General features: G+C 37.2%; 109 protein-coding genes, 1 other RNA gene, 1 pseudogene and 3 riboswitches (1 of these 114 cut by a window edge). Of the genes and pseudogenes, 92 read left to right on the top strand and 19 right to left on the bottom strand.

What is annotated here, in order from left to right:
* The 16 genes from bshB1 to AC6F34_RS03570 form a co-directional block, all read left to right on the top strand.
* A protein-coding gene (gene bshB1, locus AC6F34_RS03645; RefSeq protein ID WP_500770123.1) for a bacillithiol biosynthesis deacetylase BshB1 crosses the window boundary here: on the top strand, positions 1-51 show its end. Its footprint begins 654 nt before the window's first position; only the last 51 of its 705 coding nucleotides appear in the window; the start codon falls outside the window, past its left edge; the stop codon is at positions 49-51.
* Positions 52-54: 3 nt separating this feature from the next.
* Positions 55-1,188, top strand: a complete 1,134-nt coding sequence (bshA, locus tag AC6F34_RS03640; protein WP_500769050.1) for an N-acetyl-alpha-D-glucosaminyl L-malate synthase BshA — start codon at positions 55-57, stop codon at positions 1,186-1,188.
* Positions 1,189-1,190: 2 nt separating this feature from the next.
* Positions 1,191-2,384: a CCA tRNA nucleotidyltransferase gene (locus AC6F34_RS03635; protein ID WP_500769048.1), complete on the top strand. Its 1,194-nt coding sequence runs from the start codon at positions 1,191-1,193 to the stop codon at positions 2,382-2,384.
* Positions 2,369-3,349 (top strand): biotin--[acetyl-CoA-carboxylase] ligase, encoded by a 981-nt coding sequence (locus AC6F34_RS03630; protein ID WP_500769046.1) that lies wholly within the window; start codon positions 2,369-2,371, stop codon positions 3,347-3,349. Before AC6F34_RS03635 ends, AC6F34_RS03630 begins: the two co-directional genes overlap by 16 nt.
* A 241-nt stretch (positions 3,350-3,590) precedes the next feature.
* A complete protein-coding gene (gene panB / locus AC6F34_RS03625) occupies positions 3,591-4,427 on the top strand; it encodes a 3-methyl-2-oxobutanoate hydroxymethyltransferase (RefSeq protein ID WP_500769044.1) in 837 nt (278 codons plus the stop codon).
* A complete protein-coding gene (panC, locus tag AC6F34_RS03620; RefSeq protein ID WP_500769042.1) occupies positions 4,424-5,269 on the top strand; it encodes a pantoate--beta-alanine ligase in 846 nt (281 codons plus the stop codon). The genes panB and panC overlap by 4 nt, the downstream gene beginning before the upstream one ends.
* 16 nt (positions 5,270-5,285) lie before the next feature.
* On the top strand, positions 5,286-5,669 hold the full coding sequence (gene panD, locus AC6F34_RS03615; protein WP_500769040.1) for an aspartate 1-decarboxylase: 384 nt from the start codon (positions 5,286-5,288) through the stop codon (positions 5,667-5,669).
* A 152-nt stretch (positions 5,670-5,821) separates the two neighbouring features.
* Positions 5,822-8,608, top strand: a complete 2,787-nt coding sequence (gene dinG / locus AC6F34_RS03610) for an ATP-dependent DNA helicase DinG (RefSeq protein ID WP_500769038.1) — start codon at positions 5,822-5,824, stop codon at positions 8,606-8,608.
* An 83-nt stretch (positions 8,609-8,691) separates the two neighbouring features.
* Entirely contained in the window at positions 8,692-8,862 is a 171-nt protein-coding gene (locus AC6F34_RS03605) for a YpmA family protein (protein ID WP_500769036.1), read from the top strand.
* Between the two features lie 11 nt (positions 8,863-8,873).
* The gene (locus tag AC6F34_RS03600) at positions 8,874-9,347 is read left to right on the top strand and encodes a cell wall elongation regulator TseB-like domain-containing protein (RefSeq protein WP_500769034.1); all 474 of its coding nucleotides are present in this window, start codon (positions 8,874-8,876) and stop codon (positions 9,345-9,347) included.
* A gap of 20 nt (positions 9,348-9,367) precedes the next feature.
* Positions 9,368-10,558, top strand: a complete 1,191-nt coding sequence (locus AC6F34_RS03595) for a pyridoxal phosphate-dependent aminotransferase (protein WP_500769032.1) — start codon at positions 9,368-9,370, stop codon at positions 10,556-10,558.
* Positions 10,559-10,649: 91 nt separating this feature from the next.
* On the top strand, positions 10,650-11,942 hold the full coding sequence (gene asnS, locus AC6F34_RS03590) for an asparagine--tRNA ligase (protein ID WP_500770121.1): 1,293 nt from the start codon (positions 10,650-10,652) through the stop codon (positions 11,940-11,942).
* A 33-nt stretch (positions 11,943-11,975) separates the two neighbouring features.
* The gene (locus AC6F34_RS03585; protein ID WP_500770119.1) at positions 11,976-12,407 is read left to right on the top strand and encodes a hypothetical protein; all 432 of its coding nucleotides are present in this window, start codon (positions 11,976-11,978) and stop codon (positions 12,405-12,407) included.
* Between the two features lie 38 nt (positions 12,408-12,445).
* A complete protein-coding gene (locus AC6F34_RS03580) occupies positions 12,446-13,153 on the top strand; it encodes a DnaD domain-containing protein (protein ID WP_500769030.1) in 708 nt (235 codons plus the stop codon).
* 19 nt (positions 13,154-13,172) lie between these two features.
* Positions 13,173-13,832, top strand: a complete 660-nt coding sequence (nth, locus tag AC6F34_RS03575; RefSeq protein WP_500769028.1) for an endonuclease III — start codon at positions 13,173-13,175, stop codon at positions 13,830-13,832.
* Positions 13,833-14,327, top strand: coding sequence for a YpoC family protein (locus AC6F34_RS03570; RefSeq protein WP_500769026.1), 495 nt, complete (start codon positions 13,833-13,835; stop codon positions 14,325-14,327).
* A gap of 22 nt (positions 14,328-14,349) precedes the next feature.
* On the opposite strand, the gene AC6F34_RS03565 is transcribed toward AC6F34_RS03570, so the two are convergent.
* On the bottom strand, positions 14,350-16,896 hold the full coding sequence (locus AC6F34_RS03565; protein ID WP_500769024.1) for a PBP1A family penicillin-binding protein: 2,547 nt from the start codon (positions 16,894-16,896) through the stop codon (positions 14,350-14,352).
* A 44-nt stretch (positions 16,897-16,940) separates the two neighbouring features.
* Positions 16,941-17,543, bottom strand: coding sequence for a Holliday junction resolvase RecU (gene recU, locus AC6F34_RS03560; RefSeq protein ID WP_500769022.1), 603 nt, complete (start codon positions 17,541-17,543; stop codon positions 16,941-16,943).
* A gap of 126 nt (positions 17,544-17,669) precedes the next feature.
* On the opposite strand from recU, the gene AC6F34_RS03555 reads away from it, so the two are divergent.
* The 3 genes from AC6F34_RS03555 to AC6F34_RS03545 all read left to right on the top strand — a co-directional run bounded on the left by AC6F34_RS03555 (position 17,670) and on the right by AC6F34_RS03545 (position 19,566).
* A complete protein-coding gene (locus AC6F34_RS03555) occupies positions 17,670-18,623 on the top strand; it encodes a DUF2515 family protein (RefSeq protein WP_500769020.1) in 954 nt (317 codons plus the stop codon).
* Between the two features lie 291 nt (positions 18,624-18,914).
* Complete coding sequence (locus AC6F34_RS03550) at positions 18,915-19,169, top strand: hypothetical protein (RefSeq protein ID WP_500769019.1); 255 nt, start codon at positions 18,915-18,917, stop codon at positions 19,167-19,169.
* A gap of 43 nt (positions 19,170-19,212) precedes the next feature.
* On the top strand, positions 19,213-19,566 hold the full coding sequence (locus tag AC6F34_RS03545) for a YppE family protein (RefSeq protein WP_500769017.1): 354 nt from the start codon (positions 19,213-19,215) through the stop codon (positions 19,564-19,566).
* Positions 19,567-19,617: 51 nt separating this feature from the next.
* Here AC6F34_RS03545 and yppF read toward each other — a convergent pair whose 3' ends face one another.
* Entirely contained in the window at positions 19,618-19,812 is a 195-nt protein-coding gene (gene yppF, locus AC6F34_RS03540; protein ID WP_500769015.1) for a YppF family protein, read from the bottom strand.
* Between the two features lie 225 nt (positions 19,813-20,037).
* On the opposite strand from yppF, the gene AC6F34_RS03535 reads away from it, so the two are divergent.
* Positions 20,038-20,580: a YppG family protein gene (locus AC6F34_RS03535; protein ID WP_500769013.1), complete on the top strand. Its 543-nt coding sequence runs from the start codon at positions 20,038-20,040 to the stop codon at positions 20,578-20,580.
* A gap of 151 nt (positions 20,581-20,731) precedes the next feature.
* On the opposite strand, the gene AC6F34_RS03530 is transcribed toward AC6F34_RS03535, so the two are convergent.
* A complete protein-coding gene (locus AC6F34_RS03530; RefSeq protein ID WP_500769011.1) occupies positions 20,732-21,196 on the bottom strand; it encodes an Hsp20/alpha crystallin family protein in 465 nt (154 codons plus the stop codon).
* Between the two features lie 176 nt (positions 21,197-21,372).
* Between AC6F34_RS03530 and hcp the strand changes: the two genes are divergently transcribed.
* Positions 21,373-22,662: a hydroxylamine reductase gene (gene hcp / locus AC6F34_RS03525; protein ID WP_500769009.1), complete on the top strand. Its 1,290-nt coding sequence runs from the start codon at positions 21,373-21,375 to the stop codon at positions 22,660-22,662.
* 32 nt (positions 22,663-22,694) lie between these two features.
* Here hcp and AC6F34_RS03520 read toward each other — a convergent pair whose 3' ends face one another.
* A complete protein-coding gene (locus AC6F34_RS03520; protein ID WP_500769007.1) occupies positions 22,695-23,405 on the bottom strand; it encodes a Crp/Fnr family transcriptional regulator in 711 nt (236 codons plus the stop codon).
* Positions 23,406-23,595: 190 nt separating this feature from the next.
* Here AC6F34_RS03520 and AC6F34_RS03515 point away from each other — a divergent pair, with 190 nt between their 5' ends.
* The 7 genes from AC6F34_RS03515 to AC6F34_RS03485 all read left to right on the top strand — a co-directional run bounded on the left by AC6F34_RS03515 (position 23,596) and on the right by AC6F34_RS03485 (position 31,088).
* Positions 23,596-25,860: a DEAD/DEAH box helicase gene (locus AC6F34_RS03515; protein WP_500769005.1), complete on the top strand. Its 2,265-nt coding sequence runs from the start codon at positions 23,596-23,598 to the stop codon at positions 25,858-25,860.
* 8 nt (positions 25,861-25,868) lie between these two features.
* The gene (locus tag AC6F34_RS03510) at positions 25,869-27,107 is read left to right on the top strand and encodes a ribonuclease H-like domain-containing protein (RefSeq protein WP_500769003.1); all 1,239 of its coding nucleotides are present in this window, start codon (positions 25,869-25,871) and stop codon (positions 27,105-27,107) included.
* A gap of 257 nt (positions 27,108-27,364) precedes the next feature.
* Positions 27,365-27,772: a CotD family spore coat protein gene (locus AC6F34_RS03505; protein WP_500769001.1), complete on the top strand. Its 408-nt coding sequence runs from the start codon at positions 27,365-27,367 to the stop codon at positions 27,770-27,772.
* Between the two features lie 602 nt (positions 27,773-28,374).
* Positions 28,375-28,944, top strand: a complete 570-nt coding sequence (locus tag AC6F34_RS03500; RefSeq protein WP_500768999.1) for an SLOG family protein — start codon at positions 28,375-28,377, stop codon at positions 28,942-28,944.
* 60 nt (positions 28,945-29,004) lie between these two features.
* Positions 29,005-29,310 (top strand): cell division regulator GpsB, encoded by a 306-nt coding sequence (gene gpsB, locus AC6F34_RS03495; protein ID WP_500768997.1) that lies wholly within the window; start codon positions 29,005-29,007, stop codon positions 29,308-29,310.
* A 73-nt stretch (positions 29,311-29,383) separates the two neighbouring features.
* Positions 29,384-29,771, top strand: an RNA gene (gene rnpB / locus AC6F34_RS03490) — RNase P RNA component class B.
* A gap of 177 nt (positions 29,772-29,948) precedes the next feature.
* On the top strand, positions 29,949-31,088 hold the full coding sequence (locus tag AC6F34_RS03485; protein WP_500768995.1) for a THUMP domain-containing class I SAM-dependent RNA methyltransferase: 1,140 nt from the start codon (positions 29,949-29,951) through the stop codon (positions 31,086-31,088).
* Positions 31,089-31,200: 112 nt separating this feature from the next.
* Here the strand turns inward: AC6F34_RS03485 and AC6F34_RS03480 are convergent, their stop codons facing one another.
* Positions 31,201-31,374 carry a hypothetical protein gene (locus AC6F34_RS03480; protein ID WP_500768993.1) on the bottom strand — a complete coding sequence of 58 codons (174 nt, stop codon included), beginning with the start codon at positions 31,372-31,374 and terminating at the stop codon, positions 31,201-31,203.
* Between the two features lie 245 nt (positions 31,375-31,619).
* Between AC6F34_RS03480 and AC6F34_RS03475 the strand changes: the two genes are divergently transcribed.
* The 5 genes and pseudogenes from AC6F34_RS03475 (at position 31,620) to AC6F34_RS03455 (ending at position 35,788) form a co-directional block, all read left to right on the top strand.
* Positions 31,620-31,808, top strand: a complete 189-nt coding sequence (locus tag AC6F34_RS03475) for a hypothetical protein (protein WP_500768991.1) — start codon at positions 31,620-31,622, stop codon at positions 31,806-31,808.
* Positions 31,809-31,929: 121 nt separating this feature from the next.
* Complete coding sequence (locus AC6F34_RS03470) at positions 31,930-33,849, top strand: ATP-dependent DNA helicase (protein ID WP_500768989.1); 1,920 nt, start codon at positions 31,930-31,932, stop codon at positions 33,847-33,849.
* A gap of 30 nt (positions 33,850-33,879) precedes the next feature.
* Positions 33,880-34,268 (top strand): annotated as a pseudogene (locus AC6F34_RS03465) (transcriptional regulator YeiL); the annotation flags it as partial.
* Positions 34,269-34,387: 119 nt separating this feature from the next.
* Positions 34,388-34,744, top strand: a complete 357-nt coding sequence (locus AC6F34_RS03460; protein WP_500768987.1) for a nucleotide excision repair endonuclease — start codon at positions 34,388-34,390, stop codon at positions 34,742-34,744.
* 87 nt (positions 34,745-34,831) lie between these two features.
* Entirely contained in the window at positions 34,832-35,788 is a 957-nt protein-coding gene (locus AC6F34_RS03455) for a TRM11 family SAM-dependent methyltransferase (protein WP_500768985.1), read from the top strand.
* A gap of 353 nt (positions 35,789-36,141) precedes the next feature.
* Here AC6F34_RS03455 and AC6F34_RS03450 read toward each other — a convergent pair whose 3' ends face one another.
* The gene (locus AC6F34_RS03450; protein WP_500770116.1) at positions 36,142-37,341 is read right to left on the bottom strand and encodes an MFS transporter; all 1,200 of its coding nucleotides are present in this window, start codon (positions 37,339-37,341) and stop codon (positions 36,142-36,144) included.
* Between the two features lie 103 nt (positions 37,342-37,444).
* Here AC6F34_RS03450 and AC6F34_RS03445 point away from each other — a divergent pair, with 103 nt between their 5' ends.
* Together AC6F34_RS03445 and AC6F34_RS03440 are read left to right on the top strand one after the other, a co-directional pair.
* Positions 37,445-38,959 (top strand): carboxypeptidase M32, encoded by a 1,515-nt coding sequence (locus AC6F34_RS03445; protein WP_500770114.1) that lies wholly within the window; start codon positions 37,445-37,447, stop codon positions 38,957-38,959.
* A gap of 18 nt (positions 38,960-38,977) precedes the next feature.
* The gene (locus AC6F34_RS03440) at positions 38,978-39,874 is read left to right on the top strand and encodes a DMT family transporter (protein ID WP_500768983.1); all 897 of its coding nucleotides are present in this window, start codon (positions 38,978-38,980) and stop codon (positions 39,872-39,874) included.
* Positions 39,875-39,922: 48 nt separating this feature from the next.
* Here the strand turns inward: AC6F34_RS03440 and AC6F34_RS03435 are convergent, their stop codons facing one another.
* Genes AC6F34_RS03435 through AC6F34_RS03425 form a run of 3 tightly spaced genes read right to left on the bottom strand, consistent with a single transcriptional unit; the run spans position 39,923 to position 42,228 of the window.
* Positions 39,923-41,575, bottom strand: coding sequence for a b(o/a)3-type cytochrome-c oxidase subunit 1 (locus tag AC6F34_RS03435; RefSeq protein ID WP_500768981.1), 1,653 nt, complete (start codon positions 41,573-41,575; stop codon positions 39,923-39,925).
* The gene (locus AC6F34_RS03430) at positions 41,572-42,051 is read right to left on the bottom strand and encodes a cytochrome c oxidase subunit II (RefSeq protein ID WP_500768979.1); all 480 of its coding nucleotides are present in this window, start codon (positions 42,049-42,051) and stop codon (positions 41,572-41,574) included. The genes AC6F34_RS03435 and AC6F34_RS03430 overlap by 4 nt, the downstream gene beginning before the upstream one ends.
* A gap of 27 nt (positions 42,052-42,078) precedes the next feature.
* Positions 42,079-42,228 carry a cytochrome c oxidase subunit 2A gene (locus AC6F34_RS03425; protein ID WP_500768977.1) on the bottom strand — a complete coding sequence of 50 codons (150 nt, stop codon included), beginning with the start codon at positions 42,226-42,228 and terminating at the stop codon, positions 42,079-42,081.
* 361 nt (positions 42,229-42,589) lie between these two features.
* A riboswitch (purine riboswitch) is annotated at positions 42,590-42,691 on the top strand.
* Between the two features lie 125 nt (positions 42,692-42,816).
* On the opposite strand from AC6F34_RS03425, the gene AC6F34_RS03420 reads away from it, so the two are divergent.
* Positions 42,817-43,413, top strand: coding sequence for a xanthine phosphoribosyltransferase (locus AC6F34_RS03420; protein ID WP_500768975.1), 597 nt, complete (start codon positions 42,817-42,819; stop codon positions 43,411-43,413).
* Positions 43,410-44,714 carry a nucleobase:cation symporter-2 family protein gene (locus tag AC6F34_RS03415; protein ID WP_500768973.1) on the top strand — a complete coding sequence of 435 codons (1,305 nt, stop codon included), beginning with the start codon at positions 43,410-43,412 and terminating at the stop codon, positions 44,712-44,714. Before AC6F34_RS03420 ends, AC6F34_RS03415 begins: the two co-directional genes overlap by 4 nt.
* Before the next feature lie 110 nt (positions 44,715-44,824).
* Here the strand turns inward: AC6F34_RS03415 and AC6F34_RS03410 are convergent, their stop codons facing one another.
* Positions 44,825-45,526, bottom strand: coding sequence for an ArsR/SmtB family transcription factor (locus tag AC6F34_RS03410; protein WP_500768971.1), 702 nt, complete (start codon positions 45,524-45,526; stop codon positions 44,825-44,827).
* 106 nt (positions 45,527-45,632) lie between these two features.
* On the opposite strand from AC6F34_RS03410, the gene AC6F34_RS03405 reads away from it, so the two are divergent.
* From AC6F34_RS03405 to AC6F34_RS03365, 9 genes are all read left to right on the top strand, one after another.
* Positions 45,633-46,109, top strand: a complete 477-nt coding sequence (locus AC6F34_RS03405; protein WP_500768969.1) for a DinB family protein — start codon at positions 45,633-45,635, stop codon at positions 46,107-46,109.
* A gap of 244 nt (positions 46,110-46,353) precedes the next feature.
* Positions 46,354-46,887, top strand: a complete 534-nt coding sequence (locus AC6F34_RS03400; protein WP_500768967.1) for a GNAT family N-acetyltransferase — start codon at positions 46,354-46,356, stop codon at positions 46,885-46,887.
* A gap of 328 nt (positions 46,888-47,215) precedes the next feature.
* Positions 47,216-48,301, top strand: coding sequence for a type III polyketide synthase (locus tag AC6F34_RS03395; protein ID WP_500768965.1), 1,086 nt, complete (start codon positions 47,216-47,218; stop codon positions 48,299-48,301).
* Positions 48,301-48,861 carry an isoprenylcysteine carboxyl methyltransferase family protein gene (locus AC6F34_RS03390; protein WP_500768963.1) on the top strand — a complete coding sequence of 187 codons (561 nt, stop codon included), beginning with the start codon at positions 48,301-48,303 and terminating at the stop codon, positions 48,859-48,861. Before AC6F34_RS03395 ends, AC6F34_RS03390 begins: the two co-directional genes overlap by 1 nt.
* A gap of 513 nt (positions 48,862-49,374) precedes the next feature.
* A complete protein-coding gene (locus AC6F34_RS03385; RefSeq protein ID WP_500768961.1) occupies positions 49,375-53,013 on the top strand; it encodes a dynamin family protein in 3,639 nt (1,212 codons plus the stop codon).
* A 20-nt stretch (positions 53,014-53,033) separates the two neighbouring features.
* The gene (locus tag AC6F34_RS03380) at positions 53,034-53,219 is read left to right on the top strand and encodes a hypothetical protein (RefSeq protein ID WP_500768959.1); all 186 of its coding nucleotides are present in this window, start codon (positions 53,034-53,036) and stop codon (positions 53,217-53,219) included.
* 5 nt (positions 53,220-53,224) lie between these two features.
* On the top strand, positions 53,225-54,067 hold the full coding sequence (locus AC6F34_RS03375; protein ID WP_500768957.1) for a sulfurtransferase: 843 nt from the start codon (positions 53,225-53,227) through the stop codon (positions 54,065-54,067).
* 76 nt (positions 54,068-54,143) lie between these two features.
* Complete coding sequence (locus tag AC6F34_RS03370; RefSeq protein WP_500768955.1) at positions 54,144-55,037, top strand: 5'-3' exonuclease; 894 nt, start codon at positions 54,144-54,146, stop codon at positions 55,035-55,037.
* Positions 55,038-55,165: 128 nt separating this feature from the next.
* Positions 55,166-55,435: a DUF6123 family protein gene (locus AC6F34_RS03365; protein WP_500768953.1), complete on the top strand. Its 270-nt coding sequence runs from the start codon at positions 55,166-55,168 to the stop codon at positions 55,433-55,435.
* 227 nt (positions 55,436-55,662) lie between these two features.
* Here the strand turns inward: AC6F34_RS03365 and AC6F34_RS03360 are convergent, their stop codons facing one another.
* Genes AC6F34_RS03360 through AC6F34_RS03345 form a run of 4 tightly spaced genes read right to left on the bottom strand, consistent with a single transcriptional unit; the run spans position 55,663 to position 58,700 of the window.
* Positions 55,663-56,196 carry a 1,2-dihydroxy-3-keto-5-methylthiopentene dioxygenase gene (locus AC6F34_RS03360; protein ID WP_500768951.1) on the bottom strand — a complete coding sequence of 178 codons (534 nt, stop codon included), beginning with the start codon at positions 56,194-56,196 and terminating at the stop codon, positions 55,663-55,665.
* Positions 56,196-56,819: a methylthioribulose 1-phosphate dehydratase gene (locus AC6F34_RS03355; RefSeq protein WP_500768949.1), complete on the bottom strand. Its 624-nt coding sequence runs from the start codon at positions 56,817-56,819 to the stop codon at positions 56,196-56,198. The genes AC6F34_RS03360 and AC6F34_RS03355 overlap by 1 nt, the downstream gene beginning before the upstream one ends.
* Complete coding sequence (locus AC6F34_RS03350; RefSeq protein ID WP_500770112.1) at positions 56,816-57,469, bottom strand: 2-hydroxy-3-keto-5-methylthiopentenyl-1-phosphate phosphatase; 654 nt, start codon at positions 57,467-57,469, stop codon at positions 56,816-56,818. The genes AC6F34_RS03355 and AC6F34_RS03350 overlap by 4 nt, the downstream gene beginning before the upstream one ends.
* A gap of 10 nt (positions 57,470-57,479) precedes the next feature.
* Positions 57,480-58,700 carry a 2,3-diketo-5-methylthiopentyl-1-phosphate enolase gene (locus AC6F34_RS03345; protein ID WP_500768947.1) on the bottom strand — a complete coding sequence of 407 codons (1,221 nt, stop codon included), beginning with the start codon at positions 58,698-58,700 and terminating at the stop codon, positions 57,480-57,482.
* A 72-nt stretch (positions 58,701-58,772) separates the two neighbouring features.
* Positions 58,773-58,876: riboswitch (SAM riboswitch) on the bottom strand.
* 281 nt (positions 58,877-59,157) lie between these two features.
* A riboswitch (SAM riboswitch) is annotated at positions 59,158-59,317 on the top strand.
* A 69-nt stretch (positions 59,318-59,386) separates the two neighbouring features.
* On the opposite strand from AC6F34_RS03345, the gene mtnK reads away from it, so the two are divergent.
* The 5 genes from mtnK to AC6F34_RS03320 all read left to right on the top strand — a co-directional run bounded on the left by mtnK (position 59,387) and on the right by AC6F34_RS03320 (position 65,329).
* A complete protein-coding gene (gene mtnK, locus AC6F34_RS03340; RefSeq protein ID WP_500768945.1) occupies positions 59,387-60,571 on the top strand; it encodes an S-methyl-5-thioribose kinase in 1,185 nt (394 codons plus the stop codon).
* A 3-nt stretch (positions 60,572-60,574) separates the two neighbouring features.
* The gene (gene mtnA / locus AC6F34_RS03335) at positions 60,575-61,648 is read left to right on the top strand and encodes an S-methyl-5-thioribose-1-phosphate isomerase (protein ID WP_500768943.1); all 1,074 of its coding nucleotides are present in this window, start codon (positions 60,575-60,577) and stop codon (positions 61,646-61,648) included.
* Positions 61,635-62,717 carry a sugar ABC transporter substrate-binding protein gene (locus AC6F34_RS03330; protein ID WP_500768941.1) on the top strand — a complete coding sequence of 361 codons (1,083 nt, stop codon included), beginning with the start codon at positions 61,635-61,637 and terminating at the stop codon, positions 62,715-62,717. The genes mtnA and AC6F34_RS03330 overlap by 14 nt, the downstream gene beginning before the upstream one ends.
* Before the next feature lie 103 nt (positions 62,718-62,820).
* Entirely contained in the window at positions 62,821-64,356 is a 1,536-nt protein-coding gene (locus tag AC6F34_RS03325) for a sugar ABC transporter ATP-binding protein (protein ID WP_500768939.1), read from the top strand.
* Positions 64,325-65,329, top strand: a complete 1,005-nt coding sequence (locus tag AC6F34_RS03320) for an ABC transporter permease (protein ID WP_500768937.1) — start codon at positions 64,325-64,327, stop codon at positions 65,327-65,329. The genes AC6F34_RS03325 and AC6F34_RS03320 overlap by 32 nt, the downstream gene beginning before the upstream one ends.
* Positions 65,330-65,355: 26 nt before the next feature.
* Here the strand turns inward: AC6F34_RS03320 and AC6F34_RS03315 are convergent, their stop codons facing one another.
* Both AC6F34_RS03315 and AC6F34_RS03310 read right to left on the bottom strand, forming a co-directional pair.
* The gene (locus tag AC6F34_RS03315; protein ID WP_500768935.1) at positions 65,356-66,267 is read right to left on the bottom strand and encodes a DMT family transporter; all 912 of its coding nucleotides are present in this window, start codon (positions 66,265-66,267) and stop codon (positions 65,356-65,358) included.
* An 8-nt stretch (positions 66,268-66,275) separates the two neighbouring features.
* Positions 66,276-66,665 (bottom strand): reverse transcriptase-like protein, encoded by a 390-nt coding sequence (locus AC6F34_RS03310; protein ID WP_500768933.1) that lies wholly within the window; start codon positions 66,663-66,665, stop codon positions 66,276-66,278.
* 125 nt (positions 66,666-66,790) lie between these two features.
* Between AC6F34_RS03310 and AC6F34_RS03305 the strand changes: the two genes are divergently transcribed.
* The gene (locus AC6F34_RS03305; RefSeq protein ID WP_500768931.1) at positions 66,791-67,447 is read left to right on the top strand and encodes a reverse transcriptase-like protein; all 657 of its coding nucleotides are present in this window, start codon (positions 66,791-66,793) and stop codon (positions 67,445-67,447) included.
* A 24-nt stretch (positions 67,448-67,471) separates the two neighbouring features.
* Positions 67,472-67,666 carry a zinc-finger domain-containing protein gene (locus AC6F34_RS03300; protein WP_500768929.1) on the top strand — a complete coding sequence of 65 codons (195 nt, stop codon included), beginning with the start codon at positions 67,472-67,474 and terminating at the stop codon, positions 67,664-67,666.
* Between the two features lie 37 nt (positions 67,667-67,703).
* Here AC6F34_RS03300 and cspD read toward each other — a convergent pair whose 3' ends face one another.
* Positions 67,704-67,904, bottom strand: a complete 201-nt coding sequence (gene cspD / locus AC6F34_RS03295) for a cold-shock protein CspD (protein ID WP_019155915.1) — start codon at positions 67,902-67,904, stop codon at positions 67,704-67,706.
* Between the two features lie 256 nt (positions 67,905-68,160).
* Between cspD and AC6F34_RS03290 the strand changes: the two genes are divergently transcribed.
* From AC6F34_RS03290 to AC6F34_RS03235, 12 genes are all read left to right on the top strand, one after another.
* Positions 68,161-68,448, top strand: a complete 288-nt coding sequence (locus AC6F34_RS03290; RefSeq protein ID WP_500768927.1) for a hypothetical protein — start codon at positions 68,161-68,163, stop codon at positions 68,446-68,448.
* A gap of 442 nt (positions 68,449-68,890) precedes the next feature.
* A complete protein-coding gene (locus AC6F34_RS03285; protein ID WP_500768925.1) occupies positions 68,891-69,817 on the top strand; it encodes a metal ABC transporter solute-binding protein, Zn/Mn family in 927 nt (308 codons plus the stop codon).
* Positions 69,818-69,828: 11 nt separating this feature from the next.
* Entirely contained in the window at positions 69,829-70,578 is a 750-nt protein-coding gene (locus AC6F34_RS03280) for a metal ABC transporter ATP-binding protein (RefSeq protein WP_500768923.1), read from the top strand.
* Between the two features lie 13 nt (positions 70,579-70,591).
* Entirely contained in the window at positions 70,592-71,530 is a 939-nt protein-coding gene (locus AC6F34_RS03275) for a metal ABC transporter permease (protein ID WP_500768921.1), read from the top strand.
* On the top strand, positions 71,520-72,404 hold the full coding sequence (locus tag AC6F34_RS03270; protein ID WP_500768919.1) for a metal ABC transporter permease: 885 nt from the start codon (positions 71,520-71,522) through the stop codon (positions 72,402-72,404). Before AC6F34_RS03275 ends, AC6F34_RS03270 begins: the two co-directional genes overlap by 11 nt.
* A gap of 431 nt (positions 72,405-72,835) precedes the next feature.
* The gene (locus tag AC6F34_RS03265; RefSeq protein ID WP_500768917.1) at positions 72,836-73,603 is read left to right on the top strand and encodes an SDR family NAD(P)-dependent oxidoreductase; all 768 of its coding nucleotides are present in this window, start codon (positions 72,836-72,838) and stop codon (positions 73,601-73,603) included.
* A 514-nt stretch (positions 73,604-74,117) separates the two neighbouring features.
* Positions 74,118-74,438 carry a hypothetical protein gene (locus tag AC6F34_RS03260; RefSeq protein WP_500768915.1) on the top strand — a complete coding sequence of 107 codons (321 nt, stop codon included), beginning with the start codon at positions 74,118-74,120 and terminating at the stop codon, positions 74,436-74,438.
* A 407-nt stretch (positions 74,439-74,845) separates the two neighbouring features.
* On the top strand, positions 74,846-76,588 hold the full coding sequence (locus tag AC6F34_RS03255; RefSeq protein WP_500768913.1) for a methyl-accepting chemotaxis protein: 1,743 nt from the start codon (positions 74,846-74,848) through the stop codon (positions 76,586-76,588).
* A 1,086-nt stretch (positions 76,589-77,674) separates the two neighbouring features.
* Positions 77,675-79,825, top strand: a complete 2,151-nt coding sequence (locus AC6F34_RS03250; protein ID WP_500770110.1) for a DNA topoisomerase III — start codon at positions 77,675-77,677, stop codon at positions 79,823-79,825.
* 150 nt (positions 79,826-79,975) lie between these two features.
* Positions 79,976-80,404 (top strand): transcriptional regulator MntR, encoded by a 429-nt coding sequence (gene mntR / locus AC6F34_RS03245; RefSeq protein WP_500768911.1) that lies wholly within the window; start codon positions 79,976-79,978, stop codon positions 80,402-80,404.
* A gap of 108 nt (positions 80,405-80,512) precedes the next feature.
* The gene (locus AC6F34_RS03240) at positions 80,513-81,208 is read left to right on the top strand and encodes a class I SAM-dependent methyltransferase (RefSeq protein WP_500768909.1); all 696 of its coding nucleotides are present in this window, start codon (positions 80,513-80,515) and stop codon (positions 81,206-81,208) included.
* On the top strand, positions 81,205-81,891 hold the full coding sequence (locus AC6F34_RS03235; RefSeq protein WP_500768907.1) for an AIM24 family protein: 687 nt from the start codon (positions 81,205-81,207) through the stop codon (positions 81,889-81,891). Before AC6F34_RS03240 ends, AC6F34_RS03235 begins: the two co-directional genes overlap by 4 nt.
* A 209-nt stretch (positions 81,892-82,100) precedes the next feature.
* On the opposite strand, the gene metA is transcribed toward AC6F34_RS03235, so the two are convergent.
* The gene (metA, locus tag AC6F34_RS03230) at positions 82,101-83,009 is read right to left on the bottom strand and encodes a homoserine O-acetyltransferase MetA (RefSeq protein WP_500768906.1); all 909 of its coding nucleotides are present in this window, start codon (positions 83,007-83,009) and stop codon (positions 82,101-82,103) included.
* 152 nt (positions 83,010-83,161) lie between these two features.
* Here metA and AC6F34_RS03225 point away from each other — a divergent pair, with 152 nt between their 5' ends.
* The 27 genes from AC6F34_RS03225 to AC6F34_RS03095 all read left to right on the top strand — a co-directional run bounded on the left by AC6F34_RS03225 (position 83,162) and on the right by AC6F34_RS03095 (position 115,321).
* Positions 83,162-84,853, top strand: coding sequence for a formate--tetrahydrofolate ligase (locus AC6F34_RS03225; RefSeq protein ID WP_500768904.1), 1,692 nt, complete (start codon positions 83,162-83,164; stop codon positions 84,851-84,853).
* Positions 84,854-85,345 carry a hypothetical protein gene (locus AC6F34_RS03220; protein WP_500768902.1) on the top strand — a complete coding sequence of 164 codons (492 nt, stop codon included), beginning with the start codon at positions 84,854-84,856 and terminating at the stop codon, positions 85,343-85,345.
* 151 nt (positions 85,346-85,496) lie between these two features.
* Positions 85,497-86,129 carry a hypothetical protein gene (locus AC6F34_RS03215; protein WP_500768900.1) on the top strand — a complete coding sequence of 211 codons (633 nt, stop codon included), beginning with the start codon at positions 85,497-85,499 and terminating at the stop codon, positions 86,127-86,129.
* Positions 86,130-86,195: 66 nt separating this feature from the next.
* The gene (locus AC6F34_RS03210) at positions 86,196-86,753 is read left to right on the top strand and encodes a hypothetical protein (protein ID WP_500768898.1); all 558 of its coding nucleotides are present in this window, start codon (positions 86,196-86,198) and stop codon (positions 86,751-86,753) included.
* Between the two features lie 271 nt (positions 86,754-87,024).
* Positions 87,025-90,066, top strand: a complete 3,042-nt coding sequence (locus tag AC6F34_RS03205) for a GNAT family N-acetyltransferase (protein WP_500768896.1) — start codon at positions 87,025-87,027, stop codon at positions 90,064-90,066.
* Between the two features lie 14 nt (positions 90,067-90,080).
* Positions 90,081-90,941: an amidohydrolase family protein gene (locus AC6F34_RS03200; protein ID WP_500768894.1), complete on the top strand. Its 861-nt coding sequence runs from the start codon at positions 90,081-90,083 to the stop codon at positions 90,939-90,941.
* 85 nt (positions 90,942-91,026) lie between these two features.
* Positions 91,027-91,872, top strand: coding sequence for a DegV family protein (locus AC6F34_RS03195; RefSeq protein WP_500768892.1), 846 nt, complete (start codon positions 91,027-91,029; stop codon positions 91,870-91,872).
* Positions 91,873-92,826: 954 nt separating this feature from the next.
* Positions 92,827-93,462 carry an HD domain-containing protein gene (locus AC6F34_RS03190; RefSeq protein WP_500770108.1) on the top strand — a complete coding sequence of 212 codons (636 nt, stop codon included), beginning with the start codon at positions 92,827-92,829 and terminating at the stop codon, positions 93,460-93,462.
* On the top strand, positions 93,459-95,348 hold the full coding sequence (locus AC6F34_RS03185) for an ABC-F family ATP-binding cassette domain-containing protein (protein WP_500768890.1): 1,890 nt from the start codon (positions 93,459-93,461) through the stop codon (positions 95,346-95,348). The genes AC6F34_RS03190 and AC6F34_RS03185 overlap by 4 nt, the downstream gene beginning before the upstream one ends.
* A gap of 72 nt (positions 95,349-95,420) precedes the next feature.
* Positions 95,421-96,542 carry a conserved virulence factor C family protein gene (locus tag AC6F34_RS03180; protein WP_500768888.1) on the top strand — a complete coding sequence of 374 codons (1,122 nt, stop codon included), beginning with the start codon at positions 95,421-95,423 and terminating at the stop codon, positions 96,540-96,542.
* Positions 96,543-97,176: 634 nt separating this feature from the next.
* Complete coding sequence (ilvD, locus tag AC6F34_RS03175) at positions 97,177-98,889, top strand: dihydroxy-acid dehydratase (RefSeq protein WP_500768886.1); 1,713 nt, start codon at positions 97,177-97,179, stop codon at positions 98,887-98,889.
* An 86-nt stretch (positions 98,890-98,975) separates the two neighbouring features.
* Positions 98,976-99,410 (top strand): BrxA/BrxB family bacilliredoxin, encoded by a 435-nt coding sequence (locus tag AC6F34_RS03170; RefSeq protein WP_500768884.1) that lies wholly within the window; start codon positions 98,976-98,978, stop codon positions 99,408-99,410.
* A 64-nt stretch (positions 99,411-99,474) separates the two neighbouring features.
* Complete coding sequence (locus AC6F34_RS03165; protein ID WP_500768882.1) at positions 99,475-100,248, top strand: class I SAM-dependent methyltransferase; 774 nt, start codon at positions 99,475-99,477, stop codon at positions 100,246-100,248.
* Between the two features lie 406 nt (positions 100,249-100,654).
* Complete coding sequence (locus AC6F34_RS03160; RefSeq protein WP_500768880.1) at positions 100,655-101,821, top strand: LL-diaminopimelate aminotransferase; 1,167 nt, start codon at positions 100,655-100,657, stop codon at positions 101,819-101,821.
* A 22-nt stretch (positions 101,822-101,843) separates the two neighbouring features.
* A complete protein-coding gene (locus AC6F34_RS03155; RefSeq protein WP_500768879.1) occupies positions 101,844-102,437 on the top strand; it encodes a YpjP family protein in 594 nt (197 codons plus the stop codon).
* A gap of 80 nt (positions 102,438-102,517) precedes the next feature.
* Positions 102,518-103,291 (top strand): TerC family protein, encoded by a 774-nt coding sequence (locus AC6F34_RS03150; RefSeq protein ID WP_500768877.1) that lies wholly within the window; start codon positions 102,518-102,520, stop codon positions 103,289-103,291.
* Between the two features lie 431 nt (positions 103,292-103,722).
* Complete coding sequence (locus AC6F34_RS03145) at positions 103,723-105,336, top strand: YceG family protein (RefSeq protein WP_500768875.1); 1,614 nt, start codon at positions 103,723-103,725, stop codon at positions 105,334-105,336.
* A 14-nt stretch (positions 105,337-105,350) separates the two neighbouring features.
* A complete protein-coding gene (locus tag AC6F34_RS03140; RefSeq protein ID WP_500768873.1) occupies positions 105,351-106,214 on the top strand; it encodes a toxic anion resistance protein in 864 nt (287 codons plus the stop codon).
* Positions 106,215-106,299: 85 nt separating this feature from the next.
* Positions 106,300-107,001, top strand: a complete 702-nt coding sequence (locus AC6F34_RS03135) for an anthrax toxin lethal factor-related metalloendopeptidase (protein WP_500768871.1) — start codon at positions 106,300-106,302, stop codon at positions 106,999-107,001.
* 52 nt (positions 107,002-107,053) lie between these two features.
* Positions 107,054-107,848: a thymidylate synthase gene (locus AC6F34_RS03130; RefSeq protein WP_500768869.1), complete on the top strand. Its 795-nt coding sequence runs from the start codon at positions 107,054-107,056 to the stop codon at positions 107,846-107,848.
* The gene (locus AC6F34_RS03125; RefSeq protein WP_500768867.1) at positions 107,845-108,324 is read left to right on the top strand and encodes a dihydrofolate reductase; all 480 of its coding nucleotides are present in this window, start codon (positions 107,845-107,847) and stop codon (positions 108,322-108,324) included. Before AC6F34_RS03130 ends, AC6F34_RS03125 begins: the two co-directional genes overlap by 4 nt.
* A 578-nt stretch (positions 108,325-108,902) precedes the next feature.
* Positions 108,903-109,805: an ABC transporter ATP-binding protein gene (locus tag AC6F34_RS03120; protein ID WP_500768865.1), complete on the top strand. Its 903-nt coding sequence runs from the start codon at positions 108,903-108,905 to the stop codon at positions 109,803-109,805.
* The gene (locus AC6F34_RS03115; RefSeq protein WP_500768863.1) at positions 109,786-112,332 is read left to right on the top strand and encodes an ABC transporter permease subunit; all 2,547 of its coding nucleotides are present in this window, start codon (positions 109,786-109,788) and stop codon (positions 112,330-112,332) included. Before AC6F34_RS03120 ends, AC6F34_RS03115 begins: the two co-directional genes overlap by 20 nt.
* 163 nt (positions 112,333-112,495) lie before the next feature.
* Positions 112,496-113,764 carry a threonine ammonia-lyase IlvA gene (gene ilvA / locus AC6F34_RS03110; protein WP_500768861.1) on the top strand — a complete coding sequence of 423 codons (1,269 nt, stop codon included), beginning with the start codon at positions 112,496-112,498 and terminating at the stop codon, positions 113,762-113,764.
* 146 nt (positions 113,765-113,910) lie between these two features.
* Positions 113,911-114,114, top strand: a complete 204-nt coding sequence (gene tatA / locus AC6F34_RS03105; protein ID WP_500768859.1) for a twin-arginine translocase TatA/TatE family subunit — start codon at positions 113,911-113,913, stop codon at positions 114,112-114,114.
* A 125-nt stretch (positions 114,115-114,239) separates the two neighbouring features.
* Positions 114,240-114,992, top strand: coding sequence for a twin-arginine translocase subunit TatC (tatC, locus tag AC6F34_RS03100; protein WP_500768857.1), 753 nt, complete (start codon positions 114,240-114,242; stop codon positions 114,990-114,992).
* Between the two features lie 74 nt (positions 114,993-115,066).
* Entirely contained in the window at positions 115,067-115,321 is a 255-nt protein-coding gene (locus AC6F34_RS03095; RefSeq protein ID WP_500768855.1) for a DUF2535 family protein, read from the top strand.
* Positions 115,322-115,343 lie beyond the last annotated feature (22 nt).

Below are 115,343 nucleotides of genomic sequence, written 5' to 3'. Positions count from 1 at the left end.
TTTAAAACAAAAGAAGCAATTCTTTTACAACATGACTTATTTGGAGAGTAGTCAATGAAAAAATTGAAGGTTGGAATTACGTGCTATCCGTCAGTTGGTGGTTCAGGGGTAGTGGCAACAGAATTAGGAAAAATGCTTGCGGAAAAAGGGCATGAGATTCACTTTATTTCTTCTAGCCTACCTTTCCGTTTAAATAAAATGTATTCGAATATTTTTTATCATCAGGTTGAGGTCAATCAATATTCTGTTTTCCAATACGCGCCTTATGATATTGCTTTAGCAAGTAAAATGGCAGAGATTATTCGACAAGAAGAACTGGATGTATTGCATGTACACTATGCGATCCCACATGCAGTTTGTGCTATTTTAGCAAAGCAGATGAGCAATCGTGATGTGAAAATTGTGACGACATTGCATGGTACGGATATTACTGTGTTAGGATACGATTCATCTCTAAGTGCAGCGATTAAATTTGGTATCGAAAAATCAGACCTCGTTACAGCAGTGTCGAACGCGCTTGTTGCACAAACCTATGATTTAATTATGCCAGATAAGCGAATTGAAACGGTATACAACTTTATCGACGAACGTGAATATAAAAGGGTGAATGCTTCGCATTTACGCACGCAATTTTCGATAGCAGAAGACGAAAAAATTGTCATTCATGTTTCTAACTTTCGCGGAGTAAAAAGAGTAGATGATGTTGTCCGCTCATTTGCTGAAATGATAAAGTCATGCAAAGCGAAGTTATTACTCGTTGGAGATGGACCAGAGATGGGCCGAGTTCGCGCATTGGTACGCAATCTACGTCTAGAAGAGAACGTCCTTTTCTTAGGGAAACAAGACAATGTTGCAGAGCTCTATTCAATCAGTGATTTGATGCTTCTATTATCAGAAAAAGAAAGCTTTGGATTAGTTGCACTTGAGGCACTTGCATGCGGAGTTCCGTGTATCGGAACAAATGTTGGAGGCATTCCTGAAGTGATCATCCATGGTGAAAACGGCTATATATGCGAGTTAGGGAATATCGATCAGATTGCAATGCGTGGAGTCGAGCTTTTACGAAATACTGCCCTACATAAGAAATTATCAAATAAAGCAGTCCAATCCGTTCGCCATCGCTTTTCAGCTGATCAAATTGTTTTGCAGTATGAAAAGCTATACGAAGACGTAATTAGTGGTGAGTAAATATGAATGAGGTTTTTCAAAAAGCATTGCCAATTTTAGCAGAAATCGAAAGCCATGGTTTTGAAGCTTTCTTTGTCGGCGGTGCAGTACGTGATCATTTATTAAACAGGGAAATCAATGATGTCGATATTGCGACATCTGCTACTCCTACAGAAGTAAAGGAGATTTTTCAAAAGACATTCGATGTCGGCATTGAGCATGGAACAATTGGCGTACTGTTAAGTGGAGAGCTTTACGAAGTGACAACTTTCCGAACTGAAAGCGAATATGAAGATTATCGTAGACCTTCCTCTGTAGAGTTTGTAAGGAATTTACATGAAGACCTACAAAGAAGAGATTTTACCATCAATGCAATTGCGATGAATCGTAACGGTGAGTTAATTGATCCATTCGACGGACAATACGACCTACAAAAGCGAATTATTCGTACTGTTGGAAATGCAAATGAACGCTTCCAAGAAGATGCCTTGAGGATGATGCGAGCAATTCGTTTTTATAGTCAGCTTGCATTTGAAATAGAGACAGAAACAAAGAAAGCAATCATAAATAATTCTTATTTACTGGAGAATATTGCGGTTGAAAGAAAGTTATCCGAATTTGATAAATTGATAATGGGAGTAAATGCCTCTCGAGCCATTCAGATGTTATCCTCCTTATCTTTAAATAAGGCATTGCCACAATTTATCGACTACTCTAGAGAACTAGATTCCATTCAATACCCAATGCTGCATGAGCTAGACTTGGATGAGCGCTGGCTCTTGCTTTTAAAGCACATCCATGTTAATGACATAACGGCGCTATTAACAGAATGGAGAATGGCGAATAAACGCATAAAGAAAGTAAATAAGGCATTCGAATGGCTTGCCTTTCGAGGTCAAAGTGACTGGAACGAGATTACGATGTATCGTGCGGGCGAGGATATGATTCGAATGGTTGAAAAGGTTTATCAAGTGATGCACCGTTCACCAGATTTGAAACATTTAAACTCAGTCATGAAACAATACAATAAACTTGTTATAAAACATAAAGGTGAGTTAGCTATCAACGGCTCAGATCTGTTAGATTGGATTAATACACCTAGAGGTCCATGGGTGAAAGAAGTTCTCGAAAAAGTTGAAAACGGCGTATTAATGAAGCAGGTAGATAATGACCCTGTTTCCATAAAGGAGTGGCTCACAAAATGCAATCTCAATTAAGAAAAAAACTATTAGATGCATTTACGAACCAAGAGGAAGAATATTTATCAGGTCAGCGTCTAGCTGACTTATTAAACTGTTCACGTACGGCTGTATGGAAGCATATTGAAGAGCTTCGTAAGGAGGGGTACGAATTAGAAGCCGTTCGTAAAAAAGGGTATAGAATCGTTAAAAAACCTGAAACGGTTTCAGCGGACGATCTTACCCTTGGATTAAAAACGAAAACATTAGGACAAGTCATTCATTATTATGACAGCGTTCCTTCTACCCAAAAAATTGCCCATCAGCTTGCACTAGATGGTGCTCCTGAAGGAACACTAGTAATTGCAGAGGAGCAAACTGCTGGCAGAGGAAGATTGGATCGTAATTGGCATTCACCTAAGTTTACTGGTGTTTGGATGAGTCTAATACTACGTCCGCAAATTCCTCCACCTATGGCCCCTCAATTAACGCTACTCGCAGCTGTGGCAGTCGTACAAGCAATTGAAGAAGTGACCGGATTAAAAGCCGAAATTAAATGGCCAAATGATCTTTTAATAAATGGGAAGAAGCTAACAGGAATCCTAACAGAATTACAAGCAGATGCCGATCGTATTCATTCGGTTATTATTGGAATTGGAATGAATATTAATCAAGAGGACAGTGACTTTCCTGATGAAATTAAGAAAATTGCGACGTCATTACGAATTGAAAAAGGTGACAAAACAAGCCGTGCAGACATCGTACAGCAATTACTGCTTCAGATTGAAAAGTTATATGATCTTTACTTGAAATCAGGTTTTTACCCGATCAAACTTCTATGGGAAAGCTATGCGATTAGCATTGGTCGAACGATTGTTGCTACAACGTTAACGAATTCAATAAAAGGCGTTGCAAAAGGCATTACTGATGACGGAGTTTTGATGATTGAAGATGAGCTTGGCGCGGTTCACAAAGTGTATTCTGCTGATATTCAGATCCTCTAAATTTAAGTAGCCAAAAGCGCTATTCGTTGCTATACTTTAATTGGGCAGTATCTTATGAGAGAACTGCACCTATTTAATTGTACTGTAAATGAATAGTAGGATTCTGCCTAGATCCATGAGACGGACCGGGACAGAGGGATGAGACTGAATAATGAGTGTGTACAAAATCCTTCTGTATTAATGGAAGGATTTTTTTTCATTATGATGTGAACTCCTCTTCCAACGAAAAGGAGGATGAAGGATGAAACAGACAACTAGCTTTTTAAAGATGAAACAAGAAAAACAAAAAATTGCAATGGTGACAGCGTATGATTACCCATCAGCAAAACAAGCTGAAGCAGCAGGTGTGGATATGATTCTCGTAGGCGATTCACTCGGTATGGTCGTTCTTGGGTATGATTCGACGATACCAGTTACGATGGAGGATATGATTCATCATGGAAAAGCTGTCAAACGAGGCGCTCCGAATACATTTGTAGCTATTGATATGCCATTCATGAGCTACCACCTGTCTAAGAAAGATACTTTATTAAATGCAACCAGACTAATGCAAGAAGCAGGAGCTCAAGCTGTAAAGGTAGAAGGCGGAGATGAAGTGATCGAAATGATTGCTGCATTAACTGCAAGTGGTATTCCAGTTATTGCTCATCTAGGGTTAACACCTCAATCGGTCGGTGTTTTAGGCGGCTATAAAGTACAAGGAAAAAATGCACTGGCAGCACGTAAGCTAATAGAAGATGCTAAGAAATGTGAAGCAGCAGGGGCGTTTGCACTTGTTTTAGAATGTGTACCGAAGCAATTATCAGAAGAAGTGTCGTCCATTCTAGCAATTCCAACGATAGGGATTGGTGCAGGGGTTCATACAGATGGACAAGTACTTGTCTATCACGATATCTTAAATTACGGAGTGGATCGCGTTCCTAAATTCGTTAAAACGTATACGAATAGTAACGAAGAAATGATTCCTGCGTTAAACTCATATATTAACGATGTTAAAGAGGGGAACTTCCCAGAAGATCAACACTCTTTTACAATGAAAGAGGATGAACTACTAGGCTTATATGGAGGAAAAATATGAAGCTAGTTTCAACTATTAATGAAATGATCGAAGAAATCGGTGTCTGTAAAAAAGCTAGCAAATCGATAGGATTTGTACCGACAATGGGTTTTTTACACGAAGGACATCTTAGCCTGATACAACATGCAAGAGAGAATCACGATATTGTTGTTGTAAGCGTATTCGTAAATCCACTTCAATTTGGGCCTACAGAGGATTTTTCTTCTTATCCTCGAGATATAGAGCGTGATAAGAAATTAGCTGAAAATGTAGGCGTGGATTATTTATTTGTTCCTACAGCTTCTGAAATGTATCCAAAGCCATTATCAAATAAAATTGTTGTAACTGATAAAACAGACGTATTATGCGGCAAATCCCGTCCTGGCCATTTTGACGGGGTTGCTACAGTTCTTATTAAACTATTTTCTATTATTCAAGCAGATCAAGCATACTTTGGAATGAAGGATGCTCAGCAAATTGCTATTGTGAAATCCTTAGTCGAAGATTTTAATATTCCGACTGAAATCATTGCATCTGAAACCGTTCGTGAGGAAGATGGCTTAGCGAAAAGCTCAAGAAATGTTAATTTGCTTTCTGAGGAAAGAGCTACAGCTCCGATTATTAATAAGAGTTTACGTGAGGTTAAGGAACTCATTTTAACTAATCAGATAAATGGTGAAGAAGCTATTCAGTATGTAAAATCTAACATAGAAAAACATTCAAGTGGTAAAATTGATTATATTGAAGTATATTCATATCCGGAGCTAAAAAAGCTAGATCAGCTTGAAGGCACGATTATTGTAGCCGTAGCTGTTCGATATGAAAAGGTTCGATTAATCGATAATATCATTTTTACGAAATAGTAGGAGGCTTTTCATTATGTTTCGCACTATGATGAATGGGAAAATCCATCGTGCAACTGTAACTGAAGCAAACTTAAACTATGTAGGCAGCATTACGATTGATACAGATATTTTAGATGCAGCCGGCATGATGCCCAACGAAAAAGTACAGATTGTAAACAACAATAACGGTGCTAGATTTGAAACTTACATTATTCCTGGAGAAAGAGGAAGTGGTGTCATCTGTGTAAATGGTGCAGCTGCACGACTCGTTCAAGAAGGGGACATTGTTATCATTATCTCATACGCACTTGTTGCTGAAGAAAAATTAAAAGATCATTCTCCTAAAGTTGTCATTATGGGAGAAGGAAATGTAATGAAAGAATTATTGCATCAAGAGCCCGCACATACAATTATGTAACCGAGAAAAATGCCTGAGCAGAGCCGTTCTGTTTAGGCATTTTCCATTAAGATTGAATAAATAAATCTTAATCGTGGAAAACAGGGGGAGAGGCTTTTTATTTTTCTGTTTTTATGATACCGTTCTTATGATAGAAGTTTGAGGTGGAACAAATGTCAAACAAGTTTGTTGTTGTTGATTTGGAGACAACGGGTCATTCCCCCAAAAAAGGGGATCGGATTATTCAGATTGCTGCAGTTGTAATCGAAAACGGAAAAATAACGAACCGATTGTCTTCTTTTATTAATCCAAATCGTGAAATATCATTATTTATAGAAGAATTAACAGGCATTTCAAATGAGATGGTGAAGGATGCTCCTTCTTTTGAAGCAATTGCTGAGGATGTATACAAATTATTAGAAGGGGCGTATTTTGTTGCCCATAATGTTCTTTTTGATTTGTCCTTTTTACAAGAAGAGCTTTTAGACGCGGGCTATCAACCATTTTACGGACCTGTATTAGATACGGTCGAGTTGTCTCGAATCTTATTGCCGACAGCTGACGGCTATAAATTGACTGATTTAACCCAACTGTTAGATTTAGATCATGATCGCCCGCATCAGGCTGATAGTGATGCAGAAGCGACCGCATCTTTATTGAACCATTTATTACATAAAATTGATGTACTTCCAATGATGACAGTGAATAAGCTATATGAATTATCGAGTGGGTTAAAGAGCGATCTAGATCAATATTTAGAAGAGCTCATTCGACGGAAGAATAACCAGTATGAACCCTTTCAACAAAAGTATGAAGAAGTGAATGGGTTAGTTTTAAGACGACTAGATTCCGATACGATTAGTGCCGAAGATGCTGTTTTTCATTATCCAGAAGCTGAGAAAGAGAAAAAGGAAATGTTTGAAAAAGTATATCCTCTCTATGAAACCCGCACGGGTCAATTCGAAATGATGGATACGATTTTTGAGTCTTTTTCAAAACATAAACATGCAATTATTGAAGCTGGAACAGGGATCGGAAAGACGATGGCTTACTTAATCCCGGCTGTCTATCGTGCAATAGCAACAAAACAACCTGTCGTCATTAGTACATATACAACGCAATTACAGCATCAGTTAATTGAAAAGGATATCCCAATGTTAAATGAGATTTTCCATACAAAAATTCGAACTGCGATGCTAAAAGGCAAGGGGCACTACATTAACCTAGATAAATTTTATCATTCTTTGCAAGTTGAAGATGATAATTACGATGTGCTATTAACAAAGATGCAAATTTTGATTTGGATTTTAGAATCAACTACTGGAGATCGTGATGAATTAAATTTATCAAGCGGTGGTCAGTTGTATTGGGATCGTGTTAAGAACGATGAACAGTTTCTACGAAAAGGAAACTCCTTGTTCGCTGATAGAGAATATTATAACCTAGCTAAAAATAAAGCAGCAACAGCCCATTTGATCATTACAAATCACTCGATGTTTTTAATTGATCGCATGAAAGAACAACCACTATTTGCTAATTCTAAATATGTTGTATTAGATGAGGGGCATCAATTTTTACAAGTGGCTAATGAACAATTAGGAGTGCGATTTGATTATTTGCATACGAAGACGATATTTAATCAATTGGGGACACTAGAAGCCGATAAGGTTTTAGTAAAAATGAATGAGCTAATAAAGCGTCATCAATTGCAGGGATTAAAAAATGATCTTCGTAGGATGGACAATGAAATGCAGCAAATGATGGCAGAAGTGGATCGATTGTTTTCATTATCTGCTAATTATTGCAAGCAAAATCGCTATTCAAATCATTCAGCCAAACTTACAGTACGTTTCCAGAAAGAAGGCACAGATTATAAACAATGTCAGTTGACAGGGGAGAGAATCTATTTTCAAATTGGTGAATGTGTCGACATTCTAGAGCGGTTTACACATTTAGATGTGGCCGACTATTTATCCTTAGAAGAGAGATCTCTGCTGAATGAAGTCATTGCCATTCGTGAACAGTTTTTAGATATCAAGCAAGTGCTTAGGTTTATCTTTATGCAAAGTCAAGAGGATAGAAGTGTAAGAATCGATTGGGATGGAAAAGCGTCGTACCACCACTTAAGGTTTATCGTTGAGCCGTTATCTATCGCAAATGAATTGCAAGCGAATGTGTTTAGAAAAATTGATAGTGTTGTGTTGACTTCAGCAACGTTAAGTATTAATAATGATTTTACGTTCTTACTTAACCATCTTGGATTAATGAAACAGGATTGTATTGTAAGAAAAATGGATTCTCCATTCGATTACAAGAATCAGCTAAAAGTCGTAGTTCCAAATGACTTACCAGAAGTAAATGCCGTGTCAATCGATGATTATATAGCGGCGATATCTGAACAGATCATCTCAATTGCAGAATCTTCAAAAGGCAGGTTAATGATTTTATTTACTAGCTACGATATGTTAAGAAAAACGTATGGGTTAGTTAAAGAATCTGGTTTATTGAATGACTATGTCTTAATTGCTCAAGGGATTAGTGGTGGCTCTCCATCAAGGCTAAAAAAGAACTTCCAGAAGTTCGATAAAGCGATTCTATTTGGCACTAATAGCTTTTGGGAAGGGATCGATGTACCAGGGGAGGATTTGTCCTGTTTAATTATTGTGCGTTTGCCATTTCGTTCTCCAAATGATCCATTTTTACAAGCAAAAACGGAAATTATAAAAAAGGAAAACGGAAATCCATTTCTGGAATATGCACTACCTGAAGCTGTCCTTCGTTTTAAACAAGGGTTTGGTCGTCTCATTAGAACCCACTCTGATAAAGGCATCTTATTCATATTTGACCGCAGGATTTTAACGGCTAATTATGGACATATTTTCCTTAGTTCGATTCCTAGTGTTGATGTAAATGAATTATCGATTGAAGAGTCAATTGAGCTGATTGAAGATTGGCTCTAGAGATGTAGTTTCGCTTTATGACAACGCTAGAAACTGGTATACTTAAGGATAGGTGTCACTTTAGATTTGAGGAGGAATATGACATGGACAATAAAATAGAAGTCCTATCAACAATAAAAATTCAAAATTCACCTGATTTATATAAAGTTGTGGATGTTTTGAACCGAACATTAAAAAGGGAAGACCTAATGTTCGGATTAGCCCTCGATAAAGAGGATGATTCTAAAGCAGTCTTTACAATTTATCGTACATAGAAGGGATTATGATGAAAAAAGCCATTCTAATCATATCGCTTATTGGCATTGTTGTTCTTGGCCTAACAATTAATATTTATCTAACAGCTACGTCACCTTTAAGAGAGGTGGAATCAGAAGTTGTTGAAAATGTAATGAAGGAAACTGATCTTGTTAAAGCTGTGGATTTTCAAGTTTATCATGGGAATGAAACGGTTTATGTAGTTGAAGGTTACAATGACGAAAATGAAGAAATTATCGTCTGGGTTCCAGAGGTTGGTGAAATCAAAACATTAAACAAATCAGAAGGTATTTCAAAAGAAGAAGCACTTCAGAAACTTTATAACGAAAAGTCACCGAATGAAGTCATTTCTGTTAAAATAGGGATGGAAAAAAACATTCCATTATGGGAAATTTTTTATAAAACAGACGGTGGATTAATCAATTATTTCGTGATTGATTTTGAAACCGGAACACAACAATTAAAAATCATTGAAAATCTCTAACTTGCTTGGGAGGAACGACTATGAAGGTTCAGTTAGCCAAAAGAGTAGCGGCCTTAACACCGTCTACAACATTAGCAATTACAGCGAAAGCAAAGGAAATGAAAGCAGCTGGATTAAATGTCATTGGATTAGGTGCAGGTGAGCCAGACTTTAATACACCTCAACATATTATTGATGCAGCAGTTCAATCAATGAATGAAGGACATACAAAATATACTGCATCTGCGGGATTGCCTTTATTAAAAGAGGAAATATGCAAAAAGCTAAAAGCTGATCAAGGTTTAAATTACGATTCTTCAGCTGTCATTGTTACGAATGGTGCGAAACATGCATTATACACACTATTCCAAGTAATTTTAGATGAGGGCGACGAAGTAATCATCCCAACGCCATACTGGGTAAGTTATCCTGAGCAAGTGAAGCTTGCTGGAGGAGTACCTGTTTATGTTGAAGGAAAAGAAGCGAATCATTATAAAATCACTCCAGCTCAATTAGAAGATATGATTACGGATCAAACGAAAGCCGTCATTATAAACTCTCCAAGCAATCCAACAGGAATGCTTTATTCTGAAGAAGAATTAAAGGCAATTGGCGAAGTTTGTTTGCGCAAAAATGTAATGATTGTCTCTGATGAAATTTATGAAAAGCTTGTGTACCATGGTGAAAAGCATGTATCAATTGCACAGATTTCTCCTGAGCTACAAGAACAAACAATTATTATAAATGGTGTGTCAAAATCTCATTCAATGACAGGCTGGAGAATTGGATATGCGGTCGGACAAAAAGACATTATTAAAGCAATGACGAACTTAGCAAGTCATAGTACGTCAAATCCAACTACGACTGCTCAGTATGGGACGATTGCTGCTTATTCTGGCTCAAATGAACCATTAGAGCAGATGAGACAAGCTTTTGAATCACGCTTAGACGACGTATACGAACAATTAGTTTCAATAAAAGGTTTTACATGTGCAAAACCACAAGGTGCCTTTTATCTGTTTCCAAATGTAAAAGAAGCGGCTAAGAATACAGGATATGAATCAGTCGATGCATTCGCACAAGCTTTGCTTGAAGAAGCGATGGTTGCGGTGATCCCAGGATCTGGATTTGGTTCACCTAATAATATTCGCCTTTCCTATGCGACTTCACTTGATTTATTAGTAGAAGCGATTGGACGTATTGCAAAATTTGTAGAAGAAAAATCGAAATAAGAATTGAAATTACTTGTCTATAAAAGGGAACGTATAATAGTTCAAATACTTATATTGGACAAGCCTATAGGCTTTGGAGGGAATAATGATGATAAAAACAACGATTGCCCAAGTGCATCAGTACGTAGATCAAGAAGTGAAAATCGGTGCTTGGATCGCAAACAAGCGTTCAAGTGGTAAAATTGCCTTCTTACAATTAAGGGATGGATCTGGATTTATTCAAGGTGTTGTTGTGAAAGCAGATGTACCAGAAGAAGTTTTCCAAATGGCAAAATCTGTGACACAAGAGTCATCAGTTTATGTGACTGGTAAAGTACAAAAAGATGAGCGCTCACCGTTAGGGTATGAATTATTAGTTCAGTCTGTTGAAGTGCTACATGAGTCAACTGATTACCCAATCACACCGAAAGAGCATGGGACAGAGTTCTTAATGGACAACCGTCATTTATGGCTTCGCTCACGCCGTCAGCATGCGGTAATGAAAGTTCGTAATGAAATCATTCGTTCTACTTATGAATTCTTCAATCAAGAAGGCTTCGTAAAGGTTGATCCACCGATTTTAACTGGCAGTGCACCTGAGGGCACTTCAGAATTATTTGCAACAAAATACTTTGAAGAAGATGCTTATCTTTCACAAAGTGGTCAGCTTTACATGGAAGCTGCTGCAATGGCGATTGGTAAAGTATTTTCATTCGGACCAACATTCCGTGCAGAGAAATCAAAAACCCGCCGCCATTTAATAGAATTCTGGATGATCGAACCTGAGATGGCGTTTTATGAGCATGAAGAGAGTTTAAAAGTTCAAGAGCAATATGTATCACATATCGTTCAGTCCGTCCTTGCAAACTGTCAAATTGAGCTGAAAACACTTGGCCGTGATACATCTAAGCTAGAAAATATAAAAGCTCCATTCCCACGCATCTCATATGATGAAGCAATTGAGTTTTTACATGAAAAAGGTTTTGATGACATTAAGTGGGGCGATGACTTTGGTGCGCCACATGAAACTGCAATTGCAGAAAGCTATGACAAACCTGTGTTTATTACAAACTATCCAACTGGAATTAAACCATTTTACATGCAGCCGCACCCTGAAAGAGACGATGTTGTCCTTTGCGCAGACCTAATTGCTCCAGAAGGCTATGGTGAAATCATTGGCGGTTCAGAAAGAATCAACGATTATGACTTACTAGAACAACGATTAAAAGAGCATAACCTTGATAAAGATGCATACGGATGGTACTTAGAATTACGTAAGTACGGATCCGTTCCACATTCAGGATTTGGATTAGGATTAGAGCGTACAGTTGCATGGATTAGTGGAGTAGAACATGTTCGCGAATCGATTCCATTCCCACGCTTATTAAATCGTTTATACCCTTAATAACAAGAAGCGACGGATACCCGTCGCTTCTTTATTTTAAGAATCCGTTTTTGTGGGAATCGAGTATCTAGCAGGAATCATGTTTTATCTAGCAGGAATCGGGTTTTATCTAGCAAGAATCATGATTTATCTAGCAAGGAACATGTTTTATCTAGCAGGAATCGTGTTTTATCTAGCAGGAATCATGTTTTATCTAGCAAGAATCATGTTTTATCTAGCAAGAATCGTGTTTTATCTAGCAAGAATCATGTTTTATCTAGCAGGAATCGTGTTTTATCTAGCAGGAATCATGTTTTATCTAGCAAGGAACATGTTTTATCTAGCAGGAATCGTGTTTTATCTAGCAGGAATCATGTTTTATCTGGCAAGAATCATGTTTTATCTAGCAAGTTCACTCATACACCCAATGAGGTTAAAGTATGCGTTTTTTCTAAAAGAGTTTCTTTTCAATCTACTCCTGTGTAAACGAGCTTCGTGTTATACTTTAGAGTGAGGTGTCAGTTATGTTAAAATCGACCGTATATAAATGGCTAGAAGACGGAACGGTTTCGGTACCGAATGTCTTATTAGCAAACTATAAGAAATTAGGGCTATTTGAAAGTGAACTTGTTTTATTGCTTCATGTTCATGAGTACATTCGTGCAGGGAATCATTTCCCGACGCCAATTGATTTATCGGAAAAGATGACGTTATCTGCCGAGCAATGCAGTGAGATTATGCGCAAGTTAGTCCAAAAAGGATATTTCGTTATTAAGGATCATTACAATGAAGAGGGGATTCGTCATGAGATATTCTCTTTAGAACCATTGTGGGATAAATGCGTTGATCTCTTTATGATGGAGGAAAAGCAAGAAAGCCAGTTGCAATCACGGCAAAACGAGACGGATTTATATTCAACATTTGAACAAGAATTCGGACGACCATTATCTCCTTTTGAGTGTGAATCGTTGGCGATGTGGTTAGATGATGACCACCATGATGTACAGATTATTAAAGCTGCGTTGAGAGAAGCTGTTATGAGTGGAAAATTAAACTTCCGCTATATTGACCGAATTCTCTTTGAATGGAAGAAAAATGGAATCAAAACAATCGAACAAGCTAGAAGCTATGGGAAAAAGTTTAGACAAAACGGTGCACAACAAAGGATAACTCAAGAGCAAGAGCCGGTTACATCTAAATCAGTTCCATTGTATAATTGGCTTGAACAATAGAAGTAAGTGGTGAAGATCGATGTTGAATAAAAGTGAAATACGTTTTTGTCTAGATTCAATGGGGGAGATGTTCCCAGATGCACATTGTGAGCTTGTCCATGATAATCCTTTTGAGCTTGTCATTGCAGTTGCGCTATCAGCACAATGTACAGATGTTCTAGTGAATAAAGTAACGAGGGAGTTATTCAAAAAATATAAAACACCTGAAGACTATTTAAGCGTCCCAATTGAGGAGCTTCAAAATGATATTCGTTCCATTGGCTTGTATCGTAATAAAGCAAAGAATATTCAAAAGTTAAGTCGCCTTCTTATAGATGAATACAATGGACAAGTTCCTAATGATCGTGATGAATTAACGAAGCTACCGGGTGTTGGACGAAAGACTGCGAATGTAGTTGTTTCTGTGGCGTTTGATATACCTGCAATTGCAGTAGATACGCATGTAGAAAGAGTAAGTAAACGCCTTGCTTTTTGTCGCTGGAAAGACTCTGTTCTAGAAGTAGAAAAGACCTTAATGAAGAAAATTCCAAAAGAAGAATGGTCGGTTACTCATCACCGGATGATTTTCTTCGGAAGATATCACTGTAAAGCACAAAATCCACAATGTGAAACTTGTCCATTATTAGATGTTTGCCGAGAAGGAAAGAAGCGAATGAAAGTAAAGGAAAGTAAGAAATAAATGACAATGTATACTGTTCCATTACAACTTGTACATTCGCTGTTTTATGAAGAAGCTGGACTTCAGATTGAAGGAGAAATTCTATACTTTTATGAAGAAATCGTTTACTATCATCAATTAAACAAGCCCTTTCTGATAGAACCAACCGATCATGACGGTATCATACAAAGCTGGCGTATGATTGAGGATGATCTAAAGAAACAGTATACTAACAGGAACAGCAAAGAAGCTCTTCCGCTGATGAAAAAAGGAATCACCTTGTTTTTACAATCACTGTTTTGGTTAAATGGTCAGCCTGTTGATCTGCAAAAGCTTGATTTAACGCATTTGAAAATAAAGCCAGTAAATGCAAGCGAACGGTTAAACTTTATCCTTTCAAGGCCAAGTTTGTATCATTCATTTATTCAGTTATCATCCTTAATGACTGAAATCGAAAAGTTACAAGTCATTACAAAACTGAAAATGAAAAAGGACTGCCACAATCAATCGCTTTGATTGTGAACAGTCCTTTTTTTATTTAGCTATTATCATCATTGTCTTCATTATTGCCGTTGTTTCCATTATTTCCATTATTGCCGTTGTTTCCATTTTCGTTGCCGTTACCTGGTGGTGTTTCATTCTCTTCACCGCCACCTTCTTCATCGTTGCCTTCACCAGGTTCATCTGGTGGTTCATTCTCATCATTATCTGGTCTTTCGGGTTCATCCTCGATGATATCGGGGATCTCAATTGACACACTAGCTGGATCACTTTGTTGATCAGCACGTATGGCTATTACTTGGAATTGGTAGACCGCGCCTCTTTCAACGTTGGAAATCGTAATAGCAGTGTCTCCGGTTGTGGAAATTGGTACAGCTCCACCACCGTTTATCGCACCAGTTACTTCGAATTGAATTCCTTCTCGATCTTCACCGTAATCCCAAGTTACAGAAATTTCGTTTGCCTCTTCATTATAGCTCGCTTGAATGTTCATTGGGCTTTCTAGCTGATCGAAGCGGTCAGATACTTCTGATGGTGCATGGCCTTTAACAGCATATTCATAAATCGTTTGATCTTCAGGAGTAAACTCACTTGCTAACTTCGCTGGGTTGCTACCTTTTTCTATTGCAACACGCTCAACACTATTAGGCATTGTAAAGTCAGCTGTTTCTTTGCCTTGAGACACATGACTCATAATATTTTTAAATAGATTCATTGCAATTTGCTGATCATATCCTGATTTCACAGCCGTTTTCCGGTCTAAATACCCGGTCCATATTGCGGCTGTATAATTGGTTGTATACCCGGCGAACCATGCATCAGGCACACCTCCGTTCGGGACATTGTAATCAGATTTTTCTTGAGACGTATAGTTTGTCGTCCCTGTTTTACCAGCTACAGGAAGTCCAGGAATATTGGCAACTCTACCAGTACCATATCCTGATGAAACAACGTCCTTTAACATGTCTGATACCATAAACGCTGTATAGTCACTCATGACTGCTTCTGTATCAGGTCGTAAATCTATTTTCGTGCCGTCACGCATTTCGACTGAAACAACAGAGAACGGCTCTGTATAGAAACCTTCATTTGCAAACGCTGCATAAGCACCGGCCATTTGTGTAGGAGATACTTCAAATGCTCCAATAGAATAGGCTTCTAGCATTCCATCAATCGGTATTCCTAATTTATTTACAAACTCTTCGGAACGATCCAACCCAACTGCTTGCAGTGCTTTTAATGCAGGAATATTTCGTGAGCGAGCTAAAGCTTCTCGCATCGACATCGGACCCATATGCCTTGAATCCCAGTTATTGATTGGATCTCCAGTTGAATATTTATACGGCTCGTCAACGATCGTTTCATACGTACCCCACTGTAAGTAATCAATCGCTGGACCATAATCGACAATTGGTTTAAATGTTGAACCAGCATGTCTTCTTAAATCAGTTGCATTGTTAAATCCACGTCTTACTTCAGGATTTCTAGATCCGCCAATGGCTCTTATTTCCCCTGAATTAGAGTCAAGCAATGTAATTCCAGCTTGGAAATCCTCATCTGGGTAGTTAATGATATCATTTGTATTTAAAATGTTTTCTACATACGTTTGTGCATCTTGGTCTAATGTTGTATGGATTTTTAAACCATCTGAGAAGACGTCAACATCAGGATATTTTTCTTCAATTTCATCGATGACAACATCGACAAAGGCATCATAAGGTGTTTCTCTAGTTGGTCGATTATCTTGAGCAACTAAGCTTTCCGTTACAGGAATGGCTTGTGCAGCTTCTTTCTCAGCTTCCGAAATAAATCCGTGTTGATTCATTAATGACAATACTATGTTTCTACGATTTTCTGCACGATCAGGATGCTCAAATGGGTTATAACGGTTTGGACTTTGGGGTAGTCCAGCTAATAGAGCAGCTTCATGTAGTTCAAGTTCTTCTAATTCTTTTCCAAAATAAATTCTTGACGCAGTTAATACACCGTGTGCATCTTCAGACATAAAGATTTTATTCACATACATCTCAAAGATTTCTTGTTTTGTATACTTGCGCTCAAGTTGGAACGCGAGCCATGCTTCTTGAGCCTTACGATTTAAAGTTTTCTCATGGTTTAAAAAAGAATTCTTTACAACCTGCTGTGTGATTGTACTTGCACCTTGAGAACCGAAGCCGCGCGTCACGTTGGCAATGACTGCACCACCAAGACGGATAAAGTCCATTCCATTATGTTTATAAAAACGGACATCCTCGGTTGCTAAAAATGCATTTTCAACTAACTCTGGAATATCTTCATAATCTACATAATCTAGCCTACCAGCGCCAATCTTAGCAAAGCTTTCTCCATTGACGTCATACAATTCTGAAGGAATTGGATCTTTTAATAAAGATTCATCAAGTGGTGGAGTGTCTTTCACCATAAACGCAAAAGTTACTGCACCACCGATCAACCCAACAATTCCGATAACTACCATTATCATAAAAATACGCTTAAATAATGTTTTAGCATTTGTTTTTCCTTTTTTTGTTTGCTTCGACTTTTGTTTTCGTCGAGCTTCTCTAGATTGATTATTCTCAGTCATTTTTTTCATCCTTTCTTGCTTTCAAAAAAACAACCTTCATTTCCTTAAAGATAATGTTCATCAATAATCGATAGATAATGAATCGTCGGTTGAAACCCTAATGGGATAGGGTGACTAACATTTTCGATTTCAATTCTTGTTATTGATTTTCTTCCACCATTAAGCATTCTTTCCCAAAATATAAGCAAAGAGTTTGCATCCATGAAGAAAATTTCTTCAGTTGATGAAAAGCGGAGGAGTACGAAACAAATGCCCCCTTGGCTTAGAACACCTCTCATATGTTGGATTTGGTGTTCATGGAAATTTTGCAGTGGAAAAGAAGTTGTATTCTTTGTTTCCTTTGCTTCAAAATCGATATATTTACCTTTATATACCCCGTTATAATCCGTTGTAGACGCCTGTTTGAAATAAGCTTCTTTGATGACTGCAGCACTTCTTTTTGGATAGTCTACTTGAACAATTTGAACCGGTGTTGGTTTTTTATGAATCGAAGCAATATTGTTTGCTAAATAATATTCGTTTGACGCATTGATATCTTCTTCTAACGTCATGCCTCGATTACTATATGTCCATTTCTTATCAATTTTCTTTTTTATGCGCTGTTCTGTCTGTACAAATTTTTTCCCATTTGGATAATTAAACTTCATTCATCCTCACCCCATCAAGCTATAACATATCATACCAGAACCTGTTTGTCTTTTGTTGAATAAATAGTCACATTGTGCAGACGATAGGAGATAGTGATTGATATTAATAATAGGGATGTTGGTCATATGTTTAGTAAAAATTTGTCTGAAAAAGAAATAATAAGGTCAATTGTACAAAGAACAAATCAAGGAAATCTTGATAATATTTCTAGAACAAATGCATATTTAATGTTCTTTTTGCTGCACCCAGAGGTGAAGTGGGCATTTCTTGCTCATATGGTATCAAGAAATGCTGGCTGGAATATGACAGACCTGCAAACGACTCCCTTTAAAACATTGTTGCATGAGCAAGTTAGAATGCATCTGTTTTTCACTTATGAAAGGGCCAACTGGCTCATTTTTGAAGATGCGTACCCCCAATTGCTGCTCTATCATTATTCGACGAAAAAAAACCAATCTTTGTTTCATTTATTGCCGTATTTCCATGTTTCTTCATTTATGGAGGGAAACTGGAGAGGGTTTTGGGAAACAAAAAATGAAGAAAAATTAATGATGCATCTAATCATCAATGAGCAAAATGTCATTCAAAAGCCTGTAATTAATCACCACATATACCGTCATCAGATCTTTAATCGGATGTTCTTCTTCATGCAGGATCTTTTTCAAATGAGTGAAGTGATCTTTCCTACATTAAATGGCCAATTATTCGGCTCAAAAATTGTCCATTTTAAGAATGTATCACACCGCATCGATCTTGGGAAAAGACTTTCTTCTATATTATTCAATCCTCATACGTCATCAGATTTTCTTGAATTTGCCTGTAAAGTTCAGCATACAGGCTCGAGATCTGATTATGAAAGCTATATGGAGATTAAATCAGCATACAAGTCTCCTATATTACGAATGGTCTATCCTGTCGTTCTTCATCACCGATCTGATTTGGCTGATTGGAATTCTTACACGAATCTTAAAAGTAAGTGGTTTAAGCAAAGGAATAAAGGAAGAATGAAGATGATGAAGTCTTATTTGAATCGATCACGGGTGATCCGTTTTTTGGCGAAAATGAAAAAATGGGCATGAGGAATCCTCACGCCGATTGATTAAGTGGAAGGACGATTAGGGCCATCCAGTTTTTTATCCCCGTAGCCAGGATTCTTGCTTGATATGTTCTTTTTTTCATCTTTATTCGGTTTATTTTGCTTCATTGTATAATAACACCTCCATTTCTTTATAATTTGTCGAATTGAAAAAAGAATATGCGTAAATCTTCTTTCTTTGCCGAAACTGTACTAGTTTTGTCATTCGCAAAGGAATTAAATAAAGCATAGAGAAAATATATTTCATAAAACTGTGAGCTTAGGGGGGAGTACCATGAATAGGCAAAATGTTTCAAAGGAAGACTTTATAGCAAAACTAGTTGAGTTAAACGAAGAATTAACGAGATTAGAGGAGTCAATTCAAAGAAATACGAAGAAACAGATTGATGAATTTGTGGATCAAGAGATATTAGCAGCTAATGATTTGTACAAGCGCATCGTACAGTTTGATGAATTGCCGTTACGTCTAACTCCAAGAGCCAAAAAAATCGAATGCGTCCCATTTGAATTAAACTTCCAAGTGAAATAAAATAAGCTTATATGGCTTTAATAAAGATTTGGAGATGGAAGAAATGGCAGATCTCATAGAATTAACATCAAAATTGGAACGTTATTTAATCGATTCAGATCAGAGGTACGATCGAATTAAACAATCAGGTGAAAAAGGAGACTTCTTCACGGAGGTCAAACCATTTGCGGATGAAGTATTATTGGATACAAAGAAATGGCGTGAAGCTGCTCTTGCTTATATAGCAGAAAACAAAGTGAGGAATATCCACCCTCAGCAAATAGAGAATGCATGTGAGCATTTTGAATTAATTTCGGTACAATCATTCTTCCCAGAAACGAGCAAGGCAAGGTTTAAAAACTATGTTCACTCAACTCAATATATTTTAGCAACATTATTATCACAAATTAAGAAGTAAGTGTAGACAATAATGAATCGCAGAGAAAACTCTGCGATTCATTGTTTTGAATTAAGAAGTTAATATAAGTTCATTTGGCGATTGTGCGCCTAAAGCTTCTAACTCACGAACTAAATTACGATAGCAAGAAATTTGGATTTCATTGTGAATATAGGCTCGTTTAGAAAAATCTAATAGCTCATTTACATGTTCTGGATCACAGTTCTTTAGTCGTTGAAACATTTGCTTAAGTTCAAATACACTCATAATACTGATAACCTCCAATTAATGTAATTTTTATTTCACAAGGAAATCGTGTGGAAAAGCTTTTAACTATCTTATCACGAATTGCATATTTTCATCGTTTTTAAAAAATTTGAACTTCCGACAATTTTCGTCAAAAAATGAGTCGTTTTTCTCTGCATCTTATTCACCATCTAGGCACTTCATACATAAGCTAAAGAGATAATAATGCGAAGGAGGATCAATCCAATGTTTGGCCGGAACACGCAAAGGGCGATAACTTATCGGAACCAGCAAAATCAACCACCGCTACAATCAATGAATTTTTATTACAACGGACAAGGTAGGCAATATCCTTTGCAATACGCTGGTAATCAGGCGATGGGGAATCCTAGTTTTCAGCAACCATATAACGGACAATCGCATCAACAATATTGGCAACAACCATACTACGAACAAGGTTACTCCAATATGCAGCAAGCCAACCCCTATCCACAAAGTCAGTCCATTAATCAATCTATATTTATGAATCCGCTGCAACCAAGTGAAGAAGTGGCTTATCACAATATGCAGCCACAGCAAAACCCTCAATATGCACAAATGAATCCATATCCAAAGCAGTCATTTCTAACAAATCAGCCATCTGGAGTAAAATCAATTATGAACTCCTTTAAAAGCCAAGATGGATCCATTGATTTTAACAAAATGATGGATACAGCAGGGCAGATGATGAATGCTGTTAACCAAGTATCTTCTATGGTTAAAGGCGTCGGAGGGATATTTAAGGTATAGTCAATGTGCTATACCTTATTTATTTTGCCTATCATGTCGAGTGTCGAGCAGACGGTAGTTTGTTGTTCGAAGTCGGATGTCGAAACAATAGATCAAAAGGCTTATTCCTGGGATGAAAAAAAATACGCAGACATTTTCTCTGCGCATGGATTTAGCAATCATCAATGGTAATACGTTTTCTTTTAAACTTAGGAATTGTTATTTTTAATAATCCATTTTCATATGAAGCTTTTACTTTCTTCTCATGAATGACTTGAGGAAGTGAAATGGTACGAGTCATTTTTTGAAAAGAGCGTTGCTTCGTAAGGTAATCTGATTGATCGTTTTCCTTAAGGATGGTTTCTTCTACTTTTATTGAGATAGTCAAGTAATTATCCAAAACATCAAGTTCGATTTGGTCCCTTTTTACACCAGGTAATTCTGCTGTCACAATATGCTCATCATCGGTTTCAACTAATTCAACATGAAATGTATGAAGGTTTGGAAATGGGTTCTGAAAAAAATTGTCCATTGTTTGCAGAAATCCACGAATCGGCTTTTCATGGAATAAATGATTCATCGATTTCATGATGTCGCCAAACGGCTCACTTTTCCCATTCTTCTTTTGTTCACTCATGAAGCATCCCCCTCAACCATGGATATCTACCATAATATATGAATAGGCGATGGAAGATGTTCGCCTATTTAAAAGTGAACAAATTTTGACAGATGAAATCCTGTGATTCATATCACAATTAATTACTCTTATTGAAGGTATGATCTTGGTGAAAGCAAAAAGGGGGAATGGATTAAATGTTCTGTCATCAATGTCAGCAAACACCAGCTGGCGGCTGTAAAATCATTGGTGTATGTGGGAAAGATGAAACAATTGCAAGTTTACAAGATACGATTGTATTTGGGTTAAAAGGTATTGCTGCATATCGTAATCATGCAAAGCAATTAGGGTATACAGACCCTTTTGTAGATTCAGTTACACATGAGGCGTTGTATATGACGTTAACGAATTCAAATTTTAATGTCCAAGAACATATTGATATGGCAATGAAGGTTGGGCAAGCTACTCTGAAGGTCATGGAAATATTAGATGAAGCACATACTAAGAGATTCGGTATTCCAGAACCAATACAAGTACAGCAAAATAAAGTGGAAGGTAGAGCCATCATTGTTACTGGCCATAACTTGTTTGCTCTTGAAAGATTACTGAAGGAAACAGAGGGTTTAGGAATTAATATTTACACTCATTCTGAGATGCTACCTGCTCATGGGTATCCTGCTTTGAAAAAATATTCTCACTTAAAAGGAAATATAGGAAAAGCGTGGTACGATCAACGAAGAGTATTTGAACGGTTTACTGGAGCAATTCTTGCTACGACGAATTGTGTGATGCCGATTAAAGGCTCCTATGCAGATCGAATGTTTTCTTATGAGGTCGCTGGTTTAGAAAATGTAATAAAGATTGAGAATGATGATTTTACCCCTCTCATTGAAAGAGCGTTACAACTGCCACCTATGGAGCAAGATTCAGACGAAACACTTTTAACTGGTTTTCATCACGAGACAGTATTAGGAATAGCACCAGAAATTATTGCTGCTGTCAAAGAAGGGAAAATTAAGAGGTTCTTCATAATTGCAGGTTGTGATTCTCCAGGGAAGGGTGGAGAATATTATCGCGATCTTGCTCTCTCTCTGCCGAAAGAAACAGTCATATTGACAACCTCTTGTGGGAAATTTCGTTTCAATGATCATGATTATGGATTAGTTCCTGGTACAGAAATTCCGCGTTACATTGATCTAGGTCAATGCAACAACTCAATTTCGACAGTACATATTGCTAAGGCACTAGCACAAGCATTTGAATGTGAAGTAAATGAGTTACCAGTTAGCATAGTCCTTTCATGGTTTGAACAAAAAGCAGTTGCTATTCTACTAGGGTTATTTAGCTTAGGTATTCAAGACATTCGTATTGGACCAAAACCTCCAGAATTTATATCTGATGGAGTGATGAATGTATTGCAAGAGACATTTAACTTAAAACTTATCCATACAGCGGAAGAGGATATGAAAGCAATGTTAAATCAATAGAAGGCGAATAGGAGTTGGGAAATTTCCAACTCTTATTCGTTTGTGAATTGACCTTCATCTAAATATTCTTCAATCTTGGCAACATGAATGCTTAATACTCCATATTTTTGTAATATAAACTTTTGTTTTTTTAGCTTCGCTAAGTTCCTACTTACTGTTTCACGAGTAATGCCAATCATTTTTGCTAATTCCTCGTGCTTATAGGGTTCTTTTAAAGAATAATACCCCGAATCACTTTGTCCATTATTTGAATTTACCAGCCTCAATAAAAGTTTTAGTAATTGCTCATTTGTATTATTAATAATTTTCGCTTCAAGGCTTTTTTGAAGATCAACAATTTTATCCCCAAGTATTTGGAGGATATGTATAGCAATCTGAGGATGATTCTCAAGGATCTTCTCAAAATCTTTTTTTTGAATAACGACAAGCTTTGAATCTTCCATTACCTCTGCAAAAGCAGGGTATCCATCGGTACGAAAAAAACCAACATGTGGAAACATTTCTCCTGCTTTTAATAGTGCAACAATTTGAGTTTTTCCTTGAGCATTGGATTTATAAATCTTTAGTTTTCCACTATGAATGAAAAAGACTTTTTCGATAGGCTCTCCTTGCATAAACAAGATACTTCCTTTTTTCCATTCTCTAATATGTGAAATCATCACAATTTCATTTAATACGTCATTGTCTAAATTACGAAATAGAATAAACTGTTTTAAAAGCTTAGCGATGTCGTTTGCGATCATAGGGCGTCACCTCTAATAATAAACTTATTCCATTTAATGATAACATTGAAAGTGGTTGATTTTTCTAGTGAAAAAGAATGTTTTATGAATGTTTTCTAGCATGAGAATCTATTATGATGGTAAAAAGAAAACAAAGAGGCTTTTCTATCGAACGTTTATTCGCTATGATGGAAATACGAGGTGAACGACCGTGATTAAGAAGAATATTCTAGAACTTATAAAAGAGTTGAAGGAAACTCCTAGATTTAATGAGAACATAAATTATTGGCATACAATTGAAGAGAAGGAAGCGAAGACGACCGATCTCCCGTCAGATCTACATCCTTCACTATTAAAGGGATTGCAGAAAAAAGGCATTCATCGCTTGTACACACACCAATTAACAGCTTATCATCATGCAAGAAATGGTGATAGTTTCGTAGCAGTGACACCAACTGCTTCAGGAAAAACATTATGCTACAATCTACCAGTCTTGCAATCGGTGGCTGCAAATCCGGATTCACGTGCATTGTACATTTTTCCAACGAAAGCGTTAGCGCAGGACCAAAAGGCAGAATTAAACGAAGTGATCGAGGATGCTGAATTAATGATCAATTCGTATACATATGATGGTGACACCCCAGCAAATATTCGTCAAAAGGTTCGGAAGGCCGGTCATGTTGTTATTACAAATCCTGATATGCTTCATTCTGCGATTTTACCGCATCATACGAAGTGGGTGTCTCTTTTTGAAAATTTGAAGTTTGTTGTCATTGACGAACTTCATACATATCGTGGAGTGTTTGGCAGTCATGTTGCCAATGTTATTCGACGTTTAAGGCGGATTTGTCAATATTATGGAAGTGATCCGCAATTTATATGTACATCTGCTACGATTGCTAATCCTAAAGAATTAGCAGAGACTTTAATTGAAAAACCAGTTCAATTGGTAGATAACAACGGTGCTCCGAGTGGAAAGAAACATTTTGTCTTTTACAATCCTCCAATTGTTAATAAGCCATTAAATATTCGTCGTAGTGCAACGCTTGAAGTCCGCAAACTTGCAAGTGAGTTTTTGAAGAATAAAGTGCAAACAATCGTTTTTGCTAGAAGTCGGGTACGGGTTGAGATTTTGGTCACTTATTTACAAGAGCTAGTGAAACACAAACTTGGTCCAAAGGCAATTAGGGGCTATAGAGGTGGATACTTGCCTACTGAACGACGTGAAATTGAAAAGGGTCTGAGAAACGGAAACATATATGGTGTTGTGAGTACAAATGCTCTGGAATTAGGAGTAGATATTGGCCAACTGCAAGTGTGTATCATGACAGGCTATCCAGGTTCAATTGCTTCATCGTGGCAACAAGCTGGGCGAGCTGGCAGAAGACATTCAGAGTCACTAGTTATTATGGTAGCTAGCTCAACGCCGATTGATCAATATATTCTTGCAAATCCACAGTATTTTTTTGAGAAGAGTCCTGAAACTGCAAGAATCAATCCTGATAATTTAGTCATCTTAGTGGATCATCTAAAATGTGCTGCATTTGAACTTCCATTCACAAAGGATGATCATTTCGGCAACTTGCCCGCTGAGGAACTGTTGGAATATTTAGCGGAAGAAAGAGTGCTGTATGAAAACGGAGATAAGTATTATTGGATGAACGATGCGTTTCCAGCCCATAACATCAGCTTGCGCAGTGCTTCGCAAGAAAATGTAGTCATTATTGATCAGGGTGATGTTGCAAAAGCAAAAGTGATAGGAGAGATGGATCGATTTTCTGCAATGACCTTATTACATGATGAAGCAATCTACCTGCACCAAGGAAAGCAGTTTCAAGTTGAGTATTTAGATTGGGATGAAAAAAAAGCATTTGTACGAGAAGTGGATGTTGATTATTTTACAGATGCGAATCTTGCTGTTGAATTAAAGGTATTAGAAGAGGATAAACAGGCTGATTTTGCTTTTGGTGAAATAGGCTATGGCGATGTTAGCGTACGAGCAATGGCAACGATTTTTAAAAAAATCAAGTTTGAAACCCATGAAAACATCGGTTCAGGTCCAATATCTCTACCTGAAGAGGAATTACATACGAGTGCCGCATGGATCTCGTTCAATGAAGAAGAACTAGGGCAGAATATAGAGCAGAAGTTGATTGGAGTATCTCATGCAATTAAGCATATTATTCCATTGTTTGTGATGTGTGATCCACAAGATGTACATGTTGTGCCACAAGTTAAGGCAACACATAATGAGCAGCCAACTGTGTATTTTTACGATCGTTATCCGGGCGGTGTTGGGTTAAGTGAAAAGGTGTACAATGGAATGAATACATTGTTGATAGAGGCAGCATCATTAATAGAATCATGCTCATGTGAACATGGCTGTCCGTCTTGCGTTGGGATAGATCAGCAAGAAAAACGGTTAAAAAAATCAATCATCAAACTTCTTAAAGCACTCATAAAAACAGAAAGGTAGGGACAGTATTGTCATTAAAATCGAAACTAAATCGACTCAAACCTCATCTTTCTATAGATGAAAATAAGCCGAAGCAAATCGTAAAATCACAGCCTTCAGTTAATGTTCCATACTTAAAACAATGGGAGCAAGAAGGCTTTTCCCCTTATTTCATAGATGGTCAATATTGTCTAATTAGAGAAAAGAGATACCCGCTAGAAACAAAAGTAGGACGATATACATTAGCGCACTTCCTAGAAGTGATTGATTCATGGAATATGACATCTTCCTCGCACCCATTATCTGCGAAAGGGTATAAAAAAGAAGACTTATTCTTTTTTGATACAGAAACTACAGGACTTGGAGGAGCGGGGAGTTCAATTTTTTTACTAGGATATGCTATGCTTCGTGACAATCATTTCGTCATTAAGCAGCATATCCTTTCTCAGCCTGGAGCTGAAATTCCTTTTTATCAAAGCTTTCTTGAAGAGCTAGATTACACGACGATGGTGACATACAACGGTAAAGCGTTTGATTGGCCTCAAGTACAATCGAATCATACTTTAATTCGAGAGCATGTGCCAATGCTCCCTTCCTTTGGACATTTTGATTTATATCATGCGTCTCGACGCATGTGGAAGCATAAGCTGGATTCAATTAAATTAACAAATGTAGAAGAAAAGATTCTTAACATTAACCGAGTGGACGATTTACCTGGTTATTTAGCACCGATGATTTACTTTGATTATGTTGAATCTAAGAATCCAAAAGGTCTATTTGATATCATTCTTCATAATGAAAAGGACATATTGTCGCTTATCCCGTTATACATTCACTTATCGATGCAGTTGCTCGGTACAGATCACTTACAAACAACTGAGGAGCGGTACGAGACCGGGAAATGGTATTCCTCTGTTGGAGATCGGCACACAGCAATTGAGAAACTGGAGAAAATTAAAAACGATTCTATTCAGGGGAAATGGCTACTTTCATTAGAATATAAAAAGCAAAAACGAATAAATGAAGCCGTAGGACTTTGGAAAGAACTTGTCCATGAAGCTTCAAAAGATGTGCAAATGATAGCGAGCATCGAGCTCGCAAAAGTTTTTGAACATAAATTCAAAAATATTAATGAAGCAACAAAGTTTACAGATTATGCAATTTCCATATGTGAAAGTGAATCAGATCAAAACCGTCGATTATATACAGAGTTAATGAAGAGGAGAGCGCGTTTGTTCAAAAAGTCACAAAGAATAAGCACATCGTAATTCCCTGGTTGGTACATTCATTTTCACAAGCGAATATCTACAATAGCGTCATTTTTTAGGTTCTATTTGCATGTATAAGGGAATTCTTTATGTACTTTACTTTGGTGACCGTCTTTATAAACGATAAAGTAATCATTTATCATTTGATATAGAGAAAGAAAATGGGTTTAAATTAGGTGTTTGCATTAGTACAAGATATCACTATTCATCATAGGCTATAAGTGAAAAGACAAAATGATGAAAGGGGATCTACAAATATGTATTGCGGTCCAAAGAATACAAACATTTTACCTGCGGTGGTTCATCCAACTAAATGTTGTGTGAATCATACGTTCCAAAACAATGTGGTACCACATATTCACCCATCTCATACTACAACGGTAAACCATGTGAATTTTCAGCATCAACATCACTTCCCTCATTCCAACTCTCAAGTGACTGAGGTTACAAATCAACAGTTCGTTGCAGGTGCTCAATCACCTGGTTTTGGCGGTCCAGGATTCGGTGGTCCAGGATTTGGTGGTCCAGGATTTGGTGGTCCAGGATTCGGCGGTCCAGGATTCGGCGGTCCAGGCCAAGTAATGGGTGCACAAACTGGGAATGGTTGGGGAAATACTCCTGCCCAAGTTATGGGTGCGCAATCACCAGGTTATAAAGGAAGATAATGTTCAAAGGAAAGAGCACCTAGCTCTTGCTTGAGATTGTAGACAAAGTCGATTTCTGACTTTGTCTACATTTTTTTAGAGGACTTTTTAATAATAGGAGCCTCCAGACTGTCTTTAAAACGCTTGTCAGACTAGGCGTGCCGCCTTAGTGAAGACCCGAATAGAACACACGGTTCATGAGGGGGCGAACGAGACTAACAACGACGAATGCGAGCGTTTGTCAACAGTCTGAGGCAAGAGCACCTAGCTCTTGCAATTTTTAAGAGCTAAGACAAATATAGAATGATAAAGAAACAATAAAGTGCAATTTTTCACGGAGATTAGTCAGTGGCTAACGCCAGGTACAATCGGTTCTTTGTATCTGGGAAAGGCAGAATTTCTTGCGGTCTTCGTTTTATAAATGGGTCCACAGGATGTAGATTCATTGTTTTATCGCAGATAGGAGGGTGTCCAGCGCTTTTGTTAAAATTGATCGTGTTTATCATATTGTATGTTAAACGGGGAATTATTGTGCCTATGACTGAATCCTTTTAGCGTGTGGAGCGTATTTATGATAAAATAAAAAATGAAAGTATGATTGATACAAAGGGTGCTACTTACTAATGAGAGTTGCGGTAGTTACAGGGTACAAACCTCATGAAATCGGAGTATTTAAACAATCTGATCAAGCAATTACGTACATAAAGAAAGCGATCAAGCAGCAATTGCTTCAACTAATTGACGAAGGCCTTGAATGGGTCATTATTAGCGGGCAGCTTGGTGTAGAATTATGGACAGGTGAAATTGTATATGAGCTGCAGGATGAAGGACATCACCAACTTCAATTAGCTGTCTTAACTCCTTTTTATGGACAAGAAGAGCGTTGGAATGATGCCAATAAACAACAGTATGAGTTTATTGTCTCGCAAGCGGATCTCGTTGACTCAATCACGAAGAAGCCATACGAAAGTCCACAGCAATTTCGATTGAAAAATCAATTCCTTATTCAAAAAAGCGATGTCCTTGTTGCTTTTTATGATCCTGAGAAGGAAGGAAGCCCTAAGTATATGTATGAAGCTGCAATGCACAGAAAAGAACAGGCGGACTATGAAATTAGGCAGATTACCTTCTATGACCTTCAATTACTTGTAGAAGAAGAGCAATTTGCAGAAGATAGTTCACAAATAAATTGACATTGAAACATAAGTTTGGAAAAATATAAAGACGATGTGTGATTAATAGAGGTGAATGTAATGCTATCGGATAAAATTAATTTAACGGCGAAAGATATTTTGGAAAAAGAATTTAAAACTGCGATGCGTGGTTATAAGCCAGAAGATGTAGATAAATTTTTAGACACGATCATCAAGGACTATGAAGCTTTTTATGCAGAAGTTGATGAGTTGCAACAAGAAAATGCTCGATTAAAAAAACAGCTTGAGGAAGCTTCACGTAGACCTGCAGCAAGCACACAAGCAGCAGGCACAACAAATTTTGATATCTTAAAAAGACTGTCAAATTTAGAGAAGCATGTGTTTGGAAGTAAGCTGTATGATTGATTTTTGACAATGGAAATGAAAACCATTGCTATTCTGTTGCGAATTCAATATAATATTCGTTGTATCATTAATAACGTTTGGGTAATCGCTGCAATGTCTAACATTGTTGAGGAAAGTCCATGCTCGCACAAGCTGAGATGCATGTAGTGATCGTGCCTAGCGAAAAAATAAGCTAGGGCAATCCAGTATTGGATTGACGGCGAGGAAATCACCTAAGTCTCTTGATATGGTGAGACTACTCTGAAAGTGCCACAGTGACGAAGTCTTCAAAGAAATGCGAAGAGTGGAACGAGGTAAACCCCGCGAGTGAGAAACCCAAATTATGGTAGGGGCGCTTTCTCTGAGGAAATGAACGAGGAGAAGGACAAATGCATTTATGCATTTGTAGATAGATGATTGCCACCAAAGTACGAGACCTTCAGTCGTTTGTAGTACAATGGAACAAAACATGGCTTACAGAACGTTATTGGTGAGAAATAAGAAAGCATATAGCAGACAAAGTTGTCGATCAACTTTGTCTATCTGTATTTGTGGAGATCGAAATAGACAATTCATGAAAACGAATGAAATCTTCTTCTTTTGTGAACAATCGAAAAGAAGAATACGATACATAGGATGATTATAAAGGGTGAAAAGATATGGCCAAATACGATATTATTGCGACTGCCGCAATGGGATTAGAATCAATCGTCGCAAAAGAAGTACGTGATTTAGGATATGAATGCACTGTAGAAAATGGACGTGTAACATTTAAAGGCGATGAAACAGCGATTGCACGTTGTAATATGTGGCTGAGAACAGCAGACCGAATCAAGATTAAGGTTGCTGAATTTAAAGCTTACACATTTGATGAACTTTTTGAAAGAACGAAAAAGATTTCTTGGGAAAACTATCTGCCAAAGGACGCCAATTTTCCTGTTACCGGGAAGTCAGTAAAATCTAAGCTTTTTAGTGTATCTGATTGTCAGGCAATTGTTAAGAAGGCAATCGTTGATCGAATAAAGACTCATTACAAAATCGATGGATGGTTAGATGAAACAGGTTCACTGTATAAAGTAGAAGTTGCCCTGTTAAAAGATGTAGCTACAATTACGCTTGATACTAGTGGTGCAGGCTTACATAAGCGTGGCTATAGAGCTGATCAAGGGGAAGCACCAATTAAAGAAACATTAGCAGCGGCACTTGTGTTATTGACAAACTGGCATCCAGACCGTCCATTTGTTGATCCTTTCTGCGGTTCGGGTACGATTCCAATTGAAGCAGCATTAATCGGGCAAAACATCGCACCGGGATTTAACCGCGAATTTTTAGCAGAAGAGTGGAGCTGGATTCCGGACAAGGTATGGGATGATGTAAGAATGGAAGCGGAAGACTTAGCAAAATATGATCAGCCATTAGATATTACCGGTACTGATATCGATCATCGTATGGTGAAAATCGCAAATGAAAATGCCTTTGAAGCAGGACTAGTTGACCTTGTTCAATTTAAGCAAATGCAAGTGCGCGATTTTACAACGACAAAGGAATATGGTGTAATCGTTGGAAACCCACCATACGGAGAGCGACTTGGTGACAAGCCAATGGTACAAAAAATGTATGCGGAAATGGGAGAAGCACTTCGACCACATGATACATGGTCAGTTTACATGCTCACATCTGATGAACAATTCGAAGAAGTTTACGGTCAAAAAGCAACGAAAAAACGAAAACTCTTTAATGGATTTATTAGAACTGACTACTATCAATATTGGGGAAAAAGACCACGACGTGAGCAATAATATAGTAACTGAACACACCCTTTCGTGGAACGAAAGGGTGCGATTAGTTGCATAAGTGATTCAGATTTGTATGAAGGTAAAAACCTTATATTCGAATTTTTCCATTTTCCCATTAAGTCATGTGATGCTTTTGACCGATTACGGTCTCGATTTCTGCATTATTATCTTCTGAGAACTCCATTTCACTAGCATTTTCTCTTCGGCTACTGTTTATTTCGTCTAAAATCTTCTTTAGTAGCTCTTTATCTGTAAGCTCAAGGAATTCATTTGAATCAAAACAGTGCACCTTAACTTCTTTAAATTTCGGAGAGAATAATGGGTTATTTTCATTGTAAACTCACTCCTTTCTCATTAATTTATAATTCTGGCTTTTTTTAACCAATCCCTTTTAATTAAATTAAAGGAGAATATCTAAATGACTGATAAAGTTATATGAACCTATGTCTATTGTCTTTTTAAAAATAAGAGGTATGAAGATGAATGATATTGAATAATATAGTCATTATGTATGTCGTAAGGAGGGAATTGACAATGAAGGATTGTTATATTGATTATGAAAGAATTTCGTTAGCGATTCAAAAGTCTGTTGAATTTGCTTCATTACAAGGTGAACAAGATCGAGAACAAGCACTAGAACGGTTGAAATTGGCTCAAGAAGAAATTCAGCGAGCACTTACTTTTTCATTGTCAAAGGATTATACTTGGTCAGACGGCTTATAAAACTAGTTGCAGCCCATGCGGGGCTGTTTTTCATTTTACGTATATTCCTTGACAGTTTTTAAATATAAGATAAAATGGTTCATGTTCTTTTAATATTGGAATTTATGTGGGGGTTACTTTCATGCAAAACCGGTTGCCATTTGCAATTAGTAAAACAGAAACATTTTATGATAAATTAGGTGAGTGGATCGGTGATGTTTTTTACGATATATTGCCTGATGCTGGCTTTGAAATTAGAGATGAACAAATTTTCATGGCGTATCAGCTAGAAAACGCTTATAAGGATAAAAAAGTAATTTTTGCAGAGGCTGGTGTCGGTACTGGTAAAACAATCGTGTATTTGCTGTATGCAATTGCATATGCAAGATATACAAATAAACCAGCGATCATCGCGTGTGCGGATGAGACGCTTATTGAGCAGCTTGTAAAAAAAGAAGGAGATATTGCCAAGCTAGAAAAGGTTCTAGAGCTAAACATCGACGTTCGCTTGGCAAAGTCTCGCAATCAGTATTTATGCTTGAAAAAGTTAGACACAAAGGTTTCTGAGTCGGAAGTCTTCCAAGAAATCTATCTTGATCTTCCAGATTTCGTTCACGCAGATGCATCGATGCAAACATATGAAAAATATGGTGATCGCAAAGACTATCCGCATTTAACGAATGAAGAGTGGGAAAAGGTTGGATGGGATTCATTACAAGACTGTTTTTCCTGCGACCAACGTCATCGTTGTGGACAAACACTACACAGAGATTACTACCGAAAATCTACTGATCTTATTATTTGTTCACATGATTTTTATATGGAACATATTTGGACAAAAGAGGCGAGAAAGCGTGAAGGCCAATTGCCGTTACTACCTGAATATTCATCAGTTGTATTTGATGAAGGTCATTTACTAGAATTTGCTGCACAAAAAGCGTTAACGTACCGGTTTACTGAACAAATTTTAGAGTCTTTGCTTACGAAGTTAATGGCAAACGATGTTCGAGAGAAAACATTGCATACAATCGAAACGATTATAGAACTGAATGAAGATTTCTTTACGGTTCTTATGGATGCTGCAGATCAAGAAAACTCATCTGATAAGAAAACAGTGCAAAAAACGCCGCTTGTCGAGAAAAAAGCGAAACAATTACTACAGTGGATTCACCAGCTTGAAGAAGAATTGGTTTTTGAAAGTGAAATGTATACGATTGAAGAATATGATTTGAAGATCGTTGAAGAGTACCTTGAACAAATCGGTTATTCTCTTACGTTATTTATTAAAGATTTAAAGGGAATCTATTGGTTTGAAGAGGTGGACTTAGAAAGAACACTCGTCATTATGCCAAGATTAGTAGAAGAAATCTTGAAGGATGAAGTTTTTTCACAAAAGATGCCGTTTGTTTTTTCTTCAGCAACCTTGTCTACAGAAAAATCATTCGATTATCTTGCGAATAGTTTAGGTGTTGGAACGTACTTATCATTTAACGTTAATTCACCATTCCATTATGAAGAAAACATGAAAGTATTCTTACCTCAGTTGGTACAAGAGGATTTGGATGCAAAGGATGAATATGTTAGACATGCACTAGAGGCAAGCGAAGGGCGTGGATTGCTGCTATTTGCTCATAAGCATGAAATGTTAGCCTTCAAACAAAGGATGGCTAATGAGTTACCGTGGACTACTTATTTTGAAGGTGACGGAGAGATTAGTACATTGGTGTCTCAATTTCAAAATGAGGAACAATCTGTTCTTTGCTCATATTCTCTTTGGGAAGGTCTCGATGTTCCTGGGCGTTCACTTGAGAATGTCTTGATTTATTCATTGCCTTATCCACCGAATGATCCTGTTTTCACGGCAAAAAGAGAAGCTGCAACAGACCCATTTAATGAGGTTGATTTGCCATATATGATGCTAAGGCTACGCCAAGGAATTGGGCGTCTTATTCGTTCACATAAAGACAATGGGACTGTTCATATTCTCATCCCTAAAAATGAAGAACAAGAAGTCAAAGGGAAAATTGAAGAAATCATGCCAGTTGAACCAATTCTTCAATAACACAAACCCCAAGCTTCTTATTATATAATAAAAGTTTCCTTGATAAATTTTATTAATGCACATGATATTATTGAGAGAAGTGGAACTAGTAAATGAGGTGTACAAAAGGGATACGCCTCTACGAAAACTATCTGTTTCGACTTTTCAGATGCTCGAAGATACGACATTTCTCCGTGAACTAACGAAATTATTAAGTATGAAAGCAACAAAAATGGCTGAAAAATATACAAATCCTCGGCTTTCCACTTGAAAGCCGGCTAGCGGATTTAATCTTGCAAACCGCTGATGAGGAGGTATATAAGGAGAAGTACGAAATTTTCTAGGTGTATCCTATCGCCACTTATATTATGTATTAGGTCCATTTTGTGGTAATGAAAGAGGAAGGGCGTCATTATCGTATTTGCAGCATGATAAATTAATTGAGCTTTGGTGATACTAAAAAATGGATAACAAAACCATTACTGACACAAGTAAATAAGGTTATTTAATTCCTTTTATGATAGTATTTAAAGAGAAATTGAAGGAGGATTTGCACGAAGTGATCAATATAACGATTCCAAAACCAAGTGTTACCATTACCAAACAGAAAAATCCTGAGCTAAGTAATATTTATGGGTTTACTGATTTTCATCTTATCCCTAGAGATAAGGGTGGTATCTTTATGTTTTATAACAATAATAAAGAGTTATTATTCGTTGGTAAGGCAAGGAAGTTGAGACCGAGAATAAAAAAACATTTTGAGGATACTGTATCTCCAATCAAAATGCATAGAGATGAAGTTACTAAAATTGAAGTTTGTGTGATTGAAGAACCTGTACATAGAGAAATTTATGAGACGTTCATTATTAATGAACTCAAGTCGAAGTATAATATAGACAAGGTGTTTTTTAAGTAAAACTTCATCAAGAGAGGCAATAGGTACAGTCAGATAAGACCATACCTATTGCCTTTTATCATTTGATAGAAAAAAGGATGAGAACTGTTGGATTGTTTAAGTACAAAATTAACGACCTATTTTTATACTTACAACTGTTATGAAGAGGAACGTTCATTATGTGCTTTAGAAATGCGCACATTATTTGGGGTTGGGCCTCAAACTGGTATTGTGGAAAGCCATATAAAGATTGATCCAAGTAGAAGTCCGTTCATGAAGGAAAGGGTTGCTGTCCTTTATGAGGGGAAAAGCCTTCAAGATCTTCTTAAACAAGTAGCAACCTTACAAGTAATGGGTGAAACATTTAAGGTGATTTATGTGAAAACACGAGGTTCTTCAAAAGCGGAACAAGAAGGATTTGAGAATCGACGTGCAATTGAGAAGGAAATTGGATTACATATCAATGGTGTCGCTGATATTCACCGCCCACAGCGATTGTTTGGTGTTATGGTTGTCAACGGAAGATGGGTATTCGGAGATTTTGTTGAAAGTGAGTCTATATGGTTTCGCCATCAGCAGAAACCGCATAGTTACTCTACTGCTCTAAACACACGTGTAGCAAGAGCGATTGTGAATATCGCCATTCCTAATCCCATTGGAATAAAGGCAATTGATCCTTGCTGTGGAATTGGTACCGTACTAGTAGAAGCCTTATCAATGGGGATTAATATTGCGGGGAGTGACAAGAATCCTCTTGTTCTTGGTGGAGCGAGAGAAAATATTGCCCATTTCGGGTTTACAGGAGAAGTAACATTGAAAGATATCCGTGACGTTACAATTCAATATGATGTAGCGATTATCGATTTGCCCTATAATCTGTGTTCGGTCATCACTCCTAAAGAGCAACTCGAAATCCTCAGAAGTGCCCGTAGATTTGCTGAAAAAGTAGTAGTGGTAACCGTTGAACCAATCGATGAAATCCTTACTCATGCGGGATTTGTCATAACTGACCGAGCTACCATTAAGAAAATGTCATTTACTCGCGAAGTAATTGTATGTAAGTAATTTCTTTAAACACAAAAAGACATGGATTTTCCATGCCTATGGTTGTATTTTATACATTCGTTAGCTCTAATATTGTCGATATTGATGAATGTAGGCAGTCTGTGGGGATTGTTGATTCTGTTGATTATTATTTTGATGAGATAAATTATCCTTTACTCTTCTGTTACATTCCTTGTATGGACCTATATTGGTGTTAGGATTAACGGAGGCGGTTATTTGTTTCCACTGATTTTGGTCAAGAAATTGATATGCGCCATATTGTTTGCAGGTGTAACTTTAAACAAGGAGGAGGGAAGATAAGTTGATTTATTTTCCCTCTACTCGATTGCAAAAACAAAGGTCTAGTCCTTCTTTTAAACTGGAGCTGGTACTCCGCGTTTTCGTAAAAAGATGTAGATTGAAATCCCTGTTAGGATGAGTATGCCAGCAGCTATTAAAAACCCTCCCTGAAATGAAACTTCAAGTACGCCGGTAACTGTTGATCCAGCCACGACTCCAAGTGAGAAAAACGCGTAAAATAGACCAAATGCTTGTCCTCTCGTTTCCTCCGTCGTATAGCGGACGAGCATCGCTGAAATAGAAGGAAACAACAATGAAAAACCGATTCCGTATACAACCATACAGGCGAATAAAAGGACAATCGCATCAGATACACTTAGAAAAATTAAAGCGATTCCAATGGTTACTAGTCCGAGCACCATTAAGTGGTGCTGCTTAAAGGAATCATAGATTTTATTAATAGGCAATAAAAACATCAGAATTGCCGTAACTCCAAACGTACTTAGCAAAGCACCGCTCATTTGAGTATCATAATTCATGCTGACAACTTTTAGCGGTAGCATATAAGCGAGCACTCCTTGGGCGAATAGCAGTGTAAATGCGCCGATATAGCTAATGGCGACCATGCGATTTTTTAATAAGTCTATAAGTATTCCAAGCGGTCGTTCGATCCGACGAGTTATAACAGTATTTGTCTTGGGTAAAAGAATGAGCGCAGCTATGCCAAAAACGATCATCACAACTGAAAGAATGGTAAATACAAGCTGTTCGTCATGTCTTGCTGCCATGATGCCACCGAATGCCGGCCCTAATATGGCTGATAGTCCAACTGCGGCACCAGAGATAGCCATTGATTTTCCTTGTTGATTTTTCTCGCTTTTATTAGCAACCATTGTGAATGCTGCTGGGACGATAAATCCACTCATAAACCCATGGATGAATCGAACGATAAGAAGATGTGTTGGTGTATCAATGAACGAATAGGTAGAGAGACCAACCCCTGTTAATAGAAGCCCAAATATGAGGACAGCCTTGGCTCCTCTTCGATCAATAAAATAACCTGCAAATATATTTCCAAACATATTCGTAAAAGAATACATTCCTACTGCCAACCCAATAATTGCTGGTGACGCCCCGAGACTTTGTGCGTAAGGACTCATAATAGGCAGCTGGGCAAACATATCAAAAAATGAGACGAGAACTATAAGTAATAAGAAATAGCGCATGATTTTTTTCTTTCCTTTATTATGTAATGTACTACTTTCATCATAAATTACTTTGCGTGTGGACTCAACCTAAACCTTTTTTGTAAGACAGATTCGAAAATTATGATAAAATGAAATCGAATAAATTAGGCTTGGAGGAATGAAAATGACAATGACAGAAAATACCCGTACGACAGAAGAACAATTTGTCGATTATGTAAAACATACAACTGCATTTAATGAAGCACTTAGTTTAATTTTTTGGGATTTAAGAACTGGAGCACCAAAAAAAGCGATTCAGCAGCGATCTGAAACAATTGGTGTTCTTTCTTCTGAAATTATGAAGCGATCCGTTTCAGAGGAAATGAAACAGTATATCGAGGAATTAAGTTCTTATAAAGAATCATTGTCAATACGCACACAAAAACTGCTTGAAGAATGTGAGAAGGAATACGATAGAAATAAGAAGATTCCTGAGAATGAATATAAGGAATATGTAATGCTTACTTCTCAAGCTGAAACAGTATGGGAAGAGGCAAAGGAGAAGTCGGACTTTTCTCTGTTTAAACCATATTTAGAAAAAATAGTAGCTACGAACAAAAAGTTTATTGAGTATTGGGGTTATGAAGGCAATAAGTATAATACTTTATTGGATATGTATGAGCCTGGGGTTACGGTTGAAACGTTGGATCATGTATTCGGGCAATTAAGAGAACAACTCGTTCCGCTTATCCAAAAAGTTGCTGAATCAACTCATAAACCGAAAACAGATTTCCTTTATGAGCATTTCCCAAAAGAAAAACAGCGAGACCTTAGCAAGGATATTCTTGAACAAATCGGGTATGACTTTGCCGCTGGTAGATTAGATGAAACAGTTCATCCTTTCGCGATTGGCTTAAACCCTGGAGATGTCCGAGTTACGACTAAGTATGACGAAAAGGACTTCCGTACAGCAGTATTTGGTACAATCCATGAAGGTGGCCATGGAATGTATGAGCAGAACATCTCAGAAGAGCTATCAGGAACACCGTTATGTCAAGGAACGTCAATGGGAATTCATGAATCGCAATCATTGTTTTATGAAAACTTCGTTGGTAGAAATGAATCATTCTGGAAGCATAATTATGAGTTGCTTAAGCAGCATACAGATGGGCAGTTTGAAGATGTTTCAGTTGAAGATTATTTCCGTGCTATCAATGAATCAAAGCCTTCTTTTATTCGTATTGAGGCAGACGAACTAACATATGCACTTCATATTATGATTCGGTATGAAATTGAAAAAGGCTTGTTCAATGACGAGTATACAGTTGATGAGTTGCCTACTGTATGGAATAAGAAGTATGAAGAATACTTGGGGATTACACCTCCAAATGATGCACAGGGAATATTACAAGATGTTCACTGGGCAGGAGGAAGCTTTGGATACTTTCCATCATATGCTTTAGGCTATATGTATGCTGCTCAGTTTAAGCATGCTATGCTAAAGGATCTACCGGATTATGATCAATTGTTAGAAACAGGAAACTTAGAGCCGATTAAAAAGTGGTTTGGTGAAAAAGTACATGTTTTTGGAAAAACAAAAAAACCTTTAGATATCTTAAATGATGTAACAGGTGAAGGGCTGAATGCTCAATATTTAGTTGATTATTTACATGATAAATATACGAAGGTATATAAGTTAACTTAAGTTTTTAGGGGACGTTTCATGAAACAATATCAGGCATATTTATTAATTGCAGCAGGGGCAAGTTTGTGGGGAATGATTGCACTGTTTGTAAAAGGCTTAGACCATCATCATTTTTCACCAATGGAAATTGTCGCAATTCGTATGGTTTGGGCTGCAATCTTTCTTCTTATCATTGGAGTAATATGGTACAGGAAACAGCTTAAGCTTAAGAACGTTTCAGACTTAAAGTATTTTATTGGAACAGGAATACTGAGCATTGCGTTCTTTAATTACTGCTATTTTACAACAATTAATGAAATGGGAGTGTCCGTTGCTGTTATCTTGCTTTATACATCACCTGCATTTGTTACAATTCTCTCATTTTTGTTTTTGAAAGAAACGATGAATAGATTTAAGGTGATGGCGGTTATTGGAACGATTGTAGGGTGTGCATTGATTGCAGGTTTCTCAGCGAGCAATTCGGAGATTACATGGATTGGGATATTAACTGGACTAGGTTCAGGGCTAGGCTATGCGTTGTATACGATCTTCGGCAAGTTTGCGTTAAAGAAATACCAACCATTTGCTGTTACTTTTTATACATTTATCGTTGGAGCGATTTTTTTAGTTCCAGTGACGCAATTATGGACGAAGTTCGATGTTCTATTTACAAAGGAAGTTTTATTGCTAAGCATCGGGTTAGGGTTTGTTCCAACGGTATTTGCGTATTTCCTGTATACTTGGGGACTTGAACATACTGAGGGCAGCAAAGCGTCTGTAATCGCTACAATAGAACCGGTTGTGGCAACATTAGTAGGAGTCTTTGTGTTTAGTGAACAATTAGGATTAAATCAATTTGTTGGAGCAGCACTTATTCTATGTGCAGTTTTACTAGTAAACAAAAATCCGGCAGCAAAGAAAATACGCGTCACATAAAAAAGCTTGCAGGTATCCTCCTGCAAGCTTTTTATACTATATAATAATTTACCAAGGCTGGAATGGCTTTGAACCTGGTGGGGCATTTTGAATCAGGTCAATAAATGGTACCGTATAAGCGAATAAGATTAGCAGAACGAGGATACCCATCCAAAGCTTCCAGTTTTCAAATACAAGAGGAGGACGATCAGCAGAATTAGCTGGTTCTCCTACTGGATATTCTTCTTCTCCTTTAGGTGCAAAGAATGCTAGTTGTACAAAGACGTAAATCATTACAATGATTGACAAGAATAGAATTGATCCACCGACAGCTTGGGCAACTTGATAAGGAATCCATTCAGTCGCTTGTGCTGATCCGCCATAATCAGAGAAAGTAGAGCGTCGTGGTGCGCCAAGTAAACCAGCAGCATGCATAGCACCTGACATAAATGTCATACCGACAGCCCATAACACACCTTGGATAATGGCTAGTTTATTTAATGTTTTAGAAAGCTTGCGCCCAGTAATATGTGGAACCAACCAATAAGAGATTCCAAAGAATGTAAGAATTACTGCAGTGGCAACCGTTAGATGGAAGTGTCCGGTTACCCAAATCGTGTTATGAACAACTTGGTTCATTTGATGAGAAGCATTGACTATTCCACCTGCACCTGCCGGAATAAACGCGAGCATGCCGATAAAAGGTACAACAAATCTTGCATCTTTCCAAGGGAGTTTCTTTACCCAACCAAACAAGCCTTTGGCCCCTTTTGAGCGACCAAATGTTTCAAATGTAGCGAATAAAGAGAATGCAGTCATTAATGATGGAATAACTACTAGGAATGTAAGAACAACCTGTAGGAATTTCCATGCAGCATCAATTCCCGGCTCCAAAAGTTGGTGATGAAATCCAACAGGGATTGAGAACAGCAAGAACAGAATAAATGATAGACGTGCAAGTGAATCAGAGAAAATCTTTCCACCTATTATTTTAGGAATGATTACATACCATGCCATATAAGCCGGAAGTAACCAGAAATAAACGAGTGGATGACCAAAATACCAGAACAATGTTCTACTAAGGGCTACGTTAACAGTATCTACTAAGCCTAAAGACCAAGGCAATAATTGAATAAGTACCGTTGCAGCAACACCAATCGTTGCAACAATCCACATTAAGATATTTACTAAAGCCATAAAAGTTAACAGTGGACTAGGTTGGCCAGGATTGGCTCTTTTCCATTCTGCATATTTCATTATAATGGTTGCGCTACCAAACCAACTTCCAACAATAACAAGAGTTAAACCTATATAGAAGATGGCATGTGCTTGTAATGGAGCATAAAACGTATACAGAACTGTTGCTTCATTTAATAAAATCATGACAGTAGCCATCAGGGTTCCTGTTAGCATAAGCCAGAAACCAGCCCAAGCAAGCTTCCGTTGTTTACCTGTGAACGTGCCAGATGTTATGCTGACAGCAGAAAACATGAAGCCCATAATGAAAAAGGTAGTTAACACTAACGCTAGAATGACTCCATGAACAGTTAAAACCTGATAGTATCCAATTCCTAAAGGTAACTCAAATTTACCTGATCGAACTAAAACTTGCAATAACCCCGCAAGGCCACCGATAAGTAATGATATAAATGCAACATACATATGGGCCATTACAAGCTTGCCATCTCGGCGATCGAGTTTATTCGTTACAGATTTTATCATGATTCAACCACCTCGATCTTAGAAGTCATAAGCGTGTGTCCAACACCACAATACTCATTACATAGAATTAAGTATTCACCAGTTTTATCAAAGGTTGTAACGATCTCACTAATGTAACCAGGTTCAAGCATCATATTGATGTTTGTTCCAGCAACTTGAAATCCATGAATGACGTCTCTTGTTGTTGCAATGATTTTAACTTTTGCACCAAGTGGAACCTCAACATTTCCTGGTGTGTAATTAAACGTTTCTGATATAAATACAAGTTCATAATCCCATGCTTTTCCTTCAACTTTCTTTAAACCTGGCTCATTAAATGGTGCCCGTGTATCCAATTTTTCTGGATCAACAGTCGCGATACAGCTTGGTGGCTGGTTTCCTAAATAAAAGGCACTTACACCTAGAACGGATAAAAAGAATAAGAGCGTTCCAACACCAAATGCAAGCCAGATTTTTTCATATTTATGAATATGCATAACGTATACCCCCTTTTTTACACTTCACTAAAATCTGTCAACAAATAACATAAATACACCGACCCATGTTACGATGAGAAAAAGGCCTACAAAGAAAACGGAAGCTAATGTTCCTTTTAAAGACGTGCCCTCTTCAACCTCACGTTTTGTATCAAGTTTCCTTTCTGCCTTAGTCATTGTTCGTTCACTCCTTTGTTTAAAAATGGTCAATAGCAATTTCTACACCTTCATCATACAAAAGAATGATCAATAATCTACTACCTTTATCTCAGTTCACAAATTGTTCATTCGTTACTTTTTCACTATGGAAATAGTAGAAAGTTGATATATAGGTGATATAAATCACTTGAAGTTCACAAAAAATGTGAATAAATTGTGAAGTGAGGAAAACACAAATATAGGTAGAGAGATGGATGTGAAATTGGAAAGAGAGGAATAAAATTGTATATACGAATATTCGGGTAATTTATCCATTAAAAAGTTCGTAAATTCGTCAATTTTCACTTGCAACTGTCCACTATAGTGATATAATAATTTATAAATTTAATAGACATTCATTCATATAATCGCAAGGATATGGCTTGCAAGTTTCTACCGGATTACCGTAAATGATCTGACTATGAGTGAGCAGACAATGATTCACATACATATGTGCTTTTTTGTGGCCTTCTAAAACCTAAGGCATTGCTTCACTCAGTTGTTGGGTGCAATGTCATTAGGTTTTTTGTTTTTTTACACAAGATATGTTTAGAAGGGGAGAAATACATGGAACGCTTACATGAAAAAATTCGCAATGAGGGCATTGTGTTATCAGAGTCTGTCTTAAAAGTAGACTCCTTCTTAAATCATCAGATTGATCCAATTCTAATGAAGGAGATTGGCGGGGAGTTTGCTAAACGATTTGCTGAAGAAGGCATTACAAAAATCTTAACGATCGAGTCTTCTGGAATTGCGCCTGCTGTTATGGCGGCATTGCAACTGAATGTAGAGGTTGTATTTGCGAGAAAACGGAAGTCATTAACATTAGTAAATGATTTATATACTTCTACGGTTTATTCTTTCACAAAACAAGAGTCAAACGATATTTCGGTATCTACGAAATTCATTGATGAAAATGATTGTCTCTTAATCATCGACGATTTTTTAGCGAATGGACAAGCTGCAATAGGCTTATTGGACATTGCGAAAAAGGCTGGTGCAAAAGTAGCTGGAATTGGGATTGTTATTGAAAAAGGGTTCCAGGATGGCGGACAATCATTGCGTGATTCAGGTGTTCGAGTTGAATCATTAGCCATCATTGAATCTTTAAAAGATGGAGAGATTACGTTTAAGAATACAGAGAAAAAGGAGCAACTAACATGAACAATCCATTAAAATTGGGCTCATTAGGGATTCAGCATGTACTTGCGATGTATGCAGGTGCAGTAGTTGTTCCACTAATTGTTGGTGGTGCATTAGGATTAACACCTGAACAATTAACATACTTAGTTTCAATTGACATTTTGATGTGTGGTGTCGCTACCATTCTTCAAGTCTGGAAGAATCGTTTTTTTGGAATTGGATTACCCGTTGTATTAGGTTGTACATTTACCGCAGTAGGTCCCATGATTGCAATTGGCGGAGAGTACGGGATTACTGCAATTTATGGCGCAATCATTGTCTCAGGTTTAATCGTTCTTCTTATTGCAGGATTTTTTGGTAAGCTCGTTCGATTCTTTCCACCTGTTGTTACAGGATCTGTTGTCACAATCATCGGGCTAACCCTAATTCCAGTTGCGATGAACAATATGGCTGGCGGTCAAGGAAGCAGTGACTTCGGTAGCTTAATGCACATTGGTCTTGCATTTGGTACGCTCTTATTCATTATTATTCTATATAAGTTTTTTACAGGCTTTATACGTTCAATCTCAATCCTTTTAGGAATCGCTTTAGGCACAGTGATCGCGTTTGCGATGGGCATGGTTGATTTTTCTCCAGTGAAAGAGGCATCGTTCTTCCATATGCCACAGCCATTTTACTTCGGAACTCCTACATTTGAAGTAACTGCAATTTTAACAATGACACTCGTAGCAATCGTTAGTTTAGTAGAATCAACAGGTGTTTACTTTGCGCTAGGTGATATTGTTAACAAGAAGGTAGAAGAAAAGGACTTAGCAAAAGGTTATCGTGCAGAAGGGTTAGCCATTTTCATTGGGGGAATTTTTAACGCGTTCCCGTATACAACATATTCACAAAATGTCGGCTTACTGCAATTATCAGGTGTTAAAACGAAAAACGTCATTTATGTAACAGGTTTCTTCTTAATTTTACTAGGATTAGTACCTAAAATTGGTGCATTAACAACTGTCATCCCTAAATCCGTACTAGGTGGTGCAATGGTTGCGATGTTTGGAATGGTCGTCGCTTATGGGATAAAGATGCTCAGCAAGGTGGACTTTGCTTTACAGGAGAATTTGCTCATAGTTGCGATCTCTGTTGGGTTAGGACTTGGTGTGACGGTCGTTCCAGAAATGTTTGCTGAACTGCCAAGTGGCATTCGCATCTTAACAGAAAACGGCATCGTTGCTGGAAGCTTCTCTGCAATCTTCCTAAATATCTTATTTAATATGGTAGGAAATCGGAAAAATAGGAATAAAGATCAAGACGAAATAAAAGCTTCTTAAAAATTAGAACGCAGCCTTAATTTTCACATGATTTAGGATTGTAAGCGCCAAATGATCCCACTTTCTCTAAGTTTGGATCATTTGACGCTAACAATAAAAGTGAATACTTTTTACTCTAATAAAACAGATGTTATTCCTAGTTGTTCATCAAACTTTTTGTTTCCATATTTAGTAATCAGAATTTGTCGTTCAGGTAATTTTTCTATCCATTTTTCTTTAAGTAAATAATTCATAATCGCACTGCCTAATGAGCCGGCTAAGTGATATTTTCGTTCACTCCAATCTAAACATTTTTTTGCAAAATATCTGTTTAACTTTTGCAATTCCTCGGTATCAATATCCCATCCTTTAAAAAATTCAATCCCTAATTCTGTGATAACAAATTCATTCTTACTTGATTCATCTAATAGATACCCCTTGGTTAATAATCCTTCCGTTATTTGTACGCCTAAAAGTCCTGCAAGGTGGTCATAACAACTTCTAGCCGTTTTTAATTTTTGATTGGAACGGTGGCTCCTTAATGAATTTACCTTTGGCTCAGGTGCTAATACACTTAAAGATTCAATAGCTTCTGCTACTTCTTTACTAGCAATCTTATAATACTTATGTCGACCATGTCTTTCCATTGTCAATAAACCACCTTCTACTAGTTTACTCAAATGGCTACTAGCAGTTTGCAAAGTGATCCCTGCTTTATCGGCTAGCTCTGAAGCTGGTAAACCATCCACTTCCATAAGACATTGCAAAATACTTGCTCGTGATGAGTCTGCAATTAGCTTCGCACTATGTGAAATGTCAGGTACGTATTTCATGTAAGTACACTCCTCAATAAATCGGTCATACTTCGATTATAGTCGAAGTATTTAGATGTTAAAATAAATCTATTAAATTTTCATTATTATGAGGGAGGTTAATTGTATGGATAGACAAGCATTATTGTTACTAAATTTTAAAGAGATTAGAAGAAGAAGCATAATAGTATGGAGTTCAATTCCAAATGATATGTTGGGGTGGAAACCAGACAAAGAGGCAATGTCTTGTGCCGAAATGATTAGACATGTATTAGAAGGAGAGTATTACTATCATAATATGTTAATTGCAGGTGGTTCTCATACTCTTGATGAATTAAATAATCCTTTTGTTGATAAAGAATTTATCTCAGTAGAAGATGAATTGAATTTTGTTAAGCAATATAGAAAGGATTTTGAGCACTATATTAAAGCAATCCCTAGCTTAGATCTAGAAACAAAAATGATTCATCGTGAAGATGTGGGGTACATGCGTTCTTTGGGTGATATGCTATTACGAATTGCTTACCACGAATCAGTACATACGGGTCAACTGTTAGATTATATGAGACAAATGGGAATAGCTAGACCTAATATTTGGGATTAAACATCATAAGTTTCAATTCCAAATTGAACGAACTTCCTAAGCAATTAGAAAGAGCTTTTTTTATTCCGCAAATGAGGGCATTTCTTGTTCAGTGGAAATGTCCTTTTCTTATTTCACAAAAGGGGCAATTATGTTGAAGACTGATGACGGTCTTCTACCAAAAAATAAATAAAGTGAAAAATTAGGTGTGTAGTGGTATCATCCAGATAAAATGAAAAGTGTTAAGAGGGGTGAAATTTATCAAATGCTTAGGTTAGAGTACTTTGGTAGAGACGATTTTGATTTATTAATAAGCTGGATAGACTCTCCCGAATTTCTTATGCAATGGGCAGGGCCTAATTTTAATCATCCATTAGATGAAGAACAATTAACTCAGTACATAAAAGGGACAAATAATAAAAATTCAGCCACATATATCTTTAAAGTAGTCTTAAATGAAACCAACGAAACTATTGGACATATATCTATAAATAATATTGATTTAAAAAACCGCTCTGCAAGAATCGGTAAAGTATTAATAGGGAACACAAGCATTCGTGGAAAGGGTATTGGTCAAAAGATGGTAAGTGCAGCACTCGATATTGCTTTCAACGAGTACTCTTTACATAGAGTTAGCTTGGGAGTATTCGATTTCAATGAATCAGCTATTAGGAGTTATGAAAAAGTGGGCTTTGTAAAAGATGGTCTACTTAGAGATTATCGGAAGATAGGAGATGAATATTGGAGCTTATGGGAAATGAGTATATTAGAAAATGAATGGGGAAGGTGTAAATCTTAAACCTCCTTTCGTAATAAGCTGCAAGTATGGAATAACTGCCTGCGAAATTCGAAGGTAGGTTAATTAAATAAAACTTAGAGGAATTGAATATTGAAGAGAAAATAAGGACAACTTGCCCTTTCTCAATATGGTCTAATAAATCATTAGCAATTGGAAAACATTATCCAATGAATCTACCATGCTATAACTGTTAAAATAAAGCTGCACAGCAACACCTTCAAAACGAATATTCAAGTTCCTCCGATTAGGAGGATTTTTTTGTGTAATAAATGAATAGTTTCCTCTATTTTTGGGAAAATAACCTATATTTAAGAGAGGACGAATTGTTATGCCGTATATTGTATCTGTAGCTGAAGCTCATCCGCCACATCGCATTGATCAAAATGAGGTGACCGATTTTGCTAAAAAGCTGTTTTCTAATTCGTTCAAAGATTTAAATCGCTTATTAAAGGTGTTCCAAAACGGCCAAATTGAAAGTAGGTATTTTGCTAAAGGTCTTGATTGGTTTGGGGTTGACCATTCGTTTCAAGAAAAGAATGATGCCTACGTAGAGATGAGCGTTGAATTAGGAGCGGAAGCGATTCAATCTTGCTTACAAAGTGAAGCTTATTTAAAGAAGCAAATTTCATACGAAGAAATTGATGCAATTTTTACCGTATCAAGCTCTGGTCTTGCTACACCAACTTTAGATGCGAGGATTATGAACATTTTACCTTTTAATGAGCAAACAAAGCGTATCCCTTTATGGGGTCTTGGGTGTGCAGGTGGAGCAGTGGGTTTGTCAAGAGCGTATGAATATTGCTTAGCCTATCCAAATGCAAAGGTCATCCTCCTATCAGTTGAACTTTGTAGCTTAACATTCCAAAAAAATGATCGCAGTAAAAGCAATTTGATTGGAACTTCTCTATTCGCTGACGGGGTAGCTGCCGTCTTGATGGTAGGCGACGAGGTGGAAAGACAGCAGTGGCAAGCTATTCCTCACGTCCCTAAAATTCATGGAACACAATCTACAACGATGAAGAACTCTTTAGATGTCATGGGTTGGGATGTGAAGGATGACGGATTATACGTTATTTTTTCAAAAGATATACCAGATGTCATTGATAAGTGGTTAAAACCGAATGTGGAGAAATTCCTTCATGAGAAAAGCGTTAAATTGCAAGAAGTTGACCATTTTATTGCTCATCCCGGTGGGAAGAAAGTAATTGATGCTTATCAGAGTTCATTAAAATTTGATGAGGATAAAACAAGAATTTCACTAGAAGTACTTAAACAATTTGGCAATATGTCTTCACCAACAATTCTATACGTATTAAATCGATTTATGAAGCAGGCAAAAGGTGGAGAACTTGGCTTGGCATGTGCACTAGGGCCCGGGTTTAGCTCAGAACTTTTACTATTGGAGTGGGTATGATGGAGTTTGTATTTTCAATCTTTTTCTTTTTTATCATCGCTCAGAGAGTAGTCGAGTTGTTTTTAGCAAAGCGAAATGAACAATGGATAAAGAGTCAGGGCGGGATCGAGTTCGGACAAGCTCATTATCCTTTTATGGTCGTAATGCATGTAGCATTCTTTGTATCATTATGGGTTGAAGTTAACTATTTTGTTGAAGGAGAACCACCACTCTTTTTTTATTTAGTACCATTATTTATTGTTCTCCAGTTAGGTCGGCTATGGGCAATTGCTTCTCTAGGCCGATATTGGAATACGAAGATCATCGTCCTACCGAATGCAAAGATCGTCCAAAAAGGTCCGTATAAATGGCTCAAGCACCCGAATTATATAATCGTTGCTCTAGAGATTATTGTGATACCGTTGCTATTTCATGCTTTGTTCACAGCAGCACTATTTACAGCTCTCAATGCATGGATTTTAACAATACGTATACGCGAAGAGGAAAAAGCACTCAAATCCTTAACGAATTATAAAGACATGTTTACCAAAAAAACAGAAATTGAATTACCGAATGACTAAGGTTCAGAATTAAATTCTGGATCTTTTTTATACGATTAGAATGTAAATACTTGTTTTACAAATGACGTAACACTAATACATACTTTACAAGCATTCTGGTATTAACTAAGTACGATCACTGTGATAATTTTTAATGAAATATGAATTACTATTATAGCTCTAATTATTCAACTATTGTGTAAGGCGACGACTCCTCGGAAGAAAATCACGCAGGAATGGTTTTTCTTCGGAGGAGTTGAAGCGTTGCCAGCGTAAAGCGTTCGCCTAAAGATATAATCGAAAATTATCTATAGTTCTTACATAAAAGAATCATTCACTAGTTGTTAATATGTTTTTCATTTATTAATAACTCAATGGATAAATTTATCATTAATTCAATTAAATTGAACAAGGGCGAGTCCAGCTGAAATGTAAATAGTGGTTATTTTTAAAAACATTCTGTCCAGTTGTATAGGAAAAGTGAGAAAAATCATATAAAATAATAGGTATAAAAATGAACAAGGGGTACGTGTGATGGTTCAGTCAACAAAACAAGCAATTGACAGTCAAGAGTTACTAACGAGAATTGCTGCTTTACATGAGCAATTTGAAAAAACAAACGATGACCAATCGGCGAATCGCGCAAAAGATTTAGCGCGAAAACTTAATAATAAAGAATTTGCAATTGCCTTCTGTGGCCACTTTTCGGCTGGAAAATCAAGTATGATCAATCAACTTGTCGGAGAGCCACTACTCCCATCAAGTCCAATTCCGACGAGTGCAAACTTAGTAAAGGTGAGATCTGGAGAAGAATATGCTAAGGTTTTCTTTAAAAACGGCAAGATTCTCCTATATCCTGCTCCATATGACTATGAAGAGCTAAAGAAGCATAGCAAGGACGGAGATCATATTGAAACGGTTGAAATCAGCCATCTAACAAACGCTTTACCAGCTAATGCGGTCATTATGGACACACCAGGAATTGATTCTACAGATGATGCTCATAGGGTGGCAACTGAGTCTGCCCTTCATTTAGCGGATATCGTTTTTTATGTGATGGATTATAACCATGTTCAGTCTGAACTGAATTTCTTATTTACAAAAGAATTAACAAACGCTGGAAAAGAAGTGTATTTGATCATTAATCAAATTGACAAGCATCGTGAAGAGGAGCTGTCATTCCTTTCATTCCAGCAAGGCGTGAAGGATTCCTTTGCATCATGGGGGGTAGAGCCGGCAAGAATTTTTTATACATCGTTACGTGATTTTGAGCATCCGAAAAATGAATTTACTGATTTAAAATCCTATGTGCATGAAAGATTAGCAGGGGGAGAGGAGCAATTGCCAAAAACAATTTGGCACTCCTTACAAAAGCTTGCAGAAGAGCATCTTCACTATCTTGAAGAGCAAGCTGCAATTCAAGCGGACGAAAGCGAAAAAGCGCTCCAACAAATTCCAAACGATGAACGAGCGCTCATTCTGGAGAAGCTGCAGCAAGTTGAGGAAAAGCGCGTAAACCTGCAATCTGAACTAAATCACTATCCTGTCACCGTCAATCGTGCATTGGATGAGTTGTTGGATAATGCGTATATCATGCCTTTTGAAACAAGAGAATTGGCAGAAAAATATATTGAAGCGAATCAAAAAGACTTTAAGGTTGGAATGTTTTTTACGAAGCAAAAAACAGAACAAGAACGATCAGGTCGTTTGCGTGCATTTTATGAAGATGTGAAGGAGAAAGTAACTGCGCAAATCGATTGGCATGTGAAGCAATTATTCTTAAATGAACTAAAAAAGCATGAAATCTATGATCAAGAACTTCAAGATGACATTCAATCATATGAAACGGCATTTGTACCCGAATTACTAACAGATACATTAAAAAGTGGGGCGAGGTTAACAGGTGATTATGTTTTGCAGTATACGAATGATGTCGTTGCTTCTATTAAGAAGATGGTGAAGCAACAATCTGAAGGAATTAGAAACCGTTTATCTGATATTCACCATGCTAAACGTAACAAAGAATTGACTGAAGTTGAAGAGGAGTGGAAGGTTCAAGCAGAGTTAGCTAAACACTACAAGCAACTCACGCAACTAACCGAAAATCTAGAACTTGAAAAGTATCACTGCAAAGCATTGCTTGTCGATCTTCTTCGCAGTGAATATAAAGACAGAGTCCTGCTAATTACAGAAATTCATGAAGAGTACGAAATACGTACTGAAGTAGAAAAAGAGAATGCGGCGATAGAGTCAGTTGATGTAGAGAATAATGAAATAACAAACGAAGGTAAACAAGAAACGGAAATTCCAGTTGAAGCGACAATTAATAAGCTACAAAGTACTGCTGGTGCCCTAGCAGATCTACCAGGTTTTAAACGTATGACCGAGCAATTGCTCAAAAAGAGCGAACGTCTCGCGAATCAACAATTTACAGTAGCGCTTTTCGGTGCATTTAGTGCAGGGAAATCCTCGTTTGCAAATGCATTAATTGGAGAGAAGGTATTGCCAGTTTCGCCGAACCCGACGACAGCTGCAATCAATAAAATTATGCCAACAACTGAAGAGCATACACATGGAACAGTGCTCGTTTATGTAAAGCAAAAAGAAATTATACTTGCTGATGTCCAAAGCTCATTGCATGTGTTTGGAAAAGAAGCGGAAAATTTCTCAGAAGCGATCCTACAAATAGAAAAAGTGTTAACAGAAAAGCATCACTTTGAGGCGCAAGAGAAAACTCATTTTGCTTTCCTACAAGCATTTTTACATGGATTCTCTTATTTTGAGGATAGATTTGGGGAAATAATCTCAACCGATTTATCACAATTAGAGGGTTTCGTTGCTAAAGAAGAGAAGTCTTGCTTTGTTGAAGTGATTGAGGTTTATTATGATAGTCCATTAACACAGCTAGGCGTAACGCTCGTAGATACACCTGGAGCAGATTCAATCAATGCAAGGCACACGGGAGTTGCATTTAATTATATTAAAAATTCCGATGCAATCCTGTTTGTTACTTATTATAATCATGCGTTTTCGAAAGCAGATAGAGAGTTTCTCATTCAACTCGGTCGTGTGAAAGATAGTTTTGAAATGGATAAGATGTTCTTTGCAGTCAATGCGATCGATCTAGCAAATGATGAAGAAGAATTAAAGGATGTCATGGATTATGTTGGTGGTCAACTTAAACTGTATGGCATTCGTAAGCCTTCATTATTCGGTATTTCCAGTTTACTTGCATTACAAGAGAAAAAAGAGAACAAACAATTAGAGATTTCGAATTTCAGCTCATTTGAAGACTCATTTTATCGATTTATTCAACAAGATTTAATGAGAATTTCCATCCAATCAGCAGAATTAGAATGGAAGAGAGCATCCGACCAATTGGAGGAGTTTATTGCTTCTTCGACAGAGGATAAATCGAAGCGGGAGGCAAAGAAAGAGCAACTGTTAAACGAACAAAAAGAAGTAATAAAGATCGTGCGAACACAGGGACTTGCATCATTGGAAAAACGTCTCCATCAAGAAGTTGATGAGTTGGTTTTCTATATAAAGCAAAGAGTATTTTTACGCTTTAATGACTTCCTGAAAGAATCGTTTAACCCCTCGTTATTAAAGGATGATGGGCGAAGCTTAAAGGCAGCATTGCAAACGGCGCTACGAGATTTTCTAACAAGCTTTGGCTTTGACTTTGCACAGGAGCTGCGGGCAACAACAATTCGTACGGAGCGATATATCCAAAAATTGATTGCTGAACAAGCGGAAAAACTGTTGCATGAGATGAAGGAAATGAAGAGCTCGTTTGTTTTTAGTCCATATGAAAGCAATTCTTTTGAAAGCATTGATTTTGAAACAGCCTTTCAGCAAGAAGATCCATCAAGTTTTAAAAAAGCGCTGAGCTACTTTAAAAATCCAAAGTCATTCTTTGAAAAGAATGATCGCAAATTTCTTGGTGAAGAATTGATGCAAGCATTAGAAACACCTAGCACATCCTATTTAACAGTAGAGGGCGAAAGAATTAAGCAACACTATGTCGACCTCTTAGAAAAAGAGATGAATGCCTTTTTACAAACAATTGAACTAGAAGCAAATGAGTACTACAGTGGCATGATTACGGCACTAACGATTGACTACTCGATTGAGGAACTAGAAGCCATCAAACAAAAAGTAATAGGATAGGTGGAGGTCAGGAGGAGTTCATGGAAAAGGATTTTCATGCATGTGCAACCTGTATTCACTTTTTACCGATAAAGCATGCTGAAGGGATGAACTATTATTGTCGGCGCTTAGGGTATGAAACGAAGCCATCTTACAAGTTTACTTGTTGGACACCAAAAGAACATATTAAGAGATTAATCGATCAACAGCTAAAAAAAGAGGAGTGAAGTATATGAAGCATTTAGTTGGAGTAAAAGACTTAAAGCAAAAGATCGATGCAAATGAAGTAAGAGTTGTAGATTGCCGCTTTAATCTAGCAAACCCATCAGCGGGGAAAGAAGAGTACGAAAAAGCTCATCTGCCAGGTGCTGTTTATTTTCATCTGAATGAAGACCTGTCCTCTGCTGTTGAGAAACATGGTGGCCGGCATCCACTACCAGCTATTGATGATTTTGTAAGTAAGCTTGAGGAGGCAGGGATTTCAAATGATACAATCCTCGTTGCCTACGATAATGGTGGTGCTTTCGCTTCCCGTTTTTGGTGGATGCTAAAACATTTAGGTCATGAGCATGTTTATGTATTAAATGGTGGATACAATGAATGGGTAAAAGCCGACTTACCAACTACTGCAGAAGTTCCTTCCTTTGAAAAAGGCAGCTATCAACCGGAAGTTCAACTACAGTTGCTAGCTTCTTATGAAGATGTAAAGCATGTCGTTGAGAGCAAAAGTAATGAGGCTGTTTTGATCGACTCTCGCGAGGAAAAACGGTACTTAGGCATTGAAGAGCAGATTGATCATACAGCAGGCCATATTCCAAATGCGATCAACAAAGTTTGGCTTGAAGGGATGGATAATGGGGCATTCAAATCCGAACAAGATCAAATCAATCGATTTGCTGATTTAGATAGAAATGCAGAAATCATCGTTTATTGTGGTTCAGGGGTAACAGCCTCCCCAAACTTCTTAGCATTAAAGGAAGCAGGGTTTGAAAACGTAAAGCTCTATGCTGGAAGCTATAGTGATTGGATTTCTTATGTGGATGCACCAATTGCAACAGGAAAAGAAGAAGAGTAAACAAGAAAAGCACGAGGAAATTTCTCGTGCTTTTCATGTTATAATAGAAAAGTTATACGAAATAGGAGGTATTTTTATGGGTGAAAACAATCGTCAATCCTTGTTATTAGTGGACGGGATGGCTTTATTATTTCGAGCTTATTTTGCTACAGCAATGACTGGGCAGTTTATGATTAATTCAAAAGGAGTTCCAACGAACGGGATCCATGGGTTTGTAAAGCATTTCCTTACAGCGGTTAACAAGTTTAACCCAACACATGTGGCAGTTTGTTGGGATATGGGCAGCCACACGTTCCGCACCGATTTATATAATGGCTATAAAGCGAATCGTCCGGCACCACCAGAAGAGTTAATTCCTCAATTTGATCTTGTGAAAAAGGTCGTTTCTGCTTTTGATGTACCGAATATTGGATTGGTTGGTTACGAAGCGGATGATTGCATCGGTACAATTGCAAAACTTGCAAAAGCAGAGTATGATGTGACAATATTAACAGGCGATCAAGACATCTTACAATTGCTTGATGATGGTATCCAAGTGGCGCTACTACAAAAGGGCTACGGTAACTATCTGGTTCATACAGTCGATACATTTTTCACCGATAAGGGAATAACACCATATCAAATGATCGACTTAAAAGCATTTATGGGTGATACAAGCGATAATTACCCCGGGGTAAAGGGGATTGGTGAAAAAACTGCGTTGAAGCTCTTGCAACAGTTTGAGCATATCGAAGGTGTATTAGAAAACCTTGCATCGTTGACTAAAGGACAACGTACTAAGATTGAACAAGATTTGGACATGCTGCACCTAAGCCGAGAGCTTGCTACAATTAAATGTGATGTACCAGTTGAAATAAATTACGAAGAAGCACTATTTTTCATTAATGAAGAAAAAGTACTCGTATCCTTCGAAGAACTAGAATTCAAAAACCTACACAGCTTCTTGCCTAAAAAGAAAGCGAATGTATAAAAGATCAAGATGATCGGGCACACAGTGAACGATCATCTTTTTTATGTGCGAAAACAGTAGAAAGTTGTCGGAATTTACGATAAAATTCATTGTAGGACAATTGACTTATGAGAGGATGAGAAGCATTCGTGAAATCCTTAGAAGATTATTTGCTTTTTTTAAAGCAAAAGGGCTTTCAATTACAAGATGACGCAATCGGATTTATCTACTTCGGAAAGCACTCTACAGCTGTTAATGAGGAAGTTGTAATAGCGGCAATTGAATTAACATTAAAAGCACAAAAAACATTTGATGCTAGCTTCTATATGTCATTGCTAGAAGTATTCGCTGCCAATAAAATAGAGAACAAAAAAGACGCATTGAACTATGTGCGAGTCAATAAACTCTTATCGATGTAATCGATTTAAATAAAATCGTAGACAAAGTCAATTTTTTGACTTTGTCTACATGTTTTTAAAGGTATTTTTAATCGCAGTAAAGAACTTTCAGATTGTCATAAAACGCATGTTATTATACGCACGCTGCATTAGTGAAGACCTAAATAGAACACTAGGTTCATGAGAGCGAAGGAGTTGGTGTATACTAGCAGAATCAAACTCTCAGTATAGATTGCATCTACATTTGCTTATGCGTTTGCTTCTTCTTTTTCGTATACTGGTACCCAGCCTTCAGGTGTGATAAACAGGCGAACTGCTACAACTTGACGATCTTCAGATAGAGTGAAATAATGGCGAGTATTTTCTGGAACAGAAATGAGATCACCAGGCTCTAAATGAACTTCAAAAAAGCGTTGATCGTTTGCTTGGATGACAAATACACCGTGACCGCTGACGATGAAACGCACTTCATCATCTGTATGGTGATGTTCTTGCTGAAAGTTTTTAAGCAATTGATCAAGATTTGGCGTATCATCTGACAATGAAATGACATCGGCCGCTTTATAGCCGCGTTTTTCAGAGATTGTATGAATTTCTTTGGAAAAAGCATCTAAAATCTTCTGTTTTTCTTCTTCAGAAAGCTTGAATTTTTCTTTCAGATCTTCTTCTAACTGTGATAGATCCCAATTCTCATAGATGACCTCTTGCTCGCTTAAATAAGTTGATACTTCTTCATGTGTTAACAAAACTTCCTCACTGCCTTGAAATTTAATAATAGCCATTATTCATTTCCTCCTCTTAATTGTATAAGTGTTACTGTATATTGAAACAAAAATTCAATTGCTTCCAACCTTTTCTTTGCCTCAAACCCAGTTCTTGCCCATACGGTAATGCCGTGATTTCGGATAAGCACCGCTCCTTGATCCTCATCAACATAAGCTGAAAACTCCTCAGCAAGCTTCGGGATATGAGCATGATTTTCGATAATGGGGACTGTTAAAACATCTTGCTCTTCCCAAAGGTCAAAGGCTTTAATCAACTCTTGATTTTTGAAGCTGACTGAACCCACATCGCCATAGAGTTCAGAGATCACATTATTTGCGACTGTATGAACGTGGAGAACACAGCCTGCGTTTGTTTGTGAATACACTTTGACATGCAGCAGCGATTCTGCTGACGGTTTTAATAAAGTGGCTTCCACAGGATTTCCTTCTTCGTTTATAAGGAGGAAGTCTTCGTCTGTTTGTTTGTATTTGTCTTTGCCGCTCGCTGTAATAAGAATACGCAATGGAGATGTCTCTGATTTCAACGAGATATTCCCACTTGTTCCCATAAACCAATCGCGATTCGCAAGAGATTTTTTCAGTTCTGCAAGCTCGTTCCAGCTGGTTGTTAAAGTGGTCATCGTGCAACCTCCTGAGCGTTTTTTACAAATTCCAAGCAATCATAAAAATCATGAAATGGTTCGTACGGAATGCTTAATTCTTTACATTTTTCAACAAGAAAATCACGAGCAAATACGATGTCTGCTGTTTTGGCTGCTTCTAAATCAGTGATTGAATCACCGATGACAATTTTTGTCGCGTTTGGATCTGCTGTTTTTCGAATAATGCTCGGTTTACAACAGCCACAGCCTTGTGATGAACAAACTGAATCGCATGAGTGGGGGTAATGAATCAAAATATGCTCGGTTGTAAAGTCAGCTACATTGCAATACACATCGGTAAATGGACCGTATTTAGATAGAACCGGGTACAAAAAGAAATCAATCCCACCGCTTACAACATAAAAGGGAATATCGTTTTTTCTTGCGTAGTCAACAAATTCAGCAAATCCGTCTCGAATCACAGCATCTTGAATAACAAATTGAATGATCTCTTCCTTTGTGGAAGAAGGCAATAATGCAAATAGTGCTTTTACACCTTCGTTGATCGATAGCTCTTGTGAAAAGATCTTTTGTTTGATACCTTCTGCTTCTGGAGGTGCAAATCTATTCATAATTTCAACGATGTTATCGTTTTTTGTAATCGTTCCATCAAAGTCACAATAAATCACAGTTTTCAACTTAATTTCCCCCCCATAAAGAAAGCGCGGATGCAAGCTCTTGATGATTATTTGCGATTTCTGCAAGGCTTTTATTTTGAAGGACACCGTCTATCGTCTGACGAAATGCCTTCGCACCACTTGATGCACCACCGGGATGACCGTGAATACCTCCTCCAGCATTGATGACACTATCAATGCCAAAATCATTTATTAAATCTGGTACAAGAGCTGGGTGAATGCCAGCTGACGGTACTGGGAATGCTGGCGCCCACTCTACCCCAGATTTTAATTCATGTGCTATTGATCTTGTAGCTGACTTTTCGAGTGCAACACTTCCATATGGAGAGGGAAATAGTGAGAAGTCTGCTCCGGCAATGCGCACCAATTTTCCAAGAAGTAATCCGTGAGCGACACCGTAAAATCTCGATGAAGTACTGGCACCACTATAGGACGGGTGAACCATTAATGGCAATTGGACTTCTTTGCTTTCCGCTAATTCTTGCAAAACATCTAAACCATATGTATGTACATTTAGAAGCAAGGCATCTGCTCCAAGCTCTTTTGCTCTTCTTGCTTTATCGTGTAAATCTCTCGTTCTTCCTGATAAATTTATGGCGTAAAGCGTTTTTTCTCCCGTTTGCTCATAAACGTCAAGAAGTACTTCCTTACCTGCTACAATTCTTTGTTCAAATGGTGTATTTTCGTTTTCAAACAAAATTTCGTCATCTTTAACAAGGTCGACACCACCTAAAGCCTGCTGCTTTAATTGCTGAGTTAAAAAGTGGATGTCTTTGCCGATTACTCCTTTAAAAATACTCATGAGGAGGGGGCGGTGCTCGACATTTACTATTTTCCTAATTCCTGCTATACCAAAATTAGGTCCAGGGAATAAACGGCTATAATTAGAGTCAAACTGTAAATCTAGCAATTTTACTTCACCATCAAGTGACAGCTTACCAAATGTTGTTGTGAGAATAGCTGGTAAATCATTTGAGAAATTGGCGATTGGATAGGCGATTGCCAGCTCTGCTCGAACATACCCGACTTTATCTGGGTGTTCATCATTGTAAAATTCTTTTACAGCATGAACACGCCCTTTATGTTTTTTTAGCTGCTGCTGTTCGATTAACGGCAAGTTTGTCCAGGAACCAATCGTTAAGCCAAGTGCGATCTTTTCTGCTTTTTTTTCGAAGGAACCAGGGCGTCCATATACCTGATACGTTGCAATTACTTCTGTCATTATCTTTCCTCCCAAGAAATTCAAAATAAAAAACCTCTTCAAATAAGAAGAGGTTAATCATGAATTAACACCTTCTTATCCATCAGCATAAAGCTGCAAGAATTAGCACCGTGTCCAGTTATGGATCGGTTGCCGGGCTTCATTGGGCTCGTCCCTCCGCCTACTCTTGATAAGAAAAAAATCGATGATATTAATTTGTATTTGTTATCAAGAATTATTACACCAACACATTAAAACTGTCAATAAAGAATTTTTAATTTTTATGTTCGCCTTGCTATGAATATATGCAAAGAGTGTCTTTCCTAATTCATGAACAGAAAATTGTTTTTTAGGAATAATCACTCGGCCAAGAGCATACGTTGGTGCAAACGAAAGAAAAATAAAAAAATAGATTGACATTTGATTTCTTTAGGTGCTACGATGTTTTTCGAATAATCAAAAGTGAATAAGAATTACACTCTTATCAAGAGCTGGTGGAGGGGATATTGGCCCGATGAAGCCCAGCAACCGACCGTAATATCGTTGTGAGACGAGGCGCATACATCGTAATTGTTGCGCCAATTGTAGGGCACGGTGCTAATTCCATTTTGGATTTTTTAGTCCAGAAAAGATGAGAGGCAGATTGTATAGATGATGCCTCTTTCGATGTGAAAGGGGTTTTTATTTTTTTAGAAAGGGTGAATGCAATGTCGTTATTAGAAAAAGAGGTTTTTGTTAACTTCACAGAGGATACAGCGATTCAATTCGCCAAAGAGAAAGGTTTTTTTGCTCAAGAAGATTCTCTCACTTGTCATGAAATTGGTGATGGCAATTTAAACTATGTATTTCGTATTGTTAACCACACAAAAGGAAAAAGCGTTATTTTAAAACAGGCATTGCCATATGCAAAGGTTGTTGGAGAAAGTTGGCCATTAACGATCAAAAGAGCAACGATTGAAGCAAATGTACTTAAAAAACATGGTGAGTTTGTGCCAAGCCTTGTCCCAAAGGTTTTATTTACAGATGAAAACTTTGCTCTCACAGTCATGGAGGACTTGTCACATTTAAAAATCGCCCGAACGGGTTTAATTGAGGGGGAGCATTATCCAGATTTAGCAGTTGATATTGGAACATATATGGCAAAAACTTTGTTTTTTACATCAGATTTAGCACTTCATCCTTTTGAAAAAAAGGAGCTTGTTGCCTCATTCCTAAATCCTGAGCTTTGCAAGATTACCGAGGATCTTGTGTTCACAGATCCATTCTTTGATGTGGATACGAATGATTTTGAAGCAGCTTTATCAACAGAAGTGGAGAAGATTTGGAAAAACGAGCAGCTCTTAGGCGAGGTGGCAAAATTAAAAAAATCTTTTCTTACAGAATCAGAAGCATTGCTTCATGGGGATTTACATACAGGTAGTATTTTTGTGAGTAAAAACGAAACGAAGGTGATTGATCCAGAATTCGCCTTTTATGGGCCAATCGGCTTTGATGTTGGGCAGTTTATTGCAAACTTAACTTTTCAAGCACTTGTGAGAGAAGGGGTTGAGAAGGATCTCGTTTTACGTGATATTGAAAAAACTTGGGAAACATTTTATTATCTGTTTTCGCAATATTGGGAAAATAACTCAGTTGAGCGATTTACACAAATAAACGAGTTCAAAAAGCATTTTCTAGGTAAGATTCTAGAGGATGCAGCAGGATTTGCCGGTTGTGAGCTCATTCGCAGAACAATTGGATTGTCGCATGTAAAAGATCTGGACGGGATCGAAGATGAAGCAGAACGATTATTAGTAAAAAGAAATGCATTACAGCTTGGAACTACACTCATTATGAATCGTGGAAAGATCCATACAATTCAAGACTGGGTGAAACTAATTGAGGGGCAATAAGGAATGAATACTATACCAGTTTCACTTATTTGGAAAAATCAAAAGCTCATCGTCTTAGACCAAACTAAATTGCCACATGAAGTTGTTTATCAAGAACTAACGAGCATTGATGAAGTATATGAGGCAATCGTTTCAATGAAGGTGAGAGGTGCTCCAGCAATTGGCATTGCAGGTGCCTATGGTCTCGTATTAGGTGCAAAGCAAGCTAGGAATCTATCACCCGAGTTATTCAAACAAAAAATGAATGAACATTACTCGTATTTGCTTCAATCAAGACCAACTGCTATTAATTTGAAGTGGGCATTGGATCGCATGATTACAGTAATAAAAGAAGAAGTAACAGCTTCTGTTGCTTTGAATCGTCTAATAGACGAAGCGAGAAAAATACATAAAGAAGATGAAGAGGCTTGTAAAAAAATAGGGTCTTTCGGACTGCAGTTATTGCAAGGAAAGAAAAACATTATGACGATCTGTAATGCAGGTTCAATCGCAACAGCAAAATATGGTACAGCATTAGCTCCGTTCCACTTAAGTGTTGAACAAGGACAGCAATTTCATGTATTCGCTTGTGAAACAAGACCGGTTATGCAAGGGGCGAGATTGACTGTTTGGGAACTTCAACAATCTGGCGTGGAGGTTACGTTAATTACAGATAGCATGGCAGCACATACCATTAAGGAAAAGAGTATTGACGCAATCATCGTTGGAGCTGATCGAATCACAACAAATGGTGATGTAGCTAATAAAATTGGGACATTAAATTTGGCGATTCTCGCACAAACATTTCACATTCCTTTTTATGTGGCGGCGCCTTCATCGACTTTTGATTTAACGTTGGCAAGTGGTGATAGCATCCCAATCGAAGAAAGAAGTCAAATAGAAGTAACGTCTTTAAACGGACATCAAATTGCTCCGGTAGGTACAAAGGTGTTTAATCCAGCATTTGATGTCACACCAAGTTCACTCGTAACAGCGATTATAACAGAGAAGGGCATTGTTCACCCAAAGAATGTTCAAAGTTTGAAAACGTTCATCCGTTTTATTAAGGGGGAAGAAAAAGTCAATGAAACCGTATAAAAGTATAGTACTCATTTTGTTAGCGACTTTGCTGATGCTATCAGGCTGTCAGCCGAAAGGACAATCTAGTTTAGAAGCAAGCAACAGTGGAGATAAGGCAGACGCACAAACAGATCATCCACTCGCAAATAAAAAAATTGCTCTCATTATGCAAATTAATTTAGGCACATTTTCAGCGCAATACATCGAAGGAGTTAAAAATCAAGTTGAGCGCTTCGGTGGAACGGTTCAAGTGTTTCCTTCAGAAGGAGACCTAGCTAAAATGGCTTCAAATTTGGATGCTGCGATCAATCAAAGATTTGATGGAATCTTAATTGATCATGGGACGAAGGAAGCTTTAACACAAGGTGTAGAAAAAGCGTTGGCTGCAAACATTCCAGTCGTCGTTTTTGATGCTGATATTGAAGTGGAAGGAGTTCCAGTCCTGCATCAAGGTGATGCAGAAATGGCCGAACTCACTTTGAACAAATTAGCTGAGGACGCTAATGGAGAAGCGAATATCGTTAAAATTTGGGTCGCTGGTTTTGCCCCTATGGAGAGACGACAAGTCGCCTATTCACAATTTATTGACCAAAACCCTACTATCAAAGAAATTGCTACATTTGGTGCTGCGACTGACAATACTGCCTTAGACACTCAAGCTCAAATGGAAGCTTTATTAAAGCAATATCCAAATGAAGGTGAAATCACCGCTGTATGGGCAGCATGGGATGAGTTCGCAAAAGGTGCTGTAAGAGCAATTGAACAAGCAGGAAGAACGGATATTAAGGTATATGGCATTGATATAAGTGATGAAGATTTGCAAATCATTCAAAAGGAGAATAGTCCATGGGTCGCAACGGCTGCAGTTGACCCAAAGGATATTGGGAGAATTCAAGTTCGTTATCTTTATCAAAAATTAAATGGAGAAACCCCTCCGAATGAAATTGAGCTTCAGCCTGTTTTTGTAGAAAAAGATCAACTACCAGAACAACAAATTACTACAGATCAACTAGCCGAATACATTGACGACTGGGGAGCAAGCGATCAAGGCTACACAGAAACACTTAAGGAATTAGAAGGTAAATAGTTTCTAAGTAGGCGCAGAAGGGGCTTCCCTTAACTTTCTGCGTCTTTTTTAAAAGGATAGATTATCATGTGTACTCACAACAGCAGAAAGGAGCGGTGACGAATTGAGTGACCTACTAGAAGTAGAGCGTATTCATAAAAGCTTCGGAGCAACAAAGGCTTTAAATGAAGTGAGCTTTCAGCTTAAACAAGGTGAAATTCATGCTCTATTAGGGGCGAACGGTGCTGGAAAAAGCACGTTAATTAAAATAATTGCAGGTGTTTTTTCTCAAGATGATGGAAAATGGTTTCTTGAAGGAAAGCCGATGATGTTAGCACATCCTAAAGAAGCAAAGGAAAATGGCGTTTTTTGTGTCTATCAGGAGGTGGATACGGCCATTGTAAAGGATTTAACGGTAGCTGAAAACATTCTATTAGATTCATTTGCATCCAGCAATAAACTGTTTTACTCTAAGAAATTATTACAAAGTAGAGCAAAGGAAGCTCTACATAAGATTGGTGCAACGTCGATCGATGTTACACAGCAAGCTTCAACTTTGACCCTCGCCGAGAAGCAGCTTGTTCTCATTGCAAGAGCGCTTGTTCATTTTGCAAAAGTCATTATTTTTGATGAACCAACAGCACCGCTATCATCGAATGAGACAGAGCGTTTATTTGCAATTATGAAGAGTTTGAAGGAAGAAGGGGTATCATCAATCTACATTTCGCATCGCTTAGCAGAAATTGAAGAAATATGCGACAGAGTTACCGTCATGAGGGATGGAAGAAATGTTTACACTGGTGAAGTACAGAAAACAGAACAAATTGATTTAATTCGTTATATGCTTGGCGAATCATTGGCCGGTTTAACTGCTAGGGACAGTCAAACGAGTGGTCAAAAAATTTTATCAATTGATCACTTTTCAGATGCTGAGAGTTTAAAGGACATTTCATTTGATGTACACGCTGGACAAATTGTCGGTGTAGCAGGCGTAGTTGGAGCTGGGAAAACGGAATTAGCGAAGGCGATAATTGGTGCAAGAGAGAAGATAAGGGGAGAGCTTTATTTACATAATCAAAGTATAAAAGTCATTCACCCACACGATGCGATTCAAAAAGGAATCGTTCTTGTTCCTGAAGAGCGGAGAAAAGAGGGGCTGTTTATACATGATCCGATCCGCAGCAATTTAACTTTTCCAAACTTAAAAGAATTTGCAACAAGAATGTTTATCAACAAGAAAAAAGAATGGACCTTTTCCAATAAGATGATGAAAAAACTTCATATTAAAGCAAAGTCTGCAAACACTGAATTGAATCAATTAAGTGGCGGCAACCAGCAAAAGGTCGCGATTGGAAAATGGATGTCAATAGATGCAAGTATCTATTTATTCGATGAACCAATGAAGGGTGTCGATATCGGAGCACGTAAAGAAATATTTGATTTGATGGTTTCTTTAGCAGATGAAGGCAAAGGGCTTGTGTACTTTTCTAGTGATGTACAAGAGCTGTTGTTAATTTGTGATCATATATATGTTTTGTATGAAGGCGAGATCGTTCAATCATTTGATCGAAAGGAAGCATCACATGAAAGAATCCTCCTATATGCAAGTGGGGGAAAGGAGAAAGTAGATGAAGGCAAAGGCAATTCCATTTTTATATAAATATGGTGCAATTGTATTGTTAATTAGTATCATTCTCTATTTTAGTACAGTTAGCTCAGCGTTTTTCTCTTATGGAAACATGAGTGATATTTTGCGATCGATATCGATTGTAACCGTGCTTGCACTTGGTGTTACATTTACACTGGTAGTAAATGGATTTGATTTATCAGTCGGCTCAACAATGTCTTTATCAACTGTTGTCACTGCATCGTTAATGGTATGGTATGATCTTCCACTATGGCTTGTATTACTCGTTCCGATAATCATTGGGGTTCTTGTCGGTCTATTCAATAGCTTCCTCATTATCACACTAGGAATTCCAGATTTATTGGCAACATTAAGTACAATGTACATTGTTGCAGGCTTACATCGAACTTATACTGAAGGATACTCAATCTATAATCATATGCCCCTAACCTCTGGTGGGACCGCAATCGGGAAAATATCTGATGAATTTCTTTGGCTTGGACAAGGGCATTTACTAGGATTGCCAGTTCCTGTTTGGATGATGATGATTCTTATTTTCATTAGTTATGTCGTTCTTAATCATATGAGATATGGAAGAATACTTTATATGACTGGAGGAAATGAAGAGGCTGCGACTTTGTCTGGAGTGAGAGTCAATCGAGTAAAATGCAGTGCTTATATAATTTCTAGTATTTTTGCTGCCATTGCAGGGATATTATTTACAGCAAGGGTAGGATCTGGTCAAATCGATGCTGGCGCACCATTATTAATGGAGGCGGTAGCAGCAGCATTCGTAGGCTACGCAGTACTTGGTGCTGGCAAGCCAAATGCAATTGGAACATTTTTTGGGGCGGTATTAATCGGCATTTTATTGAACGGGTTAACAATTGCTAACCTCCCATACTATGCTTTTGATATAGTAAAAGGCACGATTTTAGTGCTTGCACTAGCTGTTACCTACTTGCATGCAAAAAATAAATGGACTTCTAAGGCATCTAGTACGTAGAAAAAAATTGAATGGCACCGCCATTGTTAGAGGCGATCTAACAATGGTAGGTGCTTTTTCTTCGGTAGTTCTGAAAGAATCATTCCTAGAAAAATGAGAAAACAGCCAAAGATTGCTGAATAGGTTAGTCGATCATCAGCAAAAAAGTAGCCAGTTAATGCAGCAAAAACAGGTTCTGTTGCAAAGATTAATGCTACTCGTGTTGGGGTAGTATATTGTTGAAAATAGGTTTGTACTAAAAAAGCAAAGGCGGTTGCAAAAATGGCTGTTATTAGCAGTGCTGTGAATACTTCAGGTTGCAGAAGTACGGATGCTTTCAGACTTGACTGCCAATTCTCTGTGAAGAGGGCCATTATAAATGATGCGAATGAGACAAAACTAATTTGAATAATTGTTAATAGAAGTACCGGATGCTTTCTGCTAAAAATTCCAGTGAAAATAATATGTAATGCGAAGCCAATTGCACAAATAAATACGTAAAAGTCACCGATATTTAATGGAGTTGAGTTTGTCATTGTTAATAAAAACAACCCAAAAGCAGCGAGCGCTGTACCCATTATTGCGAATTTAGTCGGCAAAGATTTTAATAGCAACAAACTGAATAAAGGCACTAACACAACACTAAGTCCAGTAATAAAGCCTGCTTTAGATGTGCTTGTATGCATCAGGCCTAATGTTTGAAAAGCATAGCCAATTAAAAGCCAAAATCCAATAAAACACCCTGAAACAAGAATTTGTCTATTAAGAATAACAAGTTGTTTTCTTTGAAACAGAAGCAACCAAATAAATAAAATGAGAGCAGCCAAAAAAAAGCGAATTGCATTAAAGGAGTGTGGCTCTAAAAAAGAAATCGCATTTTGGACGACCACAAATGTCGACCCCCAAACAAAGGCGACAAGTAGCAATGCGATATTGGATGTTAATGTGGATTTCAACATTGTTCCCCCTAATCATTTTGCGAAATGGCGGATCTTGCTAACAAATCAGCCGATTTATTTTGTGAACTTGGAATCCATTTCATAAAAAATAAATCAAATTGCTTCGTTAATTGAAGCGCCTCTTCTAAAAGAGGGGCATATTTTTTGTTTTTGACAAACTCTTTTTCAAACGCTCGATTAACAGCTTGTGAATCTGTTCGAAATGAAACCATTTTATAATCATGATTTAAGCAAATTTTTAGCGCTAATAGGAAAGATCGAAATTCAGCTTCATGATTTTCCATCACACCTAGAGGAATCGAATGTCTTTCAACTTCTCCATTAGCGATGATGAAAATTCCTGCGCCACTTGGTCCAGGGTTCCCTGCACTTGCACCATCAATATATACCTCGATCAACTGGTCATCAACTCCTAAAAATGAATATGTTTATGCGCCTAGAAGATAGTGTATCATAAAAAGGCAATGACCGGATTTCTCATTTCAACCTTAGGAAATACGCTATGAAAGGAGAGGGCAACTGTATGAAATATAAAATTCAATGGGATTATAAAAGCAAAAGTGGAACAACAATATCATTTACATCTGATTTACTGGATGCTGACTCTGCATTACAAGCTGCAATCGAGCTTGAATCTTCTAATAGAAGCAAGAATCTACTACTTATTGATGAACAATCTACTTCATGGACAACGAAGGAAATGAAGAAATTATTGGAGGAAGTGGAAGAAGAGCCTCATGACCTTCAAATCTATTTTGATGGGGGCTTTCACAGAACGAACCGAGACGCAGGACTTGGAGCGGTTATCTACTACAAACAAGCAAAGAAAAAGTATCGAATGCGTGTCAATGAAGTTGTAGATGAACTAGAAAATAACAATGAAGCGGAGTATGCAGCACTATACTTCTCATTAACTTTATTAGAAGAGCTGGAAGTATCTAGAGTATCATGTGAAATTCTCGGCGATGCTCAAGGTGTGTTAATGCAGTTAAAAGGAGAATGGCCATGTTATGATGAAAATTTGATTAAATGGCTTGATCGAATTGAGGGGAAAATAAAGACATTGAAATTGCATGCCACTTTTACACCAATCGCAAGAAATGAAAACAAAGAGGCTCATAAATTGGCTACACAGGCATTGGAAGGCAAACAAATTGAAAGTCGGGTGCAAATTCTTTAAGATGAAACAGGTTAAGAACTAGGGGTGACATACTTGAAAAGAAAACAGCTTTTAAAAGAAATCGAGAAACTAGCTGATGACTTCTGTGAAGGCTGTTTCTTATTTCAGCATCATAAGCAAGAAAGCAGCAGAAGGGCTGCACATCGCTTTTGTATTTCACAATGTACAGTTGGCGAAAAGATCAAAAGAATTGGAAATCAATTAACGAAGGGCACTTAAAAAGGCTGGCAGAAGCCAGCCTTACTAATTTAAGAAATTATAATTTTACAACGTTAGATGCTTGTGGTCCACGATTTCCTTCTACGATTTCGAAAGAAACTTCTTGTCCTTCTTCTAAAGATTTGAATCCGTCACCTTGAATTGCTGTGAAGTGTACGAATACATCGTCTCCACCTTCAACTTCGATGAAACCGAAACCTTTTTCATTGTTAAACCATTTTACTTTACCGTTTTGCATGTTAACTTTTCCTCCTAAACCTTAGAAGACACAATCGTGTCCCAGATAAATATTCTCATCCAACATCATTTATTTCTCATTTTTATGGGATAATCGGAAATATATTCTGTTAAATGATGATTATAATATACACGAATGCACAGAATCAGTCAAGAAAAGATGCAGATTTTTTTATAAAACAGTAAAATATTTAAAATATTTAGAAAATAAATTATAATGATTATAAAATTGAGTGATGACAAGGAATGGTGACTGTATGATTCGTTATGCACATGATGAATTCGAATGGATCATCCGTTTTTCAAAAAAGCTAATCATAGGAGAAGAGATTCGAACAGAAATTGCTGAATCAATTATAAAGATGGGGCAACAGTTGCACGAGTTTAACAACGGTGATTGCTTTTTTATTCATTTACAAGGAATTGGAGGTGTAGTTGTAGTAATAGAAAAGATTCCATCACTTATTTTAACAATTGCATCCATTATAAACGAGGAAAACTGGTATGAAGTGAAGGATGGAAATATAAAGCGTTATTTAGCGTAAAACATTAGGCGAGATTGTAGACGAAGTCGATTTCCGACTTTGTCTACATGTTTTATAAGAGGAATTATTAATAATAAGAGAAACCACTCAAACTATCTTAAAAACGTTTGTCTAACTTGGCGTGAAGTAGAGTGAAGACCCGAATAGAACATTCGGTTCTTGAGGGAACTTTAATGCTAAACAACGAGATATGCATGCGTTTGTCAACACTCTGAACTGTAAGCTCATTTTGAAGCCTGCAGTTCTTTTTGTATTTAAAAAAAATTTATAAAAAGCTTGTATTTTTTGTGATAAATTATTGACTTTTTGTGAGTAAAGTTTAAAATGTTGCCTAAGGGAAACTTTTATAACTAAAACTAAAAAGTATGAATATAACTAAAAGAGTGCACCTAGGGTAAAACATGTGCATATACTCATTTACACATAGAGGAGGAAAAATGAAATGAAGAAAAGTCTTATTATTTTGGTATCAGCAGTCATATTGTTTTTAGTAGCATGCTCAAATTCTGCTAATACCACAGAAGAACTGGAAGGGAAATGGAAAGTAACAACAACAATCGAACAAATAGCAGACGGCGTTAGGAATATAGGTGGAGATAAGGTTGTAGTGGAAAGCTTGATGGGACCAGGGACAGACCCACACATGTATAGTGCAACACATGGTGATATTGCAAAATTAAACGATGCAGACATCATTTTTTACAACGGTTTACAGCTTGAAGGGAAAATGAATGAGATTTTAGAAAAAATGAATGAAACAAAACCTACTTTTGCAGTTGCTGATAAACTTTCAGAAGAAAAGTTATTGATTGATGAGGAAGATGGGGCTAGTTTAGATCCACATGTATGGTTTGATATTCAAATTTGGAAAGAAGCATTAGAGGTTGTTGCAAATGGTTTGAAAGAATTAGACCCAGAGCACGCTGACTTTTACGAAGATAACAAGAAGAATTATTTTGCAGAACTTGATGAGCTTCACTCATCTGTAATTGATCAAATTGGCACAATTCCTGAAGAGCAGCGTGTTTTAGTGACTGCACATGACGCATTCGGTTACTTTGGAAATGCTTACGGAATGGAAGTTGTTGGATTACAAGGGTTAAGCACTGATTCAGAATTCGGTTTAGCAGATATTAATCAACTAGTTGACTTAATTGTTAATAGAGAGATTAAAGCAGTCTTTATAGAATCTAGCATATCAGATACTACAATCGTTCCAGTAATTGAAGGGGCGAAGTCGAGAGGTCAAGAAGTAGAAATTGGTGGAGAGCTCTACTCAGACGCAATGGGCGAGGCAGGTACACCTGAAGGAACGTATATTGGTATGTTTAAAAAGAACATCGAAATTATAGTAGAGGCGCTGAAGTAGGAGGAGTAAGAATGAATCCTTTAGAAGTTCATGAATTAACAGTCGCATATCATGAAAAACCAGTATTGAAAAACGTTTCATTTGCGATACCTGAAGGCCAATTAATAGGATTGATTGGACCGAATGGAGCCGGAAAATCCACATTAATGAAGGCGGTTTTGCAGCTTGTTTCTAAAACCGAAGGTGAAATTCGTATTTACGATCAGCCGTATTCAACGAAAAATCGGCTTGTAGGATATGTCCCTCAACGTGGTTCTGTTGACTGGGATTTCCCTACAACTGTATTTGATGTGGTGCTAATGGGGAGATATGGTCACATTGGTTGGTTTAAGTGGTCAACTAAAAAGGATCGTGAATTTGCAATGGAATGTTTAAGCAAAGTCGGCATGGAGGAGTTTGCTGATCGACAAATCAGCCAATTATCAGGGGGCCAGCAGCAGCGGGTCTTCTTGGCAAGGGCGCTTGCTCAGGATGCCAAGGTTTATTTCATGGATGAACCATTTGTTGGGGTAGACGCAACGACGGAAAAGGCGATTATTGGAATATTAAATGAATTAAAGGCGCAGGGAAAAACGGTATTAGTCGTCCACCATGATTTACAAACCGTAAAGGAATATTTTGATTATTTGTTGATGTTAAATATAGAACTAGTTGCATCAGGACCTACTAGGGATGTATTTACGATTGAAAATTTACAAAGAACATATGGTGGAAAAGTAGCGTTTTTAGATCAGCAGCACATGCTGTTGTCACAAAATTGAGGTGGAAGAAGCGATGGAATGGTTTCTATCGACTATTAGTCAATCAAATGTGCAATGGGTTTTATTTGGAACGTTATTTCTTGGAATTGCAAGTGGAGTTGTAGGTAGTATTGCTTTGCTACGTAAGCAGAGCTTAGTAGGGGATGCAGTTGCCCATGCAGCACTTCCAGGAATATGTATTGCTTTTTTAATCATTGGCGAAAAGACATTGATCTTCTTATTAATTGGTGCAACAATCACAGGTTTACTGGCAGCCTACAGCATCCAGTTTATTATTGCAAAATCGGTGATAAAAGAAGACACTGCAATCGCTCTTGTGTTATCAGTCTTCTTTGGATTCGGAATTGTTTTGTTAACTAAGGTTGCTCAGACTTCTGGAGGCAATAAAAGTGGTCTGAATGATTTTATTTTCGGAAAAGCAGCTTCTATGATATCAGGAGATGTGAAACTAATGGCTTTTACATCAATTGTCGTCATCATCATCTCGATTTTGTTTTTTAAAGAGTTTAAAGTACTGACATTTGATGAGGATTTTGCGAAAAGCATTGGCTTGCCTACTGGTAAACTTCACTTTCTGTTTATTACATTATTGGTTGTTGTCATTGTAATCGGTATCCAAGCAGTGGGTGTCATTTTAATGGCTGCTTTATTAATTACGCCTCCGATCGCTGCAAAATATTGGACGAATTCATTCAAAGTGATGATGACTCTTTCGGCAATTTTTGGCGGAGTCTCTGGAATGGTTGGGACGCTGTTAAGTACGTTAAAGCCGGGTTTATCTACTGGACCATTAATTGTTATAACTGCAACCGTGATTTTCTTTTTCTCTTTTCTATTTGCCCCTGAAAAAGGATTTATCTCAAGTATTTTGCGAAAAGCAATTGTCGATAAACGTATTCGGGCAGATCTTGCATTAAAGAGGGGAACAGGGGGAAATCAAGATGAGCTATGAGGTCTGGATCTTAGTAATTGGATCTCTGACGGGAATTACATGTGGGATGATCGGCTGTTACTTGATTGTAAGAAAGCTATCTATGCTAGCAGATGCAATAAGTCATACGGTCTTGCTCGGAATTGTCATGGCGTTTCTTATAAGTCAAACGATGAACGGCGTTTACATGTTTATCGGAGCTGCCATCACAGGTCTTGCAACAGCGTTCTTTGTCCAAACGTTAAACCGGTATGGAGTTCAAGCGGATGCATCAATTGGAGTAGTCTTCACCTTTCTATTTGCGGTGGCAGTTTTGCTTATTTCATTATTCGCAAACTCCGTCCATTTAGATGTTGACCATGTTTTAATGGGCGAGATTGCCTTCACACCATTTGATCTTGTTCAAATTGGATTTTTACCACCTATGCCCAAAGCCTTTCTCATGTTGGCGTTTGTATTACTTTTAAATATCATCTTTATTTTCCTTTTCTATAAGGAGCTAAAGATTACATCGTTTGACCCACAAATGGCGGCTGCAATTGGGTTGCCGGTCATGTTTATCCATTACTTATTAATGGGGATGGTGTCAGTCACAACTGTTGCTTCGTTTGATAGTGTAGGAGCAATATTAGTTGTTGCCATGCTAATCGTACCTGGTGCAACAGCCTATTTATTAACTAATCGATTAAGTAAAATGTTAATCATTAGTGCACTAGTAGGTGTGGCCTCAGCATTTATAGGCTATTACCTAGCAAGCCTATTTAACGTTTCAATATCTGGAAGCATGGCAACGAGTGGAGGAATCTTATTCATCCTCGCGCTTTTCTTCTCTCCATCAAAAGGGATCATCTGGAAAAGAAAATATCGAGAATATATCGAAAGCATGGAGAAGTAAATTCTTCATGCTTTCTTTCATATGAATTTGTGTTCTATATAGTCCTTCCTTTTATTTATTCTAGGAATTATAAAGAGTAAAAAATGAAATAGTATGTAGAATTTACATATTACTAAATGAATAAGGAATACATATCTCGAGGCATAAAAATGTAACAAGAAATAATTGTGATAAGTCTTTTAGTACTCCGCAAAAACATATTGAATGGAAAATGAATGATTCAAGTAAATTATTGGAGTTTAAAAATATATTTATAAAAATGTCAAAGAAGGGGAGATTAAACAATGCAAACAAGAAATACCGTTATTAGAAGACTGTAAAAAAACTATGAGCATTATTAGTCGAATATTAAAAGGAGATATGTTATTATTATTTCGAGATAAATTATTTCGAGATAATTATCTTAACTACACATCAAAGGGGATTTGAAAATGAACTTTCAAGATAAAGTAATCATCGTTACAGGAGCAGCTGGGGGTATCGGGAAAGAAGTAGTAAAAAAAGTTGCGAATGGTGGGGCAAAGGTAGTACTAGTCGATTTAAATAAAGAAGCAATTGAGTCTGTACAATCGGAGCTTCAATTAACTCAAGAAAACAGTTTAGTTGTACAAGCTGATGTATCGAGTGAAGAAAATGTTAAAAATTACGTAGACCAAACAATGGCTAAATTTGGTCGAATTGATGGTTTTGTAAATAATGCAGGGGTTGAAGGACCGGCTAAACTAATTGAGGAAATATCAGAAAAAGAATTTGATTTTGTTTATGGCATTAATGTTAAAGGTGTGTTATTCGGCCTTAAACACGTATTGCCAGTTATGAAGCAACAAAAAGTTGGCTCTATTGTTAATACATCATCTGTAGCTGGGCTAATTGGTTCACCTAGTATGGGTTTGTATAATTCATCGAAACATGCAGTAATGGGACTAAACAAAGTAGCAGCTTTAGAAGCAGCAGCTTTTAATGTTCGTGTGAATACTGTTAATCCTGGTGTTATTAATACTCAAATGATGCGTAATATTGAAGCTAATGTTTCCGCGGATGCAGAAGCTGCAAAACATGCTTATAATGATGCCGTACCAATGAAACGTTATGGAGAACCAGAAGAAGTAGCAAATGTTATTGCATTCTTACTATCTGATGAATCATCTTACGTTAGTTCATCTGCATATACGATCGATGGCGGATTATTTAACGTTTAATAAATCTAAATAGGAGTAGATCTTCTACTCCTTTGAAAATGTAGACAAAGTCGATTCCTGACTTTGTCTACATTTGTTTTGTTAAACTTTTTATTAACAAGAGAAACCCGGTCGAGTAAAGACCCAAAAGAGCACAAGTTTCATGAGGGTACTTGGATACCAAACAACAATGTATGCGAACGTTAGTCAACAGAAGGAGTAGATTTTCTACTTCTTTTTTGTTTGGGCTGATTTCATAATTCAATTTCAAAATCGGGGGAGTTGCGTTTCGTAAACTGGGAGAGATGCATGTTTATACAACTAATTGAAAGCTGTAGAAGATTCATTTAAAAAGCTGGATTTTTCTAGTTGCTTCATAAATAACGTTAAGAAAGGGTTAGTTGTTTTTGTCTATTTATCCCACTAGTTGTCGCAATTTGTCGAATTAAATAACTTTTCTGAATGCGATTACAATAATTATAATGAAAACTAATTGTTTTGAGTAAAAAAAATTTAGTATTGGTTGTGGTTAAAGATGGACAACAAGAAGAATGAGAATGGGCTATCACTATACGAGCTGGATAAAAACTATCTTACATACAATTTAACGAAAGAGAAAAACTTTAAGATTCCTACTATTTATGGTATGAGAACTGTTACTAGTAATGATTTGAATGAGTATATATTAGAACTGCAATCAAAAGATGAAATTAGAGCATTAGTAGGGATGATAAAAATGATAAAGAAAAGAAATATGCCTGTAAGACCTTTTTTCAGAACAATTGGGATAGGTCTTCTTTCAAAAAGCCATTTTTTATCTTGTTTTTGTCTTAGTGTATCTCTATCTATCCTTTAAATAAATCATAAAGACTTCAAAGATATGCATAGAAAGATCTTATCTTAATCTAATTTATATTAGGAAAGAAGACCATCTACTCTGTTTAAACTCATCATTTTGAGTAATTACCTTTAGTCAAAATGATGACTCTTATTATGTGTATGGTATGGGTTTGTAAGTGGTATGAGATACCATTTTTTTTAACTGTAATTATTCGGAAAGTGGAAATGCATCTATTGAACCAATAAAAAATCTTTTTTAAAGGTTGAAACTGATTAATCTTTTACCCATACACCTTTCCTCGCTTTTTCTCTACAAATTTATCTTTTTTTCATTAGTATCTAAAATTTGAGATTAAAGAATAATGAAGGTTGCCGATAACTCCATAGTAAGAAAGTAAAGATCAATCTAAAGGGGAACTTTAAATGAAACTGACAATAAAATCTCTTCGAACGAAACTGATCCTGTTATGCATGTCCATGCTACTTATTCCTATAATCCTGTTAGGAATAAGTACATATTTAATTTCGGTTGATGAATTAAAAAAATCTGGTGAAGAACAGATTAAAAGTAGCGTAAAAATGACGCTGGGCATGATTGAATTGGTTAACAATGAAGTAGAAAAAGGAAATCTTAGCCTCGAAGAAGCTCAAGAATCATTGCGTGAGGAATTATTAGGGGTTAGTAATTCAGAAGGAAAACGTGAAATTAATCAAAACTACACTGTTGGAGAAACTGGATATGTGTGGGCAGTAAATGAAGACCAAATATCTGTTATGAATCCAATGAATGAAGGTTCATCTTTAAAAGAGATTAAGCTAGATGATGGAACAGGTATGGGCGATACTTTTTTGAAAACAGCAAATGAAGGTGGGGGATTTGTTTCTTACTCGTGGGAAAACCCACTTACTGGTAACGCTGAATTAAAGCTTAATTACATTGAAAAAGATGAAAATTGGGGTTGGATTATTGGAACAGGTGCATACATGTCTGAGTTTGATGCTGGTGCAAATAAAGTACTACTGATAACACTAATTATAACTGCCACTGCATCAGTCATTGGAATCGCATTGTCTATTCTGTTTGCGAACCGACTTACAAAACCACTTATCTTAGTTGGTAATAGTCTTAAACAAGTTGCTGGAGGAGATTTAACCGTACCAAAGGTGATCGTTAAATCGAAAGATGAAGTTCAGGATTTAGCAAATGATTTTAACAATATGACAGACAGTATAAGGTCACTAATAAATGATGTTTCTCATTCAACTGAACAAGTGGCGTCATCTTCTGAACAACTTATGGCAAGTGCAGAGCAGAATGCTAGAGCATCAGAACTCGTGACTGAATCGATACAAAGTGTAGCCATTGGATCAGAAAATGCGAGTGTAGACTTAGATAGAAGTACATTGTCATTAGAGGAAGTGACTTTAGGAGTCCAAAATATTGCAGAGACCACATCTATCATTGTCGAGGCGGGAAAAGAAGCTGCTAGTCAAGCTAAACAAGGAAGCGAATTAGTAACGACAACGGCTAATCAAATGAATGAAATTGGTAAATCCGTTGAGGTAAGCTCAGATGTATTAAGAACGCTGGAAGAGCGGTCAAAAGAAATTGGCAATATAACTTCCGTAATAAACGATATTGCGGAACAGACGAATCTATTAGCCTTAAATGCAGCAATTGAGGCAGCGAGAGCGGGAGAACAAGGAAAAGGGTTTGCTGTAGTTGCAGATGAGGTAAGGAAATTAGCTGAGCAATCTAGTCAATCTTCGGCCCAAATTACTGAATTGGTTAAGACTATTCAAGTTGATATGCATAAGTCTAACAATTCGATGGGGAAAGTTAAGAGTGATGTCAAAGAAGGTTTACAATTAGTTAGTAAAACAGAGATTAATTTTAAGAGAATATTAGCATCTATGGAAAATGTAAGTTCTCAGATAGAAGAAATTGCTGGGACATCTGAACAAATGTCTGCAAGCTCACAAGAAGTCGCTGCCACTCTAACAGGAGTTAATAGAGTAACAAAAGAAACAACTGAACAGACTCAAACAGTCGCTGCTTCAACTGAAGAACAACTTGCTTCCATAGAAGAAATTTCAGCGTCTGCTTCTGTTCTAGCTAAATTGGCAGGAAGTTTACAAGATAGTGTTTCTAAATTCAAAAGCTAAAGAGTAGGATCTTCAATATAGAGGTAAACAGGATGGGATAGGGCTTGTACTCATGCATTAAAAGCACCGGGTGATACGACAATGGATATTGGAATCTGTGCCGATGCTATAATGTATGGTTGTCGCATTCTTGAAAAGAAGTTTTTAAATAATGTAAAAAATCCTATATAAATATGGAATGACAAACAACATAATAAACAAGAAGACAGAAATAAATAGAAAACTTCCGATAAGTAGTATGGACCATTCATCTTTTTTAGAAAGTTGAAATAGATAATTAGCAACCCAAAATAATAGTAAGAAAATTAAAGAACCTATAATAACCGGGTTGAAGGGTGATATTGAATCTGCCGAAGGATTCGCCAAAAAGGCAATAGTGGTAATCCCTATTATAACTAAGAAAAAGACATTCGTAGCATGCACCGCTATTAAATAAGTACTTTTCATAGAATCACTCCCAATTTTTATTAAGTTATAACCAATATACGTTTTAGACAACCTTTGTATCTACATCAATAAAAAAGGGACAAATGCTTTACTTTTTAATCAACAGTGAATCCTTTTCACTAATAATAACATGTTACCAAACTAGCCTTTTATAATCATGTATCGTCCATCAACCTATCATTGCTTATCAGTAGATTGATATGAGTGATAGAAGCATTTTTTTGTAGCTATGAGAATCCAATTAGAATCCACTAATTTGGGTTCTTTTTTATGAAAATAGATTCAACTACTTTCAAGTGATTCATGCAATATTAGAATAAACTGTATTAAAAGATCATTTATTTGTTAAACTCTATCCAGTTACCTTATTTTTTATTAAAATGGTATGATGAATAAGGATTAAAGAATGTTCTTAAGGAAGATTATTGATGATTGATTGCCAATAGAATGTAGAATTTTTAGTCAAATAAGAGTGTTGAATGATGTTTTTAGTATTCACAAAAAGACAATCTCATGTTCATATGACAATAAGAAGTTCTAACGTTTGTAAACATTCACTCTCTCTACACTTAAAAAATCGTATAGAAACATATACTATGATGTAGATGATTTGAAAGGAGCTTATCCGAAAAAATGGGTATGCCATTAATACTAGCTGAGAAGCCTGATCAAGGTTCTGCTCTAGCTTCTATTTTTAAAAAGAAAAAGCATCAAGGATATATAGAGATACAGCCACATCCGATTTTTCCGAATGGGGCTATTGTAACGTGGGCTATTGGCCATTTATGTCAGCTTGTTTCACCTGAGAAATATCATTCCGAATGGAAAAAATGGAGTTTAGATTCGCTTCCAATGATCCCAGATACATTTCAATTCGAGGTTACAAAAGACAAATGGAAACAGTTTAAAGTTATAAAGGAACTTCTTTCAAATCCTAAAATAACGGAGGTCATACACGCTGGTGACGCAGGTCGAGAAGGTGAATTGATTATTCGCACGATCTTGCACCAATGTCGATGCAAGCTTCCAATGAAACGCTTATGGATCTCTTCATTAACCCCAAAGGCAATTGAAGACGGTTTTTTATCATTATTAGATGAAGAAAAAACGAGAAATCTCTACTATGAAGCATATACAAGAGCCTGTGCAGATTGGGTAGTTGGCATGAATGCTTCAAGATTATATAGCATTTACTTAAAACAGCATGGTTTACAAGATGTGTTTTCTGTTGGTCGCGTTCAAACACCGACACTTGCACTTATCGTAAAGCGTGAAAAGGAAATACAGAAGTTCGTGTCTGAGCCATTTTGGGAAGTCATTGCAACCTTTAAAATGGATGGGAAGAAGTATGTGGGGACTTGGCTGAAAGATGGAGAGACGAAGTTAAATAATCAAGAGATGGCTGAAAAAATAGCTCAATTTGTTAAAGGTAAGCCAGCGCGAGTGGAGGATCTTAAAGTAGAAAAAAAAGAGTACAAGCCTCCGATGCTCTATAACTTATCGAGCTTGCAAGCTGATGCCAATCGAAGGTTTAAATATTCGCCTAAGAAAACGTTGGATATTTTGCAAAAGCTCTATCAAAAAGGGTATATTTCTTATCCGCGTTCAGATTCCCGCTATATCTCTGATGAAGAGGCAAAGCAATTGCCAATGATTTTTGATAAATTAAAAACGAAATCAGAATATGAATCTTTGTTTCCACTTCCGAATCCTAAGCTTATAGGAAATAAGCGTTATGTAAATGCTGAAAAAGTTACGGACCACTATGCGATTATTCCAACAGAGGTCGTTCCAGCCCTTGAAAAGCTATCGTCTGAAGAAAAGAACATGTATGATTTCATCGTTAGAAGTGTAATTGCTGCACATTATGATCCAGCTATTGTGGAATACACGACAATTACTACACTTGTAGATGAACGAGCAGTATTTCAATCAAAAGGAAAAGTGGAGGTAATGGAAGGGTATCGCAAGGTGCTGCCTGTTCAAGAAAAGGATAAGGAGCAAATCCTCCCTAAATTGAATGTTGGAGTAGATGGCATAGTTCAGTCTGTCAAAGTCAAAGAAGGTAAGACGCAGCCGCCTAAACGGTACACAGAAGGTCAGCTTATTACATTGATGAAAACAGCAGGGAAACATATTGATGATAAAGAGCTAGTGCAGGTCTTAATGAAAACAGAGGGACTAGGAACAGAAGCGACAAGGGCAGGGATTATTACAATGTTAAAGGATCGCAGCTATATTGATATAAAGAAAAACATTGTTTACCCTACAGCTAAAGGGAATATATTGATCGATGCAATTGGAACTGAGATTTTAGCTTCACCTGAGATGACAGCAAAATGGGAGCAACGGTTAAAGGAAATCTCTGCAGGTAGTGCGTCTCCTAAACAATTTATGGAACATACGAAGGCGATGGTCACTCATTTAATCAACGTGACACGAGAACAAAATGGTCAGTGGATATTTTCTGAAAACGATCGAGACAGCTTTGTTCCGAGGGAATATAAAGGTAAACGGACAAGAAGCACGGTTGTAGGGAAATGTAAGATTTGTGACGGCAATGTTTTAGACAAAGGAAGTTTCTATGGCTGTTCAAATTATAAAGACAAGAAGTGTTCGTTTACGATTTCGAAGCGAATTCTCGGAAAATCAGTCACACAAAAGCTAATTAAGCAATTGCTACAAACGGGCGAAACAGAGATCATAGAAGGATTCAAAGGAAAAGAAAAGGTGTTTGCTTCAAAATTAGCATGGGATGCAAAGGAAAATAAGGTAAAGTTCGTGTTTTAATTAGTCATTGTCTTGTTCAAATATAGTAAGTATAGTAAAATTTTAAAAGACAATTGTAGAAACCACCCAATTTTCTCTTGTACATACCAAGAACCAAAAGGTGGTCGTAAATGATAGGGTGTTCACACCACGTTAGTAGGAGGTACAGAAATGCCAACTCCGAGCATGGAGGATTATATAGAACAAATATACATTTTGATAGAAGATAAAGGGTACGCTCGTGTTTCTGATATCGCGGAAGCGCTTTCTGTTCATCCATCATCTGTAACAAAAATGGTGCAAAAACTAGATAAAGATGAATATCTTGTATATGAAAAATATCGTGGGCTTATTTTAACAGCTAAAGGAAAAAAGATTGGGAAGCGTCTCGTATTTCGCCATGATTTGCTTGAAGAGTTTATGCGCAAGATTGGTGTAAAGGAAGAACATATATATGAAGATGTTGAAGGAATCGAACATCATCTATCTTGGGATGCGATTGACCGTATCGGTGATTTAGTCCAATTTTTTGATGAAGATAAATCGAGAATTGACGCATTGCGTGAAACGCAAAAGCGAAACGAAGAAGGCAACGATTAAAGAGGTAATTAATTTGCAGGTATCTTAAAGTGATACCTGTTTTTCTTTTTTGTACAGGATTATGGATACGAATTGTCGAATGGAAACGGTATGTGAAGGAGGAGTTTGATGACGAGCTTTAATTGGATCGAAGAATCAGAGCGTCAATGGAATGGGCGCTCTGTCTTTTGGAATGAGAAAAGCAAAGGCATGTGGGATAAAGGTAGTAGAAAGGATATTATCCCATTGATTAAAGAAGTTCTTCCATATGGAAGTTCGGTTTGTGATCTTGGATGTGGTGACGGTTACGGAGCGTTTTTATTAGCCGAAATGGGATATGAAGTTACGGGTGTTGATGTGTCGGATGAGATGATTTCTCTTGCAAAAGAACATACCATAGGACTCCCTCTTTCCTTTTTTAAAGGTGACATAGCGAATCTCCCATTTATAAATGAACAGTTTCATTCGGTAATGGCAATTAACTCTCTTGAATGGACAGAGAATCCACTCGAAGTGATTCAAGAGATGTATAGAGTAACGAAGAAAGATGGTTATGCAGTAGTTGCCATCCTCGGACCAACAGCAGGTCCAAGAACAGCTGGGTTTCCTCGCCTATATGGGAAAGAAATTATTTGTAATACGATGATGCCTTGGGAGTTCGCCCAGCTTGCTTCAGAAAATGGTTGGGAGAAGGTTAGAGAACACTATGTATTTAAGAAGGATGCAGAAGCTCTTACCAAAGGGGCTTTATCAAAAGAATTACAACAAGCATTAACTTTCTTAACAGTCTTTGTCTTAAAGAAGAAGGAGGTTCATTCTAAATGAATCGATATTCTATTCGGGAGTTTGTTAATAAAACGAAGCAGGAAGATCAAGGTGCGGGTATCTTTGAGTTAGAAACCGATCGAATTCTAGAAATTAATGTAAGAGATTATGTGTGGGCGAAGGTTGGTGCAATGATTTCGTATCGAGGAAATCTTAAGTTTGAACGAGAAGGCATCCTTGAACATGGAATAGGGAAGATGTTTAAACGAACTTTAACAGGTGAAGGTACACCGTTAATGAAGGCAAGAGGCAATGGCAAGCTTTATGTAGCGGATCATGGAAAGAAGATTTCAATAATTGAACTACAAGGAGACACCCTCTATGTAAATGGAAATGACCTATTGGCTTTTGAGCCGTCCATTCAATGGGATATACGTTTGATGCGAAAAGTAGCTGGAATGATGGCAGGTGGGATTTTCAATGTAGAATTAACAGGCGATGGCCTTGTAGCGATAACCTCTCATTACGAACCGCTAACCTTGCTCGTCAAAGAGGGTGAACCGGTTTATACTGATCCAAATGCAACTGTCGCGTGGTCAGGAGACTTGTCGATTGATTTTGTCACTGATGTATCGTTAAAAACCTTCTTCGGTCGAGCAAGCGGAGAATCCATTCAAATGAAATTCTCAGGTGAAGGATTTGTTGTTGTTCAATCAGTAGAGGAAGTCTATGCGGGTGAGTAGATAATGGGGAGCCATTTTTTCTTTGAAGGGCTCAGTCTAGTTGACACACATATAATTTCGTTATTTTTCCCTCATGAACAAAGTGTTCTATTCGGGTCTTCAAAAAGGCTTAACTCCTAGTCTGACAAGTTTCTTTATGACTTTAGGTTTTTTGAATTGATCATTTTTCTACAAGCTAACCCCTTCTGTTGTAGAAGGGGTTTTTCCTATTACTCCCACTCATATGGCGTTTGCTGATACACATAATAATTAAGCCAATTTGAGAATAATAAGTGGGCATGTGAACGCCAGCGATTTCTTGGGGTTTTCTGAAGATCGTTTTCAGGATAGTAATCTACAGGTATGTCAATGTCTAGCCCCTTCTCTTTGTCGCGCAAATATTCTTCAGCTAATGTAGTCGCTTCATATTCAAGGTGGCCGGTAATCATAATTTGATTTCCATTATTCGCACTTATAATAAATGCGCCAGCTTCTTCTGACTTAGATAGTAACTTTAGCTCATGATGTTGTTTAATCTCTTCTGTAAATATATCAGTATGTCTTGAGTGCGGGGCGAAGAATGTGTCATCGAACCCTCTTAACAAGTCCTCAGACCAATCTAGCACATCATGCTTGAAAATCCCGAAGCATTTCTTTGTCAATTCATACTTACCAATATGAAAGTGATGGTATAACGCTGCTTGAGCACCCCAACAAATATGGAGGGTAGACGTTACATTTTTCTTCGTCCAATCCATCATTTCGACGAGCTCTGGCCAATAGTCAACTGACTCAAACGGCAATAATTCTACAGGCGCCCCTGTAATAATCATCCCATCAAACTTTTTATCTTTAATATCTGCAAAAGTAGAGTAAAACTGTTGTAAATGTTTTGGACTCGTATTTTTTGATTCGTGGCTTGCCATTTTTAAAAAAGTAATATTTGTTTGGATAGGAGTATTTCCTAACAAACGTAAAAGATGCGTTTCTGTTTTTTCCTTTTGAGGCATCAAGTTTAAAATCACTATATTTAAAGGTCGGATGTCTTGGGACTGGGCACGATCTTCATCCATCACAAATATATTTTCAGCTTGTAAAATATCCTTTGCAGGTAGACCTTTCGGAATTTTTATTGGCAAATCACCATCTCCTTGTTCGAATATTCGTTAAATTTATTATAGGTACGTTTCTCATTTGCCGCAATGGTCGATTCATAACTTTTCACAATAATTCAGTGTAAACGATGGTACAATAATGATGGAGTGTAACTATGGTATAGGGGGAAAGAATGATGAAGCTTGAACCAACGAAAGTGAAAACAGATATAGAAATTGCCCAAGAAGCAAAGCTATTGCCTATTCGAGAAATAGCCGAAAAAATTGGCTTAGCTGATGATGATTTAGAATTGTATGGGAAATACAAAGCGAAACTTTCAACAGAAAGTTTACATAAATTAAAAACGAAACAAGCTGGTAAAATCGTATTGGTTACTGCTATCAATCCGACTCCTGCGGGAGAAGGTAAATCTACAGTAACGGTTGGATTAGGAGATGCGTTTAATCGCATTGGAAAAAACGCAATGATCGCTCTACGTGAACCATCATTAGGTCCAACGATGGGAATCAAAGGTGGTGCTACTGGTGGAGGATATTCACAAGTATTGCCGATGGAGGATATTAACCTTCATTTTACTGGTGATATTCATGCAATCACATCAGCAAACAATGCCTTAGCAGCATTAATTGACAATCATATTCAACAAGGCAATGAGCTACAAATTGATCAACGTCGTATTGTCTGGAAGCGAGCGCTCGATCTGAATGATCGTGCCTTAAGAAAAGTAGTCATTGGGTTAGGAGGCCCAGCACAAGGAGTGCCACGAGAGGATGGTTTTGATATTACTGTGGCATCAGAGGTAATGGCTGTGCTGTGCTTAGCAACAGACATTCAAAATTTAAAAATCCGCCTCGGTCAAATGGTCGTTGCTTACAATCTTCAGAAACAGCCGGTTACCGTAGCAGATTTAGGAGTTGAAGGTGCGTTAACTCTATTATTAAAGGATGCGATAAAGCCAAACCTTGTGCAAACGATGGCACATACGCCAGCGATTATTCATGGTGGTCCGTTTGCGAACATTGCCCACGGTTGCAATAGTGTCATTGCAACAACGGCAGCATCTAAATTAGCGGATTATGTAATCACAGAAGCAGGCTTTGGTGCAGACCTTGGTGCTGAGAAGTTCCTTAATATAAAAATGAGAAGTGCTGGATTAAAACCTGAGGCAGTTGTTATTGTCGCAACCATTCGTGCATTGAAGATGCATGGTGGTGTAGCCAAATCCAATTTAAAGGAAGAAAACGTACATGCGCTAGAAGATGGATTTGCCAATCTACGCAAACATGCTGAAACGATTCATAGCTTCGGTTTGCCGTTTATCGTTGCGATCAATCGATTCATTACTGATACAGATCTTGAAGTTAGTACGTTGAAGAAACTTTGTGCAGATGCAGGGTTCCCTGTATCTATAACAGAAGTTTGGGAAAAAGGTGGAGAAGGCGGAGTCGATCTGGCAAATCAATTAATTGAGCTAATCGATCAAAACGATGGATCATTTACCCCGCTGTACGAGCTATCGGACAGCTTGGAGCAAAAGATTACAACAATCGCACAAATGGTTTACGGAGCAACACATGTTGACTTTTCACAGAAAGCGAAAAAGCAGTTGGTCGAATATGAGCAGTTTGGGTGGGATCATTTGCCGATTTGTATGGCAAAGACGCAATATTCATTATCGGACGACCCAACAAAGCTCGGTAGACCAGATCAATTTTCAATCACTATTCGCGAATTGAAACCTTCTGTCGGTGCGGGCTTTATCGTTGCCTTAACAGGAGATGTCATGACAATGCCCGGATTACCAAAGAAGCCAGCTGCTTTAAACATGGACTTGGATGAAAATGGGCAAGCGTTAGGATTGTTTTAAATGGCCTTTGATCCAACAGCATTTGATAATATAAAAGTTGTGTTAGAAGGTGCCCTCTATGATTATGATTTAAATGGGGAATTAGTCGTCGTTGACCGTAATGATTGGATGAATTTAGCGAAGCTTTCCCGGAAATTTGAAATGGAATTCGTTCTGCCAAACAAAAAGGATTTCAAGGCAAAAATCATTCTAGAATCAGAGTTGCAGCATTTTATAGCTGAATTAAGCCATCCGCAAAATGAACAATTAATGCGTGCGAAAATACAGCTTGTATTTACCGTGCCAAAGCAAATTGAAAAAATTACTGAAGTGAACAGGCTGCTCCTAGATCTTTGGGGAGAGAATCGTGAATATATTTTTACAGAAAGCAAATCACAAGGTTTAAGCGTAACAACTATTGAAGTCTTGTTCCATAGAACCCTTACTGAAGACCAAATGGATGATTTGATTGAAATCATTCCATATGCTTTGACAACACTTGAAAAACTATAGTTGTTTAGACACCGAGTATACATATACTTGGTGTTTTTCTACTTTAAACGTAGAAAACATGTTAATATCACCTATAGAAAAATATGTTAAAATATACATATAATAGTTTGGTGAGGTGAGTCGAATTATAGAAGATAAAAAGTGTTTTTTATTGGCAGTACTCCTGTTTATAGTTGTTGTCACCTTGAATTTTAGCTTTCCTCATAAACATCCATATGGGGAAGAATTACTCTCCTTTTTAAATATACCGCTTCGAACAAGCAATGGAGTCCATGTTCTTGGATTCATCTTGTTAGTGATTTTAGTCGGATGTTTATACTTTTTAACAAAGTCATTAAAAAAGTATCATGTTAGAGCGGTCGTCCTTACATTACTTGTAAGTGTCTTTTTACCAGTTGCTTTAGTGAGTGCGTTTCAACAGACTGTGGCTAAAGGAATTAATGCAGTAGTTTATGAACGAGACTTGAGTGAATGTGAGTTTGAAACTCTTAATGAAAACATAATCAATGCAAAGTGTGAATTTTTGTTTATTAATCATAGCAACGATCCTGTTGATTTTTCAATTCAATTTTACGAAGAAGAGTCTTTCTTTGATGAACCGAGAATGCTCTCCTTACTCAATGAAAATGGTCCATACAACATAACAATCCATGGAAAAGAGAGAAAGCGAGTATCAATCGATACTGATATCAATGTGACGAATATAAAAAGGCATATAATCGGTGGAAGTGCGAAAGGGATCAGCTTGATCCTTTCTTCAGGAAATAAGGTTAGGAATTTGTAGCGGTATAGATAAGCAAAACTTAAAAGTATTTTTGTAATCAACGAGGGATTTTGAGGAGAAACTAAATTGAAGCAAAAAGTTTCGATTATGATCATTTTATTATTCGTTTTTTTGCCCGGTTGTCAAGGAAGCTTATCTCCTCAAAAAGAATATGAAGAGGTAGTTAAGGTCGCAAATACTCTTTTAGGATATGGTCACAATGAGTTTCAACAAGAAAGTGAGGCTTACTCAATTTCAGCAACTGTATCTAAAGGAGAGAATAACAAAGGGATAGAATTAATTGTTTTTGAAGTCATGGTTGAAGAAGTAAAAGAAGCGTTAACGGACTTTTCTCTTGTATACGTAGTAAACAAAGAATATGATTTTGACGAAACTTTCCCCCATCTACTTAAACTAGACCTTGATCCAGAGGATAAAGGTGTAATCGTTGTACATACAATTCCTTTCCATTCAGAAGGTCGTTTGCTTGATGAAGAAATTGAAACATTAAAGAGCATCCTTGATTCTATTAAAGTTAAAACTAGCTGGTTTGATGCGGATGGTGTGAAGCAAGAGGAGTTTATACTGCTTAAACAGGATTCAATCTTTTTGCATCCAGAAATTAAAGAGTTACTTAATCAATAAACTGAAGACGGATTCAAAGGATCGAGGGAGCCTTCTCGGTCCTTTTTGTTATCTGATTCTGGTAAGTAAGCGTAAATTATCCTTAAAAATTGAATTTAGTGTAAATTCTTAATTTTATTTACAACTTTGGTGAAAAAGCATAGGATTAAGGGGAGGAGTAGAAGCTCTATCATTGAAAGGAGGAAGCGATATGATGAAAATGACAATTGAAAAAGGTTTAAAACGGAGTAGACATGAAGAAACGTAGTAATGGATCATAAGGAGGAACGACATGAGTTCAGAAATAATCATAAAAGAATATATGGACGTATACGCAGCGGGTGTAGCAAAGATGTGGAATTTAAGCCGTGATAGCTGGGGTGGAGATTCGACCGTCATGACCGCAGAGGCAGTAAAAAAGAAGGAAGCGAATTCTGGAAATCTAGCATTATACTTAGCTTTTTATGGTGAAGAGGTTGTCGGCTATTGTGGGTTATCTGTATACAAAGAAGATAAGGGTGCTCTTTACATTCCGCTTCTTAATGTTCGCCCAGATTTTCACGGGAAAAAGATAGGGAAACTCTTGGTGATGAAAGCGATTGCTAAGACAGTTGAACTTGGTTGGGACAGACTTGATCTATTTACATGGCCAGGCAATACTAAGGCCGTTCCGTTGTATAAGAAATGTGGCTTCTTTTGGGAAGACAGAGATGACACGACCCATTTAATGAACTTCATCCCTGCTGTTCTTAGGACAGATTTGTTAAAGCCATATTTTCAAAAGCTGGATTGGTATAAAGAAAGTGTAGGGGCTATTGAAGTAAAGCCAGATGGTATGAAGAAAAATGGCTTCACAGTTTACACGTATGAATGGAGAAGCGGTGATCGAATGGTCACTGTTGATATTGAACGTACGAGTAGGGGTATGAGCCGTATTGAAACGGATGAGTTTATCATTGAGTTACAATTGCCTACCCATGAAGTGATTGAAGGGGAGCAACAGCAGTTTCTTTTACAGATTGTGAATAAAACGCAACACCCTTTAAAAATTGAAGCAGTATCAAAGGGAAATGAACGAGTTGAATCACGGTTTACTGTCGAAGAGGATGTGATTAAAGAAGCAGTGTTCACTGGTGATGTGCTTATTTTAAAAGGTGAGGAGCCTTCACCTTGGAATACACATCCAACTTTGCAAATGGATGTAAAGATTAATGGTGCATCTGCAACGCTTTCCCTTGGAGTTAATCCAAAGCCGCCATTAAAAATGAATGCCTATTTGCAACCAATGACAGGCTTTATTGGTGAAAACGGAATCATCGAATTAGAGCTCGTAAACCAGTTGCAAGATGATGGTGACTTTACATTGGTTTTTCCGCAAAATGAAAAGATCGAAGTAGCAGAGCCGAACATATCATTTACACTTTCTAGCCGCAAACGATTGCTTTTACAACTTCCGTTTAAAACAAAAAAATTCGGTTCATATGAACCGAGGGTTAATGTGATAATCAAAACAAAATCAAGAGGCACAGTTACTTTTTATGATGAAAGCATTGGACTTTTCATCAAGGGGTTTGGAGCGAGGTTTTTTGGTGAGTCCAAGGAAGAGTGGGCAATCGCGAATGGGCAGTATGATTTACGCTTAAATAAGCGTAATCACACTGTAGGAATGTATCGAAAAAATAAACCTGTTGACCTAAATGCATTTATGCCCCAATTAGGAAGACCGTTTTCAAATGAATTTTCAAAAGATAAGCCAGCTGAACTTCATTCATATGAGAAGAATGGTGCAATCGTTTTAGAGGCAACGTTTTGCTCAAAGGATTTTCCAGGAGCAACACTAAAAATGGTGCATGCGCTTTACGCTGAAGGACTAATGAAAAGGTGGTTCTCTATTCATAATGAATCAGACGGAGACCTTTCGGGAATCAAGTTATTAGACACTATGTATTTTGAAAAGCAGCATGCTTTTATTCCAATTGGAGCAGAGATCATTGAATATTCAAATGAAAAAGAGTTGGATTTTGGCCAATTACCTGGAGAAAATCAGCTTGGCAACTGGATGTTTGCTCTAAACAGTGGAAGACCATTAGGAGTATGTTGGGGAAAAGAAACAGCAGCGATTCCAGATGGTTGGAAATTTAACCTTGAGTATGATGCTGGTACACTATCTCCTGGAGAACTTATAGAATTTGAACCGATGGTTGTCTCCGTTGATGCGTTTCAATCTTGGCAAGAACTGCAAGCTTATGCTGAGAAGGAACAGAAAGCAAAAATCGCAACAGAGGAAACAAGTCTTTCATTATCCGAAGGCAGAGTAATTACTAGATTGAAAGACAAGATTGACGCTGTGTTAAATAAAAATCGTACGGAATATTTGAATGGAGAGATTTCGTTCGAGTTAAATGGTCGTATACTGAAGCAGTACGATCTGAAGGAAACAGATGAACAAACAGCACAATCACATTCTTTTCAAATAGAAGAAGCAAACCCATTAACGATCATAGCAGCGAAAATTGATAATGGCAAAGAAACAACAACAATTGAAAAGCTATTGGTTGTATCGAATGGGAGCATTGAGAAAAAGGTTGAGCAGTTAGATGGTTTTGAAACGCTACAACTAAACAATGGAATGATTGAAATCAACGTTGCTCCACAATTTTTCCCTGGTATCTTTTCAATGAAAACAAAGGATCAGGAATGGCTTGCTTCTAGTTTTCCGAAGAAGGTTGCTAAGGGGTGGTGGAATCCTTGGGTTGGCGGGATGACGACACAATTGACGAAGCTTAGTATGTTTTCATACTTAAAAGCTAGCACTACTGCTTCGTTTGTTGAGCTTACAGACACTAAAGACAATCTGTGGTCTGCAATAGCGGTCGAAACACAACTTGTTGAACATGAGGTATGGGGAGAATTACGTTTCACACAATATTTTGCCTTGCTTCCTGGTGTTCCTGTACTTGCTCATTTTGTGAAAGTGAATGTCGTCGATGGAAAATCATTTATTGGCGAAAGATTTAATACGATTGCATTCCTTAATGACAATAGATTAAGCGATTTATTGATTGAAGCAGGAGACGATATGCTTTATAAAGCAGGAGATACTGAGCAATCTCTCTATTTACAGGATGAGCATGTCATTGCTACAAAAGGACAAAATGAACGATTATTTATTTCTACTGAAGCGAACAAAGAAGTATATATGAATAAAGACGTTTTCGAGATGATTTTATCTCAAGAAGCCTCGCTTTTTAGTAAGCCAACCTTTATGATATTGAATAAAGAAGCATTAAATCAAAAAATATTGAAGCAATTTCAACAAATTCAATTTAACTAAAGGAAGAACGTACGATGAAAATTATTGATGCACATATTCATTATTCTGATATTCAATCCTTTCATAGTACAGCGAATGAACTTTCATTCGTTGATTACAGCAAGAGAGGGTATGAAAAAGAATACAATGATGCAAATGTAGTATTAAGCATTGCAATGGGTGTAACCGAAGCAAAACAAGGCGGGTTTCCAGACGATGAAGCCACAACACCGATGGGCATAGATTTATCTGAGGATGTTCCGAAAAATATTGTTTATTGCTTAGGAATCAACCCATATAATCTTGATGAGTCCGCACTTGCTAGAATAGAGGAAGAGGCGCAAAGACCAGAAGTTGTAGGATTGAAAATTTACTTAGGTTATTATCCATTTTATGCTTATGATGAAGTCTATGAACCTGTTTACAATCTTGCAAAAAAATATAGCCTCCCAGTCGTTTTTCATACAGGAGATACGTATTCTGAACGTGGATTACTAAAATATTCACATCCACTAACGATCGACGAGGTTGCAGTAAAGCATCGAGAGATTACGTTCATGATGGCCCATTTTGGTGACCCATGGACGTTGACGGGTGCTGAAATCATCTATAAGAATTCAAATGTATATGCGGACCTTTCTGGGATTATCGTTGGAACTGAAAAGGAGCTAAAGCGACATAGCGAAACAAATTTTCTAGATCATCTTCGACATGCGTTAACATTTGCAGATTCATATGATAAGTTACTATTTGGAACAGACTGGCCGCTTGTGCCAGTTGGTCCATATATCGAATTTATTAAAGGACTTATTCCAGAGGAGCATCATGAAAAAGTCTTTTATGAGACAGCCTTGAAGGTTTTTCCGAAAATAAAGCCGTTTCTAAATGAATTTTAGAGTCGCAGCCACTTGATGGCTGCTACACTATTCAATAATTGTGTGAACGTTTTCAAACAAACGAATAGGATGGGAGAAATGAAGAATGGGGAAGATTGCTTGGATTACCGATAGTACAGCTGTTTATGATGAGGAGTTAAAACGAAATCCGCATGTTTATTCTGTACCAATTACGATTTTACTTGATGAAGGCGAATTTGTTGATGGGGTTGATTTAGAGCCACAAAGGCTATACGAGCTGTTAAAGGTTCAAAAAAGTGTACCCAAAACCTCTCAACCATCGATTGGCGTTTTTCATGAACTATACAAAAAGCTAGAAAAAGAATATGACGCAATCGTCGGCTTATTTGTGTCCCGTAAATTGAGTGGGACAGTTTCATCAAGTGAACAAGCATCACAGGATGTGGATATACCCGTATTCAATATTGATTCAAAAGTGTTAACATATCCACTAACATGGCTAGTAAAACAAGGGATTGAAATGGAGAAAGCTGGTTTAGGTGTTGAAGACATTGCATCGAAGTTAGAACAACTAACAAATGACAATGAAACGTATGTATTAATTGGTAGCCTTGAACAATTGCATCGAGGTGGGAGAATGTCTGGACTCTCGTTTTTCCTTGGAAGTATGCTTAGCATCACCCCTATCGTGATGATCGATGAAGGGGAATTAAAAGTGAAAGAAAAAGTTCGTAGTGAGAAACGTGCAAGAGAGAAGATGGTTAGTTTATTAGAAAACGCTATTTCAACACATGGCGTGAAAGAAGTATTTATACTCTACGGCTTACACGAACCAGTTGCGACTGAATGGAAAAATGAACTAGCCACAAAATTTCCAGAGGTTCATTTTGCTACATACCCTTTAGGTGCAGCAATTGGCCTACATGCTGGTGAGCATACGCTTGGAATTAGCTGGTTTCATTCTAAATAACTGAAAACTCCTGCGAAGGAGTTTTTTATTTATTTCCAAATAATGAAAATATATAATCACCGTATCTAAAGAATGGTGAGGTGAGTACATGATGAAAAATCATTGGTTTTTCATAAGTATAATAGGCCTGATTCTCTTCGCGGGGTTTCAAATTCAAGTGGGCAGTAAAGAAAAACAAGCCAAAGAGCTAATCGAATAATATTATGAATCTCTTATCTATGGTCATACAAAATCTGCATTTCAAACCCTACATACATTTGAAAGAGAAGGTTTCGATTCTTTAGTGTACGATCAAGCTTTCAAGCTATTTAATGATAAACTGCAATTATTAAAAAATCAAAACGATAAATTACTTGAATATAAAATTAAAGAAGTTGAATATGAAGATGGGCATTCATTTTAGCACCAAATCGATGTGATCGGTACATTAGATGGAGAACCATTTCGACGGGGTGAAATAGTCAGCATTCGCAACAACAAGATTTTGCTATCAGGGGAAGATCCGTATCTCCAATTGCGGAATGGACAACTATGATATTAACAAAGATACGACTAAACACTGAACTCTAGATTGGAAGGAGAGTAAGTGTTTGAATCAAGAGAAACAGAGCTTTTCAACAATAAGATACATATTAAGTTCACTGAATGTCTTGTTTTTTCAAATCTCCGGTTCTTTCGGAATTGGAGCGTGCAAATGACTTCACTCCGACCACTACTTATAGCTGTTTATTTTGATTATTCTTGATATCATGCGTTCAAGAATGGGTAAGTTATTTATTCTTATTTCTCATTTTGAATTTTTAATTGAAAAATATTTAGCCAATTTTTTTAGTGTGATTAGATGGGTATTTACTTTTAAGAACGCTATCTCTCGTTTTTTGTTTTTGAAATAGCCGATTATGGTACAATGTGTGGTGTAATTGAAAGAAGGTGTAATGAGTGGATCAAGTTGTGATGATTGAAAGAACGATAGCTTATGTGAAGGAACAGCTTGGTAACGATTCGACGGGGCATGATTGGTATCATATTGAAAGGGTGCACCGTATGTCTATTGAGATTTGGAACGCTGAACAATTTGGGGATCGATTTTTAATCGAAATGGTTGCTTTGCTTCACGATGTTTCAGATGCTAAGTTGAACGCTTCTGAAAAAATAGGAAAAGCAAAAGTTGAACAATTTTTACAGACATTGTCATTAGATGCCCCGTCAATTGTAAGAATAACGGATTGTATTGATTCGGTTTCTTTTAAAGGTGGCAACAATTTTACTGTCCCGCAGACAGAAGCAGTTATCGTTCGTGATGCGGATCGCCTAGATGCGATTGGAGCAATCGGCATTGCACGTGTGTTTGCATATGGAGGATCTAAAGGACAGGAGATGTTTAACCCAGATTATTCGGTACGAGATCAAATGACTCTTGAATCCTATCGCAATGAAAAGTCTTCATCTATTCACCATTTTTACGAAAAGCTTTTTAAATTAAAGAATTTGATGCATACAAACACAGCGAAAAAGATTGCTAAGGAACGGCATGCATTTATGGAACATTACATAAAACAATTTATGATAGATTGGAATGGAAAATCGTGAAAAGCCTAACAGTAGAACAATTATCAAAATCTTATGGAGAGAAGGACTTATTTCAAAATATTTCTTTTTCAATCGGAGAAAAAGAGCGTGTTGGTCTGATTGGAGTAAATGGCACAGGAAAATCCTCCTTACTTAAAATTGTTGCAGGTGTCGATTTACCAGATGAAGGCGAGCTCATCATTCCGAAGGACTACATGATCGCATATTCAGCACAAAACCCAGATTTAAACGATGAATTATCGATTTTGGAACAAGTGTATGAAGGGGATTGGCCAACGCTTGCTGTTGTAAAAGAGTATGAAGTAGCTCTACAACGTTTGCAGAATGATCCAAACCATGCACGGTATCAAGAAAATCTACTCTCAGCTCAAAAAAGAATGGATGATCTAAACGGTTGGGATACATCGACAAATGCAAAGACGATTTTAACTAAATTAGGGCTTGAGGATTTAAATAAGAAAATTGGTTCACTTTCTGGTGGTCAAAAGAAGCGTGTAGCTTTAGCACAAGTGCTTATTCAATCTCCAGATCTACTCATTTTAGATGAGCCTACCAACCACCTTGATTATGAGTCCGTTAAATGGTTAGAAGAATATTTATCGAAATATATAGGCTCCATTTTTATCGTGACGCATGATCGATACTTCCTTGATCGTGTGACGAATCGAATTTTTGAATTAGATGGAGGAAGCCTCTATAGCTATAAAGGAAACTATGCAAGCTTTCTTGAAGCAAAGGCGATTCGTGAAGAGAATGAAGCGGCATCCTTAGATAAAGCCAATAATTTATTTCGTAAAGAGCTGGAATGGATGAGAAGAGGCGCTAAAGCTAGAACGACAAAGCAAAAAGCTAGAATTCAGCGCTTCGAAGAGCTGGAGAAAACAGTGAGTAATGTGAAGTCGAATGAGAAGCTCGATTTGTCCCTAAATGGCAGTCGTTTAGGTAAGCAAGTGTTTGAACTTGTTAATATTACTAAGAAGTATGGGGAGCACATTGTTTTAAGAGATTTTGACCTATTGGTAAAAAAAGGCGATCGAATTGGTGTTATTGGAAAAAATGGCACAGGAAAATCGACTTTATTAAATATATTAGCTGGTAATCTTTTTCCGGATGAAGGGGAAGTCGTCATCGGTCAAACTGTTAAGGTAGCGTATTATACTCAAGAGAATGAAGATATGGATGATAACATGAGGATGATTGAATATGTGAAGGAATCTGCCCAAGTCGTTCATACTTCAGATGGTAAAGTGATTTCAGCTGCACAAATGCTAGAACGATTCTTGTTTCCTTCGTACACACACGGAACGCTCATTCGTAAGCTTTCGGGTGGTGAAAAGCGGAGGCTCTATTTATTAAAAATATTAATGACGTCACCTAATGTATTATTACTTGATGAGCCGACGAATGATTTGGATACGCAAACGCTTACGGTTTTGGAAGATTACTTAGAAGATTTCCCAGGAGTTGTCCTAACGGTTTCGCATGATCGCTACTTCCTAGACAAAGTAGCTGAACAGCTTCTTATTTTACAAGGAAGCGGCAAGATTGATTCATATTATGGGAACTATAGTGAATATCTCGAAAGTCAAAGTGTTGTAAAAGAAAGCGAGGTACCTGGTTCGGTGCCTAAGAAAAAAGTAGAACAGGTCAAAGAGAAGAAAAAACGAATGACTTTTAAGGAAACGAAAGAATGGGAAGAGATTGACGATAAAATTGCAAGTGCCGAAGCAAGAATTGACGAGATAGCAATCGAACTTGAGACAACTGGAAGCGATTTTGAGAAAGCACAATCCTTAATGGATGAAGATACGCAACTAAATGAGCAGTTAGAATATTTGATTGAAAGATGGAGCTACCTTTCTGATCTAGCCGATGGAAAAGGATAAGCAACTCATTCGGGGCTTTATAACTGTATATGTTAAAATGATGGGAATAAGAATAATAGAGGTGATCGGAAGATGAAGATTAAAGCAATAGAACCAACTCCTAGTCCAAATACGATGAAGGTCATCTTAACTGAAGAGTTATCGATGGGCAAAAGTCATAATTACAAGAAGGATCAAGCGGAAGGAGCACCGGAAGTAATCCTTGAAATTCTCTCAATAGAAGGAATTAAGGGGGTCTATCATGTTGCTGACTTTTTAGCTGTCGAAAGAAATGCCCGGTATGATTGGAAGGATTTATTGCACCAAGTACGAGCGGCCTTTGGTGAAGGTGAAGCAGAGGATGTCAATGAGCAAAAAATCGATGAACATTTCGGAGAGGTGAATGTGCTTGTCCAAATGTATAAAGGCATTCCAATGCAAATAAAATTACAAACAAATACGGAAGAAAAGCGCTTCGGTCTACCAGATTCGTATGTTGAGGCGATTGCAAAAGCACAACAACCAGATGATAATATCGTCACTGTTCGTAAGTGGAAAGACTTTGGTGTCCGTTACGGAGACATGGAACAAATTGGTGCAGATGTATCAGAAGAGCTTCAAGCAGCATACCCTCCATCTCGAATCGAACAATTAGTCGAGATGGCGAATAATCCGAATGTGGCAAGTGTAACTCAACGTGAAAAGCTGAAGCTAACTCTTACTGATCTAGACGATCCAGATTGGAAAGTACGCTATCAAAGATTAGAACAAATGGATGACCCAGAAACAGCAGATTTACCTGTACTAGAAAAAGCTTTAGCTGATGAAAAGGCATCGATTAGAAGGTTAGCAACTGTATATTTAGGAATGATTGAGGACAAGCAAGTACTACCACTATTGTACAAAGCATTAACTGATAAAACAGTAACTGTCAGAAGAACAGCAGGAGACTGTTTATCAGACCTTGGCTTTGAAGAAGCAATCCCTGAAGTCGTTCAATCACTAAAAGATTCAAGCAAACTCGTACGTTGGCGTGCAGCAATGTACCTCTATGAAGTTGGAGACGAATCAGCATTGCCAGGATTAAAAGAAGCAGAAAACGACCCAGAATTCGAAGTCGATCTCCAAATAAAACTAGCAATTGAACGTATTGAACAAGGTGAAGAAGCAAAAGGCTCCGTTTGGAAACAAATGACCGAAGCGAGAAAAGGATAATTGTGAATGAGGCTGACTCAAAAGATCGTTAATCGACAATCTTTTGGATCAGCCTCATTTAAGTATCTGAGCGGATTTGCTAGATAAACCTGAAATTCTGCTAGATAAGCCCTAATTTGTGCTAGATAAACCCTGATTTTTGCTAGATAAAACTGAACTTGCTAGATAAATCCTGATTTTTGCTAGATAAAATCGAAATTCTGCTAGATAAACCTGAAATTCTGCTAGATAAGCCCTAATTTGTGCTAGATAAACCCTGATTTTTGCTAGATAAAACTGAACTTGCTAGATAAATCCTGATTTTTGCTAGATAAAATCGAAATTCTGCTAGATAAACCTGAAATTCTGCTAGATAAGCCCTAATTTGTGCTAGATAAACCCTGATTTTTGCTAGATAAAACTGAACTTGCTAGATAAACCTGAATTTCTGTAAGTTAAATCCCGATCCCTTTAGATAAACACCAATTCCTTCAATATAATATAAAATAACCCAGATAGACTTACATTTAAATGACTACACTTCATCAAGTAAACGTTTTAACGCAAAATATTATTAAAATTTTATGAAAATTATTGCAATTCAAATTGAAAAGGTCTATATTTGAAAGAAAATATTTTACGGGAGGCAATATAGATGTCAAGAGACCTTAGAATTCGCAGCCATGTTTTTAGTGATGATGATAAGAAAGCACCAAATCGTGCCATGTTAAGGGCGGTTGGTTTCACTGATGAAGATTTTAAAAAGCCGATGATCGGTGTTGCGAGCACTTGGAGTGAGGTGACCCCTTGTAATATACATATTGATCAGTTAGCGGTGAGGGCAAAAGTAGGGGCCAGGGATGCTGGTGGTGCACCGTTAATTTTTAACACAATTACAGTTTCTGATGGTATTTCTATGGGGACGGATGGCATGCGTTATTCATTGCCGAGTAGAGATTTGATTGCAGACTCGATTGAAACAGTTGTCGGCGGTGAGAGCCTAGATGGCTTTGTTGCAATTGGGGGCTGCGATAAAAATATGCCAGGTTGTATGATGGCGATTGCTAGAATGAACTTGCCTAGCGTTTTTGTTTATGGTGGCACAATTAAGCCAGGGAATTTGCATGGAAAGGATATTGACCTCGTTTCTGTATTTGAAGGTGTTGGTCAATTCAATGCAGGAAAAATTGATAAGGGAGAACTAACTAAAATCGAATGTCATGCCTGTCCAGGTTCAGGTTCATGTGGCGGGATGTATACGGCAAACACAATGGCAAGTGCAATTGAAGCGCTTGGCATGAGCTTACCAGGCAGTTCATCTAATCCTGCTGAAACACCAGAAAAGCATGATGATTGTTACAAAGCAGGGCAAGCGGTTTACAAACTATTAGAAACAGATCTTCGTCCACGAGACATTTTAACGAAGAAGGCATTCGAAAATGCAATAACGGTAGTGTATGCACTCGGAGGCTCAACAAATGCCATTCTCCATTTAATGGCCATCGCTCATGCAGCAGAAGTGGATTTAACACTTGAAGATTTTAATCGTCTACAAGAAAAAGTACCGCATATTGCAGATCTAAAGCCAAGTGGACAATATGTTATGCAGGATTTGCATCAAGCAGGCGGAGTACAAGCTGTCATGAAAATGTTGCTTGCTGAAGGATATTTGCACGGAGACTGTTTAACCGTTACAGGAAAAACTTTAGCAGAGAATTTAGCAGATGCAAATGATTTAGTCGAAGGGCAAAAAGTAATTCACTCTGTCCATAACCCGTTAAAACCAAATGGCCCACTTGTTGTATTAAAAGGAAACTTAGCTCCAAATGGTGCTGTAGCAAAGGTTTCTGGATTAAAGGTGTCAGAAATGACTGGCCCTGCAAAGGTATTTAATACGGAAGAAGCAGCAACTGAAGCTGTACTTAATGGAGAGATTCAAGCTGGAGATGTTCTTGTCATTCGTTATGAAGGGCCAAAGGGTGGACCTGGTATGCCTGAAATGCTTTCAGTGTCAGGAATTCTTGTCGGTAAAGGACTAGGCGAAAGTGTCGCACTTTTAACGGACGGCCGCTTTTCTGGAGGATCACACGGTTTCGTCATTGGACATATTGCGCCGGAAGCACAGTCTGGTGGACCGATTGCATTGATTGAAAATGGCGATCTCATTTCTATTAATAGTATGACGAAGCAACTACATGTCCATCTATCTGAAGAAGAGCTGAACGAAAGACGAGATAAGTGGACAGCGCCACCATTAGTGAAGCGCGGAACATTAGCAAAATATGCGCGTGTCGTCTCTTGCTCTTCACGAGGAGCTGTGACAGACTACTTTGAAGAAGAAGAAAGAAATGTGACAGTAAATGTGTGAAAAATGACAAATTTGCTTCATTGCAATCTCGCCCTTAATTGTAGTATGCTAACAGTGCGATAAACGTTAGGGAGGTATTTAAGTCAATGTCGATGGCATATGAAGAATATATGAAGCAAATGGTAAAGCCAATGAGACAAGAGCTTGTACAAGCTGGCTTTAATGAATTAACGACAAGTGATAGTGTAGAAGAATTTATGGAAAACACAGAAGGCACAACTCTAGTTGTTGTAAACTCTGTATGTGGTTGTGCTGCTGGGTTAGCACGTCCAGCCGCAACTGGAGCAGTCCAACATGCGGAAAAGAAACCTGATCAATTTGTGACAGTTTTTGCTGGGCAAGATAAGGAAGCAACAGCAAAGATGCGTGAATATTTTGATGGAATTGCACCTTCATCTCCATCTATGGCTCTGTTAAAGGGGAAGGAAGTTGTTCACTTCATTCACCGTCATGAGATCGAAGACAATTCTATGGAAGCGATCATGGAAAACTTGCTTACAGCATTTGATACAAAACTATAAGTGATGAAGAAAAGAGGATGTCATAGTGGCCTCCTCTTTATTTTTTTGCAAAAGGTGAGAGGCAATGTTTATTACAACAGCAGGAAGAACTGATGATTCACAAATTAATCGTGCGAAAGAATATGCAATCAACTTAGATATCCCATATGTAAGTCGAAAGAAACAATCTTTACGAGCGTTACATAATCAATATCAAGATCACTGTATCGTTCTTGGGAAACAGCGATTAGAACTTTGTTTTCAAGAAGAGAATGAACCTTTTTTCTTTCATCCAAACTCTGCGATGTTCCGAATCAAGCGGTTAATCAATAATCAGCATGATCCTCTCGTTCAGGCAGCTAACTTAAAAAGAGGCGATTCTTTCTTAGACTGCACATTAGGTCTTGGTTCAGATAGTATCGTCGCTAGCTTTGTTTGTGGCAACGAAGGATCTGTAATAGGAATTGAAGCAAATAAATTCGTTGCATTTTTGGTAAAAGAGGGATTGAAAAGCTGGGAGAGTCATACTGTATCCGTTGATGAGGCGATGGCAAGAATTCAAGTTGTACATGGTGTGGCAATGACGGAGTTACAGAAGTTAGAGGATGAATCTGTGGATCATATTTATTTTGACCCTATGTTTGAAGAAAATATTGAGGAATCCGATGGAATTCATTCCTTAAAAAATATTGCATGCTATGAGCCACTAACAAAAGAGGTAATTGCAGAAGCGTACAGGGTTGCTAAAAAAACGGTTATTTTAAAAGATCATTTCCGAAGCAGTCGTTTTCATTTACATGATTTTAACGTGCAAAAACGGCCTTCAGCTAAATTCCATTTTGGAGTCATTCAAAAATGATGAGAGACAAAGTCGATTTTCGACTTTGTCTATAGAAAGACTGTTGAGAAGTTCTCGCATACGTTGTTATTAGGCATGGTTATCCATCATGAACCAAGCATTTTATTAGTTTCTACACTCACTTTTCGCCTAATCTGATAAGTGTTTTCAAGACATTTTGGGGTTTCTTCATGTTAATCAGCAACACCAAGATATACAAAATATGCTAGCATAATTAAAAAACCAGCAACTATAATATAACTCCATTCCATTGTAAAAACCCTCCTTTGTTTGTATACAGGTACTATTCCCTAAACTGATTAATCTAACCCATATAAGAACATTCATATAATAAGAAGTTTTCCACTTTTTTAATAGAATCAAAATATGATAGAATAAAGTAAGAAATGAAAAAGAGGAATCGAAAATGAATTATACAACATCTAATAGAATGAACTACTTTCAAGAAAGTATTTTTTCGGAGTTAACTTCTTTAAAAAATGAGAAGATTAAATCGGGTGCTCATGTGATTGACCTAAGTATTGGCAGCCCTGATCTACCACCGCCTTCCTTTATAATGGATATGATTTCTGAGTTGTCAAAAGACCCAAATCATTATCATTACACATTAAAAGGGATACCAGAATTTCACGAAGCGGTAGCTAAACATTATCACAATAACTATAATGTGCAATTAAATAGCAATACGGATGTTTGTCTACTGATGGGTTCACAAGATGGACTTGTTCATTTACCGCTTGTCCTCTGTAATGAAGGGGATTATGTTCTCGTCCCAGACCCAGGGTATACAGCATATGAGGCAGGTGTTTACCTAGCCGGAGCGCAGAAATATGGAATGCCCTTATTAAAGGAGAACGGCTTTTTACCAGATTTATCGTCTATTCCAGAAGAGATTTGTCAAAAAGCGAAGCTATTAATCTTGAATTATCCAGGGAATCCTGTTCCAGCGCTTGCGACTGAAGCGTTTTATAAAGAAGCCATTTCCTTTGCAAAAAAATACAATCTTGTCATTCTCCATGATTTTGCTTATTCAGAATTGTATTTTGAAGAAATGCCAATGAGCTTTCTATCCGTTGAAGGTGCTTTAGAAGTTGGAATCGAGATGAACTCATTATCAAAAAGTTATTATTTAGCTGGTTGCAGAATTGCTTATGCTGCAGGAAACCCTCAGATCATTAAAATGCTTTCTGATTTAAAATCGAATTTAGATTACGGTGTTTTTTTACCTGTTCAAAAGGCAGCGGCTGCTGCTTTAACAAGCGATACACCATTTTTAGCAGAAAACCGAGCAATTTTTAAAAGGCGTAGAGACTTTTTTGTAAATGGTTTAAAGGAAATAGGTTGGGATATTCAACCTTCAAAAGGCTCGATGTTTCTTTGGGCAGAGCTACCAGACGGTCTTTCCTCAAAACAATTTGCAATTGACTTAATCGAAAAAGCGAATGTTGTCGTCACGCCAGGTAATGCATTTGGAACCCATGGAGAGGGATTTGTAAGAATTGCCCTTGTACAGCCAGAAGCAGTGTTGAAACAAGCAATCTCTCAAATTAAGTCGAGTGGTCTTATAAAATAAATGATGTGGAGGAGTGGATGGTATGTCTTTGTGGATTCGTAAATCATTTGTTGTATTAATCTCGTTGTTGACGTTTGGACTTGTCACTCCTGCTCAAGCGGAAGCATTCTATGATCTTTCAACAAATGATAAAGCAACGAAGAAAAATATGTTTGAATCTTCACCAACAAAGGAACAACGCTACATAGACTTTAAGGAAACAACCAGCGAGGAAGATTCACTTCATCAATTGCTCATACAGGCGAAGGATCAATCCTTTGTTAAATTTGGTGGAAAGATTGCCCCAGTTATTGAAGATGAATTTACCGAAGTCATTCTCCCGAAAATTGAGATGGCAATTGAAGAATTAGCGTCAGAGTATCCAGGAGAAGAGCTTGCCTATTTAACTGTTAGTGAAGAACCAGCTGGTGGAAATTCAGAAAAGATTTTTCATATTTATGATGAAAGATCGAATCAAGATGTCATCAGGTTTCATGTTCGAAAAGACCACCCGCCACAACAAGGCTACTGGTTTAACTTTCATTACCATACCTATCATGACGAGTATGTATCCCACCACGAATTAGGATCGATCTATTGGGATAAAAACACGCCACCGAATTGGAAAAGCAATTAAATAAGTATTACTTAAAAAAGGCTCGGGTATACCGAGTCTTTAAACTGTTTAGAAGGATTTAGAAAGAAGGAATATTCATCATGGAAATTATCGAATCAATGCTGCATACGTATGCACAAGTATTTAACTGGGACATGTGGGTAGAGGCGTTATCAAAGCCTGAAAACTGGGCACTGATTGGAACACTTGTTATCCTAGAAGGGATTCTCTCGGCAGATAACGCATTGGTACTCGCAGTTATGGTTAAGCATCTACCAATTAAACAAAGAAGAAAAGCATTATTTTACGGATTATTAGGTGCTTATTTCTTCCGCTTCCTAGCTATTGGGATTGGCATTTACCTTATTGAATTTTGGTGGATAAAAGTATTAGGTGCTGCATACCTAGGATATTTAGCAGTTAAGTATTTTATCGATAAAAAGAAAGCACAAGAAGCAGAGGATGAAGAACGTTTAGAAGGCTTAAAAAAAGAAGGTTTGTTGATTCGGATATTCGGTACATTTTGGGGAACCGTTGTTGCGGTTGAGTTAATGGATATCGCCTTTTCTGTTGATAGTATTTTGGCGGCTTTAGGTGTGAGCCAAGAAATCTGGGTGCTATTATTAGGAGGAATGTTAGGGATCTTAATGATGCGAGGTGTTGCAGGAATCTTCCTAAAGCTCATTGATAAGGTTCCAGAAATCGAATCGGCTGCATACATTGTCATCTTGCTTATATCAGGAAAAATGCTATTAAGTGCAGCGAACGTGCATATCAAACATAGTCATTTCTTCCTTGCACTTGTTTCGATCTTTGCGATCACATTCATCATTCATTTTATAAACAAGAAAAAGGCAATCAGTAAGGCAATATAAAAAAATGAGAGTAAAGGTTGGAGATTTCTTCAGCCTTTTTTCGATAGGTTTGTCTAATGTTTAAAAAGTGAATAAGAAGATTAAGATGGAAAGAGTTTTTGCAAGATGAAAAATAGAAGCAATATTACGGAAAACAGGAAGAAAATGATGAGACAAATGATAACAATAGGTGAGTCCATTGTCATGAAGAGAACAAATCCAGTGAATAATGTTATGATGACAAGATCACTAAATAGAAACTTGCTTGAACTTATAGTTTTAATCACAAAATCGACATTTTCCTGTTCGCGATCTCGTTGTCTCTTAAAGAGGAATCTCATTTTCACACACCCTTCAATACTTGCTTATCGTATTGTATGAAACATCTATTGCATTCATCCGTATAAATAGTATTCGAAAGCACAAGATTTGTTAAAGGAGGAGATATGCTCATGCAAACCTACTATAATTCTGTTCAACCAGTCGTAATGAAATCATCTGAAGAAAAATGGTTAACGATGATTGAACAAAAAAACTATGAGCGCCCTCTATTTAAAGTTGAGAACCAACATTTAGTAATCAGTCAATTTGTGATTCAATTTTTAGGAATTCCAGATGATGAGGAAGAATATGAGCAAGCTTTTTATTCCTTACTAAATCAACACCATCTTGAATTTATTGTTATAAATGAAACAGCGATGACGAGGCTTGAAAATGAAGAATTCGCTCTGACTGTTGGCCATTTACTTCAGGAATCATATGAAAAGCTTGAATCGATTGAGCAGTTGCTCCAATTTTTAAAAGCTGAACGGCTATTATTAGATGCGAATAATAGTGCTCTAACCACACATATTTCTAAGCACTTAACAGATACTTTACAAGCGTTTAGACATGAGCATCAATTAAGTCTATCCGAATTTTATAAGTATGCAGTGAAATTTGCCTCATGGATACATGAGTTTGTTCAACCACACCTAAATTCTGTAGATCCATTAGTGAAGATGCCGAAGATTTTATGGTATGGGAACCTAACATTAGAAACGAGCACCTTTTTATCTTTTCTCCTACATATCGGTTGTGATATTGTATTGTTCTTACCGAATGGAGAATCCCTAGCTACCAACAGTCCATATTCGTATGAAGTTAAATATCGAAATAAGAAAGAGGCTCCACCATTTCAGGATGAAACGAAACGGAGAAAGGCGACGATTGCTTACCAAGCTTCAAAAGAAGTCGAAGAGATGATCAATCATGAGGGAAGTGGTCTGTACAAGCCTGGACAATTACGCGAATACAGGCTTGAGCCCTTGACGCTGCAAACGACCTATGAAGAGCTTTTTATCATCATGTTGGAAAAAGCAGTTGTCCGCCCACATTTTTATGTGAAAAATGGAATTGTAAAGCTTCCGACAATGTTTGCAAAAGTTCAAGGAGTATGTCCTCTGCGTCGTGAGTATTGGAACAAGCTTCATCAGTTGATGGCAAACGATCATTCAATTGCATTAAAAAAGTTTCCACTCATCCCACATTTGAATACCGACCTTCAACTGCATTATCAAAATGTACTTACAGAGGCTGGAAGTATTGATGTTGATCAATTTTTGCATTCGAGCTGTTGGAAGTACAATCATTTGCCGTCTGGCTTGCAGAAGGCCATTGCAACTGCGATAAAGGAAGTTTGCTCTAAACCACAATTGAAAAGATTGCCTAATGAATCAATCCAGCATGTAAAGCGATTTTTATTTATGGTCGGGCTGCAAATTCCGGAGAATATCCAGTTATTGCTTCAAAAGTTTGATTACTCTGGTCATGTTCCGAAACTAATTATTTACAATAATGAGCTTAATGGGTTATTCGGAAGAACGGATGCTGCGCTCTTATTGATCTTAAATCAATTGGGATTTGATTTGCTATTGCTAAATCCAGCAGGACATAGCGATATTGAGAATTATGTTGAAAGTGAAGCATATGATGTGCACTGGCTTGAGGATATGGTTTTTGAATATGAATTTAAACCGCTTTTGCCGTATAAAAAATGGATGATGAAGCTTTTGAATTCAAAATAAGTAGGTGAAATTGTATGAAGCAAGCGGAAGTTTTTATGCTGCCGTCTTCAAAAGCTGTAATAGGTGAAGGGTTGCAAGAGGAAGCAATCAGATTAAGGCAGGATAAACAGCTTTATCAATTTGGCGAACCAACCATACAGTCTATCTTAAGAGTCTATGATTCATTTATTCATCACCTTTACTCTTTTGATCATGCTGACATCTCTATCTGCTTATCACAATTAACGGCAGTGCTTAAAGCTGTGAATGAACATGATCTATTCGCAGAAGAGAAAAAGAGACACTTTAGGTGGTTTCGTAGAAAAACGGATGTGTACGATCAGTATTATGAGATCGGCTTACGGTTAAATGAACCGTTAATAAACTTGAGAAAAATTGAAAAACAGCTATCGAATATTACACATGTTTTAAAACAATTATACAGGGAACTATCCGAAGCTTTTTTTGATCTGCAAGCACATCTAGCCTGTCTAAATAGACTGGATGAACAAGACAGTAGAACCACTGACTTTGAGGAACGAACATCACAATTAGAAATCATTAGGCTTATGGCCATGCAGTTAGAAGCGAATATTCGAGTGATACACCAGCAAAATGAAGAGCTTCTTTCTCACTTACAAACTGCATTCATAACATCCATACCCTTGTTTCAGTTACAGTTACAACGATCAATTCGCTTGAAAAAGTGGAGTTTAACGAAAGCTGCTTTAAACGAATTGAAGACAAACAGAAGCCACCGCGAATCTATCCAGCATTTGATGAGTAAAATGGAAGTGACAAAGGGGCTAGAGAAACGTTATTGTCAAATAAGAGTAGAGAGCAAAGATCAGTTGCAGGCTTTACATAATAAATACAAGCGATTGAAGAAAATAACATAGGTGGGAAATTAGCTTATTTTGGCAAGGGAGACCGTCCTACCTAATATGATATAATGCTAGTATCATATTAGGTGGGGGGATAAGCGTGAAACAAGCAGCAATGATAATCTTAATCTTCCTACTATCGATAACATTAATGGGAAATGCACATTATAGAAACGATGGAGTTTTATTAAAAAATTATTTAGCGTCTTCTTCTCTATTAAAACATCAATCTTTCCAATCAATTGATCATTTAGGTAATCTAATCGTGTTGCCTCAAGAAACTTTCGATGAAATGGAAGTGTTACAGATTGTTTCTACACTTGATCGAGTTCCTCAATCAATTTTAAAAAGAGCAAATGAATCCAATATTAAAATAAGCTTATTTAATGGGAAGTTGACCGATCACCCGACAACTGTTCACTTACAAGGGGTAGTTCCGAGAGGATATGAGTCGGGGAAAACATGGGATGATGTTCCGGGTATCGGTGGTGGTCAAGTTGTATTGATCAAGATTGGTGCAAGTGATTCAGGACATGGACATAGTTCTGTTAATTTAGAGCTGCATGAGTTTGCGCACTCACTGGATCAGCATGTTTTCGAGAGAATTCGTTTTGATGCACAATTCCTGTCGATTTGGAATCGTGAGAAGGAGAAGCTTTTCCCTAATCGTGCCTATTTTCTGTTATACCCCGAGGAATATTTTGCAGAAGCCTTTGCGATGTTCTACGCTAGTAGTGTTACCAAGGTGCAACTAATGCTTAATGCACCGGAGACATTTCGTTATATCGCTAGATTAGACTAATTAAATAAGTTAGAATGATAGAGATATGAAGTGAAAGAGAGAGTTGATAACGTTGAAACAATATTTACAATTATGCGAACATGTATTGAAAAATGGCTCACCAAAAACAGATCGTACAGGTACGGGAACGATCAGTACTTTTGGACATCAAATGCGCTTTAATCTACAAGATGGGTTTCCAGTTGTCACAACAAAAAAGTTACATTTAAAGTCGATTATTCACGAGCTTCTATGGTTTTTAAATGGCGACACAAACGTGAAGTACTTACAAGATCATGGTGTGCGAATTTGGAATGAGTGGGCGGATGAAAATGGCGATCTAGGACCAGTCTATGGCCATCAATGGAGATCGTGGCAAAATGCAGATGGAGAAGTTGTTGATCAAATCTCTCAATTGATTCATGATATTAAAACAAATCCAGATTCAAGAAGACTGTTAGTTAATGCATGGAACGTAGGTGATTTATCGAAGATGGCGCTGGCACCATGTCATTGCTTATTCCAATTCTATGTACAGGATGGAAAGCTCTCATGTCAATTGTATCAACGTTCTGCTGATGTGTTTTTAGGGGTTCCATTTAACATTTCCTCATACGCATTGTTAACGATGATGATTGCAAACGTATGTGACCTCGAGCCGGGTGAGTTTGTTCATACATTTGGCGATGTACACATTTATAACAATCATATCGAACAAGTTGAACTGCAATTAACAAGAGAGCCAAAGAAATTACCTGTTATGAAAATTAACAAAGACGTAAAGGACATCTTCTCCTATAAAATTGAAGATTTTTCATTAGAAGGATATGAATCTCATCCACATATTAAAGGGGTTGTAAGTGTATGATTTCTTTAATATGGGCAATGGACGAGAACGGTGTGATCGGAAAAGAGAATAAAATGCCGTGGCACCTACCTGCTGATCTAAAGTATTTTAAAAATACAACACAGGGGCATGCAGTTGTAATGGGAAGAAAAACATGGGAATCGCTTGGCAAAGCGTTACCGAATCGTGACAACTACGTGATGACTCGCAATGATGATTTTTTTGCCGAAGATGCGAATGTTGTAAAGTCAGTAGAGGAAGTAGTGAATTTAGCAAAAACAGAGGACATCTTTATCATTGGTGGTGCACAAATCTATAAAGAGTTTATTCCAGTAGCAGATCGACTATACGTTACATTTATAAAGAAATCGTTTGAGGGAGATACAGAGTTTCCTGCTATTGACTTTAACGATTGGAAGCTTATCTCGAAAACGATTGGTCAAACAGATGATAAAAATCAATATCCGCACGAATTTGTTCTCTTCGAACGAAATTAAGCAGTAGAAAATCGCCTTCTTTGGAGGCGGTTTTTTAAATGATAAATAATTCAGGTTTCAACTTATCAAAAGAGTTTTTATTTTAAAAATGTAGATGGACCATAATGTTTGTTATATAATAAAAACCAAATAAAGGAAAAAAGGAGGGTTTCTATATTAAGTCCATTTAAATTGGAAGCGGAACATTCCTATGAAAAAATAATGATACTTAGATTTTGTCAGGTGTTTATACAACTTCAAGAGCTTCAAGAGAAAATGAAATGCATCTATTGTTTATATTCCCCGGAAAAAACTTCAATTGAACTTACAAAACTGAGACAGTATGAGTTCAAGTTAACTTTGCTCATCAAATACCTCCACTTACATCAAGAGTTCATTATACAAAAATATTAAGTGTTTTCGAAGAATTATAATTGGCACCACGATCTTTTCAAATTAGATAAAAGTTAAGATTTAGGGCTCTTGATAGCTACGTGTGTCAATAGCCTTTGCATAACTAATTGAATTGATTCTAGAGACAATTTAGTATTACTAACTTTTCATATGTTTTTAAAAATAATAGAGTAGGAGGATTTATAATGATACTTAAAGTTGAACAGCTGAATAAATCATTTGGAAAAGAAAAGGTTCTTAAAGATGTATCATTTACAATTGAATCTCCTTCGATCGTTGCATTAGTGGGTCCTAATGGTTCAGGGAAATCGACGCTTCTAAGTATTATTACAAATTTGCAACAAGCTGATCTTGGGACGATCGAAATATTAAATAAGAAAAATGATGATGTTTCCATATTTAAAGAAGTATCATTTATGCAAGACAATACGGTTTTATATGAATATTTAACAGGCTATGATCATTTACAGTTTATTTGTTCAGTCCAATCAATTAATAAAAAACAGCTTTTTGCTACTGCAAACCGAATTGGAATATCAAGCTACTTAAACAAAAAAGTGGCCAATTATTCTTTAGGAATGAAACAACATCTCCTCTTAGCGATGGCAATAGTAAATAAACCACAGCTCTTAATATTGGATGAACCCCTTAATGGACTCGATCCCACAAGTGCTATAAAAGTAAGAAACCTATTATTAGAACTAGTAGATGAAGGAACGAGTATCTTACTGTCTTCCCACAACCTATCAGAAATTGATCGCATTACTTCCGAAATCCTTTTCTTAAAAAAAGGAACCTTAATCAAGGAAAATATTGCTCAGTTTGAAAAAACATGTTACCAAATTATTGTAGTTGAACCTTCAATTGCCTATGGCATATTAAATGAGCAAAAGATTAATGTGCAAATCCTTGATGGAAATAAGTTAGCGCTGTATTTGGTAGAACATTCTCTTAATCAGATTCTGCAATTATTGGTGGAAAATCAGATGGAAGTATTGGAAATTGAGAGAAAAGTATATGGCTCAGAAGATCGATATCAAATCATTTTTGGTCCACATGGTGATACGTATGAAGATGCTGTTATTTGAACTGAAGAAAATTTGGAGACAACAAAAATTCCTCTGGTTGCTTGTTATAGCCATTATATGTGTTGGAGCCATTTATCAATGGAATGCTTCTGAACAGAATGGAATGAAAGAACGAGCGTTAATAGAATTAGGACCATATCAACATGAAATCAATACTGTACAGAGAGAATTAACCGAGTCAACTAGAGAGCGAGAACTGTCAGAGAGTGAAGAGAAACAGCTTGACTTCCTTCAAGAAATGAACCTGACGCTTCTCCAATGGAATAGAATAATTGAGAATGAAGAATGGGACAAGGTCTACCCACTAAGATTCACATTTATTGAGCAAATTGAGAAGTATGAAGAAAATGGTACGGAGTTTCCTCCATTAACTGGGCAAGAGTTAACCATTGCAAAAGAGATAACGGAATGGTCTTTAGAGAATGAGATCGTATATGAAGACGAAGTCTACCCAGCATCCCCCCATTTAATCATTAAAGAAACGAGCCAATTTGCTTTCAGTATAGGGGGATTGTTCCTCTTAGTGCTACTTTTTGGTGGTAGCGTGTCGATCGAAAAAGCGCAAAATACATGGTTGACCATAAGAACTCAGCCTATTAGCCGAATTGAGCAGTTATTTGCAAAATATGCAAGTATGCTTTTCTCTACATTCATTTTTATCTTGGTAATGATTATTATTAGCATAACAATACCTAGCTTATTTGGGCAGCATTCCCTAAATCTACAATATCCGCAATTGCTATTAGAAGGTGACACGTTCGCAATTATCTCAACAAGCTCGTACATAGGTAGATGGATATTATTTTTTGTTTGTGCAGCGCTCTTTATGTTTGCATTAGTACTTCTAATAAGCTGTTTTACTATGACTCCATTCATGACTATTATGCTGACCATTTTTATTGCTGTCTTTGGCTTTAGCTTCACCGAATTGAATCGTTACTTGCAAGTCAGTGGAAATCCATTTCAGCTTTTCCGATTGGAAGCCCTAATTGAAACAATACCATCTACAAACGACTGGCATTATTTTTTATTCACCTTTTTATGGACTTCAATCCTACTTATAATCTGTTATTTTTATCAAAACAACCAGAGATTAATAAGTGGAAATAGTAATCTAAAGCCTTTTAAAGACTTAAAACAACCGGTGTTAGGACAAACTTTATGGAGCATTGTTGTCTTTGAATGGAGGAAGATTATTAGAAGAAAAACATTTTTTCATGTAAATATCGTTTTATTACTATGTGTTTTTATTGGATATTTTATCCTGTTTCAACAAACGAATAAAATAGAAAATGAATATTTAGCTGAACTAGAAAATGCAGCAAATGTCGAAGTGTTTATGGAAGATTTTGAGGAAATTAAGGCGAAGTACAAAAAGATAGGTGAACAGTCCGGGCAAACAGAAGTATACGATTCAATGATTACAGGAGTTGAAAGAACGATTGACTATTTTAAAGATCGAGGAGTTTTAAGCCGTGAGGCGATTGATAGCTTTAGTAACGGAAAGTGGCTTCCTTTTTATGAGTATCAGCTTTTTGAAAATAAAATGGTAATGGGTGAAATTGACACAGGTGAAGCATTTATAGATGACCGGATTACTCGGTATGGACATTTCACAGTTGAGGCTAGCATAAAGGAAAAAGAATGGCTAATAGATCACAATATACAGCCTATCTTAAGAGGAGAATTCCTGCCGACCATTTATCATCAGTTTGGTGATTTTAATGATGAAAATCTCTTTATAGAGGAAAATCAGAGATTAGATAGTAGTGGTTTATATACTTTGTATTTATTTTTTCAGAATTATTTTTATTATATTCCTATTCTTCTTTTCTTATTTTTATTCGGTGGTGGGTTATCATTGGAAAAAGGAAAGAAGCCGACGATTCGTTTTGTATTAACACAGCCATTGTTCGCTCATCGATTTTACTTAGGAAAGACCGTTGTCGCTATTGGTTTGTCAGTATTAGGTAGTGCTGGCATCATGCTATTGCTTATTTTAATTGGGTCTATATTTAATCGACTTGGAGACTGGTTCTATCCAATTTTACATTATAATCATGAAAGCATTGTATCGTCATCAAGCTATAGTGGTTTGATCTCTGCTAAACATGGCTATCACTTTATACCGCTAGGAGAATCTTTATTAAGAGATTTTGGATTATTTATCTTTTGCTTGATTTTTATCATGTCTATTGCTCTATTCTTATCTACAATTTTTAAAAGTAGTTTAACTGTTCTGGCATTATCGATTTTAATAAATGCAGGAGGCTACTATATTTCAACACACTTTTTCGGTAGTTTCGCCTATCTTTCTCCATTTACTTATTTCGACTTCACACGCGTAACGAATGGGGAACTTTCAATCGTAATGGATCAACCGAGTTTAACAACAATAACAGGAATAAGCGTATTGGCTACCTTATCACTTTTCGTTATAATAGCTGGTTATTTAGTTATGCGAAGCTCAAATCGTAACAAAAACTCAAAGATCAATACAAATACGAAAATTGAAGAGTCGATATAGTCAACAAACAAGAAGAATGCTCTGTATAGAGGATTCTTCTTGTTTGTTATTGGTTCTAATTTTTACGTAAATAATCAAAATATTTAAATAACTGTCTTGCTTTCCCGTTTCAGCGTGTTATAATGTACAAATCATAATTGGTGATGGAAGTGGGGAATCTAGATTGGAACAGAATGTGGTAAAAGAAAGACGAGTACAGCTAGGTGATATTTTGATTGCATATCAACATATAAAAGATGTGGTTGCGCATACGCCCTTACAGAAGAATGAACGTTTGTCAGAAAAGTATGGCTGTAATCTTTACTTAAAAAGAGAGGATTTACAGCATGTACGTTCCTTTAAGTTAAGGGGAGCATATTATTCAGTTGCCACATTAACAAAAGAGGAGACGGAGAACGGTGTTGTCTGTGCTTCTGCTGGCAATCATGCTCAAGGAGTGGCCTTCGCTTGCCGTCACTTAAAGGTGAACGGGAAGATTTATATGCCTACAACGACACCAAGACAAAAGATCGGTCAGGTAGAGCTTTTTGGAAAAGGGTTTGTGGAAATTGTTTTGATTGGAGATACATTTGATGACTCTTACAATGAAGCAAGGAAATGTGAATTGGAAGAAAATCGAACCTTTATTCACCCATTCGATGATGAAAAAGTAATTGCTGGACAGGGAACTGTAGCGATAGAGATATTAAATGATATTGAGGAATCACCTGATTTTGTTTTTGCGAGCATTGGTGGTGGAGGGCTGATCTCCGGACTAGCAACATACATAAAATCGATATCTCCACAAACTAAATTGATTGGTGTAGAACCGAGTGGGGCTCCTTCAATGAAGGTATCATTGGAACAAGGCTTTGTGACGCAGCTTGATGATATAGAAAAATTTGTAGACGGTGCTGCGGTGAAATGTGTCGGAGAGAAGACATTTGAGATTTGCCAAGACCTTGTGGAGGGTGTACTTATTGTACCAGAAGGAAAAGTTTGTACAACTATCTTGGAATTGTACAATGAACATGCTATTGTAGTAGAACCAGCTGGTGCACTTCCAATCGCAGCTCTCGATTTATTTAAAGAAGAGATTAAGGGCAGAAATGTCGTATGTGTGATTAGTGGTGGCAATAATGACATTGATCGGATGCAGGAAATGAAAGAACGTTCTCTCCTTTATGAAGGACTACTCTATTATTTTATTGTGAACTTTCCGCAAAGAGCAGGTGCGTTACGAGAGTTTTTAGACGAGGTGTTAGGTCCAACCGATGATATTACTAGATTTGAATATACGAAAAAGAATAACAAGGATAACGGGCCAGCCTTAGTCGGAATAGAGCTAAAGCAGCCGAATGATTATTCTGGATTAATTGAGCGTATGAACAAAAAGGGCTTTAGCTACCAAGAAATCAATAAAGATAGCAATTTATTTCATTTACTTGTATAATATGGATTTATAAGAGTTTTTGAAAAATACTTAATTATTTTATTGTGAAATAAATGTGAACATTGCCCTTGCTTTCCCCAAGCAAGACAAATTAATATTATAATGAAGTTAGAAATAAAATAGATTCATGAAAAGGGGCTGCTACCATGCTTTCTAACATAGGTGTACCTGGCTTAATTTTAATCCTGGTACTTGCATTAATCATATTTGGACCGAAAAAGCTTCCTGAAATTGGCCGAGCATTTGGACAAACGTTAAAAGAATTTAAGAAATCAACACGAGAATTAACAAGTGACGTAATCGATGACATTGACCTTGATGAGGATAAAAAGAAAAAGACGATGAAATAATACAAGAGGTTTTTATCGCTCTTTCTTTGGAGAATGGCCTATGCGCTCTTTAACAATTTGGGTGAGGGTGTAGGTCATTTTTCATGCCTATCGGCTCAACATTTCGAACAGGCAGGGGACGTTGTATGGCAGATAAAGAATTAAACATGATTGAACATCTAGATGAACTTAGAAAAAGGCTGATTATTTCAGTCGTTGCATTTTTTGTCTTTTTCATCATTGGTTTTGCTTTTGTAACAGATATTTATGAATGGATTGTACGAGACCTAGACGTAAAGCTTATTGTACTAGGTCCAAGTGATATTGTATGGGTATACTTTACAATTGCTACAGTCATTGCTTTGGCAGGAACGATCCCAATTATTGCGTATCAGCTTTGGGCATTTGTAAAACCTGCATTAAAACCTATCGAACGAAAGATTTCTCTTTCATACGTACCAGCACTATTCTTACTTTTCATCGTAGGAATTTGTTTTGGCTACTTTGTCATTTTTCCTACAGTGTTAAACTTCCTTGTGGAGTTAGGGGAAGGCATGATTGAAACAAACTTTACCGCAGATAAGTATTTCAAATTCATCCTTCACATGACATTGCCATTTGGTATATTGTTCGAATTACCGGTTGTAGCAATGTTCTTAACATCTTTAGGTGTTATTAATCCGTATGTATTACAAAGAATACGTAAATACGCTTATTTTGTATTAGTCGTCATCTCAGTCTTGATTTCTCCACCAGACTTGATGTCAGACATTATTGTTGCGATTCCATTATTAATCCTGTATGAAATTAGTATTAATTTATCAAAAATTGTGTACAAGAAAAAACTGAAGAAGGAAAAAGAGTGGGCAGAGCAGAATGATATTGAATTAGAAGAATAAGTCATGTTTTGACAATTCTTTCATGGGTTATCGGTTATAATGAATGAAATCGGGCGAAAAAGAGGATTGATAGCTTGCTTTTAAAAAGCATTGAATTTTTTAATGCATATGGTAAAAAAGTAAAAGTTGTGGAGATTCCAGTTATTAATCAGCACCATCCGAACTATTTCATTGTACAAGTACGATTGAAGCAATTCATTCTTCTCTTGTATGAAGCAAAGGAACAGACTTCAACTACGCATTCTTTTAAAGAATACGTAAAAAGAAGGAATAAGTGGTCAATCTATTCCCAAATATTTGACCTTCAACAGATTCAAAACAACGCATGATCATTTAGCATCGGCATTCCGA

This window comes from Niallia sp. CD-39, assembly GCF_059874745.1.
This window is presented reverse-complemented; position numbering and strand designations above follow the sequence as displayed.

Excerpts from the sequence above, each read along its gene's own strand:
- bshA (WP_500769050.1), top strand. The coding sequence starts at position 55 with ATGAAAAAATTGAAGGTTGGAATTACGTGCTATCCGTCAGTTGGTGGT.
- AC6F34_RS03635 (WP_500769048.1), top strand. The coding sequence starts at position 1,191 with ATGAATGAGGTTTTTCAAAAAGCATTGCCAATTTTAGCAGAAATCGAA.
- AC6F34_RS03630 (WP_500769046.1), top strand. The coding sequence starts at position 2,369 with ATGCAATCTCAATTAAGAAAAAAACTATTAGATGCATTTACGAACCAA.
- panB (WP_500769044.1), top strand. The coding sequence starts at position 3,591 with ATGAAACAGACAACTAGCTTTTTAAAGATGAAACAAGAAAAACAAAAA.
- panC (WP_500769042.1), top strand. The coding sequence starts at position 4,424 with ATGAAGCTAGTTTCAACTATTAATGAAATGATCGAAGAAATCGGTGTC.
- panD (WP_500769040.1), top strand. The coding sequence starts at position 5,286 with ATGTTTCGCACTATGATGAATGGGAAAATCCATCGTGCAACTGTAACT.
- dinG (WP_500769038.1), top strand. The coding sequence starts at position 5,822 with ATGTCAAACAAGTTTGTTGTTGTTGATTTGGAGACAACGGGTCATTCC.
- AC6F34_RS03605 (WP_500769036.1), top strand. The coding sequence starts at position 8,692 with ATGGACAATAAAATAGAAGTCCTATCAACAATAAAAATTCAAAATTCA.
- AC6F34_RS03600 (WP_500769034.1), top strand. The coding sequence starts at position 8,874 with ATGAAAAAAGCCATTCTAATCATATCGCTTATTGGCATTGTTGTTCTT.
- AC6F34_RS03595 (WP_500769032.1), top strand. The coding sequence starts at position 9,368 with ATGAAGGTTCAGTTAGCCAAAAGAGTAGCGGCCTTAACACCGTCTACA.
- AC6F34_RS03580 (WP_500769030.1), top strand. The coding sequence starts at position 12,446 with ATGTTAAAATCGACCGTATATAAATGGCTAGAAGACGGAACGGTTTCG.
- nth (WP_500769028.1), top strand. The coding sequence starts at position 13,173 with ATGTTGAATAAAAGTGAAATACGTTTTTGTCTAGATTCAATGGGGGAG.
- AC6F34_RS03570 (WP_500769026.1), top strand. The coding sequence starts at position 13,833 with ATGACAATGTATACTGTTCCATTACAACTTGTACATTCGCTGTTTTAT.
- AC6F34_RS03565 (WP_500769024.1), bottom strand. The coding sequence starts at position 16,896 with ATGACTGAGAATAATCAATCTAGAGAAGCTCGACGAAAACAAAAGTCG.
- recU (WP_500769022.1), bottom strand. The coding sequence starts at position 17,543 with ATGAAGTTTAATTATCCAAATGGGAAAAAATTTGTACAGACAGAACAG.
- AC6F34_RS03555 (WP_500769020.1), top strand. The coding sequence starts at position 17,670 with ATGTTTAGTAAAAATTTGTCTGAAAAAGAAATAATAAGGTCAATTGTA.
- AC6F34_RS03550 (WP_500769019.1), top strand. The coding sequence starts at position 18,915 with ATGAATAGGCAAAATGTTTCAAAGGAAGACTTTATAGCAAAACTAGTT.
- AC6F34_RS03545 (WP_500769017.1), top strand. The coding sequence starts at position 19,213 with ATGGCAGATCTCATAGAATTAACATCAAAATTGGAACGTTATTTAATC.
- yppF (WP_500769015.1), bottom strand. The coding sequence starts at position 19,812 with ATGAGTGTATTTGAACTTAAGCAAATGTTTCAACGACTAAAGAACTGT.
- AC6F34_RS03535 (WP_500769013.1), top strand. The coding sequence starts at position 20,038 with ATGTTTGGCCGGAACACGCAAAGGGCGATAACTTATCGGAACCAGCAA.
- AC6F34_RS03530 (WP_500769011.1), bottom strand. The coding sequence starts at position 21,196 with ATGAGTGAACAAAAGAAGAATGGGAAAAGTGAGCCGTTTGGCGACATC.
- hcp (WP_500769009.1), top strand. The coding sequence starts at position 21,373 with ATGTTCTGTCATCAATGTCAGCAAACACCAGCTGGCGGCTGTAAAATC.
- AC6F34_RS03520 (WP_500769007.1), bottom strand. The coding sequence starts at position 23,405 with ATGATCGCAAACGACATCGCTAAGCTTTTAAAACAGTTTATTCTATTT.
- AC6F34_RS03505 (WP_500769001.1), top strand. The coding sequence starts at position 27,365 with ATGTATTGCGGTCCAAAGAATACAAACATTTTACCTGCGGTGGTTCAT.
- AC6F34_RS03500 (WP_500768999.1), top strand. The coding sequence starts at position 28,375 with ATGAGAGTTGCGGTAGTTACAGGGTACAAACCTCATGAAATCGGAGTA.
- gpsB (WP_500768997.1), top strand. The coding sequence starts at position 29,005 with ATGCTATCGGATAAAATTAATTTAACGGCGAAAGATATTTTGGAAAAA.
- AC6F34_RS03485 (WP_500768995.1), top strand. The coding sequence starts at position 29,949 with ATGGCCAAATACGATATTATTGCGACTGCCGCAATGGGATTAGAATCA.
- AC6F34_RS03475 (WP_500768991.1), top strand. The coding sequence starts at position 31,620 with ATGAAGGATTGTTATATTGATTATGAAAGAATTTCGTTAGCGATTCAA.
- AC6F34_RS03470 (WP_500768989.1), top strand. The coding sequence starts at position 31,930 with ATGCAAAACCGGTTGCCATTTGCAATTAGTAAAACAGAAACATTTTAT.
- AC6F34_RS03445 (WP_500770114.1), top strand. The coding sequence starts at position 37,445 with ATGACAGAAAATACCCGTACGACAGAAGAACAATTTGTCGATTATGTA.
- AC6F34_RS03440 (WP_500768983.1), top strand. The coding sequence starts at position 38,978 with ATGAAACAATATCAGGCATATTTATTAATTGCAGCAGGGGCAAGTTTG.
- AC6F34_RS03435 (WP_500768981.1), bottom strand. The coding sequence starts at position 41,575 with ATGATAAAATCTGTAACGAATAAACTCGATCGCCGAGATGGCAAGCTT.
- AC6F34_RS03430 (WP_500768979.1), bottom strand. The coding sequence starts at position 42,051 with ATGCATATTCATAAATATGAAAAAATCTGGCTTGCATTTGGTGTTGGA.
- AC6F34_RS03425 (WP_500768977.1), bottom strand. The coding sequence starts at position 42,228 with ATGACTAAGGCAGAAAGGAAACTTGATACAAAACGTGAGGTTGAAGAG.
- AC6F34_RS03420 (WP_500768975.1), top strand. The coding sequence starts at position 42,817 with ATGGAACGCTTACATGAAAAAATTCGCAATGAGGGCATTGTGTTATCA.
- AC6F34_RS03415 (WP_500768973.1), top strand. The coding sequence starts at position 43,410 with ATGAACAATCCATTAAAATTGGGCTCATTAGGGATTCAGCATGTACTT.
- AC6F34_RS03410 (WP_500768971.1), bottom strand. The coding sequence starts at position 45,526 with ATGAAATACGTACCTGACATTTCACATAGTGCGAAGCTAATTGCAGAC.
- AC6F34_RS03405 (WP_500768969.1), top strand. The coding sequence starts at position 45,633 with ATGGATAGACAAGCATTATTGTTACTAAATTTTAAAGAGATTAGAAGA.
- AC6F34_RS03400 (WP_500768967.1), top strand. The coding sequence starts at position 46,354 with ATGCTTAGGTTAGAGTACTTTGGTAGAGACGATTTTGATTTATTAATA.
- AC6F34_RS03395 (WP_500768965.1), top strand. The coding sequence starts at position 47,216 with ATGCCGTATATTGTATCTGTAGCTGAAGCTCATCCGCCACATCGCATT.
- AC6F34_RS03390 (WP_500768963.1), top strand. The coding sequence starts at position 48,301 with ATGGAGTTTGTATTTTCAATCTTTTTCTTTTTTATCATCGCTCAGAGA.
- AC6F34_RS03385 (WP_500768961.1), top strand. The coding sequence starts at position 49,375 with ATGGTTCAGTCAACAAAACAAGCAATTGACAGTCAAGAGTTACTAACG.
- AC6F34_RS03380 (WP_500768959.1), top strand. The coding sequence starts at position 53,034 with ATGGAAAAGGATTTTCATGCATGTGCAACCTGTATTCACTTTTTACCG.
- AC6F34_RS03375 (WP_500768957.1), top strand. The coding sequence starts at position 53,225 with ATGAAGCATTTAGTTGGAGTAAAAGACTTAAAGCAAAAGATCGATGCA.
- AC6F34_RS03370 (WP_500768955.1), top strand. The coding sequence starts at position 54,144 with ATGGGTGAAAACAATCGTCAATCCTTGTTATTAGTGGACGGGATGGCT.
- AC6F34_RS03360 (WP_500768951.1), bottom strand. The coding sequence starts at position 56,196 with ATGGCTATTATTAAATTTCAAGGCAGTGAGGAAGTTTTGTTAACACAT.
- AC6F34_RS03355 (WP_500768949.1), bottom strand. The coding sequence starts at position 56,819 with ATGACCACTTTAACAACCAGCTGGAACGAGCTTGCAGAACTGAAAAAA.
- AC6F34_RS03345 (WP_500768947.1), bottom strand. The coding sequence starts at position 58,700 with ATGACAGAAGTAATTGCAACGTATCAGGTATATGGACGCCCTGGTTCC.
- mtnK (WP_500768945.1), top strand. The coding sequence starts at position 59,387 with ATGTCGTTATTAGAAAAAGAGGTTTTTGTTAACTTCACAGAGGATACA.
- mtnA (WP_500768943.1), top strand. The coding sequence starts at position 60,575 with ATGAATACTATACCAGTTTCACTTATTTGGAAAAATCAAAAGCTCATC.
- AC6F34_RS03330 (WP_500768941.1), top strand. The coding sequence starts at position 61,635 with ATGAAACCGTATAAAAGTATAGTACTCATTTTGTTAGCGACTTTGCTG.
- AC6F34_RS03320 (WP_500768937.1), top strand. The coding sequence starts at position 64,325 with ATGAAGGCAAAGGCAATTCCATTTTTATATAAATATGGTGCAATTGTA.
- AC6F34_RS03315 (WP_500768935.1), bottom strand. The coding sequence starts at position 66,267 with ATGTTGAAATCCACATTAACATCCAATATCGCATTGCTACTTGTCGCC.
- AC6F34_RS03305 (WP_500768931.1), top strand. The coding sequence starts at position 66,791 with ATGAAATATAAAATTCAATGGGATTATAAAAGCAAAAGTGGAACAACA.
- cspD (WP_019155915.1), bottom strand. The coding sequence starts at position 67,904 with ATGCAAAACGGTAAAGTAAAATGGTTTAACAATGAAAAAGGTTTCGGT.
- AC6F34_RS03290 (WP_500768927.1), top strand. The coding sequence starts at position 68,161 with ATGATTCGTTATGCACATGATGAATTCGAATGGATCATCCGTTTTTCA.
- AC6F34_RS03285 (WP_500768925.1), top strand. The coding sequence starts at position 68,891 with ATGAAGAAAAGTCTTATTATTTTGGTATCAGCAGTCATATTGTTTTTA.
- AC6F34_RS03280 (WP_500768923.1), top strand. The coding sequence starts at position 69,829 with ATGAATCCTTTAGAAGTTCATGAATTAACAGTCGCATATCATGAAAAA.
- AC6F34_RS03275 (WP_500768921.1), top strand. The coding sequence starts at position 70,592 with ATGGAATGGTTTCTATCGACTATTAGTCAATCAAATGTGCAATGGGTT.
- AC6F34_RS03270 (WP_500768919.1), top strand. The coding sequence starts at position 71,520 with ATGAGCTATGAGGTCTGGATCTTAGTAATTGGATCTCTGACGGGAATT.
- AC6F34_RS03265 (WP_500768917.1), top strand. The coding sequence starts at position 72,836 with ATGAACTTTCAAGATAAAGTAATCATCGTTACAGGAGCAGCTGGGGGT.
- AC6F34_RS03260 (WP_500768915.1), top strand. The coding sequence starts at position 74,118 with ATGGACAACAAGAAGAATGAGAATGGGCTATCACTATACGAGCTGGAT.
- AC6F34_RS03255 (WP_500768913.1), top strand. The coding sequence starts at position 74,846 with ATGAAACTGACAATAAAATCTCTTCGAACGAAACTGATCCTGTTATGC.
- AC6F34_RS03250 (WP_500770110.1), top strand. The coding sequence starts at position 77,675 with ATGCCATTAATACTAGCTGAGAAGCCTGATCAAGGTTCTGCTCTAGCT.
- mntR (WP_500768911.1), top strand. The coding sequence starts at position 79,976 with ATGCCAACTCCGAGCATGGAGGATTATATAGAACAAATATACATTTTG.
- AC6F34_RS03240 (WP_500768909.1), top strand. The coding sequence starts at position 80,513 with ATGACGAGCTTTAATTGGATCGAAGAATCAGAGCGTCAATGGAATGGG.
- AC6F34_RS03235 (WP_500768907.1), top strand. The coding sequence starts at position 81,205 with ATGAATCGATATTCTATTCGGGAGTTTGTTAATAAAACGAAGCAGGAA.
- AC6F34_RS03225 (WP_500768904.1), top strand. The coding sequence starts at position 83,162 with ATGAAGCTTGAACCAACGAAAGTGAAAACAGATATAGAAATTGCCCAA.
- AC6F34_RS03220 (WP_500768902.1), top strand. The coding sequence starts at position 84,854 with ATGGCCTTTGATCCAACAGCATTTGATAATATAAAAGTTGTGTTAGAA.
- AC6F34_RS03205 (WP_500768896.1), top strand. The coding sequence starts at position 87,025 with ATGAGTTCAGAAATAATCATAAAAGAATATATGGACGTATACGCAGCG.
- AC6F34_RS03200 (WP_500768894.1), top strand. The coding sequence starts at position 90,081 with ATGAAAATTATTGATGCACATATTCATTATTCTGATATTCAATCCTTT.
- AC6F34_RS03195 (WP_500768892.1), top strand. The coding sequence starts at position 91,027 with ATGGGGAAGATTGCTTGGATTACCGATAGTACAGCTGTTTATGATGAG.
- AC6F34_RS03190 (WP_500770108.1), top strand. The coding sequence starts at position 92,827 with ATGATTGAAAGAACGATAGCTTATGTGAAGGAACAGCTTGGTAACGAT.
- AC6F34_RS03180 (WP_500768888.1), top strand. The coding sequence starts at position 95,421 with ATGAAGATTAAAGCAATAGAACCAACTCCTAGTCCAAATACGATGAAG.
- ilvD (WP_500768886.1), top strand. The coding sequence starts at position 97,177 with ATGTCAAGAGACCTTAGAATTCGCAGCCATGTTTTTAGTGATGATGAT.
- AC6F34_RS03170 (WP_500768884.1), top strand. The coding sequence starts at position 98,976 with ATGTCGATGGCATATGAAGAATATATGAAGCAAATGGTAAAGCCAATG.
- AC6F34_RS03165 (WP_500768882.1), top strand. The coding sequence starts at position 99,475 with ATGTTTATTACAACAGCAGGAAGAACTGATGATTCACAAATTAATCGT.
- AC6F34_RS03160 (WP_500768880.1), top strand. The coding sequence starts at position 100,655 with ATGAATTATACAACATCTAATAGAATGAACTACTTTCAAGAAAGTATT.
- AC6F34_RS03155 (WP_500768879.1), top strand. The coding sequence starts at position 101,844 with ATGTCTTTGTGGATTCGTAAATCATTTGTTGTATTAATCTCGTTGTTG.
- AC6F34_RS03150 (WP_500768877.1), top strand. The coding sequence starts at position 102,518 with ATGGAAATTATCGAATCAATGCTGCATACGTATGCACAAGTATTTAAC.
- AC6F34_RS03145 (WP_500768875.1), top strand. The coding sequence starts at position 103,723 with ATGCAAACCTACTATAATTCTGTTCAACCAGTCGTAATGAAATCATCT.
- AC6F34_RS03140 (WP_500768873.1), top strand. The coding sequence starts at position 105,351 with ATGAAGCAAGCGGAAGTTTTTATGCTGCCGTCTTCAAAAGCTGTAATA.
- AC6F34_RS03125 (WP_500768867.1), top strand. The coding sequence starts at position 107,845 with ATGATTTCTTTAATATGGGCAATGGACGAGAACGGTGTGATCGGAAAA.
- AC6F34_RS03120 (WP_500768865.1), top strand. The coding sequence starts at position 108,903 with ATGATACTTAAAGTTGAACAGCTGAATAAATCATTTGGAAAAGAAAAG.
- AC6F34_RS03115 (WP_500768863.1), top strand. The coding sequence starts at position 109,786 with ATGAAGATGCTGTTATTTGAACTGAAGAAAATTTGGAGACAACAAAAA.
- tatA (WP_500768859.1), top strand. The coding sequence starts at position 113,911 with ATGCTTTCTAACATAGGTGTACCTGGCTTAATTTTAATCCTGGTACTT.
- tatC (WP_500768857.1), top strand. The coding sequence starts at position 114,240 with ATGGCAGATAAAGAATTAAACATGATTGAACATCTAGATGAACTTAGA.